General features: G+C 69.3%; 108 protein-coding genes, 1 tRNA gene and 2 pseudogenes (2 of these 111 cut by a window edge). 22 read left to right on the plus strand and 89 right to left on the minus strand.

Annotation, left to right across the window (positions count from 1 at the left end; genetic code table 11):
* Both ACZ3TS_RS07065 and ACZ3TS_RS07070 read right to left on the minus strand, forming a co-directional pair.
* Positions 1–290, minus strand: partial view of a hypothetical protein gene (locus ACZ3TS_RS07065; protein ID WP_467614334.1) — the beginning only. 1,000 nt of this gene lie to the left of the window's left edge; 290 of the gene's 1,290 nt are visible here — the first part of the coding sequence; its start codon is at positions 288–290; the stop codon falls past the left edge of the window.
* A gap of 249 nt (positions 291–539) precedes the next feature.
* Positions 540–1,334 carry a class II aldolase/adducin family protein gene (locus ACZ3TS_RS07070; protein ID WP_467614335.1) on the minus strand — a complete coding sequence of 265 codons (795 nt, stop codon included), beginning with the start codon at positions 1,332–1,334 and terminating at the stop codon, positions 540–542.
* A 261-nt stretch (positions 1,335–1,595) separates the two neighbouring features.
* Between ACZ3TS_RS07070 and ACZ3TS_RS07075 the strand changes: the two genes are divergently transcribed.
* Positions 1,596–2,069, plus strand: a complete 474-nt coding sequence (locus tag ACZ3TS_RS07075; protein ID WP_467614336.1) for a pyridoxamine 5'-phosphate oxidase family protein — start codon at positions 1,596–1,598, stop codon at positions 2,067–2,069.
* A 3-nt stretch (positions 2,070–2,072) separates the two neighbouring features.
* On the opposite strand, the gene guaA is transcribed toward ACZ3TS_RS07075, so the two are convergent.
* Positions 2,073–3,662 (minus strand): glutamine-hydrolyzing GMP synthase, encoded by a 1,590-nt coding sequence (guaA, locus tag ACZ3TS_RS07080; protein ID WP_467614338.1) that lies wholly within the window; start codon positions 3,660–3,662, stop codon positions 2,073–2,075.
* 318 nt (positions 3,663–3,980) lie between these two features.
* Here guaA and ACZ3TS_RS07085 point away from each other — a divergent pair, with 318 nt between their 5' ends.
* Complete coding sequence (locus ACZ3TS_RS07085) at positions 3,981–4,268, plus strand: chorismate mutase (protein WP_467614339.1); 288 nt, start codon at positions 3,981–3,983, stop codon at positions 4,266–4,268.
* Positions 4,269–4,930: 662 nt separating this feature from the next.
* On the opposite strand, the gene ACZ3TS_RS07090 is transcribed toward ACZ3TS_RS07085, so the two are convergent.
* Positions 4,931–6,046, minus strand: a complete 1,116-nt coding sequence (locus tag ACZ3TS_RS07090) for a hypothetical protein (RefSeq protein WP_467614341.1) — start codon at positions 6,044–6,046, stop codon at positions 4,931–4,933.
* A 214-nt stretch (positions 6,047–6,260) separates the two neighbouring features.
* On the opposite strand from ACZ3TS_RS07090, the gene ACZ3TS_RS07095 reads away from it, so the two are divergent.
* Positions 6,261–7,277: an LPXTG cell wall anchor domain-containing protein gene (locus tag ACZ3TS_RS07095; protein WP_467614343.1), complete on the plus strand. Its 1,017-nt coding sequence runs from the start codon at positions 6,261–6,263 to the stop codon at positions 7,275–7,277.
* Between the two features lie 111 nt (positions 7,278–7,388).
* Here ACZ3TS_RS07095 and ACZ3TS_RS07100 read toward each other — a convergent pair whose 3' ends face one another.
* The 8 genes from ACZ3TS_RS07100 to ACZ3TS_RS07135 form a co-directional block, all read right to left on the minus strand.
* On the minus strand, positions 7,389–9,194 hold the full coding sequence (locus tag ACZ3TS_RS07100; RefSeq protein WP_467614345.1) for a GMC family oxidoreductase N-terminal domain-containing protein: 1,806 nt from the start codon (positions 9,192–9,194) through the stop codon (positions 7,389–7,391).
* A gap of 29 nt (positions 9,195–9,223) precedes the next feature.
* Positions 9,224–10,864, minus strand: a complete 1,641-nt coding sequence (locus ACZ3TS_RS07105) for a succinic semialdehyde dehydrogenase (protein ID WP_467614347.1) — start codon at positions 10,862–10,864, stop codon at positions 9,224–9,226.
* Positions 10,865–10,979: 115 nt separating this feature from the next.
* Positions 10,980–11,261 (minus strand): hypothetical protein, encoded by a 282-nt coding sequence (locus ACZ3TS_RS07110; RefSeq protein WP_467614349.1) that lies wholly within the window; start codon positions 11,259–11,261, stop codon positions 10,980–10,982.
* 38 nt (positions 11,262–11,299) lie between these two features.
* Positions 11,300–12,964, minus strand: a complete 1,665-nt coding sequence (locus ACZ3TS_RS07115) for a serine/threonine-protein kinase (RefSeq protein ID WP_467614350.1) — start codon at positions 12,962–12,964, stop codon at positions 11,300–11,302.
* Positions 12,965–13,113: 149 nt separating this feature from the next.
* Positions 13,114–14,760 carry a serine/threonine-protein kinase gene (locus ACZ3TS_RS07120; RefSeq protein WP_467614352.1) on the minus strand — a complete coding sequence of 549 codons (1,647 nt, stop codon included), beginning with the start codon at positions 14,758–14,760 and terminating at the stop codon, positions 13,114–13,116.
* A 138-nt stretch (positions 14,761–14,898) separates the two neighbouring features.
* Positions 14,899–16,515 carry a serine/threonine-protein kinase gene (locus ACZ3TS_RS07125; RefSeq protein ID WP_467614562.1) on the minus strand — a complete coding sequence of 539 codons (1,617 nt, stop codon included), beginning with the start codon at positions 16,513–16,515 and terminating at the stop codon, positions 14,899–14,901.
* 230 nt (positions 16,516–16,745) lie between these two features.
* Positions 16,746–19,352 carry a protein kinase gene (locus ACZ3TS_RS07130; RefSeq protein WP_467614354.1) on the minus strand — a complete coding sequence of 869 codons (2,607 nt, stop codon included), beginning with the start codon at positions 19,350–19,352 and terminating at the stop codon, positions 16,746–16,748.
* A gap of 170 nt (positions 19,353–19,522) precedes the next feature.
* Positions 19,523–21,589 carry a serine/threonine-protein kinase gene (locus ACZ3TS_RS07135; protein ID WP_467614355.1) on the minus strand — a complete coding sequence of 689 codons (2,067 nt, stop codon included), beginning with the start codon at positions 21,587–21,589 and terminating at the stop codon, positions 19,523–19,525.
* A gap of 279 nt (positions 21,590–21,868) precedes the next feature.
* Here ACZ3TS_RS07135 and ACZ3TS_RS07140 point away from each other — a divergent pair, with 279 nt between their 5' ends.
* A complete protein-coding gene (locus ACZ3TS_RS07140; protein ID WP_467614356.1) occupies positions 21,869–22,927 on the plus strand; it encodes a serine hydrolase domain-containing protein in 1,059 nt (352 codons plus the stop codon).
* A gap of 112 nt (positions 22,928–23,039) precedes the next feature.
* Here the strand turns inward: ACZ3TS_RS07140 and ACZ3TS_RS07145 are convergent, their stop codons facing one another.
* Positions 23,040–24,746 carry a glycerol-3-phosphate dehydrogenase/oxidase gene (locus ACZ3TS_RS07145; RefSeq protein ID WP_467614357.1) on the minus strand — a complete coding sequence of 569 codons (1,707 nt, stop codon included), beginning with the start codon at positions 24,744–24,746 and terminating at the stop codon, positions 23,040–23,042.
* Positions 24,747–25,005: 259 nt separating this feature from the next.
* Here ACZ3TS_RS07145 and ACZ3TS_RS07150 point away from each other — a divergent pair, with 259 nt between their 5' ends.
* Positions 25,006–26,214 (plus strand): nucleotide sugar dehydrogenase, encoded by a 1,209-nt coding sequence (locus ACZ3TS_RS07150; protein WP_467614359.1) that lies wholly within the window; start codon positions 25,006–25,008, stop codon positions 26,212–26,214.
* 630 nt (positions 26,215–26,844) lie between these two features.
* On the opposite strand, the gene ACZ3TS_RS07155 is transcribed toward ACZ3TS_RS07150, so the two are convergent.
* The 4 genes from ACZ3TS_RS07155 to ACZ3TS_RS07170 all read right to left on the minus strand — a co-directional run bounded on the left by ACZ3TS_RS07155 (position 26,845) and on the right by ACZ3TS_RS07170 (position 31,301).
* On the minus strand, positions 26,845–27,969 hold the full coding sequence (locus ACZ3TS_RS07155) for a GuaB3 family IMP dehydrogenase-related protein (RefSeq protein WP_467614360.1): 1,125 nt from the start codon (positions 27,967–27,969) through the stop codon (positions 26,845–26,847).
* 148 nt (positions 27,970–28,117) lie between these two features.
* Positions 28,118–29,623 carry an IMP dehydrogenase gene (gene guaB, locus ACZ3TS_RS07160; RefSeq protein WP_467614362.1) on the minus strand — a complete coding sequence of 502 codons (1,506 nt, stop codon included), beginning with the start codon at positions 29,621–29,623 and terminating at the stop codon, positions 28,118–28,120.
* Positions 29,624–29,857: 234 nt separating this feature from the next.
* Positions 29,858–30,433, minus strand: a complete 576-nt coding sequence (locus ACZ3TS_RS07165; RefSeq protein WP_030571403.1) for a sigma-70 family RNA polymerase sigma factor — start codon at positions 30,431–30,433, stop codon at positions 29,858–29,860.
* Positions 30,434–30,689: 256 nt separating this feature from the next.
* The gene (locus tag ACZ3TS_RS07170; RefSeq protein WP_003948568.1) at positions 30,690–31,301 is read right to left on the minus strand and encodes a response regulator transcription factor; all 612 of its coding nucleotides are present in this window, start codon (positions 31,299–31,301) and stop codon (positions 30,690–30,692) included.
* Positions 31,302–31,682: 381 nt separating this feature from the next.
* On the opposite strand from ACZ3TS_RS07170, the gene ACZ3TS_RS07175 reads away from it, so the two are divergent.
* The gene (locus ACZ3TS_RS07175; protein WP_467614364.1) at positions 31,683–32,015 is read left to right on the plus strand and encodes a WhiB family transcriptional regulator; all 333 of its coding nucleotides are present in this window, start codon (positions 31,683–31,685) and stop codon (positions 32,013–32,015) included.
* A 334-nt stretch (positions 32,016–32,349) separates the two neighbouring features.
* Here ACZ3TS_RS07175 and ACZ3TS_RS07180 read toward each other — a convergent pair whose 3' ends face one another.
* Entirely contained in the window at positions 32,350–33,246 is an 897-nt protein-coding gene (locus ACZ3TS_RS07180; protein ID WP_467614365.1) for a LysR family transcriptional regulator, read from the minus strand.
* 79 nt (positions 33,247–33,325) lie between these two features.
* On the opposite strand from ACZ3TS_RS07180, the gene ACZ3TS_RS07185 reads away from it, so the two are divergent.
* From ACZ3TS_RS07185 to ACZ3TS_RS07195, 3 genes are all read left to right on the plus strand, one after another.
* Complete coding sequence (locus tag ACZ3TS_RS07185) at positions 33,326–34,021, plus strand: MOSC domain-containing protein (RefSeq protein WP_467614367.1); 696 nt, start codon at positions 33,326–33,328, stop codon at positions 34,019–34,021.
* 68 nt (positions 34,022–34,089) lie between these two features.
* The gene (locus ACZ3TS_RS07190; protein WP_467614369.1) at positions 34,090–34,863 is read left to right on the plus strand and encodes an SDR family NAD(P)-dependent oxidoreductase; all 774 of its coding nucleotides are present in this window, start codon (positions 34,090–34,092) and stop codon (positions 34,861–34,863) included.
* Positions 34,864–34,981: 118 nt separating this feature from the next.
* Positions 34,982–35,689, plus strand: a complete 708-nt coding sequence (locus ACZ3TS_RS07195) for an ester cyclase (RefSeq protein WP_467614371.1) — start codon at positions 34,982–34,984, stop codon at positions 35,687–35,689.
* Between the two features lie 67 nt (positions 35,690–35,756).
* On the opposite strand, the gene groL is transcribed toward ACZ3TS_RS07195, so the two are convergent.
* From groL to ACZ3TS_RS07215, 4 genes and pseudogenes are all read right to left on the minus strand, one after another.
* Positions 35,757–37,382: a chaperonin GroEL gene (groL, locus tag ACZ3TS_RS07200; protein WP_467614373.1), complete on the minus strand. Its 1,626-nt coding sequence runs from the start codon at positions 37,380–37,382 to the stop codon at positions 35,757–35,759.
* A gap of 149 nt (positions 37,383–37,531) precedes the next feature.
* Positions 37,532–37,840, minus strand: a complete 309-nt coding sequence (groES, locus tag ACZ3TS_RS07205) for a co-chaperone GroES (protein WP_003998759.1) — start codon at positions 37,838–37,840, stop codon at positions 37,532–37,534.
* Between the two features lie 702 nt (positions 37,841–38,542).
* On the minus strand, positions 38,543–39,355 hold the full coding sequence (locus tag ACZ3TS_RS07210) for a polysaccharide deacetylase family protein (RefSeq protein WP_467614375.1): 813 nt from the start codon (positions 39,353–39,355) through the stop codon (positions 38,543–38,545).
* Positions 39,352–40,319, minus strand: a pseudogene (locus ACZ3TS_RS07215) (polysaccharide deacetylase family protein). The gene ACZ3TS_RS07210 and the pseudogene ACZ3TS_RS07215 overlap by 4 nt, the downstream one beginning before the upstream one ends.
* Positions 40,320–40,409: 90 nt before the next feature.
* Between ACZ3TS_RS07215 and ACZ3TS_RS07220 the strand changes: the two are divergent.
* The gene (locus ACZ3TS_RS07220) at positions 40,410–41,585 is read left to right on the plus strand and encodes a class I SAM-dependent methyltransferase (protein ID WP_467614377.1); all 1,176 of its coding nucleotides are present in this window, start codon (positions 40,410–40,412) and stop codon (positions 41,583–41,585) included.
* On the opposite strand, the gene ACZ3TS_RS07225 is transcribed toward ACZ3TS_RS07220, so the two are convergent.
* From ACZ3TS_RS07225 to tsaB, 7 genes are all read right to left on the minus strand, one after another.
* Positions 41,586–42,863 (minus strand): RNA polymerase sigma factor, encoded by a 1,278-nt coding sequence (locus ACZ3TS_RS07225; RefSeq protein WP_467614379.1) that lies wholly within the window; start codon positions 42,861–42,863, stop codon positions 41,586–41,588.
* Between the two features lie 44 nt (positions 42,864–42,907).
* Complete coding sequence (locus tag ACZ3TS_RS07230; protein ID WP_467614381.1) at positions 42,908–43,264, minus strand: YciI family protein; 357 nt, start codon at positions 43,262–43,264, stop codon at positions 42,908–42,910.
* A 167-nt stretch (positions 43,265–43,431) separates the two neighbouring features.
* Positions 43,432–44,499 carry an LCP family protein gene (locus tag ACZ3TS_RS07235; protein WP_467614384.1) on the minus strand — a complete coding sequence of 356 codons (1,068 nt, stop codon included), beginning with the start codon at positions 44,497–44,499 and terminating at the stop codon, positions 43,432–43,434.
* 241 nt (positions 44,500–44,740) lie between these two features.
* The gene (locus tag ACZ3TS_RS07240) at positions 44,741–44,998 is read right to left on the minus strand and encodes a hypothetical protein (protein ID WP_467614387.1); all 258 of its coding nucleotides are present in this window, start codon (positions 44,996–44,998) and stop codon (positions 44,741–44,743) included.
* Positions 44,995–46,092, minus strand: coding sequence for a tRNA (adenosine(37)-N6)-threonylcarbamoyltransferase complex transferase subunit TsaD (tsaD, locus tag ACZ3TS_RS07245; protein ID WP_467614389.1), 1,098 nt, complete (start codon positions 46,090–46,092; stop codon positions 44,995–44,997). Before tsaD ends, ACZ3TS_RS07240 begins: the two co-directional genes overlap by 4 nt.
* Positions 46,085–46,582: a ribosomal protein S18-alanine N-acetyltransferase gene (gene rimI / locus ACZ3TS_RS07250; RefSeq protein WP_467614563.1), complete on the minus strand. Its 498-nt coding sequence runs from the start codon at positions 46,580–46,582 to the stop codon at positions 46,085–46,087. Before rimI ends, tsaD begins: the two co-directional genes overlap by 8 nt.
* A gap of 32 nt (positions 46,583–46,614) precedes the next feature.
* Entirely contained in the window at positions 46,615–47,268 is a 654-nt protein-coding gene (tsaB, locus tag ACZ3TS_RS07255) for a tRNA (adenosine(37)-N6)-threonylcarbamoyltransferase complex dimerization subunit type 1 TsaB (RefSeq protein WP_467614390.1), read from the minus strand.
* Positions 47,269–47,441: 173 nt separating this feature from the next.
* On the opposite strand from tsaB, the gene ACZ3TS_RS07260 reads away from it, so the two are divergent.
* Complete coding sequence (locus ACZ3TS_RS07260; RefSeq protein WP_467614392.1) at positions 47,442–47,993, plus strand: hypothetical protein; 552 nt, start codon at positions 47,442–47,444, stop codon at positions 47,991–47,993.
* A gap of 27 nt (positions 47,994–48,020) precedes the next feature.
* On the opposite strand, the gene ACZ3TS_RS07265 is transcribed toward ACZ3TS_RS07260, so the two are convergent.
* From ACZ3TS_RS07265 to glmS, 8 genes are all read right to left on the minus strand, one after another.
* Positions 48,021–48,203, minus strand: a complete 183-nt coding sequence (locus tag ACZ3TS_RS07265; protein WP_467614393.1) for a hypothetical protein — start codon at positions 48,201–48,203, stop codon at positions 48,021–48,023.
* A gap of 255 nt (positions 48,204–48,458) precedes the next feature.
* The gene (gene tsaE / locus ACZ3TS_RS07270; RefSeq protein WP_467614396.1) at positions 48,459–48,989 is read right to left on the minus strand and encodes a tRNA (adenosine(37)-N6)-threonylcarbamoyltransferase complex ATPase subunit type 1 TsaE; all 531 of its coding nucleotides are present in this window, start codon (positions 48,987–48,989) and stop codon (positions 48,459–48,461) included.
* Positions 48,958–50,187: an alpha/beta fold hydrolase gene (locus ACZ3TS_RS07275; protein WP_467614398.1), complete on the minus strand. Its 1,230-nt coding sequence runs from the start codon at positions 50,185–50,187 to the stop codon at positions 48,958–48,960. The genes tsaE and ACZ3TS_RS07275 overlap by 32 nt, the downstream gene beginning before the upstream one ends.
* 68 nt (positions 50,188–50,255) lie before the next feature.
* Positions 50,256–51,431, minus strand: coding sequence for an alanine racemase (gene alr / locus ACZ3TS_RS07280; protein WP_467614399.1), 1,176 nt, complete (start codon positions 51,429–51,431; stop codon positions 50,256–50,258).
* Between the two features lie 335 nt (positions 51,432–51,766).
* Entirely contained in the window at positions 51,767–53,212 is a 1,446-nt protein-coding gene (locus ACZ3TS_RS07285; RefSeq protein ID WP_467614402.1) for an NAD(P)H-hydrate dehydratase, read from the minus strand.
* A 92-nt stretch (positions 53,213–53,304) separates the two neighbouring features.
* Positions 53,305–53,676, minus strand: coding sequence for a holo-ACP synthase (locus tag ACZ3TS_RS07290; RefSeq protein ID WP_467614405.1), 372 nt, complete (start codon positions 53,674–53,676; stop codon positions 53,305–53,307).
* A 62-nt stretch (positions 53,677–53,738) separates the two neighbouring features.
* Positions 53,739–54,035: a hypothetical protein gene (locus ACZ3TS_RS07295; RefSeq protein ID WP_467614406.1), complete on the minus strand. Its 297-nt coding sequence runs from the start codon at positions 54,033–54,035 to the stop codon at positions 53,739–53,741.
* Between the two features lie 3 nt (positions 54,036–54,038).
* Positions 54,039–55,886, minus strand: coding sequence for a glutamine--fructose-6-phosphate transaminase (isomerizing) (gene glmS, locus ACZ3TS_RS07300; RefSeq protein ID WP_467614408.1), 1,848 nt, complete (start codon positions 55,884–55,886; stop codon positions 54,039–54,041).
* A gap of 301 nt (positions 55,887–56,187) precedes the next feature.
* On the opposite strand from glmS, the gene coaA reads away from it, so the two are divergent.
* Both coaA and ACZ3TS_RS07310 read left to right on the plus strand, forming a co-directional pair.
* Positions 56,188–57,156, plus strand: coding sequence for a type I pantothenate kinase (gene coaA / locus ACZ3TS_RS07305; protein ID WP_467614410.1), 969 nt, complete (start codon positions 56,188–56,190; stop codon positions 57,154–57,156).
* Positions 57,157–57,190: 34 nt separating this feature from the next.
* Positions 57,191–58,138, plus strand: a complete 948-nt coding sequence (locus tag ACZ3TS_RS07310; protein ID WP_467614412.1) for a DUF389 domain-containing protein — start codon at positions 57,191–57,193, stop codon at positions 58,136–58,138.
* Here the strand turns inward: ACZ3TS_RS07310 and glmM are convergent.
* The 3 genes from glmM to rplM form a co-directional block, all read right to left on the minus strand.
* On the minus strand, positions 58,135–59,493 hold the full coding sequence (gene glmM / locus ACZ3TS_RS07315; RefSeq protein ID WP_467614414.1) for a phosphoglucosamine mutase: 1,359 nt from the start codon (positions 59,491–59,493) through the stop codon (positions 58,135–58,137). The genes ACZ3TS_RS07310 and glmM overlap by 4 nt on opposite strands.
* A 256-nt stretch (positions 59,494–59,749) precedes the next feature.
* Positions 59,750–60,262 (minus strand): 30S ribosomal protein S9, encoded by a 513-nt coding sequence (gene rpsI / locus ACZ3TS_RS07320; protein ID WP_467614417.1) that lies wholly within the window; start codon positions 60,260–60,262, stop codon positions 59,750–59,752.
* A gap of 42 nt (positions 60,263–60,304) precedes the next feature.
* Positions 60,305–60,748, minus strand: coding sequence for a 50S ribosomal protein L13 (rplM, locus tag ACZ3TS_RS07325; protein WP_146463583.1), 444 nt, complete (start codon positions 60,746–60,748; stop codon positions 60,305–60,307).
* A 346-nt stretch (positions 60,749–61,094) separates the two neighbouring features.
* Between rplM and ACZ3TS_RS07330 the strand changes: the two genes are divergently transcribed.
* From ACZ3TS_RS07330 to ACZ3TS_RS07355, 6 genes are all read left to right on the plus strand, one after another.
* A complete protein-coding gene (locus ACZ3TS_RS07330; RefSeq protein ID WP_467614420.1) occupies positions 61,095–61,970 on the plus strand; it encodes a hypothetical protein in 876 nt (291 codons plus the stop codon).
* Between the two features lie 80 nt (positions 61,971–62,050).
* Complete coding sequence (locus ACZ3TS_RS07335) at positions 62,051–63,442, plus strand: glycoside hydrolase family 26 protein (RefSeq protein ID WP_467614423.1); 1,392 nt, start codon at positions 62,051–62,053, stop codon at positions 63,440–63,442.
* 246 nt (positions 63,443–63,688) lie between these two features.
* Positions 63,689–65,140, plus strand: coding sequence for a glycosyltransferase family 2 protein (locus ACZ3TS_RS07340; protein ID WP_467614424.1), 1,452 nt, complete (start codon positions 63,689–63,691; stop codon positions 65,138–65,140).
* Between the two features lie 21 nt (positions 65,141–65,161).
* Complete coding sequence (locus ACZ3TS_RS07345) at positions 65,162–66,397, plus strand: glycoside hydrolase family 113 (RefSeq protein WP_467614427.1); 1,236 nt, start codon at positions 65,162–65,164, stop codon at positions 66,395–66,397.
* A gap of 15 nt (positions 66,398–66,412) precedes the next feature.
* Positions 66,413–67,513 (plus strand): mannose-1-phosphate guanylyltransferase, encoded by a 1,101-nt coding sequence (manB, locus tag ACZ3TS_RS07350; protein ID WP_467614429.1) that lies wholly within the window; start codon positions 66,413–66,415, stop codon positions 67,511–67,513.
* Positions 67,514–67,548: 35 nt separating this feature from the next.
* Positions 67,549–69,636 (plus strand): acyltransferase family protein, encoded by a 2,088-nt coding sequence (locus tag ACZ3TS_RS07355; protein WP_467614432.1) that lies wholly within the window; start codon positions 67,549–67,551, stop codon positions 69,634–69,636.
* A gap of 9 nt (positions 69,637–69,645) precedes the next feature.
* On the opposite strand, the gene truA is transcribed toward ACZ3TS_RS07355, so the two are convergent.
* From truA to ACZ3TS_RS07585, 46 genes and pseudogenes are all read right to left on the minus strand, one after another.
* The gene (truA, locus tag ACZ3TS_RS07360) at positions 69,646–70,488 is read right to left on the minus strand and encodes a tRNA pseudouridine(38-40) synthase TruA (RefSeq protein ID WP_467614434.1); all 843 of its coding nucleotides are present in this window, start codon (positions 70,486–70,488) and stop codon (positions 69,646–69,648) included.
* Between the two features lie 70 nt (positions 70,489–70,558).
* The gene (gene rplQ, locus ACZ3TS_RS07365; RefSeq protein ID WP_467614436.1) at positions 70,559–71,083 is read right to left on the minus strand and encodes a 50S ribosomal protein L17; all 525 of its coding nucleotides are present in this window, start codon (positions 71,081–71,083) and stop codon (positions 70,559–70,561) included.
* A gap of 129 nt (positions 71,084–71,212) precedes the next feature.
* Positions 71,213–72,235: a DNA-directed RNA polymerase subunit alpha gene (locus ACZ3TS_RS07370; RefSeq protein ID WP_062640332.1), complete on the minus strand. Its 1,023-nt coding sequence runs from the start codon at positions 72,233–72,235 to the stop codon at positions 71,213–71,215.
* 148 nt (positions 72,236–72,383) lie between these two features.
* Positions 72,384–72,788: a 30S ribosomal protein S11 gene (rpsK, locus tag ACZ3TS_RS07375; protein ID WP_003956432.1), complete on the minus strand. Its 405-nt coding sequence runs from the start codon at positions 72,786–72,788 to the stop codon at positions 72,384–72,386.
* A gap of 66 nt (positions 72,789–72,854) precedes the next feature.
* Positions 72,855–73,235, minus strand: coding sequence for a 30S ribosomal protein S13 (rpsM, locus tag ACZ3TS_RS07380; protein ID WP_020135802.1), 381 nt, complete (start codon positions 73,233–73,235; stop codon positions 72,855–72,857).
* A gap of 189 nt (positions 73,236–73,424) precedes the next feature.
* Positions 73,425–73,538, minus strand: coding sequence for a 50S ribosomal protein L36 (rpmJ, locus tag ACZ3TS_RS07385; RefSeq protein WP_003998809.1), 114 nt, complete (start codon positions 73,536–73,538; stop codon positions 73,425–73,427).
* A gap of 62 nt (positions 73,539–73,600) precedes the next feature.
* Positions 73,601–73,822 carry a translation initiation factor IF-1 gene (infA, locus tag ACZ3TS_RS07390; protein ID WP_003948620.1) on the minus strand — a complete coding sequence of 74 codons (222 nt, stop codon included), beginning with the start codon at positions 73,820–73,822 and terminating at the stop codon, positions 73,601–73,603.
* A gap of 304 nt (positions 73,823–74,126) precedes the next feature.
* Positions 74,127–74,963, minus strand: a complete 837-nt coding sequence (gene map, locus ACZ3TS_RS07395; protein ID WP_467614437.1) for a type I methionyl aminopeptidase — start codon at positions 74,961–74,963, stop codon at positions 74,127–74,129.
* A 134-nt stretch (positions 74,964–75,097) separates the two neighbouring features.
* The gene (locus ACZ3TS_RS07400) at positions 75,098–75,760 is read right to left on the minus strand and encodes an adenylate kinase (RefSeq protein ID WP_467614439.1); all 663 of its coding nucleotides are present in this window, start codon (positions 75,758–75,760) and stop codon (positions 75,098–75,100) included.
* Positions 75,760–77,073, minus strand: coding sequence for a preprotein translocase subunit SecY (gene secY, locus ACZ3TS_RS07405; protein WP_467614442.1), 1,314 nt, complete (start codon positions 77,071–77,073; stop codon positions 75,760–75,762). The genes ACZ3TS_RS07400 and secY overlap by 1 nt, the downstream gene beginning before the upstream one ends.
* 242 nt (positions 77,074–77,315) lie before the next feature.
* Positions 77,316–77,771, minus strand: coding sequence for a 50S ribosomal protein L15 (gene rplO, locus ACZ3TS_RS07410; RefSeq protein WP_030233862.1), 456 nt, complete (start codon positions 77,769–77,771; stop codon positions 77,316–77,318).
* A gap of 2 nt (positions 77,772–77,773) precedes the next feature.
* Entirely contained in the window at positions 77,774–77,956 is a 183-nt protein-coding gene (rpmD, locus tag ACZ3TS_RS07415) for a 50S ribosomal protein L30 (RefSeq protein ID WP_030174559.1), read from the minus strand.
* Positions 77,956–78,561, minus strand: coding sequence for a 30S ribosomal protein S5 (gene rpsE / locus ACZ3TS_RS07420; RefSeq protein ID WP_015658456.1), 606 nt, complete (start codon positions 78,559–78,561; stop codon positions 77,956–77,958). The genes rpmD and rpsE overlap by 1 nt, the downstream gene beginning before the upstream one ends.
* Before the next feature lie 41 nt (positions 78,562–78,602).
* The gene (gene rplR, locus ACZ3TS_RS07425; RefSeq protein ID WP_467614446.1) at positions 78,603–78,986 is read right to left on the minus strand and encodes a 50S ribosomal protein L18; all 384 of its coding nucleotides are present in this window, start codon (positions 78,984–78,986) and stop codon (positions 78,603–78,605) included.
* Between the two features lie 3 nt (positions 78,987–78,989).
* Positions 78,990–79,529 (minus strand): 50S ribosomal protein L6, encoded by a 540-nt coding sequence (gene rplF / locus ACZ3TS_RS07430; RefSeq protein WP_467614449.1) that lies wholly within the window; start codon positions 79,527–79,529, stop codon positions 78,990–78,992.
* A gap of 24 nt (positions 79,530–79,553) precedes the next feature.
* Entirely contained in the window at positions 79,554–79,952 is a 399-nt protein-coding gene (gene rpsH, locus ACZ3TS_RS07435; RefSeq protein ID WP_030046382.1) for a 30S ribosomal protein S8, read from the minus strand.
* A 212-nt stretch (positions 79,953–80,164) separates the two neighbouring features.
* Positions 80,165–80,350, minus strand: a complete 186-nt coding sequence (locus ACZ3TS_RS07440) for a type Z 30S ribosomal protein S14 (RefSeq protein WP_003948630.1) — start codon at positions 80,348–80,350, stop codon at positions 80,165–80,167.
* A 5-nt stretch (positions 80,351–80,355) separates the two neighbouring features.
* A complete protein-coding gene (rplE, locus tag ACZ3TS_RS07445; RefSeq protein ID WP_016434630.1) occupies positions 80,356–80,913 on the minus strand; it encodes a 50S ribosomal protein L5 in 558 nt (185 codons plus the stop codon).
* Entirely contained in the window at positions 80,913–81,236 is a 324-nt protein-coding gene (gene rplX, locus ACZ3TS_RS07450; RefSeq protein ID WP_059127179.1) for a 50S ribosomal protein L24, read from the minus strand. Before rplX ends, rplE begins: the two co-directional genes overlap by 1 nt.
* Before the next feature lie 2 nt (positions 81,237–81,238).
* Positions 81,239–81,607 (minus strand): 50S ribosomal protein L14, encoded by a 369-nt coding sequence (gene rplN / locus ACZ3TS_RS07455; RefSeq protein ID WP_003998823.1) that lies wholly within the window; start codon positions 81,605–81,607, stop codon positions 81,239–81,241.
* A 246-nt stretch (positions 81,608–81,853) separates the two neighbouring features.
* A complete protein-coding gene (gene rpsQ / locus ACZ3TS_RS07460; protein WP_004984524.1) occupies positions 81,854–82,138 on the minus strand; it encodes a 30S ribosomal protein S17 in 285 nt (94 codons plus the stop codon).
* Positions 82,138–82,362, minus strand: a complete 225-nt coding sequence (gene rpmC, locus ACZ3TS_RS07465; RefSeq protein ID WP_054217228.1) for a 50S ribosomal protein L29 — start codon at positions 82,360–82,362, stop codon at positions 82,138–82,140. The genes rpsQ and rpmC overlap by 1 nt, the downstream gene beginning before the upstream one ends.
* Positions 82,362–82,781 (minus strand): 50S ribosomal protein L16, encoded by a 420-nt coding sequence (rplP, locus tag ACZ3TS_RS07470; RefSeq protein ID WP_046418010.1) that lies wholly within the window; start codon positions 82,779–82,781, stop codon positions 82,362–82,364. Before rplP ends, rpmC begins: the two co-directional genes overlap by 1 nt.
* Before the next feature lie 5 nt (positions 82,782–82,786).
* Positions 82,787–83,614, minus strand: a complete 828-nt coding sequence (gene rpsC, locus ACZ3TS_RS07475; protein WP_004927271.1) for a 30S ribosomal protein S3 — start codon at positions 83,612–83,614, stop codon at positions 82,787–82,789.
* Positions 83,614–83,961 carry a 50S ribosomal protein L22 gene (gene rplV / locus ACZ3TS_RS07480; protein ID WP_028420772.1) on the minus strand — a complete coding sequence of 116 codons (348 nt, stop codon included), beginning with the start codon at positions 83,959–83,961 and terminating at the stop codon, positions 83,614–83,616. Before rplV ends, rpsC begins: the two co-directional genes overlap by 1 nt.
* 44 nt (positions 83,962–84,005) lie before the next feature.
* The gene (gene rpsS, locus ACZ3TS_RS07485; RefSeq protein ID WP_086726223.1) at positions 84,006–84,287 is read right to left on the minus strand and encodes a 30S ribosomal protein S19; all 282 of its coding nucleotides are present in this window, start codon (positions 84,285–84,287) and stop codon (positions 84,006–84,008) included.
* 12 nt (positions 84,288–84,299) lie between these two features.
* Entirely contained in the window at positions 84,300–85,136 is an 837-nt protein-coding gene (gene rplB / locus ACZ3TS_RS07490; RefSeq protein ID WP_234513438.1) for a 50S ribosomal protein L2, read from the minus strand.
* A gap of 40 nt (positions 85,137–85,176) precedes the next feature.
* Positions 85,177–85,596 (minus strand): 50S ribosomal protein L23, encoded by a 420-nt coding sequence (rplW, locus tag ACZ3TS_RS07495; protein ID WP_467614456.1) that lies wholly within the window; start codon positions 85,594–85,596, stop codon positions 85,177–85,179.
* On the minus strand, positions 85,596–86,261 hold the full coding sequence (gene rplD, locus ACZ3TS_RS07500; protein WP_467614458.1) for a 50S ribosomal protein L4: 666 nt from the start codon (positions 86,259–86,261) through the stop codon (positions 85,596–85,598). Before rplD ends, rplW begins: the two co-directional genes overlap by 1 nt.
* Before the next feature lie 8 nt (positions 86,262–86,269).
* Complete coding sequence (gene rplC, locus ACZ3TS_RS07505) at positions 86,270–86,914, minus strand: 50S ribosomal protein L3 (RefSeq protein ID WP_467614461.1); 645 nt, start codon at positions 86,912–86,914, stop codon at positions 86,270–86,272.
* A gap of 17 nt (positions 86,915–86,931) precedes the next feature.
* Positions 86,932–87,240, minus strand: coding sequence for a 30S ribosomal protein S10 (gene rpsJ / locus ACZ3TS_RS07510; RefSeq protein ID WP_003948644.1), 309 nt, complete (start codon positions 87,238–87,240; stop codon positions 86,932–86,934).
* 611 nt (positions 87,241–87,851) lie between these two features.
* Positions 87,852–88,754 (minus strand): annotated as a pseudogene (locus ACZ3TS_RS07515) (glycosyl hydrolase 115 family protein); the annotation flags it as partial.
* 225 nt (positions 88,755–88,979) lie between these two features.
* Positions 88,980–90,173, minus strand: coding sequence for an elongation factor Tu (gene tuf, locus ACZ3TS_RS07520; RefSeq protein ID WP_467614464.1), 1,194 nt, complete (start codon positions 90,171–90,173; stop codon positions 88,980–88,982).
* 167 nt (positions 90,174–90,340) lie between these two features.
* On the minus strand, positions 90,341–92,467 hold the full coding sequence (gene fusA, locus ACZ3TS_RS07525) for an elongation factor G (RefSeq protein WP_467614467.1): 2,127 nt from the start codon (positions 92,465–92,467) through the stop codon (positions 90,341–90,343).
* A 39-nt stretch (positions 92,468–92,506) separates the two neighbouring features.
* Positions 92,507–92,977 carry a 30S ribosomal protein S7 gene (gene rpsG / locus ACZ3TS_RS07530; RefSeq protein ID WP_003992340.1) on the minus strand — a complete coding sequence of 157 codons (471 nt, stop codon included), beginning with the start codon at positions 92,975–92,977 and terminating at the stop codon, positions 92,507–92,509.
* A 2-nt stretch (positions 92,978–92,979) separates the two neighbouring features.
* A complete protein-coding gene (gene rpsL, locus ACZ3TS_RS07535) occupies positions 92,980–93,351 on the minus strand; it encodes a 30S ribosomal protein S12 (RefSeq protein WP_003948652.1) in 372 nt (123 codons plus the stop codon).
* A gap of 623 nt (positions 93,352–93,974) precedes the next feature.
* Positions 93,975–97,874: a DNA-directed RNA polymerase subunit beta' gene (locus tag ACZ3TS_RS07540; protein ID WP_467614470.1), complete on the minus strand. Its 3,900-nt coding sequence runs from the start codon at positions 97,872–97,874 to the stop codon at positions 93,975–93,977.
* Positions 97,875–97,967: 93 nt separating this feature from the next.
* A complete protein-coding gene (gene rpoB, locus ACZ3TS_RS07545; RefSeq protein WP_467614473.1) occupies positions 97,968–101,453 on the minus strand; it encodes a DNA-directed RNA polymerase subunit beta in 3,486 nt (1,161 codons plus the stop codon).
* A 741-nt stretch (positions 101,454–102,194) separates the two neighbouring features.
* Positions 102,195–102,581, minus strand: coding sequence for a 50S ribosomal protein L7/L12 (rplL, locus tag ACZ3TS_RS07550; RefSeq protein WP_467614476.1), 387 nt, complete (start codon positions 102,579–102,581; stop codon positions 102,195–102,197).
* A gap of 114 nt (positions 102,582–102,695) precedes the next feature.
* Positions 102,696–103,226, minus strand: coding sequence for a 50S ribosomal protein L10 (gene rplJ / locus ACZ3TS_RS07555; protein WP_467614481.1), 531 nt, complete (start codon positions 103,224–103,226; stop codon positions 102,696–102,698).
* A 312-nt stretch (positions 103,227–103,538) separates the two neighbouring features.
* On the minus strand, positions 103,539–104,420 hold the full coding sequence (locus ACZ3TS_RS07560) for an SCO4651 family lipoprotein (RefSeq protein ID WP_467614482.1): 882 nt from the start codon (positions 104,418–104,420) through the stop codon (positions 103,539–103,541).
* 242 nt (positions 104,421–104,662) lie between these two features.
* The gene (gene rplA / locus ACZ3TS_RS07565; protein ID WP_467614485.1) at positions 104,663–105,388 is read right to left on the minus strand and encodes a 50S ribosomal protein L1; all 726 of its coding nucleotides are present in this window, start codon (positions 105,386–105,388) and stop codon (positions 104,663–104,665) included.
* Positions 105,389–105,498: 110 nt separating this feature from the next.
* Positions 105,499–105,933: a 50S ribosomal protein L11 gene (gene rplK, locus ACZ3TS_RS07570; RefSeq protein WP_030345386.1), complete on the minus strand. Its 435-nt coding sequence runs from the start codon at positions 105,931–105,933 to the stop codon at positions 105,499–105,501.
* A gap of 169 nt (positions 105,934–106,102) precedes the next feature.
* Complete coding sequence (nusG, locus tag ACZ3TS_RS07575) at positions 106,103–106,912, minus strand: transcription termination/antitermination protein NusG (RefSeq protein ID WP_467614489.1); 810 nt, start codon at positions 106,910–106,912, stop codon at positions 106,103–106,105.
* Positions 106,913–106,993: 81 nt separating this feature from the next.
* Positions 106,994–107,281, minus strand: coding sequence for a preprotein translocase subunit SecE (gene secE / locus ACZ3TS_RS07580; RefSeq protein ID WP_467614492.1), 288 nt, complete (start codon positions 107,279–107,281; stop codon positions 106,994–106,996).
* Positions 107,282–107,388: 107 nt separating this feature from the next.
* A tRNA-Trp gene (locus tag ACZ3TS_RS07585) sits at positions 107,389–107,461 on the minus strand.
* Between the two features lie 261 nt (positions 107,462–107,722).
* Here ACZ3TS_RS07585 and ACZ3TS_RS07590 point away from each other — a divergent pair.
* Together ACZ3TS_RS07590 and ACZ3TS_RS07595 are read left to right on the plus strand one after the other, a co-directional pair.
* Positions 107,723–108,949 (plus strand): pyridoxal phosphate-dependent aminotransferase, encoded by a 1,227-nt coding sequence (locus tag ACZ3TS_RS07590; RefSeq protein ID WP_467614495.1) that lies wholly within the window; start codon positions 107,723–107,725, stop codon positions 108,947–108,949.
* 158 nt (positions 108,950–109,107) lie between these two features.
* On the plus strand, positions 109,108–110,148 hold the full coding sequence (locus ACZ3TS_RS07595) for an adenosine deaminase (protein WP_467614497.1): 1,041 nt from the start codon (positions 109,108–109,110) through the stop codon (positions 110,146–110,148).
* Positions 110,149–110,315: 167 nt separating this feature from the next.
* On the opposite strand, the gene ACZ3TS_RS07600 is transcribed toward ACZ3TS_RS07595, so the two are convergent.
* Positions 110,316–110,957: a TetR/AcrR family transcriptional regulator gene (locus ACZ3TS_RS07600; protein ID WP_467614499.1), complete on the minus strand. Its 642-nt coding sequence runs from the start codon at positions 110,955–110,957 to the stop codon at positions 110,316–110,318.
* Positions 110,958–111,092: 135 nt separating this feature from the next.
* On the opposite strand from ACZ3TS_RS07600, the gene ACZ3TS_RS07605 reads away from it, so the two are divergent.
* Complete coding sequence (locus tag ACZ3TS_RS07605; protein WP_467614501.1) at positions 111,093–111,725, plus strand: NAD(P)-dependent oxidoreductase; 633 nt, start codon at positions 111,093–111,095, stop codon at positions 111,723–111,725.
* Positions 111,726–111,750: 25 nt separating this feature from the next.
* On the opposite strand, the gene ACZ3TS_RS07610 is transcribed toward ACZ3TS_RS07605, so the two are convergent.
* Together ACZ3TS_RS07610 and ACZ3TS_RS07615 are read right to left on the minus strand one after the other, a co-directional pair.
* Positions 111,751–112,806, minus strand: a complete 1,056-nt coding sequence (locus ACZ3TS_RS07610; protein ID WP_467614503.1) for a UDP-N-acetylmuramate dehydrogenase — start codon at positions 112,804–112,806, stop codon at positions 111,751–111,753.
* A 124-nt stretch (positions 112,807–112,930) separates the two neighbouring features.
* Positions 112,931–113,937 carry the 3' portion of a DHA2 family efflux MFS transporter permease subunit gene (locus ACZ3TS_RS07615; RefSeq protein ID WP_467614504.1) on the minus strand. The gene runs 430 nt beyond the window's last position, so the window shows 1,007 of its 1,437 coding nt (coding positions 431–1,437); its start codon lies off the right edge, out of view; the stop codon is at positions 112,931–112,933.

Genomic DNA, 113,937 nt, shown 5'->3' on the forward strand with positions numbered 1-113,937 from the left:
AGTCGGCCCAGCCAGGCCTCACCGTCGGCCCGGCCGCGCTCGGCGACGAGGTCCGCGGACTGGGTCAGCTCGTCGGACACCCACTGGCGGGATGCGGACGCGGAGTACGCGACCGCGGCGGGCAGTCCCCGCCCGGAGGCGAACTCCTCCCGCTTCGCGAGGAATTCGGCGACCGCGCGCCGGTGCCCCTCACGCGCGCCGTGCGGGCAGTCCCCACAGGTGCAGCCACCTTCGTGCGCACCCGGACCGCTCCCGCGCCCCGCGCCCTGCCTCGCCTCCTGCACCGCCACGCCCGCTGCCGCCTTCCCCGCGCCAGATCGCCAAGCCGCACCCGCCAGCGCAACTGCCGGGCGACGTCTGCGAATTGTGCCGTACGGAACACACCCCGCGTCCGCCAGGTCCGGTCAGGACGGGTGAAAGAACGAACCCTCGGTTGACCGTCGCCGAAAAGCCCCTGTTGACCGGGCTACGAGAATTCTTCCATGGCCGAGATCATCCAGTGCGACGTGCTGCGCGGATTCCGAACCCCGGCGCGGCCGTCAGCTCAGCAGGTCGGGCTCGCTCCGGCTGATGTCCTGCCACAGCGGCTGGTAGTTGATCCAGGCCACCAGGTCCCCGCCCAGTTGCTCCCGTGTCACCACCGCCTGCCGGTGGTCGATCAGGACGGGCCGTCCCGCCGCCTTCGCGGTCAGCTGCACCTGGCACGAGCGTTCCATCGACAGGAACCACCACGCCGCCGCGTCCACCGAGTCGCCGACGGTCAGCAGCCCGTGGTTGCGCAGGACGAGCGCCTTGCGGCTGTCGAGCGCGGCCGCGATCCGGCGGCCCGCCTCGGCGTCCACGGCGACGCCGGTGTAGGCGTCGTAAACGGCGTGATCCTCGTAGAAGGCGCAGGACTCCTGGGTGATGGGGTCCAGCAGATCGCCGAGCGCCGCGAGGGCCCGCCCGTGCACCGAGTGGCAGTGGGCGACGGCGACGACGTCAGGGCGGGCGGCGTGGACCTGGGCGTGCACGGTGAACGCCGCCTGGTTCACGTGGTAGCGGCCTTCGATCACCTGACCGTCCTGGTTGGCCAGCACCAGGTCGCTCACCGTGACGTGCCGGAAGGGCATGCCGAACGGGTTGACCCAGAAGCAGTCGGTGAACTCGGGGTCGCGTGCGGTGATGTGTCCGGAGACCCCGTCCTCGAAGCCGAGCCGCCCGAAGATCCGCAAAGCTCCGGCCAGCCGCTCCTTGCGGTGCTGCCGCTCGTCGGCCGGCGATTCGTGCATCGGCGGCATCGCGAATCGCAGCTGATCGGTGGGCAGGGGCAGTGGCGGGGTCGGCCCGTGCATGTGTCCTCCAGCACTGGGTTCCTTTACGGAGCGGAAGTTACCGTCGGTTTCCGCAGGAGAACAGAGCCGTTCGGTGAAGAGAGTGCGCAACCGTTACGCGGGGTCGGTCTGCCTGCCTCGTCGGGGCCCCTGCGAGACGCAAGGACAGGGGTGTGAACAGCATGGAGCGCCAGGTCTCAGGCTGCTGAGACAGATCGAGCAACCCGCTGACGTCCGCGATATACGACAGAAGATGTCGGGTTTGGGCGCCACACTCGGCGTATGACAGCGAACTGGGCAACTTTCACGGAGGCCGAACCCGAGCTCGCGCGCATCGCGAAGGAGCGCTTCGGCGCCTTCACCCACCATGTCCTGGCCACCCTGCGCCAGGACGGCTCGCCCCGCACCACCGGTCTGGAGGTCCGCTTCCTGAACGGCGAACTGTGGCTCGGCATGATGCCGGACTCGCTGAAGGCGCTCGACCTGCGCCGCGACCCGCGCTTCGCGCTCCAGGCCAACCCGGGGCCGGGCACCGGGATGGGCGGCGGTGACGTGCGCGTCAGCGGGCGGGCGATCGAGGTGGAGGACGGCGCGACGAAGGGCGCATACGTGAAAGAGGTGGAACCGCCGCAGCCGTTCCACCTCTTCCGCACCGAGCTGACGGAGGTCGTTCGGACCCACGTCGAGGACGACACGTATCTGGTCGTCGAGATCTGGAGGCCCGGAGAGCCGGTGCGCACTCTCAAACGGACCTAGGGACTACTCCCACTCGATGGTCCCCGGCGGCTTCGACGTCACGTCGAGGACCACGCGGTTGACGTCACGGACCTCGTTCGTGATCCGGGTGGAGATCTTCGCGAGCACGTCGTACGGGAGCCGGGACCAGTCGGCCGTCATGGCGTCCTCGGACGAGACCGGGCGCAGCACGATCGGGTGGCCGTACGTCCGGCCGTCGCCCTGGACGCCGACGCTGCGCACGTCCGCGAGCAGGACCACCGGGCACTGCCAGATCTCGCGGTCGAGGCCTGCCGCGCTCAGCTCCTCGCGGGCGATGGCGTCGGCCTCGCGCAGCAGGTCGAGCCGCTCCTTGGTGACCTCGCCGACGATGCGGATGCCGAGACCCGGGCCCGGGAAGGGCTGGCGCTGGACGATCTCCTCCGGCAGGCCGAGCTCCTGGCCGACCATGCGGACCTCGTCCTTGAACAGCTTGCGCAGCGGCTCGATGAGCTTGAACTCGAGGTCCTCGGGGAGGCCGCCCACGTTGTGGTGGGACTTGATGTTGGCCGTGCCGGTGCCACCGCCGGACTCGACCACGTCCGGGTAGAGCGTGCCCTGGACGAGGAACTCGACCGGCTCGCCGCTCTCGCCGGCCTCGGCGATGATCTCCACCTGGGCCTGCTCGAAGACGCGGATGAACTCGCGGCCGATGATCTTCCGCTTCTCCTCGGGGTCGGAGACGCCCTTGAGCGCGGTGAGGAAGCGCTCCTCCGCGTCGACGACCTTCAGCTGGACGCCCGTGGCCGCCACGAAGTCCTTCTCGACCTGTTCGGTCTCGTCCTTGCGCATCAGGCCGTGGTCGACGTACACGCAGGTCAGCTGCGAGCCGATGGCCTTCTGCACGAGGGCGGCGGCGACGGCGGAGTCCACGCCGCCGGACAGACCGCAGATGGCGCGCTTGGTGCCGACCTGCTCGCGGATCGCCTCGACCTGCTCCTCGATCACATTGCCCGTGGTCCAGGTCGGGGTCAGGCCCGCGCCGCGGTAGAGGAAGTGCTCCAGGACCTGCTGGCCGTGCGTGGAGTGCATGACCTCGGGGTGGTACTGGACGCCGTACAGCTGCTTCTCGTCGTTCTCGAAAGCGGCGACCGGGACGACGTCCGTGGACGCCGTCACGGTGAAGCCCTCGGGGGCGGCGGAGCAGGCGTCGCCGTGGGACATCCAGACGGACTGCTCGGCGGGGGTGCCCTCGAAGAGGGTGGACGACGGCCGGGAGACCGACAGAGCCGTACCGCCGTACTCGCGCGCCCCGGTGTTGTCGACGGTGCCGCCGAGGGCCTGGGCCATCAGCTGGAAGCCGTAGCACATGCCGAAGACGGGAACGCCGGCCTCGAAGAGGGAGCGGTCGACGGTCGGGGCGCCCTCCTCGTAGACGGACGAGGGACCGCCGGAGAGGATGATCGCCGCCGGGTTCTTGGCGAGCATCTCCTCGACCGGCATGGTGCTCGGCACGATCTCGCTGTAGACCCGGGCCTCGCGGACGCGACGGGCGATGAGCTGGGCGTACTGCGCGCCGAAGTCGACGACCAGGACGGTGTCGGGGGCGGCGGCAGCGGAGGTCGCTGATGACACGGGTTGCCTTCCGGCGGCTTGACAGGGGGCTGTGCCACCGATTCTAACGGGGCGGGCGTGAGTGACCCCCGTCTCACGATCCGAACGCAGTTGGACCCCGTCGCCGTCCCGGGCATACTGAGCCCATGCTCACGCACTCGACCTTCGTCTTTACCTATGGCAACCGGCTCGCCGGCTGCCATAGGTCGTGCTGCTTGAGCTACTGACAAGCAACTTCCCAGGCGCCCCGGGCCGACATGGTCCGGGGCGCCTGGCGTTTGCGGACCGTGCCGATCCGGGGCACCTCATCCCGACACCCACGCTGAGGAGCCCCCGGACATGACCGCCACCACCACCGAGAAGACCGGCGCCCGTACCCCCGAGGCCGCCGACGTGATCACCGGCGCCCGTGAACGCATCGATGCGCTGGACGACCGTATCATCGGCCTCATCCAGGAGCGCATGGCGGTCTCCGCCGTCATCCAGGAGGCCCGCATCGCGTCCGGCGGCCGACGCGTGAACCTCTCCCGCGAGATGGAGGTCCTCGGCCACTACCGGGAGGCCCTGGGCAAGCCCGGCACCTCCCTCGCGATGACCCTGCTCGAGCTGTGCCGGGGCCGCGTATGACGAGCGGCGCGGATCCTCGTACGACGGGCGTCCGGCGTACCCACGTTCGTATGCCGTCTCACCCGTACGGCGCGTGACCGGGCTCGCACGGGGTTCGTTGGTCCCGGTGTCCGTGCCAGCCAGGGGCGGGCCCGAAAGAACCACGCGTGGCTCCGCTGGGGCGATGAGACGTACGGATCGTGCTGTGCGTCGTGGGACCTCGCTCCAGGGTTGTGACCGGACGGCAGGGGACAGCAGCCCGGTCACCACAGAACGGCCGGCTCCGGGGACGCCCGGGGCCGGCCGGCGGAATCCGTTCAGGGGTGGTCGAAACGGTTGCGGAGGCCGTGACCATCCAGCACGATGCCGAGAACAGCCGCACCAGCACAGACAACCGGACAGCCCGGGTCCCGGGTCCCGGCAGACAACCACATCGCTCCCGCCCCCGACTGCCCGTGGTCGACACCAACGCGCGCTCCCCGAACGCGCCGGGCGCACCACCGGCGGGCATGCAGGCAAGCGGCGCAACCCCCCGGCGCCGCTCCCCTGGCACCGACGCTGCCCTGACGTCGGTGCTGACGGAGAAGGGCCCCGCGGAACCTCCCCCAGCCCTCGGCCACGCCGAGCAGGGGACCCCTCGCCGCGGCGCCCTTCGCTTGCCGTTCGGCGCGGACGGACCCTCCTCAGGTCCGCGACACCGTCCCGCACGCAAGGTTCTTCCCTTGGCCGATGTCCCGACTGCGGTCGTACGGGTCCGTGGTCGGGCCCGTGGGTGCGGCGCCCGTGGGGGCGGCCGACGGGAACTGCGGGTGCAGGAAGCCGTCGTGGACGTCACAGGCCGAATTGCCCGCGGACTCCTCGTAGCGGACGAGTCGGAGCTTGCCCGGAGTGACCGTGTACTTCGCCGGATCGGCCAGCTCGGTCTCCACGACGCGGCGCACGATCGTGCGGGCCACCTCCTTGGAGGCGCCCCGGGTCAGCGGGTAGACGAAGGTGTAGTCGGCGTGGACGCGGACCGAGCCGTGGTCGCCGCGGGCGAAGGTGATCCGTCCCCGGACCTTCACTACGTCCCCCGCCAGCCGGACCTCCTTGGGGTCGAAGCGGCTGAAGAGCATCAGCGGGTCGTACTTCTCGTCCGGCGTGGCGAGGGACCGGTTCAGGTCGTCGAGCAGCCCCGGCTGCTGGGGATCCAGCACGCCCAGCGCGGCCCTGGGGCGGGCACCGAGCAGTGTGTTCGGGTTGAGGTCGGCGTCGACCAGGAGGGTCTTCGTCTGCCGCAGGGCGGTGGCGACCTGGTCCTTCGTCAGTGCACCGACGGCTTCGGCCTCGGGCAGCACGATCCCGGAGGCGCCGTCCGCCCAGCTCAGTGCCGGGGAGCCGGCGAAGGGGCGCTCCAGGGTCGGGGTGTCCGCAGCCGCGCTGGAGGGCGGCGCGGTGGGGCGTGCGGACTCGGCGGGCAGCCGGGACGCATCCGCATCCGAGCGGGAACGGGTGCCGAACGGGTCGCCGGGTATCAGTGAGGGTTTCATGGCCCCGACGGCGACCGCGGCCGCGACGAGCAGACCGAGCACCGTCCAGACGCGGCGGCGCTGTCGGCGGGCGGACGCCGCCGGAGGCGCGCGCCAGACTTCGGGGCGCAGCCCCTGCGCGTCCTGCTGCCGCAGCCGCTCGGTCACCATGCGCGCCCGCGCGGACGGTTCCTTGGGCGCGGAGGCCCGGATGTCGCGCTCGGTGTCGCGGGCGAACCGCTCCCAGACGTCGTCGGGGACGGAGGGTTCCTCGGAGTGCTGATCAGACACGAGGGTCAGTTCTACGGGGATCGAACCGAGCTTCACAAGGCACACCCGGATGTGACGCAGCCCACATAAGAAGGCTGTGAATGTCTTGCAACCATTCACAGGTTTCCCGGGTCACACCTACCGAATCAAGGGCCACGACCCGCGCCCCACACGCGGAGGCCTCCCCCCAGCCTGTGCCGCGCTGTCGCGGCACACCTGACTTTTCGAGGTCTTCATGAAGCTTCGCCGTGCTCTGGCCGCCGCGGCGGCCACGGCCGCCATAGCCCCGCTCGCGCTCCTGTCGGCGCCGGCCGCGTTCGCGGACGAAACGCCCTCGACCCCGGCCCCCGCCACCTCGACGGAGACCACGGGCACGGAGTCGCCGACCAGCCCCGCGCCCGAGACCAGCACCACGACCAGCACGGCGACCACGCCGGCCGGCGGCGAGTCCACGACCCCGGCCGGGAAGTCGGCCTCCTCGGCACCTGCAGGCAATTCGTCCGAATCGGCCACCACCTCGGCCACGCCCACCAAGAGCGCGGAGCCGACCGGCGAGCCGACCGAGCCGTCCGGCGACTGCACGGAGCAGGACTCCCACTACAAGTCGAAGCTGGACGCCACGCTCACCGGCCTGCCGGGCAAGATCGCGGTCGGCAGCGGCTGGCACTCCTTCACGCTCACCGTCAAGAACCCGACGAAGAGCGACGTCAAGGACGTCATCTTCTACGCGGGCGTCGGCCCGGCCGACGAGGACGCCGAGAACCCGTTCAAGGCCAGCCAGGTTCAGCTCCAGGTGAAGGTCGGTGGCACCTGGGTCGACGTCGAGGACGAGGGCTACTCCATCGGCTACCTCGACCTCTCCGACATCGGTTCGGGCCAGAAGGTCAACTACCAGCTCCGCGTGAACGTGAAGGCGAACGCGCCGATCGGCACGGGTCTGACCATCGGCGGCGGCGTGTACTTCGACGAGGAGGAGAACTGCGTCGCGGCCGGCCAGGCCGGCTACATCATCGAGATCGTCAAGGCCGGTACGGACACGGGTGGCACCAGGCCCCAGGAGGGCGGCAAGGTCCCGGTTCCCAGCGGTAAGCCGAACCAGAACAACACCCAGGAGGTGACCGGCAGCCTCGCCTCCACCGGTTCCTCCTCCGCGCTTCCGACCATCGCCCTCGTCGGCGGTGTCGCCGTCGTCGCCGGTGGCGGTGTCGTGTTCGCGGTGCGGCGCCGGAAGACGGGTGGCCAGGCCGCGTAAGGCCCGACGCCCCGTACACAGACTGCGTCAGGCGTCCCGTACGCCTCGCACATAGGAGAAGGACCTGAGCTCGGAGGGGGGCACAGGTCCTTCTTCTTTGTTCGGGGGTCGCTACTTCTTGGGCGGCACCGTCGGCATCCCCAGGAACGGCAGCCGCAGGGCCCCGAACGCCTCCGCCGGCACCGCCGGGTGCCGGGGCTCCACCGGCTTGAGACGTTCGTACGCCGTCCCCTGCGCCGGACGCGGATCCGCCTCCCCCTTGTTCGGCCAGTACGACATCGCCCGCTCGGCCTGAGCGGTGATCGTCAGCGACGGGTTGACGCCCAGGTTCGCGGAGACCGCCGCCCCGTCGACCACCGAGATGCCGGGGTGGCCGTACAGCCGGTGGTACGGGTCGATCACGCCCGTCTCGTGCGAGGCGCCGATCGGGCAGCCGCCGAGGAAGTGCGCGGTCAGCGGTGTGCCCATCAGTTCGCCGACGTTCGAGCCGGCGAAGCCGTTGATCTCGGCGGCGATGGCGGAGGCGCCCTCCGAGGCCGCCCTGATCTGCTTGGGGTTGGGGGAGCCGTGGCCCTGGCGCGCGGTCAGCAGCCCCTTGCCCATTCCGTCCGGCTTCAGGTACGTCGTCAGGGAGTTGTCCAGCGACTGCATCACCAGGCCGATGATGGTCCGCTCAGACCACCGGCGGTTGGAGAGGGAGCGCAGGACGAGGAGGGGGTGGCGGACGGCGCTCCGCAGCCAGGCCGCCACCCTCGACGAGCCCTCGGCGTAGGGGACCTGGAGGATCGAGAGGCCGCCCATCGAATTGGAGCCCTTGCCGTAGCGGACCGGCTCGATGTGGGTGTTCTCGTCGGGGTGGATCGAGGACGTGATCGCGACCCCGCGTGTGAAGTCGACCTTCGGCTCGCCCGTGGCCCTGCGGTAGCGCCGGTTGTCGGTCTGCGCGCCGACCAGCGCCTCGGAGTTGGTGCGGGTCAGCTCGCCCAGGCGGGCCGAGAGGTACGGCAGTTGCCCGGTCGCCTTCATGCGGTGCAGCAGGGTCTGGGTGCCGTAGGTACCGGCGGCGAGGACGACCCGCCGGGCCTTGAAGATCCTTCCCTCGCCCTTGCGGCGGTTGTCGGTGGGGAGGGTGGCGACCGCGTACCCGCCCTGCGAGTCGTCCGTGACGGACACGACGGTCGTCATGGGGTGCACCGTCGCGCCCGCCTTCTCGGCGAGGTAGAGGTAGTTCTCGTTCAGGGTGTTCTTCGCGCCGTGACGGCAGCCGGTCATGCACTCGCCGCACTCGGTGCAGGCCTTGCGCTCCGGTCCGGCGCCCCCGAAGTAGGGGTCCGGGACCGCCTTCCCCGGCGCGGCCTTCGCGCTGCCGTCCGCGTCCTTGCCGTCCCCGAAGAACACTCCGACCGGCGCCATGTGGAAGGTGTCGCCCACACCCATCCGCTCGGCCGCCGCCTTCAGGTGCACGTCGGACGGCGTCATGGTCGGATTCAGCCGGACGCCGAGCATCCGCTGCGCCTGGTCGTAGTACGGCCCGAGTTCCTCCTGCCAGTCGGTGATGTCCCTCCACTGCTGGTCGTCGAAGAAGGCCTTCGGCGGTACGTACAGGGTGTTGGCGTAGTTGAGGGAGCCGCCGCCGACTCCGGCCCCCGCCAGGACCATCACGTTGCCCAGCAGGTGGATGCGCTGGATGCCGTACATGCCGAGCCTGGGGGCCCAGAGGTAGTTCTTCAGGTCCCAGGAGTTCCGCGGGAGGGCATCACGGGTGAAGCGGCGGCCGGCCTCGAGTACGGCGACCCGGTAGCCCTTCTCGGTCAGGCGGAGCGCGGACACGGATCCGCCGAACCCCGACCCCACGACGATGACGTCGTAGTCGTACCCGTCCTCGTCCCGGGCATGGACAGACTTCTCCTGCGACACGTGCTCTCCTCGTTGAGAACGGGTGTGGTCTAGCGGAGGCGGAACGCCTTCATCAGCTTCAGGCTGCGGCTCATGAACGCCGCGTACTTCTCGTCGTCCATGCCGAGCGACGGGGCCATCGGCAACAGCCGCTGGTGGGCGACGGTCTGGGCCTCGGTGTACTTGAGGATGCCCTCGGAGCCGTGGCGGCGGCCGAGCCCGGAGTCCTTCATGCCGCCCATCGGCGACTGGACGCTTCCGTATGCGGACGCGTAGCCCTCGTTGACGTTGACCGTGCCGGTGCGCAGCCGGGCGGCGACCTCGCGGCCGCGCCGGCCGTCCGTGGTCCAGACGGAGGAGTTCAGGCCGTACGGCGTGGAGTTGGCGCGCTCGATCGCCTCGTCCTCGGTCGTGAAACGGTAGATCGACACGACCGGGCCGAAGGTCTCCTCGGCGCACACCGACATCGGCGCCTCGACGCCGTCGAGGACGGTGGGCTCGTAGAAGTAGGGACCGATGTCCGGGCGGGCCACCCCGCCGGCCAGGACCTTCGCGCCCTTGGCCACGGCCTCCTCGACATGCCGGGTCACGGTCTCCAGCTGCCGTTCGCCCACGAGTGAGCCCATGTCGGCGCCGTATGCGAGGGACGTGCCGAGCCGCATCGCCTTGGTACGTGCCACGAACCGCTCCAGGAAGGCGTCCGCGATCGACTCGTGGACGTACAACCGCTCGATGGAGATGCAGAGTTGACCCGCCGAGGAGAAGCAGGCCCGCACCGCACCGGCGGCCGCCTTCTCGATGTCGGCGTCCTCGAGGACCAGCATGGCGTTCTTGCCGCCCAGTTCGAGCGAGACGCCGACGAGGCGGGCCGCGGCGCCCTGCGCCACCTCGCGGCCGGTGCGGGTGGAGCCGGTGAAGGAGACGTAGTCGGCGTGCCGGACGACCTCCGGGCCGACGACCGGTCCGTCACCGATGACAACCTGGAAGACATCGGCGGGCAGTCCGGCCTCGATCAGCAGGTCGCGAGCCCACAGCGCGGTCAGGCACGTCTCCGTGTCGGGCTTCATCACGACGGCGTTGCCCGCGACGAAGGCCGGGAGCGCGTCGCCGACCGACAGTTCCAGGGGATAGTTCCAGGGGGCGATCTGGCCGACGACGCCGCGCGGGTGGCGCAGTTCGGTGACGCGCGTGAGCGTCGGCACGGCGCCCGTGTGCCGCTTGGGCTTCAGATACGAGGACGCCTTGCGGCCGTAGTGCCGGGCCGCGACGGCGACAGCCTGCACCTCCTCGTGGGCATGGAGGCGGGCCTTGCCGGTCTCCAGCTGGATCAGGTCGAGGACCTCGGCCTGGCGTTCGAGCACCAGGTCGTGGAAGCGGAGCAGGACGGCAGCGCGCTGCCGTACGGGGGTGGCGCCCCAGACGGGCTGGGCCTTGCGGGCCCGCGCGAACGCCTCCGCCACGTCCTCGGGCGTGGACTCGGGCAGATCGGCCAGCCTCTCACCGGTGAACGGCGTGTGGTTGGCGGTGCGGCCGGAGCCGGCCACTCCCTTGGTGAGCTGGGCGACCAGCTCGGGCGTGACCACGTCGACGGCGGTGCGGGCGCCGGCGGGGGCGGGCGCGAGGGGGTTGGTGCCGGCCGTGCCCGAACCGGTCTTGTCTGCGGCCTTCTCCGGGGCCTGCGAGTCCGTCATGACGCGCAGGGTATGCCGGGCCGGAGCGTTTGGGTACCCGTCGGTAACGCGCTTTCACGGGGTGTCCACACCGCGCCAGTGACCGCTGGCAGCAAACCCGCCGATCAGCGCGTTGTCAGGAGCCCACCAGGGTCGCGCCGACTTTCAGGCGGGCCGGGCGCCCTTGAACAGGGACGTTCGCTTCTCGTCCGAGGCGCCCTTTGGCATGTCCACGCACAGTGTACGTGGTGTCGGTGAGCAGGGCCTCGTCGCCGTGGAAGCTCATCGGGGTGCAGAGCGTGGTCGCGTCCCCGCCGGACCAGCAGGCGGTTTCCTGCCGCGTCCAGGCTTTCAGCGGGGTGGGGGCGTTCTTCTCGCGGGTCAGACGGAGTCGGAGGGTGTCGTCGCCGTAGGTCACCGTGGGGTCCGTCGACGCCTCGCGCGGGGTGACGACTGCTAGAGCTCGTCGATGTCCAGGTTCGCGATCGCCGTCCTCGCCACCTCACGGCCGCGTTCCGTGAAGTCGCCCTGACCCGGGTAGCTGACCGTCAGCTTGTACATGCTGCCGGCGGAGTTCTTGTAGTAGAAGATCTTCAGTTCCCGAGGGCGCGGGTTCCGGCTGTCGTTCGTCGTGTAGGCGACCGTGTTCTCGGCGGCCTGTTTGCCGTGGTACGTGGTCTCCTTCGGCTCCGTCGCCTTCGGGCCCGACGCCATGTCCAGTTCGTAGGCGCCGCTGTCCTTGAACTCGCCGTTGTCGGCGTACATCTCGGCCGCCGACGAGTCCTTGATCTCGTGGAATCTGTCCTCGGACTTCTTCGCGAGGTGCAGTCCGATCCAGATGCTGCCGCTCCAGTCGGTGTACGTCACCCGGTTCTTGTCGGTGTCGTTCTTCGCCGGCCTGCTCACCTGGTAGTCCGCGGGCACCGCGAGCGTCGCGCCCAGTGCCTTCGCCTGGCGCTGCTTCCAGCCGTCCGGCAGCGGCCCCGCGAACGGGTCCGCGACGATCAGGTACACCGCCACCGCCAGCGCGACGACCGCGACGCCGGTCCCGGCCAGCGCCTTGCGGCCGAGGCGTACGCCCTTGCCGCCGGGGACGGCGAGTTGCACCGCCTGGGTCGGCTGCGGCTCCCGCGCCGCCTCCTCCAGCAGCCGGCGGACCTCGGCCGCGTTCGGGCGCCGTGCGGGGTCCTTGTCCAGCAGCCCGTTGATGGCGTCGGCGAGCGGGCCCCGGGCCGAGGCCGGAGCCGCCGGAGTGGAGTGGAGGACGGACTGGAGGGTGGCGGGCGTGTTGGTGCGGCGGAACGGCGAGACGCCCTCGGTCGCCGCGTAGAGCATTACGCCCAGCGACCACAGGTCGGACGCCGGGCCGGGGCGTCGGCCCAGCACCCGTTCCGGCGCGATGTACTCGGGTGAGCCGACGAAGCCACCCGTGTCCGTCAGGTTGGTCTCGCCCTCGATCTGCGCGATGCCGAAGTCGGTGAGGACGACGCGGTCGTACCGGCCGAGGAGCACGTTGTCGGGCTTCACGTCGCGGTGCAGGATGCCCGCGGCGTGCGCGGCCTCCAGTGCGCCGAGCACCTCGAGGCCGATCCTCGCCGCCTCGCGCACACCGAGCGTGCCCTCCTGGAGCACATCGCCCAGGGAGCGGCCCGGCACCAGCTCCATCACGATCCACGGCCTGCCCTCGACCACCGCCACGTCGTGCACGTTCACGACGGCGGGGTGGTCGAGGCGCGCGGCGGCCCGTGCCTCACGGCGCATCCGCTCGTAGGCATTGGCCTGTTCCCGCTCGGGAAGGTGGTCGGGGGCCCGGGGTTCCTTGACGGCGACCTCACGGTCAACCGTCTCGTCCTTGGCCCGCCACACCGTGCCCATGCCGCCGTGGCCGAGCTTCGCGAGGAGCCGGTAGCGTCCGGCGACGAGCCGCCCGGCACCGGGGCCCCCTGGCGCCTCGGGCACGACCTGGGTGGGGATCGGCGCCGCGTGGGGCCGGGAGTCCGCCTGCTCGGGCTGCGGCCGCGCGTACGGGTTTCCCGGGTACGGCACGGCCGGCCGCGGCGGTTGCAGTCCGAAGCTCGTCGGCTCGTCCGGCCCGTGAGGAACTCCCCCGTGGTTGCCCATACGGTCATGCTTATCGCGCGAACGCTCCGTCAGCCACTCCCGCCCCACACCGGTCACACACCCGTGACGCACCACGCGCCGTATCTCCGTTTTACGCCGGTACGAGGGCGTGCTCCGTGACTACGCCGGAACCAACGCGGCCGACGCGACTAGGCCGGTACGAACGTGCCGACCGCGACGTCGAAGTACTCCTTCGCCTCCCGCACCTTCCCGACCGGTGCCGACACCCACACGTCGTACATCCGGCCACCCTGTTCCCAGCAGAGGTCGTACGTGTGCCGCGGGCCCTCGGCCGTCGTGAAGCCGTTCCAGGTGAACTCCCAGAGCGCCGCCGGGTTTCCGTCGTGCGAGGTCCCGGTGACCCGGCCGCCGCGATACCCCGGGTTGGCGGAAGGTCCGTTGGCGTCCGCCTGGCGCATCACCGCGAGCGGGCCGCCCGCTTCTGGGTCGGTCACCTTGATGCCGATGCGGTAGGTCTGCCCCGACGACATGTAGAAGACCCGCTCACCCTGCGGGACACGGGTGAATCCGTCCGGCACGGCGAGCGAGAAGCCAACCGGGTCCTGGGCCAGCCGGTACCCGGAGGGAGCCGTGCGGCCTGCGGCCGGCGCAGACACGGACGCCGACGCCGAGGAGAGCGACCGTGTCACCGTCACCGTGGGGGCGGCCGAGGGACTCGACGGGCCGGTCCTCACCGACGTGCCAGGCGGTCCCGAGCCGACGGGCGTGTCACCGCCGTTGCCGCCGTCGCGCATCAGCAGCGCCGCCGCCGAGACGCCCGCGCCCGCCATGGCGGCGACGAGGGCGGCGGCGACGAGCACGCCGCGCGCGGAGTGCTTCCCGGGCCGCGCGGCGGCCACCGACGGTGTCGCGGCCTCGGGTACCTCTCGTAACGGTGGCGGCCCCGGGCGCCGGGGCACGTCCCGCTGTGTCGGCGTGTACGCCACCGGCACCCGCGGCGTACGCCCCGTCTCCAGGAACTCGCGCAACAGCCGCTCCGCCTCGGCCGCGTCCAGGCGCCGGTCCGGATCGCGCTCCAGCAGCCCTCGTACGACGGGCAGGATCGGCTGCGCCTGCGCGGGCGGACGGATCTCGTCGACGACCACCGCGTGCAGGATCCCGCCCAACGAGTCTCGGCGGAACGGCGACTCGCCGCTCAGCACGGCGCACAGCAGCGCGCCCAGCGACCACAGGTCGGAGGCGGGTCCGGTCCGGTCGCCGGACATCCGCTCGGGGGCGGTGTACTCGGGCGAACCGACGAAGGAGCCACTCTCGGTGAGCGTCGTGGCACCCGCCACCTGCGCGATGCCGAAGTCGGTGAGGACGACACGGTCGGTGTCCGCTTCCATCAGGACGTTCGCGGGCTTGAGGTCGCGGTGCAGCACCCCCGCGTCGTGCGCTCGGCGCAGCGCGCCCAGCAGGGCGATGCCGATGCGGGCGGCCTCGCGGGCGTCGACGGGGCCGCTACCGGCGACGCGCTCGGCGAGTGAACCGCCGTCGATCAGCTCCATCACGATGTAGGGGCGCTCGTCGTGTTCGACGACGTCGTGGACGACGATGATGTGCGGATGCCCCAACTGCGCGACCGCGCGCGCCTCGCGCAGGGTGCGCTCGCGCTGCAGCCGGGCCTGCTCGCCGGAGAGCGAGGTGTCGAGGACGAGTTCCTTGACCGCCACCTGCCGGCCGAGCAGCTCGTCGGTCGCCCGCCAGACGACACCCATGCCGCCCCGGCCGATCCGCTCCTCCAGCCGGTAGCGGCCCGCTATCACACGGACGTTCTCCCCCTCGGTCCCCATGAGCCCCATCATGCCTCACCGGAGGTCAACCCTCCCGGACGCTGCGGCGACGGTGGCCGACAAGCGACGCAAGAGGGCGTACGAGCGAGGTGCGGCGGACGTTCGGGGGCGTACGAGGGGGCGTGCCGGCCGCGGCCGTCAGCCCGTCGGCTGGCGCCAGGCGCGCAGCACCACGTCGAACTGCTCGCGCGTCGTGTCCCAGTCGGCCGCGGGACCGGACATGTAGATGGCGTACTCGACGCCGTTGCGGCCGATATAGGTCTCCTCGACGGCGTGGCGCGGCCCGGGAAACGGTGTGTCCTTCGCCAGCGCGGTCCACGTGTACTCCCACAGGGAGCCGGGGCAGTCGCGGTAGATGTTCTTGCGCAGCGTCACCCGCTGGTAGTCGGCCAGCCGTTGGAGCTGCTGTTCGAGGTCGGCCTGGTGCGCGTGCGCGTCGTCGAAGTCCGGTGAGTCGTCGATCGCGATGCGGATGAAGTGCTTGCCGCCGTCGGGTGTGTAGTCGGTCTGGAAGGCGTCGAACTCCTTCCGCTTCCACCGCTTGCCGGGCAGGGCGATGGTGAAACCCGCAGGATCCTTCTTGCGCACCCAGCCGTCGGGGATGGTGCTCACGGCCTGCTGCGGGCCCGGGGCAGGTGTGGCGGACTCCGAGGCCGACGGCGCGGTGGCGGACGCACCGCCACCGCTGTCCCGGTTGATCAGGTGGTTCACGGCCAGCGCGCCTCCGGCGCCGAGGACCGCGGCCACGGCGAGGACGAGCGCGACCGTGCGGCCGCGGCGGCGCCTGCGGGGCGTGGGCGACGGAGCGAACTGGGGCAGGGTGCCCCCGCTCGTGTACGGGTCGCGCACCTCCCTCCGGCGCGGCACGTTCGCGGTCGTGTCCTCTTCGGCGCTCAGGTCCACGTGCATCGTCGCCACGTACTCCTGTGCAGCCTTCGGCCGCCGCCCCTCCGCGGCCTCGGCCAGCATCTGCTCCAGCTGCGCCGCATCCGGCCGCCGAGCCGGGTTCTTGCACAGCAGCGCGGCTATGACGGGTCCCAGGGCGCCCGCGAACTGCGGCGGCGCCGGCTCCTCGTCCACGACGGCCTGCATGGTCGTCAGCGGCGAGGTCCGTCTGAAGGGCGATTTGCCCTCCACAGCCGTGTACAGCGTGGCGCCGAGCGCCCACAGGTCGGAGGCGGGGCCCGGGTCGTGGCCGCGGACGCGCTCCGGCGCCAGGTAGTCGACGGACCCGACGATCTCTCCCGTGCGGGTGATCGTCGTGTCGCCCTCGACCTGGGCGATCCCGAAGTCGGTGAGGAGCACACGTCCGTCGGCGGCGAGCAGGACGTTGCCCGGCTTCACGTCGCGGTGCAGGACGCCCGCGGAGTGTGCTGCGCGCAGCGCGCGCAGCACCCACAGCCCGACGCGGGCCGCCTCGGCGGCGTCGACACGGCCGTGTTCCTTGACCGCATCGGCCAGCGAGCCGCCCTCGACCAACTCCATGACGATCCACGGCCGGTTGTCGTGCTCCAGAACGTCGTGGACGGTGACGACGGCCGAGTGGTTGATGCGCGCTGCGGCCCGTGCCTCGGCGTGGGTCCGGGCGAGAAGTACGGCACGGTCACTTTCCGTGACGTACAGAGCCGCCGTCAGTTCTTTGATGGCGACAGCCCGGTGCAATACCTCGTCGTGGGCGCGCCACACCCGGCCCATGCCTCCGCTGCCGATGGAATCGACGAGCCGGTAGCGGCCCGCGAGGAGCAGGCCCTGCATCTGATTCACGTTTCCCCGCAATGCTCTTGACGAGGTCAGACTAAAGAGCGGCCCACACACTGGGAACTGGCGGGGGTGGAACGGAGACCGCACTGTGACGGTTCTCCCTTCCACGTACGGGACGGAACCACCGCACACTCAGCGCAATCGGACCCCAACACCCGTGCGCCGCTTGCGTTCGGCGAGGTTCGTGCGGGAGGCGGGGTGCGGCGAGCGGTGACGCGGAGTGGTCAGCCGGTCGCTTGGTACGTCTGCTCCGCCTGCTCGTACAGCCGTGTCACCTCGTCGCGTTCGGCCTCCGGGCCGCGCACCTGCACCACGTGGTAGCGGCCGCCGACGATGAGGGCCAGGTTGCGCACGAACAGCTGGCGCCCGTTGGCGTCCGTCCAGGTGAACTGCCCCTCGGCCATGGTCCGTCCACCGACGTCGATGCGCCGCATTCCGCTGGAGGTGGCCCAGGTCGAGTCGCGGAACGGCTGCAGTTCGGGCTCCGACTCCCGCTGGTACGTCAGCGGATCGCCGCCGTACCTGCTCGTGCTGTCGCGTCCCGGCACGACGATCAACTCGAAGTCGCCCTGGGAGTAGACGATCTGACCGCTCCCGTTCCTCGGCGTGCGGTCCCACCCGTTCGCCACGGCGACACGGAAGCCTTCCTGGTCGTCGCGCAGGGTGAAGCCCTGCGCGACCTGGGTCTCACTGGTCTGGGTCTGGGCGGAACCGGCCGACTGGGAAGGGCTCTTGGAGCCGGACCCGTCGGGCTGCTGCGTGCTGCCCGTGCCGGTCCGCTGCGGAGCGGGACCTACGCCCCCGGCGGCGCCTGTGCGCTCCCCCGCCGTGCCGGTGCCACTGCCGGTGCCACCGCTCGGTTCGGCCTTCGGCATGAACATCATGGCGTACGTGATCGCCGCGGCCAGCGCGAGAAGGATCAGCAGGAGCAGCGTGCGGCCGAGTCTGCGCGGCTTCGGCCGGCGGTCGTCCCTGGCGCGCTTGTGACGGGCGTGGGTGGTCGCGGGCAGCCCGGCGCGGCGCCTGCGGACCAGCTCGCCACGGCGTCGTACGATCGGCAGCCGCCCGGGGTCGACGGGAGGGGCCGCGACGACGTGCGCACCCGCATCGGGCTCCGGCGCGGACCGGACGAGGGAACGCAGCCAGCCGCGCAGCTCCTCGAAGTCGGGTCGCTCGGTCGGGTCCTGACGCAGCAACGACTCCACGACCGGGCGCAGCGGTCCGCACTCCTCGGCGAAGGCGGGCGGTTCGGCGCAGACGAGCTGGACCAGCTCGGCTGTGCTCTCCTCCGGGTACGGCGCGTGCCCCTGCACGGCTCTGAACAGCAGTGCGCCCAGCGCCCAGAGGTCGGTCGCGGGCCCGATCGGCGCGGCCAGCTGCCAGTTCTCGTGCACCGGTCCGGCCTGCTCGGGCGCCCACCGCTCGGTGACGGGCCCCACGACGGTCATCCGCGCCTGCCGCGCACGCTCGGCGGCGAGGGCGGTGGCGGGGCCGCGGTGGTTCCAGGGGACCGTGGGGGTGCCCGCGGCGGTGGCGGGCGTGCCGGGGGCCGCGTGCTCGTACGGTGCGGCGCCCGAGCCCGGGGCGGGCAGGCGGTTTCCGTACGGGCCGCTGCCGTTGCCGTGAGGCATGGCGGCGGCGCCGGGGAGTGCGGTGCGGTCCCGGCCGTCGGCGGTGGGCGGGGCGGGACGTGGGACCGCTCCGTGCCAGGACGTCGTGCGGCTCGCGCCGTACGGGTCGACGATCTGTCCCGGCGGTGTGTCGGGACGGCGTTCCCTCTCCTGGCCGGGTGACGGCGACGGTGTCACCGCGCCGGTGTCGGACGGGCGGGGCGCGGGCAACGCCGCCCGGCCGCCGCGCTGTTCCTCCTGCACCCGGGCCGCGGCCCGTGCCCCCGCGCGGTAGGCCGCGATCGCCCCGGCGCGCGCCGCCCGCACGTCTCCGCCGGACTCGAGCGCGCGGGGCTCCGCGGCGGGCGCACCACCGGCGGGCATACCGTCGCCCGGAGGTGTCCCGTTCGCCCGCGCCTCGACCGCGGCACGCCGCGCGGCCTCCGCATCCATGCCCTGCGCGGCCCCGCCCACGGAACCGAACGTTCCCGTACCGTTCACGCCGAAGGCCGATCCGTCGGCACTCTCGCCCATGGGGCCGCCGGTCCGGGCCTCCGCAGCGTCACCGCCCCCGTCGGGCGCCCCACCGGCCTGCTCGAACTCCCGCGTCGGCACCGGGTCGTACCCGCACAGCGCCTCCTCCGCCGCCCCGGCCGCCAGGCCGGTCAGCACCACCCGGCCGTCGTCGCAGACGAGCACCGTGCGCGCCGTGATGTTCCGGTGCACCCAGCCGTGGGCGTGCAGTACGCGCAGCGCCATGAGGACTTCGGAGGCGACCTCGGCCGCACGGTAGGGCGTCAGCGGCCTCTCCGCGAGCAGTGCCGCCAGCGGCCGTGCGGCCACCGGTTCACTCACTATCCACAGGGAACCGCCCTCGGCGAACACGTCGAAGACCTGGTCGAGGCGGGGTTGGTCGGGTATCTGCGCGGCGGCCTGAGCGGCCTCGATCGCCCGCCGGACGGCCGGGTCGACGGGCCGTCGCGTGGCCGTCCGGGAGGAGGCGCCGCGGGACCTGCCGTCCCGTGCCACGAACCCCTCCGGCAGCCCGTCCACGTCGAGCACTTCCGCCTCGACGACCTCCGGCAACAGCACCTGCCGTACCAGGACTTCCTGACCGCTGTAGGTGTCGAAGGCCCGGGTCTCAGCTGATTCGTACTCGTCCGAGGGCGGCAGAGGCAGGCGGTAGCGGTCGGCGAGTACCCGTCCCGCATAGTCGTCCACGATGCCTCCCCCGGCCGCCCGATTGGTCAATTCCGTTCGCCTTGCGTCCTGTTCTGGATGCGTACGGTCCGCAATCCCTCACGATACGTGCCGGAGGCAACCCACAACCCGGGGATGTCATATCTCCCCGCGACGCGACCGCGCGGAACGTGACCCGGGCGAGCGGTACGTCACGACTTCGGCTGGAAGGTCTCCGTCAGCGTCTTCCAGGTGCCCTTGCGCCCTTCGCCGTCCCAGTCGGACGCCTTCGCCGTGTACATCAGCGCGTAGCCCAGATGCGAGTTGACGACGAAGCCGCGGTCGACCACCCGGTAGGTGGTGCCTCCGTCGGCGTAGGTGAACTCCCAGTCGGCCGTGTTCCAGCTCCGGTAGTCCGCCTGTTCGATGTGGATCCGCTTGTACTGGGAGCGCGTCATGTAGTGCTCCTGGTTCTTCCAGTCCGCGACCGGGTCGCCCTTGGGCGTGGACGTCCAGGCGACGAGCAGCTTCTGCCCGTCGGGCCCGGTGAAACGGTCCCCCGCGGCATCCGAGGACCGGTACTTCCAGCCCGCCGGCAGCCCGATCGAGTACCCCTGACCGCCCTTGTACGTCGTCGCCGCGTCGTCATCACCCGACGAACCGGACGACGTGCCGCCACTGGCACCGGCATTCGCGGCCGGCGAGCTGTCCGCGGTGTTCTGCTCGTCCGACCCGTTCGTCGCCGTGCCGCTGGTGCCGGAACTGTCCGTGTGCGAACCGCCGCTCCCGCCCTTGCTCCCGTTTCCTGCGGTCGCGGAGCTGGACGCGGCCGCCTTGGTCGAGTTCTTCTTGTTGTCCTGCGAGCCGCTGCCGCCGCCACGGAGAGCGATCGCGAGCACCGTCCCGAGCACGGCGAGCGCCACGACGACGGCCACGATCACCAGCGTCCGCTTCGGCACCACGTCGGTGAGCGGCGCCCGGGGCGGCTGCGCCGGCCGCGGCGGCCGGTCGGGGTCCGGAACGATGGGCCACCCCGAACTCGGCTTCGCAGAACCGGAGTTCGTTTCGACGACGGCAGTGGTGTCACGTGCGCCGGCCGACGTGGCCGCCGGTCGGCTCGTGCCGGGCGTCCCGGCCGCGGGCGCGTCCACGTCGGCGGACGTCGCGCCCTCGTTCGCCTCCCCGGATGTGGATCCTGACGTCTTCGCCCGCGCAGCCGTCGCCGCGGCAGCCGTGGCCGCACCGGCCGACGTCGCGGCCTTGCGCACGGACCGCAGCGCCCCGCGCAGCCGCTCGGCGGCCTCCTCGCCCCGTGTGGCACCCGTACTCGAGGTCTCCCCGGACGCCTTCTTGCCCGAAGGCTCCTCCGGCACGGGCGGCAGGGCCACCACACGGGTCGCGTCCGCCGGCGCCTCCTCCTTGGGATCGGGTGCGTGGATGACCTCGTTGAGCATCGCCCGCGCGCCCGCTTCGTCCAGCCGCTGCTGGGGATCCTTGGCGAGCAGCCCGTAGATGACGCTCTTCAGCGGACCCGCGTTCTTCGGCTCCTCGACCGGCTCGGTCATCACCGCGGTCAGCGTGGCGATCGCCGACCCCTTGTCGTAGGGCGGCACGCCCTCGACCGCCGCGTACAGCAGTCCGCCGAGCGACCACAGGTCCGACGCCGGCCCGGGCTTGTGCCCGCGCGCCCGCTCCGGCGCGATGTAGGAGGGGGCGCCGACGAGCATGCCGGTGGAGGTGATGGACGGATCGCCCTCCACCTGCGCGATGCCGAAGTCGGTGAGCACGACCCGGCCGTCCTCGGCGATCAGCACGTTCGACGGCTTCACGTCGCGGTGCAGGATGCCCTCGCGGTGCGCGGCACGCAGCACGTCGAGGATCGCGAGCCCGACTTCGGCGGCGCGCCTCGGCTCCAGCAGGCCGTCCTCACGGATGACCTCGGCGAGCGACTTGCCCTCGATCAGCTCCATCACGATCCAGGGCCGGTCGTCCTCGTGGACCACGTCGAAGACGGTCACCGCGCCGTTGTTGCGGATCCTGGCGATCGCCTTCGCCTCCCGCAGCGTACGCGTGATGAGCCGGCGCTTCTCGTCCTCGTCGATGCTCGACGGGAACCGCAGCTCCTTCACGGCGACCGTACGGCCGAGGGTCTCGTCCTTGGCGCGCCACACCGTGCCCATGCCGCCGCGGCCGAGTACGTCCCCCAACCGGTACCGCCCGGCGAGGAGACGTTCGCTTTTGTCCTGACGGGGTGTCCCCGCCCGCTCCGCCTCCGACATGCGTCCCCTCATGCAACCCGCCCTGACAGAGCCTCCATTGTCCCTCACGCACGGACCGCCCAACGCCCAGGGTGCCCCTGATCCGGCGGCTCGGCCCCGCGCCCGAGGACGCCTCGACGGAGCGGACACCGCGACGCCGGATCCTGGATGTGCACCACGATGCCCGGTGTGCGCCGCCGTGGCGCCCCTGCCCCACCGCCGGAGCCGTGGCAATCGGGCCCTGCCCGGCCCCGCCATAGGGTCGTCCCCCATGATGGGCCGTGACAAGGAAGGATTCCGATGCCGCTGCACCGGACACCCCGGACCCGGACCCTATTGGCCGTACCGGTGTGCCTGGCCCTGCTCGGACTCGCCCCGGGTGGCTCGCAGGCCCCCGCGGTCCCGGCGACGGACGCCGTGCTCCCGCTGCTCGTCGCCGAAGGCCGGGCCCCCGCCGCCGCCCTGCTCGCCCGTGAGGAGTCGGGCTCGCACTTCGCACGCGCCGGACACGGCATCGCTCTCGCCGACCACTTCCGCGCCGGCAGCATCACCAAGACCTTCATCGCCACGGTGGTGCTGCAACTGGCCGCCGAGCACCGGCTGTCCCTGTCGGACTCGGTGGAGGACCATCTGCCGGGGCTGGTGCGCGGTACAGGCAACGACGGCCGCGCGCTGACCCTGCGAGCCCTGCTGACCCACACCAGCGGCCTGGCCGACTTCACCGGGGACACCAAGGGCACCGTTCCCCTGACTCCGCTTCAGGCCGTACGTATCGCGCTCACCCACCCTCCGGCCGCCCGGGGCCGCTTCTCGTACTCCAACACCAACTACGTGCTGCTCGGCATGGTCGTCCAGCAGGTCACCGGTCACTCGTACGCCGTCGAGGCCGAGCGCCGCCTCATCACCCCCCTCCGTCTGACGGGCACCTCCTTCCCGGGTGCCCGCACCACGCTTCCCTCGCCGCACGGCCGCGCCTACGCCGCCGACGGCTCCGATGTCACCGAGCTCGACCCGCGCGTGGCGGGCGCGGCGGGAGAGCTGGTGACCACGCTCGCCGATCTCGACCACTTCTACGCGGCACTGCTGGGCGGCGAGCTGCTGCCCCCGCGGTGGCTGCGGGAGATGCTCGAGACCCGTGCCGCACACGGCACGTACGGCATGGGTCTGTATCCGGTGAAGCTTCCGTGCGGCACGACGGTGTGGGGGCACGACGGCCGGATCTCCGGCAGCTACGTGCGCACCGCAGCCACCGTCGACGGCCGTCGCGCCCTCACTTTCCGCGTGAACACGGACGGCTTCCCAGACTCCGGACTGGAACAGGCCCTGCTCACCGCCGAGTTCTGCCCCCGTACCCCCTAGAACGAGCCGGTTCCGAACGGAGATCCCGGAATGCGCCACTCGTTCGGGTGATCCCGGCCGAGGTCCACGAGAACCCGGCCGGCCGGCTTCCTCCAGCGGCGGAGATGCCGGTCTACAGCGGCACTATGTCCGGCGCGCCCAGCCTCGCCGCATCCGCCGTCAGGTCGTCGGGCTGGCGCTGCGACTCCCGCTCCGCCTCCACCCGCTTGTCGTAGTGCTCGACCTCGCGGTCGATCTGGTCCCTGTCCCACCCGAGCACCGGCGCCATGAGCTCGGCGGCCTCCCGCGCACTGAGCGTGCCGCGGTCGAACGTCTCGATCGAGATGCGCGTCCGCCGGGTCAGCACGTCGTCCAGGTGCCGTGCGCCCTCGTGCGAGGCGGCGTACACGACCTCGGCTCGCAGATAGTCGTCGGCCGCCTGAAGGGGCTCGCCCAGCGAAGGATCGGCCTCGATCAGGTCGAGCACTTCCTCCGCCAACGACCCATAGCGGTTCAGCAGGTGTTCCACCCGCACCACGTGCAGCCTGGTGCGCGCCGCTATACGCGCCCGCGCGTTCCACAGTGCCCGGTACCCCTCGGCGCCCAGCAGCGGGACGTCCTCGGTGACACACTCCGCGACCCGGCGGTCGAGGCCGTGCACCGCCTCGTCGACGGCGTCCTTGGCCATCACCCGGTAGGTGGTGTACTTGCCGCCTGCCACCACCACGAGACCGGGCACCGGATGGGCCACGATGTGTTCGCGGGACAGCTTGCTGGTGGCGTCCGACTCCCCGGCGAGCAGGGGCCTGAGGCCCGCGTACACGCCCTCCACGTCGTCCCGCGTGAGCGGGACCGCCAGGACCGAGTTCACATGCTCCAGCAGGTAGTCGATGTCCGCACTGGACGCCGCCGGGTGCGACTTGTCGAGGTTCCACTCGGTGTCGGTCGTCCCGACGATCCAGTGCCGGCCCCATGGGATGACGAAGAGGACGGACTTCTCGGTCCGCAGGATCAGGCCCGTCGAGGAGTGGATCCGGTCCTTCGGTACGACCAGATGGATGCCCTTGGAAGCCCGTACGTGGAACTGGCCCCGCTCGCCCACCATCGCCTGGGTGTCGTCGGTCCACACCCCCGTCGCGTTGACGATCTGCTGGGCGCGGATCTGGTACTCCCCTCCCCCTTCCACGTCCTGCACCGTGGCGCCGACGACCCGCTCGCCCTCGCGCAGGAAGCTCGTCACGCGCGCACGGTTGGCGACCTTCGCTCCGTACCACGCGGCCGTACGCACCAAGGTGGCCACATAGCGGGCGTCGTCCATCTGCGCGTCGTAGTACTGCAATGCGCCGACCAGCGCGTCCTTCTTCAAGCAGGGGGCAACGCGCAGGGCGTGACGGCGGCTCAGGTGACGGTGCAACGGCAGTCCCCGGCCATGGCCGCGCGCCATCGACATGGCGTCGTAGAGCGCGACGCCCGAGCCCGCGTACAGACGCTCCCAGCCCTTGTGCTGCAACGGATAGAGGAAGGGGACGGGCTTGACGAGATGAGGGGCCAGGCGCTCCAGCAACAGGCCACGCTCTTTCAGCGCCTCGCGAACGAGCGCGAAGTCGAGCATCTCCAGGTAGCGCAGGCCGCCGTGTATGAGCTTGCTGGACCGGCTGGAGGTGCCGGACGCCCAGTCGCGTGCCTCCACCAGACCTGTGGACAGACCGCGTGTGGCGGAGTCCAGCGCCGTGCCCGCGCCGACCACGCCTCCGCCCACCACCAGCACGTCCAGCTCACGCTCGGCCATTGCCGCCAGAGACTCGGCGCGCTGCGCCGGCCCCAGTGTCCCTGTCCTCACCGCTGCCTCCCGCTCAGTCGCGCTGGCCACACCCGTCAGGCGAAGCCCGGCTCCTATCCCCCATTCCCAAAGTCTGACCGGGATGCCCGACTTCGGCCACCACGCACCCGCAGCCTGTGGACAACACTCACGGAAACTCGCCCAGTCAATCCCGCAAATCGGTCATATTTACTCCTAGTGTGACATTGCGCTCCCTCGTTCTGTCCACAGGACTTGCGTATCTCTCCCGCCTCGGCTACTGGGAAGGACGGCCCAATCCATGCCCGCAGACCTCGCCGTCATCGGACTCGGTCATCTCGGCCTGCCCCTGGCCCAGGCCGCCGTCGCCGCCGGCATCTCCACGCTCGGGTACCGGACGGGGCCCGAGGCCGGTTCCCTCACCGCCGCCGAACTGCGCCGGATGCTCTCGCGGGGCTTCCGCCCGACCACCAACTCCGCCGAACTCGGCCGCGTGCGCACCGCCGTCATCTGTGCGCCGGCCCAGCGCGGGGCCGACGGCGCGCTCGACCTCGGCCAGGTGGAGGCCGCCGCCCGTACCCTCGCCGAGCGGCTGCGCCCGCACACCACCGTGATCCTGGAGTCGCCGGTGCCTCCCGGCACCACGGAGGAGTTCCTGCGCCCTCTCCTCGAGGAAGGGTCCGGTCTGCGCGCGGGACGCGACTTCCACCTCGCGTACTCGCCGAGCCGAGTCGACCCCGGCAACCGTGACTTCGGGGCCGCCAACACGCCCAAGGTCATCGGCGGCCTCACCCCCGCCTGCACCGAGTCCGCCGCCACCTTCTACGGACGCCTCACCGAGAAGGTGGTACGCGCGCGTGGACCTCGTGAGGCGGAGACCGTCCAGGTCCTGGAGACCAACTACCGGCAGGTCAACATCGCCCTCGTCAACGAGATGGCCGTGCTCTGCCACGACTTGGGCGTCGACCTGTGGGACGTCATCCGCTGCGCGGAGACCAAGCCGTTCGGCTTCCAGGCATTCCGCCCCGGCCCCGGTGTCGGCGGCCACACCGTCCCGCAGGACCTGGCGGGCCTGACCGGGCGCACCCTGCGGATGGTCGAACTGGCGCAGCAGGTCAACGACCACATGCCCCGATACGTCGTCCAGCGCGCCGCCGCCCTCCTGAACGAGCACGGCAAGTCGGCCCGCGGCGCCCGCGTCCTGCTGCTCGGCGTGACCTACAAGCCGGACCTCGCCGACCAGCAGGGCTCTCCCGCGCAGGAGATCGCGCTGCGCCTGATGCAGCTGGGCGCGTCCCTCAGCTACCACGACCCGCACGTCCCCGCCTGGAGCGTCCTGGACCGTCCGATCCCGCGCGCCGACTCCCTCTACGAGGCGGCGGCAGGCGCCGACCTGACGATCCTGCTCCAACAGCACCGCACGTACGACCTCCAGGGCCTGTCGGTGAAGGCGCAACTGCTGCTGGACACACGGGGGGCCACGCCTACGGGGGCGGCGCATCGGTTGTGAAGGGGGCGCGCGGGGTGGCTGAGCCTCGGGGGCCGGTGGCGTACGGCGGCCTCCGCCACTAGCGTACGGAGCACGTGAATCCGCAAGATCCACCTCCTCAGGTGCCCGGCCCCCCGACGGTGGATCCGGTACCGTACAAACAGGTGGAGCCCGCCGCAGGTGGCTACTGCGACCGGCTCCTGAACGGTGAACGGAGTGTCCGCCCCTACGTCTCATAGGGTGGCTCACCATCCGAAGATCCGCAAGATCCACCTCCTCCGGCACTTCACCGTCCACAGACGGATCCGATCCCAGCGGGTGGGCTTGCGGTGACGGCCCATGGGCGCGCCCCTTCCATGACACCGCCCAGTAGCCCGGTGGACGGTCCATTGGAGTTCGGGCCGGGCCCCGACGGGCCGGGGTCCGGAGCCTTGTCCTTGGAAGGGGGCGCCCCAGAGAGCGGGGTCGCCGGAAACGGACACTATCGCCTCGGCACAGCCGTCCTCCGCGCATTCGCCGCCCCGAACGCGACCGTGCGCCCGTGTACCGCAATACGCGCCCCCACCTGGGCACTTGGACATACGAAGGGGCCCGGTTCACCCATCGGGGTGAACCGGGCCCTCGTCCGCTCAAGCCGAGCGCAGCGTCACCTCACCGCCGGTGCTGCGAGTCCGCCACCGTCACCTCGACCCGCTGGAACTCCTTCAGCTCGCTGTAGCCGGTGGTGGCCATCGCGCGGCGCAGGGCGCCGAAGAAGTTCATCGAGCCGTCCGGAGTGTGCGACGGGCCGGTGAGGACCTCCTCGATCGTGCCGACCGTGCCGAGGGCGACCTTCTTGCCACGCGGCAGCTCCTCGTTGACAGCCTCCATGCCCCAGTGGTGGCCCTTGCCGGGCGCGTCCGTGGCCCGCGCCAGCGGCGAGCCCATCATCACGGAGTCGGCGCCGCAGGCGATCGCCTTCGGGAGGTCGCCGGACCAGCCGACGCCGCCGTCCGCGATCACGTGCACGTACCGGCCGCCGGACTCGTCCATGTAGTCGCGGCGGGCCGCCGCGACGTCCGCGACCGCCGTGGCCATCGGGACCTGGATGCCGAGCACGTTGCGTGTGGTGTGCGCGGCTCCGCCGCCGAAGCCGACCAGCACGCCGGCCGCGCCGGTGCGCATCAGGTGCAGGGCTGCGGTGTACGTGGCGCAGCCGCCGACGATCACCGGGACGTCGAGCTCGTAGATGAACTGCTTCAGGTTCAGCGGCTCGTGCGAGTGGGAAACGTGCTCCGCCGACACCGTGGTGCCCCGGATGACGAAGATGTCCACGCCCGCGTCCACGACCGCCTTGGAGAACTGCGCCGTGCGCTGCGGGGAGAGCGCCGCCGCGGTGACCACGCCGGAGTCACGCACCTCCTTGATGCGCTGCCCGATCAGCTCCTCCTTGATGGGCGCCGCGTAGATCTCCTGGAGGCGGCGCGTCGCTGCGTCGGCGGGCAGCCCGACGATCTCGTCGAGGAGCGGCTGCGGGTCCTCGTACCGCGTCCACAGACCCTCGAGATTCAGCACGCCGAGGCCGCCCAGCTCGCCGATACGGATCGCGGTGGCCGGGGAGACGACCGAGTCCATGGGAGCGGCCAGGAAGGGCAGCTCGAAGCGGTAGGCGTCGATCTGCCAGGCGATCGAGACCTCCTTCGGGTCCCGCGTACGGCGGCTGGGGACGACGGCGATGTCGTCGAAGGCGTACGCCCGGCGGCCGCGCTTGCCGCGCCCGATCTCGATCTCAGTCACGTCTGTGGCCTTTCCCTGATGCGTTTCAGCGTCTTCCAGTATCGCCGACGGGTACGACGGCGGCCGCCCCACAGGCACGACAAGGGCGACCCCGGACTTTCGGGGCCGCCCTCGGAGGCGCTCTACCCGCGCTTCACGCGCGCGTGGATCACTTCCCGCTGTAGTTCGGCGCCTCGACCGTCATCTGGATGTCGTGCGGGTGGCTCTCCTTGAGGCCCGCGGACGTGATCCGGACGAACTGGCCCTTCACCTGGAGCTCCGGGACCGTCCCGCCGCCGACGTAGAACATCGACTGGCGCAGACCGCCGACCAGCTGGTGCACGACCGAGGAGAGCGGGCCGCGGTAGGGCACCTGGCCCTCGATGCCCTCGGGGATCAGCTCGTCGTCGGAGGCGATGCGCTCCTGGAAGTAGCGGTCCTTGGAGAAGGACTTGCGGTCGCCACGGGACTGCATGGCGCCCAGGGAGCCCATGCCGCGGTACGACTTGAACTGCTTGCCGTTGATGAAGAGCAGCTCGCCCGGCGACTCCTCGCAGCCCGCGAGCAGCGAGCCCAGCATCACCGTGTCGGCGCCCGCGACGAGGGCCTTCGCGATGTCACCGGAGTACTGCAGGCCACCGTCGCCGATGACCGGGACCCCGGCCTCCTTGGCGGCGAGCGATGCCTCGTAGATGGCTGTCACCTGCGGGACGCCGATGCCGGCGACGACGCGGGTCGTACAGATGGAGCCGGGGCCCACGCCGACCTTGATGCCGTCCACGCCGGAGTCGATGAGCGCCTGGGCGCCCTCGCGGGTGGCGATGTTGCCGCCGATGACGTCGACGCCCGAGGAGTTCGACTTGATCTTGGCGACCATGTCGCCGACCAGCCGGGAGTGGCCGTGCGCGGTGTCGACGACGATGAAGTCGACGCCCGCCTCGATCAGGGCCTGGGCGCGCTCGAAGGCGTCGCCCGCGACGCCCACCGCGGCGCCGACGATGAGGCGGCCCTCGGTGTCCTTCGCGGCGTTCGGGTACTTCTCCGCCTTCACGAAGTCCTTGACCGTGATCAGACCCTTGAGGATGCCCGCGTCGTCGACCAGCGGAAGCTTCTCGATCTTGTGGCGGCGCAGCAGCTCCATGGCCTCGACGCCGGTGATGCCGACCTTGCCGGTGACCAGGGGCATCGGGGTCATGACCTCGCGCACGTGGCGGGAGCGATCGCTCTCGAAGGCCATGTCGCGGTTGGTGACGATGCCGAGCAGCTTGCCCGCGACATCGGTGACCGGGACACCGCTGATGCGGAACTTGCCGCACAGGGCGTCCGCCTCGGCAAGCGTGGCGTCCGGGTGGATGGTGATCGGATTGGCCACCATGCCTGACTCGGAGCGCTTGACCAGGTCGACCTGGTTGGCCTGGTCCTCGATGGACAGGTTGCGGTGCAGCACACCGACACCGCCCTGGCGGGCCATCGCGATCGCCATGCGCGACTCGGTGACCTTGTCCATGGCGGCGGACAGGAGCGGGATGTTGACCCGGACGTTCTTGGAGACGTACGAGGTGGTGTCGATCTCGTCGGGCGCCATGTCCGACGCGCCGGGCAGCAGCAGCACGTCGTCGTAGGTCAGCCCGAGTGTCGCGAATTTCTCGGGCACTCCGTCGACGTTGGCAGTCATGACACCTTCCCCAAATGGCCTTGATCGGTGCGGATGTCCATGCTAACGGGAAGCACGGGTGTCTCATTCCACGGTTGGAAGTGACCCTCGGCTTCGTATGTTCGTACGGAACCGGGTGGACGTCTGTTCAGATGGGGGCCGGTGTACGGGTTGCCGTGCTCGGCCGACGCGGCCCCGGCACCACCCGATTGCGCCGCCGTCGCCCATCGCCGTCGCAGCGGGAGAGAAGCGCGCCTACTGCTCTGCGAGCGCCCGCAACCTGCTCAGCGCCCTGTGCTGGGCCACCCGCACCGCGCCCGGTGACATTCCCAACATCTGACCCGTTTCCTCCGCGGTCAAGCCCACGGCGATCCGCAGCAGGAGCAGCTCGCGCTGGTTCTCCGGGAGGTTGGCCAGGAGTTTCTTGGCCCATTCGGCATCGCTGCTGAGCAGCGCCCGCTCCTCGGGGCCCAGCGAGTCGTCCGGACGCTCCGGCATCTCGTCCGACGGAACCGCGGTCGAGCCGGGGTGGCGCATCGCCGCTCGCTGCAGATCCGCGACCTTGTGCGCGGCGATCGCGAAGACGAACGCCTCGAAGGGCCGCCCGGTGTCCTTGTAGCGCGGCAGTGCGAGCAGGACGGCGACGCAGACCTCCTGCGCCAGGTCCTCGACGAAGTGCCGCGCGTCACCGGGCAGTCGTGACAGACGCGTGCGGCAGTAGCGCAGGGCCAAAGGGTGAACGCGGGCGAGCAGGTCGTGGGTCGCCTGCTCGTCGCCGTCGACGGCGCGATGAACGAGGGCACCGATCACCGTTGTCTCGTCGTCGCGCATCGGTCCATGGTGCCTTGGCGTCGTTCGGTCCGTGGCACCGCGTCCGTAGTTGTGCACCGAAGCGTTATGAGCAGGTGCGCCGGAACTCATCTCCTGCGCCCTCCCCTTCCGCTCGATCGACTCGTCCCCGAGGAACTCCACACCTCCAAGGATGCGGCATCCGCGGCGAAACGAGCAGTGGGCACCGGGCGGGCCCCGTTGCCAACCCCGCCCACCGTGCGGTAGGCGGGGATCTGCGTACCCCGCGGTGATCCACTTAGCGGACCAGGCCCCACCGGAAGCCGAGCGCCACCGCGTGCGCGCGGTCCGAGGCGCCGAGCTTCTTGAACAGCCGCCGGGCGTGCGTCTTCACGGTGTCCTCGGAGAGGAAGAGCTCGCGACCGATCTCCGCGTTGGAGCGGCCGTGGCTCATGCCCTCCAGCACCTGGATCTCACGCGCGGTGAGCGTCGGCGCGGCACCCATCTCGGCCGAGCGCAGCCGCCGCGGAGCGAGCCGCCAGGTCGGGTCGGCGAGCGCCTGCGTGACGGTCGCGCGCAGCTCGGCGCGCGAGGCGTCCTTGTGCAGATAGCCGCGCGCACCGGCAGCGACGGCGAGCGCCACCCCGTCCAGGTCCTCGGCGACGGTGAGCATGATGATGCGCGCACCGGGGTCGGCGGACAGCAGACGCCGCACGGTCTCGACGCCGCCCAGACCGGGCATGCGTACGTCCATCAGAATCAGGTCCGAGCGGTCGGCCCCCCAGCGGCGGAGGACTTCCTCGCCGTTGGCCGCCGTCGTCACGCGCTCGACACCGGGCACGGTCGCCACCGCGCGGCGGAGCGCCTCTCGGGCAAGCGGGGAGTCGTCGCAGACGAGGACGGATGTCATGACCGCCCTCCGCAGCTGATGCGCGTCACCTTGAGCCTCCAGGCTGGTACGAATCGTCACCTGTGCGGTCGACGCCCTCGGACGCCTGCCCGAGCGCTTGTTCTTTCAACCGCCTCCGCACTCTCAACGATGGTCACTCGAAAGAGTTACGGTGCAGCAGGCCATCTTCGGCACTGTACGTGAGGGCGCGGACACGGTGCAGTCATGCGCGGCGGACCCTCGAACTTTCATCACAACCTATGCCCCATTTAGCCGCTTTTCTTCCCGTTCGCTGGTGTCTGGAGCTAGATTCGCAATGAGTCATATTTTCATCTCCTAAGATCGTCGTTGTACGGTAAGGGACACACATATCCGCCCAGAACGGCAACAAGGGGACACGCAATGGCAGATTTCTCCCGCCTTCCCGGTCCGAACGCGGATCTGTGGGACTGGCAGCTCCATGCGGCCTGCCGTGGGGTCGACAGTTCGCTCTTCTTCCATCCGGAGGGCGAACGCGGCGCGGCCCGGAGCGCTCGCGAGAACTCGGCCAAAGAGGTCTGCATGAGGTGCCCCGTGCGCGCAGAGTGCGCGGCCCACGCACTGGCGGTGCGCGAGCCGTACGGCGTGTGGGGCGGACTGACCGAGGATGAGCGAGAAGAGCTCATGGGACGGGCACGGACCCGTCTGGTACCGGCCTCCACGACCAGCGGGGGCACCGCCGCCTCGAACAACTGAAGGAACGTTTCTTCAACACGGGCACGCATGCGTGTGCCCATTTTTGGGGTGGGGCCGCACCAAGGGGACGGGGTCGGGGGCTACGTGCAGGCCAGGGGACGGGTTCGGGGGCTACGTGCAGGCCAGGGGACGGGTTCGGGGGCTACGTGCAGGCCAGGGGGACGGGTTCGGGGGCTACGTGCAGGCCAGGGGGACGGGTTCGGGGGCTACGTGCAGGCCAGGGGGACGGGTTCGGGGGCTACGTGCAAGAGAGGGCTTCGGGACAGTGAGCGCCCGGGGGGCCAGCCGGGGGCAACGCACTGCCAGGGGGTAAGGGACACCGCTTCGGCGTCGGCTATCGCACGGCCGCCCGCGCCAGTTCTCCCAGCGTCGCTGCCACCGCCGGCACATGCGCCAGGTCCGGCAGGGTGAGTGCGACGATCTCCCGCCGCACCGCGGGTTCCAGCGTGACCGGGCGCGCACGCCTCGGACGTACGGACTCGATCGCGAGCTGCGGCAGGACCGCCACACCGAGACCGGCGCCGACCAGGCCGACCACCGCCGGATAGTCGTCGGTCGCGAAGTCGATACGGGGCGTGAAGCCGGCGCTCTCACACGCCTGAACCAACTGACCCCGGCAGCGCGGACAGCCCGCGATCCACGGCTCCCCGGCCAGTTCGCCGATGGCGACCGACTCCGCACGCGCCAGCCGGTGGCCCTCGGGGACGAGTCCGACGAGCCGGTCGACCAGCAAGGGGCGTACGACCAGGTCGTCCCACTCCTCGGCGCCCGCGGCCCCTTCGTAGCGGAAGGCGAGCGCGATGTCGCAGTCGCCCGCGCGCAGCTTCTCCACGGACTCGGGTGGTTCGGCCTCCTCCAGGGAGACCCGGGTGCCGGGGTGCGCGGCGCGCAGGGCGGCGAGCGCGGTGGGCACGAGGGTGGAGCTGCCGCTCGGGAAGGAGACGAGGCGGACTCGGCCGGCCCTGAGGCCGGCGATGGCGGCGACCTCCTCCTCGGCGGCGGTCAGCCCCGCGAGGATGCCGGCCCCGTGTCGCACCAGCGCCTCACCGGCCTGGGTCAGGCGCATCTCACGGCCGATGCGGACCAGCACCGGCGTTCCGACCGACGCCTCGAGCGCCTTCATCTGCTGGCTGACCGCGGGCTGGGTGCAGCCGAGCTCGCGGCCCGCCGCCGAGAAGGAGCCGGTGGCGGCCACGGCGCGCAGCACACGGAGGTGTCGGGCCTCGATCACCCTGCGAGCATAAGGGAGTCTTGGACAGGGTGACGAATAATGCGTCGACGCTTTGACTCTCGTCCCCTACCGTGCCGCCATGAAGCTTCTGTCACTGAACCTGGGCCGGCCCGTGCCCGTCGACTACACCGACCAGCCCGAGGGTGTGACCGGCATCGACAAGCAGCCGGTGGACGGGCCGGTGTGGGTGGCCGCGCCCGGACCCAAGGGGACCGGCGCGAGTGGGGTGGCCGGGGACGCGGTGTGCGATCTGCGGCACCACGGCGGCGACGACCAGGCGGTGTACGCGTTCGCCCGCGAGGACCTGGACGGCTGGGAGCGCGAGCTGGGCCGGACGCTGCCGAGCGGCTCGTTCGGCGAGAACCTCACCACGGAGGGGCTCGACGTGGCAGGCGCGCGCATCGGCGAGCGCTGGCGCATCGGGTCCGAGGTGGTGCTGGAGGTGACCTCCGGGCGGATTCCGTGCCGCACTTTCCAGGAACACCTGGGTGAGCGGGGCTGGGTCAAGCGGTTCACGCAGAAGGGGGCGCCCGGCGCGTATCTGCGTGTGGTCGCACCGGGTGAGATACGGGCGGGAGACCCGATCGCGATCGTGCACCGGCCCGATCACGACGTCACCGTGGCCCTCCAGTTCCGCGCGTCCACCACTGAACGGCATCTGCTGCCCGGCCTGTTGGCGGCGGTCGACGCGCTGCACCCCGAGACCGCGGCGGCGGCGCGGGAGTACGCGCGGAAGTACCCGGTGGGGAACTCGCGCGGGCTGTACGGACGTTGATCCCGAAGTCGGTGAGATGCCCGGTCCGGCGAACGGACTCCGTCAGTCCGGGTCACTATCGTTGGCCCATGACAACGGCTCTGATTACGGGATCGACCGCGGGCATCGGCGCCGCGTTCGCACGGCGGCTGGCCTCCGAGGGCCATGACCTGGTCCTGGTGGCACGCGACACCAAACGGCTGCGGGAACAGGCGACGGAGTTGCACGACCGGCACGGCATCGAGGCGAAGGTGCTGACCGCGGACCTGGCCAGCGACGAGGGCATCGAGGCGGTGGCCACGCGTCTGTCGGATCTGAGGAACCCGGTCGACCTGCTCGTCAACAACGCGGGCTTCGGCAACAAGGGCCGTTATCTCGAGGTCCCCATGGCGGACGAGCTGCGGATGCTCAAGGTGCACTGCGAGGCGGTGCTGCGGCTGACGAGCGCGGCGGCGGAGTCGATGCGCACTCGTGGCCGCGGCGGGGTCGTCAACGTGGCCTCGGTGGCGGCGTTCGTCCCGCGCGGCACGTACGGGGCGTCCAAGGCATGGGTCGTGCAGTTCACGCAGGGCGCGGCGCGGGACCTGGCCGGGTCGGGCGTACGGCTGATGGCGCTGTGCCCGGGCTTCGTCCGTACCGAGTTCCACCAGCGCGCCGGAATGGGCACGGAGAACATCCCGGGCTGGATGTGGCTGGACGCGGACAAGCTGGTCGCCACCGCCCTCGCGGACCTGGCCCGGGGCAGGACGCTGTCCATTCCGGACCCGCGGTACAAGGCGCTGATGGGCGTGGTGAAGGTGACGCCGCGCGCGTTGCTGGGCGGCATCACCTCGCGGACGGGACGCAAGTACGGACCGCAGTAGGCCCAGGTCACGGCAATCGGCGGCCCGGGTACGGGCCTCGGCAGGACAGGTGACGCCGCCCCTCGGGTGGGAAGATGGGCGTATCTGCCGGAGCCAGGGGGGCCGGAGGCGGCGTCACATGACATTTGTGCAGCTCATCGACTGCAAGACCAGCCGATTCGACGAGGTGAACCGGCTCATGGACACATGGGTCGAGCAGACCAGAGGCAAACGCACCGCGACCCACAGCGTGATCGGCAAGGACCGGTCCGACGACTCGCACTTCATAGAGATCGTCGAGTTCCCCTCGTACGAGGAGGCGATGCGGAACTCGAGCCTTCCCGAGACCGACCGGACCTTCCGTGAGATGGTCGCGCTCTGCGACGAGACGCCCACGTTCACGGACCTGGACGTGGTGCGGGACGAGCAGTTGTACGCCGCGAACGTCCGTCGGTACTTCGAGGTCCTCGCCATGAGGGGTGAGCTGCCGCCGCTCGACGGCCTGCTCGCCGAGAACTACCACGACCACGATCCCGCCAACGAGCAGGACACCATCGGGATGGACGCGATGCGCCGCGAGATCGAGATGTGGCGCGGCGGTTTCGACTTCGCGTTCATCGTCGACGACCAGATGGCCCAGGGCGACCAGGTGTGCACCCGGTGGACCTGGAAGGCCCGGCACATCGGCGACTTCCTGGGGATCCCGGCCACGGGCCGGAACGTCAGCATGACCGGTATGACCATCTTCCGGTGCGATGAGGACGGGAAGATCGTCGAGGGCTGGTGGCAGTACGACCGGCTGGGACTGCTGTCGCAGCTCGGGGCGCTGGACGAGCTGGAGACCTGAGGCAGGGCGAAGGCCCGGCGCCCCGAGGGGTCGCCGGGCCTTCGCTCAGTACGGTTCGCGGTCCGCGTCAGTGGGCGTGACCGTGGCCGTGGCCGGCCGCGGCCGGCTCCTCCTCTTCCTTCTTCTCGACGACCAGGGTCTCGGTCGTCAGCAGCAGGGAGGCGATGGAGGCGGCGTTCTCCAGGGCGGAGCGGGTGACCTTGACCGGGTCGATGACGCCGGCCTTGATCAGGTCGCCGTACTCGCCCGTCGCGGCGTTGTAGCCCTGGCCCTTGTCCAGCTCGGCGACCTTGGAGGCGATGACGTAGCCCTCGAGGCCGGCGTTCTCGGCGATCCAGCGCAGCGGCTCGACGACCGCGCGGCGGACGATCGCGACACCGGTGGCCTCGTCGCCCTGCTTGCCCAGGCCGCCCTCCAGCACCTTGGAGGCGTGGACCAGCGCGGAACCACCACCGGAGACGATGCCCTCCTCGACCGCGGCGCGGGTCGCGGAGATGGCGTCCTCCAGACGGTGCTTCTTCTCCTTCAGCTCCACCTCGGTGGCGGCGCCGACCTTGATCACGCACACGCCGCCGGCCAGCTTGGCGAGGCGCTCCTGGAGCTTCTCGCGGTCCCAGTCGGAGTCCGTGGTCTCGATCTCGGCCTTGATCTGGCCGATGCGGGCCTGGACGTCCTGGCCCTTGCCACCGCCGTCGACGATGGTGGTGTCGTCCTTGGTGACCGTGACGCGGCGGGCGGTGCCCAGCACGTCGAGACCGACCTGGTCGAGCTTGAGGCCGACCTCCTCGGCGACGACCGTGGCGCCGGTGAGGACCGCCATGTCCTGCAGCATCGACTTGCGGCGGTCGCCGAAGCCGGGGGCCTTCACGGCGACGGCGTTGAACGTGCCGCGAATCTTGTTCACGACGAGCGTGGACAGGGCCTCGCCCTCGACGTCCTCGGCGATGATCAGCAGCGGCTTGGAGGAGTTCGACTGGATGATCTTCTCCAGCAGCGGCAGCAGGTCCGCGATGGCGGCGATCTTGCCCTGGTGGATGAGGATGTACGGGTCGTCCAGGACGGCCTCCATGCGCTCCTGGTCCGTCACGAAGTACGGCGACAGGTAGCCCTTGTCGAAGGCCATGCCCTCGGTGAAGTCCAGCTCCAGGCCGAAGGTGTTGGACTCCTCGACGGTGATGACACCGTCCTTGCCGACCTTGTCCATCGCCTCGGCGATGAGCTCGCCGACCTGCTGGTCCTGGGCGGACAGCGCGGCGACGGCGGCGATGTCGGACTTCTCGTCGATCGGGCGGGCGGTGGCCAGCAGGTCGTCGGAGACGGCCTTGACCGCCGCGTCGATGCCCTTCTTCAGGGCGGCCGGGGAGGCACCCGCGGCGACGTTCTTCAGGCCCTCGCGCACCAGGGCCTGGGCGAGCACGGTGGCGGTGGTCGTACCGTCGCCCGCGATGTCGTTGGTCTTGGTCGCCACCTCCTTCACCAGCTGGGCGCCGAGGTTCTCGTACGGGTCGTCGACCTCGACCTCACGGGCGATGGTGACACCGTCGTTGGTGATGGTCGGCGCGCCGAACTTCTTGTCGATGACGACGTTGCGGCCCTTGGGGCCGATCGTCACCTTGACCGTGTCGGCAAGCTTGTTGACGCCGCGCTCGAGGGCGCGACGGGCGTCCTCGTCGAACTTCAGGATCTTCGCCATGGAGCGTTTCAGTCCTCTCGAATGCGACCCCCGGCCGCCCTCGTGGAGCGGCCGACGTCGCGGTGAAGAACGAACCGCGCCCCCGACGCCCGGCTGATCAACGGTCGCGGGGGCCAGGGGCGCAGCTCACAGCAGTCTGCTTCGGTGAATTACTTCTCGATGATCGCGAGCACGTCGCGAGCCGAGAGGACGAGGTACTCCTCGCCGTTGTACTTCACCTCGGTGCCGCCGTACTTGCTGTACAGCACGATGTCGCCGGTCTTGACGTCGAGCGGAAGGCGCTCGCCGTTCTCGAAACGGCCCGGACCCACGGCCAGGACGACGCCCTCCTGGGGCTTCTCCTTGGCGGTGTCCGGGATGACCAGGCCAGAGGCCGTGGTCTGCTCGGCGTCCAGCGGCTGGACCACGATGCGGTCCTCAAGCGGCTTGATGGCAACCTTGGAGCTGGTGGTCGTCACGATCCGACCTCCCCCTTCGGAGATCTCACGGGGTTAACTGTCTGAGGTGGCGACCAGGTCGATCCGTCGTCGCGGGTGCCGGACCTGCCCGTCGCTTAGTTGGCACTCTCCGGTGGCGAGTGCCAGAGCCGAGACTATGACCGCGATTAGCACTCGGTCAAGCGGAGTGCCAGTTGGCTGCGGCGCGGCGCGGGGTGTGCGGTCGCCGGGAGCCCGATCCGCACCCGGGTGCGGGGCGACCGCCGTGGGGGGCTGCGCTCCCGGACCCCTCTTATCGGCCTGAACGGCCTAGTCCTGAAACGCCGGACGGGCTGGGTGCCGAGCGGCAGCGGATGGGCGAGGCAGATTCCCCGACCGACCGAGTCCCCGCGCAGCGCGTGGGCGGGGCGCTGAGGGACGGCTGTGGTGCGCCCGCTCGCATGTGCCGGCCCAGCAATCGTGTGTGGTTCGTCGGCTGAGTCGCCCGGCGCCGGGCGTGGCCGATCGGACGACCACGCGCGCCCTGCTCGCCCCGACCGCCGTGCCGAGAGCGCAGGCCGAGTCGGCCCGGCGCGGGAATGGAAGAACCGCGCAGGGCCCCCGGGCCCAGCACGCGCGAGCGGAACGCCCCGGGGGCTTCTCCCAACGCCCGGCCGACCGAGCCCGCTCACCGCGGAGTTCGCCCGGACGGCCCCCTAGGGGTCGTGGTCGATGCGGTCGGTGCTACAGGTAATCCTCCAGGCGGGCCACTGTGAATCCGCTCGCCTGGATGCGGCGCAGGATGCGGGTCGTCTCCGTGGTCAGGGAGGCGAGGGGGCGGCCCGGCTCGTGGGGGCGGACGATGTCGCCGGGGCCGAGGGACATCCCTCTGCCGTACCGTTCCTCCGGTGCCGGGCGCCACAGGATCAGAGCCGTGACGCCGCAGTCCGCCGCCGCGCGGAGCGTCGTGCGGTCGTACGTGCCGTGGGGCGGGCGGAGCAGCCGGGCACTCAGTCCGAGACGGGATTTCAGCCGGTCCCGCTGACCGCAGATCTCCGCGCGCTGGTCCTCGTACGGACGACCGCGCAGCCCCGCGTGGTCCGGGATGTGGTTCTCGATGACCGCACCCGCGTCCCGCAGCCGTGCGACGCGCGCGCGCCCCGGCCCGACGGCACTGCCCGTGAGGAACACGCTGACCGGCAGCCGCAGTTCACGGACCATGTCGACGAACCGAGGGTCGTTCTCGACGCCCTCGTCGTACGTCAGGAAGACGACCTTGTCACGGGTGGGTACACGGTCGAGGACGGTCGGCAGCCCCGCTCCCGCGGAGCCCGCGCTGCCGGCCGGGGGACGGGCCGGCCGGGGCGCGGGCGCCAGCGGGGCGCTGAGTCCCCAGCGGCGGAACGTCCGATCGAGCCGCCCGTGCGGCCGGTGCACCTTCTGCGCCGCCTTCTTGCCCAGCCGTTCGATGGGGTCGACGGACTGGGCGCAGCCGGACAGGAGCACGACGGCGAGCACCCCGGCCAGCAGCACCCGCAGCCGTCGCCGTGCCCTCACAGGTAGTCCTCCAAGCGTGCCACCGCGTACCCCTCGTCCGTGTCCCTCTTCAGGAACCGGCGGATCAGCTCGGGCATCGTGCCCTGCCAGTCCGACCTGCCCCGGAAGTGGGTGAGGACGATGTCGCCGGGGCGCAGGCTGCGGTCCCACTCGCGGTACTCCCAGTGGTCGACGAAGACCTCCGCGTCCCAGATCGGCGAGTACTTGATGCCGCAGGACTTCGCCGCGCGCAGGTGTCCCGGTTGTAGTTGCCGTACGGCGGCCGGAAGACCGTCGGACGCCTGCCGAACTCCCTGCCCATCACGTCCTGCATGCCGCAGATCTCCTGTCGCTGCTCCTCGTACGACAGCCCCGGCAGGTACGGGTGGTGCAGGGTGTGATTGTCGAGCGTGACACCGAGATCGCGCTTCTTCCGGAAGTACCCGTAGTCGTCGCTGATCAGGTAGTCGCTGAGGAGCGCCGTGTACGGGATCTTCAGGTCGCTCATCATGCCCAGGAACTCGGGGTCCTTCTCGGCTCCGTCGTCGATGGTGAGGAAGACGGCCTTGTCCTTGGTGGGGACGGTCGTGAAGATCGGTGGCAGGTCGTCGCCGTCCTGGACCTCGAAACCCTTGCGGAAGGTGATCACCGGCTGCTGCGCCGGGGGCGGAGGCGCGATCAGCGGCACCTTCTCGATTCCCCGGCGCTTGACGGCCGCCGCACGCTGGGCGTACAGGGTGCGCGACTTCGTGGCATGCTCGTCGAGAGCGCCCACCGGCGGTGCCTTCAGGGGCTGCTGGCCGTGCGCGCCGTGCACCTCGGTCCGGGAACAGCCCGCCGCGAGGGCGGTGACGGCGAGCAGGACGAGGGTGGCACGCGCCGCCGCCGTCGACCCGGCACCCCGCGAACTCCGCGCGTGCAAAGGCTTCACACGTCCCGCGGGACGTTTTTCCACCTTTTCATCATTTTGTCGTACGGGTCGCATGATGCCGGATCCTTCCAGCCACCGACACCCACGGGGGGCCGACACCGCGGCAGGACGCACCTCATCCACCGACTGGCCGACAATGACCGGGTGAACGACCTCTCCTTCGCCTCCCTGCTCACCCCCGAGGGCTGCGCCCTCCTCGACGAGGTACGCGGCACCACTCCCGCGCAGGAACTGGCCGTCGCGACCCGGCTGCGCCGCGAGCACCCCGCAGAGCTGGTCTCGGCGGCCCTCGCACAGGCGCGGCTGCGCGAGCGGGCGGCGGCGAAGTTCGGCGCCGAGGACGCGGAGCGCATGTTCTTCACGCCGAACGGCGTCGAACAGTCCACCAGGACCGCTGTCGCGGCCCACCGCGCCGAGCGGCTGCGGGCACTGGGCGTGAGCTCCGTCGCCGACCTGTGCTGCGGCATCGGCGGCGACGCGATCGCCCTCGCCCGGGCCGGCATCCGGGTCCTGGCCGTGGACCGCGACCCGCTGACGGCGGCGGTGGCGCGGGCGAACACCGACGCGCTGGACCTGTCCGCGCTGATCGAGGTGCGCGAGGCGGACGTCACGGAGGTGGACGTGTCCTCGTACGACGCCGTCTTCGTCGACCCCGCGCGGCGGGGCGGACGCGGGCGGATCTTCGATCCGGAGGCGTACTCGCCCCCGCTGTCCTGGGCCGTGGCCACAGCCCGGAAGGCGCCGCACGCCGCCCTGAAGGTCGCGCCGGGCATTCCGCACGAGGCGGTTCCCGCCGGGGCGGAGGCGGAGTGGATCTCGGACGCCGGGGACGTGAAGGAGGCAGTGCTGTGGTTCGGCACGGAACCGGGGCTCGTACGGGCCACCCTGCTCCCGGGCCCGCGGGTGCTGCGCGGCCGCGGGTTGCCCGATCCGCCGGTGCGCCCGCTCGGCCGTTATCTCTACGAACCCGACGGCGCGGCGATCCGCGCGCACCTGGTGGCGGAGGTGGCCGAGGAGCTGGACGGCGGGCTGATCGACGAGACGATCGCGTATGTGACGGCGGACGAGCACCACGCCTCCCCGTACGCCACCGCGTACGAGATCACCGACCGACTCCCCTTCAACGTGAAGAAGTTGAAGGCACTGCTGCGGGAGCGGGAGGTCGGCGTCCTGACCGTGAAGAAGCGGGGCTCGGCGGTCGAGCCGGAGGAACTGCGCCGTAAGGTCCTGCCCAAGCCGCACGGGCCGAACGCCGTGACCGTGTTCCTCACCCGGGTGGCGGGCGCGCCGACGATGCTGCTGGGACACCCGGTGGCCTAGCTAGTGACACTCCTGCGCACGTGCCTCGAGCATCTCCCGCTCCCGTTCGTTGCGGGCGAGCAGGGCGGCGCGCTCGAACTCCGTGCGGGCCTCGGCCGTGCGCCCCAGACGGGCCAGCAGATCGCCGCGGACGCTGGGCAACAAGTGGTAGTCGCGCAGGGCTGATTCGGCGGCGAGGCGGTCGACGATCTCCAGGGCCGGACCGGGGCCCTCGGCCATCGAGACGGCGACGGCGCGGTTCAGCTCCACGACGGGCGACGGTGACCGGGAGGCCAGCAGGCCGTACAGGAGGGCGATGCGCGCCCAGTCGGTCTCCTCGTAGCTGTACGCGTGCGCGTGGCAGGCGGCGATCGCGGCCTGGAGGGCGTACGGGCCAGGGGCCCCGGTGGCCACCGCGTCGGCGCGGCCGAGGGCGGCGATGCCGCGGGCGATGAGCAGGCGGTTCCAGCGGGCCCGGTTCTGGTCACCGAGCAGGACGGGCTCGCCGTGCGGTCCGGTGCGGGCGGCCGCGCGGGACGCCTGGAACTCCAGCAGCGAGGCGAGCCCGTGCACTTCCGGCTCCTTGGGCATCAACTCGGCCAGGACCCGGGCCAGCCGCAGCGCGTCCTCGCACAGGGCTGGGCGCAGCAGGTCGTCGCCGGCGGTGGTCGCGTACCCCTCGTTGAAGATCAGGTAGATGACTTCCAGGACCGACCCCAGCCGCGCCTCCCGCTCGGGTCCGTACGGCACCTCGAAGGCCACGCCCTTCGCCGCCAGCGTCCGTTTCGCCCGCACGATGCGCTGGGCGACGGTGGCCTCCGGCATGAGGAACGCCCGGGCGATCTCGGCCGTGGTCAGCCCGCCGAGCAGGCGCAGGGTGAGCGCGATGCGGGATTCGGCGGACAGGACGGGATGGCAGGCGGTGAAGACGAGCCGGAGCAGGTCGTCGTCGATGTCGTCGGGGTCGGCCGGTGCGTCGACGTGGTAGGGCGCCGCCTCCAGGTCCCGGCCGACCTCCGCCAGCTTGCGCGCGTACCGCTCCCGGCGGCGTACCAGGTCGATCGCGCGGTGCTTGGCGGTCGCCATCAGCCAGGCGCCGGGGTTGTCGGGCACGCCGTCCCGCGGCCACTGCTCCAGCGCGGCGACCAGGGCGTCCTGCGCCAGCTCCTCGGCGATACCGACGTCACGGACGATACGGGCGACGCCGGCGATCACGCGGGGCGACTCGATCCGGAAGACGGTCTCGATCGCACCGGCGGGTCCGTCCGGGCCGGGGGTGGCGGTGGGCTGCTGTTCCACAACCCACCATGCAACACCCCCGGCGGGCGGGCGCCAAGGAGATCTCACCCCTCGGCGATCTCCCGGACCTCACAGGTCACCGTCCAGTACTCCTCGTGCACCTTCAGGAACCGGGTGGCCCACTCGATCGCCTCGGCCTTGTCCTTGCACTGCATGAGCGCGTAGCCGCCGATGACCTCCTTGGACTCGGTGAACGGGCCGTCCGTGACGGAGATCTTCCCGTCCTCCCAGCGCACCCGCGAACCCTGCGCGGACGGCGTCAGACCGGCGGTGTCGAGCATCACCCCGGCCTTGGTGATCTCCTCGATCAGCTCCCCCATCCGCTCCATCAGCTCGGGGCTCGGGCCCTGAGGGGGCGCGGTGGTCTCGTCGATGCGCACGAGCGACAGGTAACGCGGCATGGTGACTCCTCGGGTGGGACGGCCGGGCTCTTCCCGGCCTCTCACCCATGCGTCGAACGGATGCGGCACGGATCGACACGAGTCGCGGAATTTCTTCGAGAAATTTTTCCGAGGTCGTTTGTGCAGGTCAGAGACTCAGACCGGTCGAGCTCACACGTCCCGGGGCCTCAGCGCAGTGACTTCCACAGTTCGCTCGCCGCCGGCTCCTTCGCCACCACCCGATTGGGGTTGGAGGGGGCCGTCACCACCGGCATCATCACCGTCTTCACGTTTTTCGACGTCAGGCCCTTGAGGCTTTCGCCGAGGCGTGTCAGCTCCGGCAGAGAGTCCAGGCCGGTGTCCGTGGTCAGGCTGCCCGTGATCGCGTCGGCGACCTTGTAGAGCTCGGTGGGGTCGGTCAGCAGGTTCGTCGAGGCGATCTGCTCCAACAGCGCCTTCACCAGTTTCTGTTGCAGCCGTATGCGGCCCAGGTCGCTGCCGTCGCCTATGCCGTGGCGGGTGCGGGCCAGGGCCAGGGCCTGCTTGCCGGTCAGGTGGTGGGTGCCCGCCTTCAGGTGCAGATGGCTCTTGTCGTCGTCGATGTTCTGGTCGGTGGTGACCGTGACCCCGCCGAGCGCGTCCACCAGCTTCGCGAACCCCGTGAAGTCGATCTCCAGGTAGTGGTCCATGCGGATGTCCGTGATGGACTCGATTGTCTTGACCGCGCAGACCGGACCGCCCACCGAGTAGGCACTGTTGAACATCGAGCCGTACGCCACGGCCGTCGTGCCGCCCGAGGCCAGCGGGCACGACGGCCGGGTGACCAGGGTGTCGCGCGGGATGCTCACCACCGTCGCCTCGGTGCGGCCCGCGTCGATGTGCACCACCATGGCCGTGTCCGAGCGGGCGCCGGAGCTGTCCCCGCCGCCGAGTTTCGCGTTCGCCTCGCCGCTGCGCGAGTCGGAGCCGAGGACCAGGATGTTCAGGGCGCCGCTGGGCAGGGGCGAGGCGGACGCGGAGGCCGAGGGCGTCGGCTCCGCCGCCGCGCGCGCCGGGCGGTCGGTGCCCAGCGCGCCGTCGATGTCGACGCTCTTGATGTTGTGGTTCAGGTGCCAGTACGCCCAGCCGGCACCCGCGACCGCGAGGACCAGGCCGCATGCGGCCACGGCGCCGACGGCCTTGACCAGGCGTGATCGCCGGCCACCGCTTCTCTTGGCTTCCCCGTCGGCGTCCTCGTGCTCGTCTGCTGAAGTCACGCGGAGGAACGTAAGTCCGAATTATTACGAGCAGGGACTTCTGAACGCCATTCTTCGGAAGATCTCACGCTTCTCACCACGCCCTCAGCTCGGCCTCACCCAGAGAATCAGTCGGCGACGCGGCCGAACTTTCGGAGGCAACCGCACCACCCGAAACATTCGGTGCGGTGCCGCGCGGAGGACGAGGGGGTGTGCGCCTGGCCGTCCACGCGCTGACGAGGCGCGGACCCTCTGCCCGACGTCAGTCCGCGGCCACCGACTCGAAGCGCCAGCGGTGCACCGCCCGGGTGACCAAGTCCCCGGCCGGTTCGGGCAGTTCGGGAAGGTCGACGTCGTGGGCCGCATCCCACCAGGTGATCACCAGAACGCGGTCCTGGGGCGCCCGGAAGGTCTCGCGGCGCAGAGGCCGCTCCGGGAGCTCCTGCTCGCGGGCCCAGGCCAGCAGTTCCTCGCCCCGGCCCGCCACCGCCCGCGCCTCCCACATCAGCGCCACCGTCACGGGTACAGGTTCTCCTTGCTGATCTCGTGCACGTGGTCGTGGGAGTGCGACTGGCCCGGCACATGCGGGTCCGTCACCGGCAGCGACGAGTCCGCCGACAGGTCCCAGTCCGACGCGGCCCGCCCCCGTGCGACCATCTCCGCGCCGAGCGCGGCGACCATCGCGCCGTTGTCCGTGCACAGCTTCGGCCGGGGCACCCGGAACCGGATCCCTGCGGCCTCGCAGCGCTCCTGGGCCAGCACGCGCAGCCGCGAGTTGGCCGCCACGCCACCGCCGATCATCAGGTGGTCGACTCCCTCGTCCTTGCAGGCCCGCACCGCCTTGCGGGTCAGCACGTCCACCACCGCCTCCTGGAAGGAGGCCGCCACGTCGCGGACCGGGACCTCTTCGCCCGCCGCCCGCTTGGCCTCGATCCAGCGGGCGACCGCCGTCTTCAGACCGGAGAAGGAGAAGTCGTACGCGGGGTCCCGCGGACCGGTCAGCCCCCGGGGGAACGCGATCGCCGCCGGGTCGCCCTCCTTCGCGTACCGGTCGATGACCGGGCCGCCCGGGAAGCCGAGGTTCAGCACGCGCGCGATCTTGTCGAAGGCCTCCCCCGCCGCGTCGTCGATGGTCGCGCCCATCGGCCGCACGTCCGAGGTGATGTCCGTGGACAGCAGGAGAGAGGAGTGCCCACCGCTCACCAGCAGCGCCATCGTCGGCTCCGGCAGCGCGCCGTGCTCCAGTTGGTCCACGCAGATGTGGGAGGCGAGGTGGTTGACGCCGTACAGCGGCTTGCCCAAGGCGTACGCGTACGCCTTCGCCGCCGAGACGCCGACCAGCAGCGCGCCCGCGAGGCCGGGCCCGGCGGTGACCGCGATGCCGTCCAGGTCCCTCGCGCTCACTCCCGCTTCCTTCAACGCGCGGTCGATCGTGGGCACCATCGCCTCGAGGTGCGCGCGGGAGGCGACCTCCGGAACCACGCCGCCGAAGCGCGCGTGCTCGTCGACGCTGGACGCCACGGCGTCGGCGAGGAGGGTGGTGCCGCGGACGATGCCGACGCCGGTCTCGTCGCAGGAGGTCTCGATCCCCAGGACCAGGGGTTCGTCAGCCATTGTTCTCGGTTCCTTGTACGGAGGAGGTGCCCGCAGCGGAGCCGCTGTCGGGCGCTGTGGTCAGTCGCATCACCAGGGCGTCCACGTTCCCGGGCTGGTAGTAGCCGCGCCTGAAGCCGATGGGCTCGAAGCCGAAGCGCTCGTAGAGCTTCTGGGCGCGCACGTTGTCGACCCGGCACTCGAGCATGACCTCGGCGCACTCGAACGCGGTCGCGGCCCGCAGCAGCTCGGTCAGCAGCCGCCCGCCGAGCCCCGTGCCCCAGCGGTCGCGGCAGACGGCGATGGTCTGGATGTCGCCCAGGTCGCCCTGGGCGGCGAGCCCGGCGTACCCGACGATCCGGTCGTCCTCGACGGCCACGACATAGCGCCGGGTCGCCTCCGGACCCCGGGAGTGCGCCAGCTCGGACCAGAACATGCCCCTGGACCAGGCGTCCTCGGGGAAGAGGTCCTTCTCCAGCCCCAGTACGGCATCGATGTCCCACCAGCGCATCTCGCGCAGCGCGGGGGTCACGGGTGCGGCGGTCACTTGGGCGTGACCACCTTGTAGTTCTTGGGCACCTGCGCGTCGGGGCGGCGCAGGTACAGCGGACGGGCAGCGGGCAGTTCCTCGCCCGTCGCCAGCTTCTCCGCCGCCAGGGACGCGAGCGCGGCCGCCGAGACGTGCTCGGGCTCCCGCGCCTGCGGGAAGTTGTCCGGGTAGAGCAGCGCGCCGGCACCGATGGCGGGCAGGCCCGCGACCGTCTCCGCGATGTCCGCGGGCCGGTCCACCGCGGGCTCGGTGACGCGGGTGCGGGAGTCGTCGTACTGGGCCCAGTAGACCTCCTTGCGGCGCGCGTCCGTGGCCACGACGAACGGCACGGTGAGGTCGGAGGCGTACGCGAGGCCGTCGAGGGTGCACACGCCGTGCACGGGCACGCCGAGCGCGAGCCCGAAGGTGTCGGCGGTCATCAGACCGACCCGCAGCCCGGTGTACGGGCCGGGGCCGACGCCCACGACGATTCCGGTGACGGCGTCGAGCCGTGTGCCCGCCTCGGCGAGGACCCGGTCGACGGCGGGCAGCAGGAGTTCCCCGTGCCGACGCGCGTCCACCTGGCTCGACGAGGCGACGACGGACGTGCCGTCGTGCAGGGCGACGGTGACGGCGGGGGTGGCGGTATCCAGAGCGAGCAAGAGCACGCAATCAGCGTACGGCGCCCACGGCCGACGCACGGCCGACCCGGTCCGGCCCGCGCCTGCTGCTACCGTCACAGCAAAGACGTACGACGTGATCGGTAAAGGAATCGGTGGGTCGTACGAGTCGGACACGGGCGGCGAGTACTTCCGCGTGCGGGGGCGAGAGGTGGGCACAGGTGGCTAGGAGCAGCTCGGGATTCGTGGCCGGGCTCACCGCGGCGGCGATCGCCGTGGTCGGTTTCCTCGCCTACCAGGCGTCCGCGCATGTGCCCGACACCCTGGGCAAGCCGCAGGTGAAGAAGTCGCCGGGGGTCACCGCCTCGAAGTCGCCGCGGGCCAAGAGCCCGGCGACGCTGCCCAGCGGTTCCGGCACCGGAGAGCGGGTCGTGTACTCGATCGACGACGACCGGGTGTGGCTGGTCGGCGCGGGCAACAAGGCCCAGCGCACCTTCAAGGTCACGCCGGGGACGGTGGACCCGCTGCCGGGCACGTACGAGGTGACCTCCCGGGCCGCCGTGGGGACCGGGTCGGACGGGACGACCGTCGAGCACATCGTGCGGTTCGCGACCAACGAGGGCGTGGTGATCGGTTTCAGCGCGGCCGTGGACGGCTCGACGTCCAGGCCCGACGCCTCCAAGAAGCTGGGCGGGATCCGCGAGTCCCGCGCGGACGGCACGGCGATGTGGGAGTTCGCGACGATCAACCAGAAGGTCGTCGTCATCAAGTAGCCAGGAGCGCAGGCCGTGCCGGGCCGCTTACGCGGCCCTGCGGTGTTCCTCGGGCCCGTGGGCCGTCGGCGGCGCCTGGGGTGCGGGGTCCCGCGGCGGAGTCGAGACCGCCCGCGCCGCGGCGCACGAGGCCAGCAGGTCCCGCATCGACACTCCGGCCGACCCGGCCACCACGCGCGGCGGCGCCTCGTCTCGTTCTTTGGCCGGCATGGACGCCTCCTGGTGTCGCGGGGGCGGCATCGTTAGGTAGACCTAACCAAGCACTGGTGTCCATGGGACCATGCCCGGCACCTGCGGCGCAACATCTTGCCGACGGGTTGTCGGGACGTCGGGCACGGGCGTCCCGCACAGGACGCGGGAAACCGCGCGATCAGCCACAGACGCCCGCAGGGGAACGATCGCCGACGACCCCACGGCGATCCACGGCGATGATCCGGGGTTCGGGGCGGAGCCCCGTGACGGCTCTCAGGCAGACAGCACGGCCAGATCCACGGTCGACCAGCGCCGGCCCACCCCCGTCAGGGAAACGTGCCGTACCTCGTCGGTCGTGTCCCCGACGGCACGGTGGATGACCACGTGGAGCCGGTCGTCCGTGAGGTCCTCGACCTTGCCCTCGCCCCACTCCACGACGACCACGGACTCCGGCAGCGAGACGTCGAGGTCGAGGTCCTCCATCTCGTCGAGGCCGCCGCCCAGGCGGTACGCGTCGACGTGGACCAGCGGTGGGCCGTCCCCGAGGGACGGGTGCACACGGGCGATCACGAAGGTCGGTGAGGTCACAGCGCCCCGCACTCCGAGCCCCTCGCCGAGCCCGCGGGTCAGCGTGGTCTTGCCGGCGCCCAGCTCGCCGTTCAGCATCACGAGGTCGCCGGCGCGCAGCAGCTTTGCCAGGCGGCGCCCCAGCTCCTGCATCTGTTCGGGGGAGGTGACGGTGAACTCGGTGGTGACGCCCGGCGTCGGGGCCTCAGCCGGGCTGTGCGGTGCTGCTGCTTCCATAGCCACCCACGGTAGCCCCTGCCGGGACCGCGCCGGCGCGCATCAGGAGGTCGGCGAGGCGGTCGGTGACGACCTCGGGGTGCTCCAGCATCACCAGGTGCCCGGCGTCCGGCACGAGCACCAGTTCGGCGTCCGGCAGCAGACCGGCGATCGCCTCGCTGTGCTCGCTGGGCGTGACCAGGTCCTGGATGCCCGCGAGGACCAGCACGGGGAGCTCGGCGAAGCGGGCCAGCGCCTGTGTCTTGTCGTGGTCGGTGAACGCGGGGTAGAACTCGGCGACCACGTCGATCGGCGTGCCCTCGATCATCCGCTCCGCGAAGCGGGCGACGGCCGGGTCGATGTCCCCGGTGGCGAACGAGTACCGCTTGATGATCCCCGCGAACAGGTCGGCGGTGGCCCTGCGCCCCTTCTCCACCAGCTCCGCCTGCTGACCCAGCGCCTTCAGCACGCCGGGCAGGATGCGCCGCACGGCGTTGACGCCCGCGACGGGAAGCCCGAAGTTGACCTCGCCGAGCCGACCGGACGACGTGCCGACAAGCGCGACGCCGACGACCCGGTCGCGGATCAGCTCGGGGTACTGGTCGGCGAGGGCCATGACCGTCATGCCGCCCATGGAGTGGCCGACGAGCACCATGGGGCCCTCGGGCACAGCCGCGTCTATGACGGCCTTGAGGTCGCGCCCGAGCTGATCGATGGAGACGGGTGTGCCCTCGGCCTGGGCCATTCCGCGCCCGGAGCGGCCGTGGCTGCGTTGGTCCCAGTGCACGGTGCGGACGACGCCGCGCAGCGCGGCCCGCTGGAAGTGCCAGGAGTCCTGGTTGAGGCAGTAGCCGTGGCTGAAGACGACGGTGACCGGGGCGGGGGCCTTGCGCCCGAAGAGCCGGCGGCGGCGCGGAGCGGTGCCGCCCTCGGGCTCGACGTCGTCGACCTCGTAGTACAGCTCGGTGCCGTCGTCCGCGTACGCCTTGCCAGGGGTGCCGCGCAGAGTGCCGTACGGCCCCGCCGAGTCGAGGGCGAGCCGGGCCTTGCGGCGCATGCCGCGGCCGACCGTCATCCGCTCTATGGCGACACCGGCTGCGGCACCTGCCGCGACCACGCCTATCGCAGCGCCGGCTATACCGGCCATGCGCCAACTCCCGACGGCAGAGGCGGTCGCGCCCGCGACGGCCTCCACGGCCTCGGCGCTGCTCTCGCTCACGTCCCGCTTCCTCCTTGCCGGGGGCTTCGCTCGTCCTGCCCTAGGCTGCCCAGGTTCACCCGTGTGGGTTACCCATCTTGTTCCGCATTCACATTCACGTAGACGCGGGGAACGCGGGATCCGATCCGGGTCACGATTTCGTAAGCGATGGTTCCGGCCGCCTGCGCCCAGTCCTCGGCGGTGGGCTCACCGCGGTCGCCCGGGCCGAAGAGGATCGCCTCCGTGCCGGGCCGGGGCTCGTCCCCGCCCAGGTCCACCACGAACTGGTCCATGGCGATCCGGCCGGCGACCGTGCGCAGCTTGCCGTCGACCAGAACCGGACCGGCGCCGGAGGCGTGGCGCGGGATGCCGTCCGCGTAGCCGACGGGGACCAGACCGAGGGTCGTGGCGCCGGGAGTGGTGTACAGGTGTCCGTAGCTGACCCCATGGCCGCCGGGGACCTGCTTCACCAGGGCGAGCGACGCCTTCAGCGTCATCACCGGGCGCAGCCCGAGGTCGGCCGGAGTGCCGAGTTCGGGGCTCGGCGAGACGCCGTAGATCGCGATTCCCGTCCGCACGAGGTCGAAGTGGGCCTCGGGCAGGGTGAGGGTGGCGGGCGAGTTGGCGATGTGGCGCACCTCCGGCCGTACGCCCTGCCCCTCGGCGTACGCCACCATCTCGCGGAAGCGGCCGAGTTGCGCCGCCACCGAGGGGTGGCCGGGTTCGTCGGCGCAGGCGAAGTGCGACCACAGGCCGACGACGGTGACCAGGCCGTCCGCCTGGGCGCGCAGGGCCTCGCCGACGAGTTCCGGCCAGTCGTCGGGCTGGCAGCCGCTCCGCCCCAGGCCGGTGTCGGCCTTGAGGTGGACGCGGGCCGGCGCGCCCGCGGCGGAGGCCGCCTCACGCACCTCCTCGAGCGCCCACATACCGCTCACGGACACATCGACGTCCGCCTCGATCGCCCGGCGCCAGGGGCCGCCGGGGGTCCAGAGCCAGCACAGGACGCGCCCCGGCAGACCGGCCGCACGCAGAGCGAAGGCCTCCTCGGGCGTGGCCGTGCCGAGCCACTCGGCGCCGGCTTCGAGCGCGGCACGGGCGCACGGCACCGCCCCGTGTCCGTACGCGTCCGACTTCACCACGGCCATCAGGGCCGCACCGGGCGCGAGGGCGCGCAGGGCACGGACGTTCGCCCGCAGGGCCGCGAGGTCGACCTCGGCACGGGCGCGCAGGGGTGCTGTCTCAGAACTGGTTTCGGAACTCGTCATCGCGCCCCCAGTGTCTCAGAGGGCTCCGACGTAGCTCCGGCACCGGTCCCGCTCCTGGATTCTCACGTGCCGGGCCCGCGCCCCGACCCGTACACGCGGTCGCCCGCCTTCGCGCGCAGCCTGCGCGTGACCGGTCGATGGTCCACGGTCGCCGCGGGCGGAACCGTGCTCACGACGAGAGGCACCGCGGCGCCCGGCTTCGTCCTGCGTGTCCTGGTCACGCGATCAGGGAAACGCGGTGGGCCGGAGAGGTTCGGGCGCCGCGCTGGCAGGTCCCCCGTTCGAAGCGCCGCCCGTACGGCCGTCGGACCAAGAAGGCGGCGCGCCGCGGCCGTTCAGCCGCGTACGTCCCGCCATGCCTCGGGGATCGCGTTCGCCACGTCGTGCGCGCCCGCGGGCGCACCGTCCGCCGCGTACCGGCCCGCGAGGCCGTGCAGATACGCCGCCACGCTCCCCGCGTCCAGCACCGACAGGCCCGCCGCGAGCAGCGAGCCGGAGAGCCCGGACAACACGTCCCCGCTCCCGGCGGTCGCCAGCCAGGGCGTGCCCGTGGCGTTCACCCGCACCGACCCGCCCCCGGCGCCCACCACCAGGGTGGTGGACCCCTTGAGCAGAACGGTCGCCCGGTATCGCGCCGCCAACTCCCGCGCCGCCGCGAGCCTGCCCCCCTCGACCTCCTCGCGTGACACCCCGAGCAGTGCGGCGGCCTCGCCCGCGTGCGGGGTCATCAGCGTGGGCGCGCCGCGGCCGCGTACGGCGTCACGGTCGGCCAGCCGCAGTCCGTCCGCGTCGACGAGCACGGGCACGTCCGCCTCCAGCACCTCGGCCACGGTCGCCGCGTCGTCGCCGGCGCCGGGCCCCACGACCCACGCCTGCACCCGCCCGGCCTTCGCGGGCCCCCGGTCGGAGACCAGGGTCTCAGGGAAGCGCGCGATCACCGCGGCCCCGGCGGGGCCCACGTACCGCACGGCCCCGGCCCCGCCCCGCAGCGCCCCCGCCACCGCGAGCACGGCCGCCCCGGGGTAGCGAACGGACCCGGCGGCGATCCCGACCACCCCCCGCCGGTACTTGTCGCTCTCTGCCTTCGGCACCGGCAGCAGCGCCGCCACGTCCGCGTGCTGCAGCGCCTCGAGTTCGGCCTCCTCGGGCAACTCGAGTCCGATGTCGACCAGGCGTACGGAGCCGGCGTACTCCCTCGCGGGATCGATGAGCAGCGCCGGCTTGTGGGTGCCGAAGGTCACGGTCAGATCGGCCCGTACGGCCGGGCCCCGCACCTCGCCGGTGTCGGCCTCGACACCGCTCGGCAGGTCGACGGCGACCACAACCGCACGAGACTGCTCGACGAGCGCGGCGAGTCCCGCGGCGTCCGGCCGCAGGCCGCCCTTGCCGCCGATTCCGACGATCCCGTCGATGACGAGGTCTGCCCGGCGGATCGACTCTTCGACGGCACCCGAGGACTCCGGGCCGCCGGGTACGGCCGAGCCGCCCACCCTCAGCAGGGCCGTGAGGCCGCCTTCGTGAGTGCGTTCGGGCGAGAGCAGCACCGCCGTGACGCCCGCCCCGCGCCGGGCCAGCCGTGCCCCGGCGTACAGGGTGTCGCCGCCGTTGTCGCCGCTGCCGACCAGCAGCACGACCCGGCTGCCGTACACCCGGCCGAGCAAGTCCGCACAGGCCGCGGCCAGTCCGGCGGCGGCGCGCTGCATCAGCGCCCCGTCCGGAAGCCGTGCCATGAGCGAACGCTCGGCCGCCCTCACCGTCTCCACGCTGTACGCAGTACGCATACCGCCGAGTCTCCCTCACGGCCGCGCGAACCGCCGTCGAACCACGGCCGCTCGACCGGAAGCCGTCCCGAGGCGGTCCTTAGGCGGTACCCCTACCCCTCCGCCACGACCACCGCCGAGGCCACGCCCGCGTCATGGCTGAGCGACACATGCCAGGACTTGACGCCGAGTTCGGCGGCGCGGACCGCGACCGTGCCCGTCACGCGCAACCGCGGCTGTCCGCTGTCCTCCACGTAGACCTCGGCGTCGGTCCAGTGCAACCCGCCCGGCGCGCCCAGGGCCTTGGCCACCGCTTCCTTGGCCGCGAACCGGGCGGCCAGCGAGGCGATACCGCGCCGCTCCCCGCTCGGCAGCAGCAACTCCCTGTCCAGAAAGAGCCGATAGGCCAGCCCGGGTGTGCGCTCCAGCGACGCCCGGAAGCGGTCGATCTCGGCCACGTCGATCCCGACTCCGATGATGCTCATACGGGCACCTTATGGTCTGGGTGGCGGCCTGCGTCCGACCGATCAGCGGTGCGTGGAGTCGGTCAACCCAGGCCGGACTCAGGAGGCTTCGGGTCCTCGCCGGACAGATCCTCGGCCCGCTCGACCGTGCCGGCCCGGTCAAGCCGGTCGTCGAGGCGGGCAAGGTCGGTGCAGCTGGTGATGCGCTCACGTACGGCGTCGGAGACGGGGAGGCCGCGCACTTCCAGGACGCGCAGGACGCCTTTGCCCTCACCCTTTGTCTCGCCCTCGGCCTCGCCTTCAGCTTTGCCTTCAGCCTTGCCGTCCAGGTACGCCTCCTCGAAGACGGTGTCCCCGCCCGGGAAGTAAGTGATGACCAAGGCTCACTCCACCGTGACCGACTTCGCCAGGTTCCGCGGCTGATCCACCTCGTTCCCCCGCGCCGTCGCCAGCTCGCAGGCGAAGACCTGGAGTGGAACGGTCGCCACGAGCGGCTGGAGCAGCGTCGGCGTCGCCGGGATGCGGATCAGATGGTCGGCGTACGGGACCACCGTCTCGTCGCCCTCCTCCGCGATGACGATGGTGCGCGCACCCCTCGCCCGGATCTCCTGGATGTTGGAGACGATCTTGTCGTGCAGGATCGAGCGCCCGCGCGGCGAGGGCACCACCACGACGACCGGCAGGTCCTCCTCGATCAGCGCGATCGGCCCATGCTTCAGCTCGCCCGCCGCGAAGCCCTCGGCGTGCATGTAGGCCAACTCCTTGAGCTTGAGGGCGCCTTCCAGGGCCACCGGATAGCCCACGTGCCGCCCCAGGAACAGCACGGTGTTCTTGCCGGCGAGGGAGCGGGCGAGCTTCCGTACCGGCTCCATGGTCTCCAGGACGCGCTCGACCTCGCGGGAGATGTGAGACAGGTCGCGGATGACGACGTGGATCTCGTCGCCCCACTTGGTACCGCGCACCTGGCCCAGGTACAGGGCCACCAGGTAACAGGCGACGAGCTGGGTCAGGAACGCCTTGGTCGAGGCGACCGCGACCTCCGGGCCGGCGTGCGTGTACAGCACGGCGTCCGACTCCCGGGGGATCGTCGATCCATTGGTGTTACAGATCGCGAGCACCTTGGAGCCCTGTTCGCGGGCGTGCCTGAGGGCCATCAGCGTGTCCATGGTCTCGCCGGACTGGGAGATGGCGATGACCAGCGTGCGCGGGTCGAGGATCGGGTCCCGGTAGCGGAACTCGCTGGCCAGCTCCACCTCGCACGGGATCCGCGTCCAGTGTTCGATGGCGTACTTGGCGATCATCCCTGCGTGGAAGGCCGTGCCGCACGCCACGACCACGATCTTGTCGACCTCGCGCAGCTCGGCGGCCGACATCCGCAACTCGTCGAGCCGCAGCGAGCCGTACGCGTCGATGCGCCCGAGCAGCGTGTCGGCGACGGCCTTGGGCTGCTCGGCGATCTCCTTGAGCATGAAGTAGTCGTAGCCGCCCTTCTCGGCGGCCGAGGCGTCCCAGTCGACGTGGTAGGAGCGGACGTCGGCAGGCCGACCGTCGAAGCCGGTGACCGTCACCCCGTCCCGGCGCAGCTCCACCACCTGGTCCTGGCCCAGTTCGATCGCCGAACGGGTGTGGGCGATGAACGCCGCCACGTCCGAGGCGAGGAAGGCCTCGCCCTCGCCGACGCCCACCACGAGCGGCGAGTTCCGCCGCGCGCCCACGACCATGTCCGGCTCGTCGGCGTGCACAGCGACCAGCGTGAACGCGCCCTCGAGCCGCCGGCACACCAGCCGCATCGCCTCGGCGAGGTCCGCGGTCGCGGAGAACTCCTCGGCGAGCAGATGCGAGACGACCTCGGTGTCCGTCTCGGAGTCGAGCGTGTGGCCCCGCTCCTCCAGCTCGGCCCGCAGCAGCGCGAAGTTCTCGATGATCCCGTTGTGGACGACGGCGACGCGGCCCGCGTTGTCGAGGTGCGGATGCGCGTTGGCGTCGGTCGGAGCGCCGTGCGTGGCCCAGCGGGTGTGCCCGATGGCCGTGGTACCGCTCGGCAACGGCCGGCTGCCCAGCTCCTTCTCCAGGTTGACCAGCTTCCCGGCCTTCTTGGCGGCGGCCAGACCCCCGTCCGCCAGCACCGCGACGCCCGCAGAGTCGTAGCCCCGGTACTCCAGCCGCTTCAGTCCCGCCACAACGACGTCGAGCGCCGACTGCGGTCCCACGTATCCCACGATTCCGCACATGTGCCGCAGCCTACGGTCCGACAGGCGCCCGGACCTCCCGGAACCTGCCCGAAATCGGAAATTCCCACTGGGGTACGAACGCCCGCGCGTCATTCGCCACAAGGCGATCGGCCAGAGGTTCGGCTACAGCGCGGATCACATCGCGATCGGCTGCCCCTTGCCCGTCCTGACCGCAATGCCCGGCTCCGCCACACATTCCAGATCCGCTCCCCTCCGCCTCGGTGCTGGGGCGTGACGGACCCCACCCGCCATCCAGTTCAAACTCCGTTAACAATGGACTGTGATCTCTCCGGTCTCCTCGATGCCCCGGAGCGCCCACCGGCCCAAGCCGGAGGCGACTCCCTACGTCGACCTCACCCGTGCCGAGTGGAGCGCGCTGCGCGACAAGACGCCGCTGCCGCTGAGCGCCGAAGAGGTCGAGAAGCTGCGCGGTCTGGGCGATGTGATCGACCTCGACGAGGTTCGGGACATCTACCTCCCGCTGTCCCGGCTGCTCAACCTCTACGTGGGCGCGACAGACGGCCTGCGCGGCGCCCTGAACACCTTCCTCGGCGAGCAGGGCTCCCAGTCGGGCACCCCGTTCGTCATAGGTGTCGCGGGTTCGGTTGCCGTCGGCAAGTCGACCGTCGCCCGCCTCCTCCAGGCCCTCCTCTCCCGGTGGCCGGAACACCCGCGCGTGGAGCTGGTGACCACGGACGGCTTCCTGCTGCCCACCAAGGAACTTCAGGCCCGCGGGCTGATGTCGCGCAAAGGCTTCCCCGAGTCGTACGACCGCCGCGCGCTGACCCGTTTCGTCGCCGACATCAAGGCCGGCAAGGACGAGGTGACGGCCCCCGTCTACTCCCACCTGATCTACGACATCGTCCCCGGCCAGAAGCTGACCGTCCGCCGCCCGGACATCCTCATCGTGGAGGGCCTGAACGTCCTCCAGCCCGCCCTCCCCGGCAAGGACGGCCGCACCCGCGTGGCCCTCGCGGACTACTTCGACTTCAGCGTGTACGTCGACGCCCGCACCGAGGACATCGAGAACTGGTACCTCAACCGGTTCCGGAAACTGCGTCAGACCGCCTTCCAGGACCCGTCCTCGTACTTCCGCAAGTACACCCAGGTCTCCGAGGATGAGGCCCTCGACTACGCCGGCACGACCTGGCGGACCATCAACAAGCCGAACCTCGTGGAGAACATCGCCCCGACCCGCGGCCGCGCCACCCTGGTGCTGCGCAAGGGCCCGGACCACAAGGTGCAGCGACTGAGCCTGCGCAAACTCTGAACCCGTGGTCGTCAGCGGCTGTTAAAAAGGCGTCATGCTGCATCTGCGTCTGATCGTCCCGGCGGAAAAGACCGAGGACGTGGTGCGTCTGATCGAGAAGACGGTCGGCACCACGCATCTCGTCGTGATACCGGGCGCCGCCCGCAATCCGGCCGGGGATGTCGTGATGTGCGACGTCGCGCGTGAGGCGGCCGACGAACTCATCGGCGCCCTGCGGGCGTCGGGGCTGGACCGGACCGGCTCGATCGCCGTCGAGAACATCGACCTGTCGCTCTCCAGACGCGCCGAGAAGGCCGAGGCGGAGGCACCGGGCGAGGGGGCCGACGCGGTCCTGTGGGAGCACCTCGCGGACGCGACGCACGAGGAGTCGACGCTCTCGATCACCTACGTCGCCTTCCTCACCCTCGCCACGATGATCGCGGCCTGCGGTGTCGTCCTCGACAACGCGATCCTGATCGTGGGCGCGATGGCGGTGGGCCCGGAGTTCGGCCCGCTGGCGGGGATCAGCACGGCGCTGGTGCGGCGGGCGCCACGGCTGGCCGCCCGTTCGCTGATCGCGCTGCTGGTCGGTTTCGCGGTGGCCATGCTGGTGACGGTCGGGTTCACGTACTTCATGGACGCCGTGGACCTGTTCAGCCGGGTCAAGCTGGACGCCGAGCGGCCCAACACCAACTTCATCTACCGGCCGGACGCGTTCTCGTTCGTCGTCGCGGTCCTCGCCGGTATCGCCGGCACGCTCTCGCTGACGTCAGCGAAGTCGGGCGCGCTGGTCGGCGTCGCGATCTCGGTCACCACGGTCCCGGCGGCGTCGAACGCGGCCGTGGCCTTCGCGTTCGACGACTACAGCCAGGCTTGGGGCTCCAGCGTGCAGCTCCTGCTGAACCTGCTGGGCATCGTGCTCGCCGGCACGCTCACCCTGCTGGCCCAGAAGCGGCTCTGGGCCAGACAGCGCGCACATACTTCCCAAGCGGGGCAGTTCTAGCCGAGCGCCGACTTCACCGCGTCCGCGAGCCGGCCGGCAACGGACCGCGCCTGATCGATGTCGGAGGCCTCGACCATGACCCGTACGAGCGGCTCCGTGCCCGACGGACGCAACAGCACGCGCCCGGTGGACCCGAGTTCCCGCTCGGCCTCGGTGACGGCGGTGGCGAGGTCCGCGGACGTCGCGACCCGGGACTTGTCGACGTCCGGGACGTTGACGAGGACCTGCGGCAGCCGCTCCATCACGGACGCGAGGTCCCGCAGCGTACGGCCGGTCTGCGCGATCCGCGCGGCCAGCATCAGACCGGTCAGCGTGCCGTCGCCGGTGGTGGCGTGGTCGAGAATGATGACGTGGCCGGACTGCTCGCCGCCGAGCGCGTAGCCCTTCTCCTTCATCTCCTCCAGCACATACCGGTCACCGACCGCGGTCTGCACGAGCTCGATGCCCTCGCGCTCCATGGCCAGCTTGAAACCCAGATTGGACATGACCGTCGCGACGACGGTGCCGGAGCGCAGTGCGGAACGCTCCCGCATCGCCAGCGCGAGCACGGCCAGGATCTGGTCGCCGTCCACCTCCTCGCCCGCGTGGTCCACGGCGAGACAGCGGTCGGCGTCACCGTCGTGTGCGATGCCGAGGTCGGCGCCGTGCTCGACGACGGCGGCTTTCAGCTGGTCCAGATGGGTGGAGCCGCAGCCGTCGTTGATGTTGAGCCCGTCGGGCTCCGCGCCGATCGTGACGATCTCGGCGCCCGCCCGCGCGAACGCCTCGGGCGAGACCCGGGAGGCGGCGCCGTGCGCCTCGTCGAGGACCACCTTGAGCCCGTCCAGCCGGTTCGGGAGGACGTCCAGGAGATGGGCGACGTACTGGTCGAAGCCCTCGTCGTACGACTTCACACGGCCGACCCCGGCGCCGGTGGGCCGGTCCCAGGGCGCGCCGGTGCGGTGCTCCTCGTACACGGCCTCGATCTTGTCCTCCAGCTCGTCGGCGAGCTTGTGCCCGCCGCGGGCGAAGAACTTGATGCCGTTGTCGGGCATGGCGTTGTGGCTGGCGGAGAGCATCACGCCCAGGTCGGCACCGAGCGCGCCCGTCAGGTACGCGACGGCCGGAGTGGGCAGCACACCGACACGCAGCACGTCCACGCCCGCGCTGGCCAGCCCGGCGACCACAGCGGCCTCCAGGAACTCCCCGGACGCGCGCGGGTCCCGTCCGACCACCGCCGTCGGCTTGTGGCCCTCGAACGTGCCCGCCTCGGCGAGTACGTGCGCCGCCGCCACGGAGAGACCGAGCGCCATCTCGGCCGTCAAGTCCGCGTTGGCGACACCGCGCACGCCGTCCGTGCCGAAGAGTCGTCCCACTGTGGTGTCCTCCGAACCTTGCTGCGAATGTGCGGCTCATGCCGAGTTTCCAGACAGGGCCGGGATACGTACATCCCCTCGCCCCGTCTTGAGGCTTATCCCACGGAGCTGTCCCGCGCCTGCCGGGATTGCTCCATAAGCCGGTGATAAGCAACCTCCCCCGTAAACGAACCGCCCCGGCGGCACAGAGCGTGCTGCCGGGGCGATGCGTGCGCGCTGCAGGCGGTAGGACGCCTGCCGCGACCAGCGGACGCGGTTAGCGCTTGCTGTACTGCGGAGCCTTGCGGGCCTTCTTCAGACCGGCCTTCTTCCGCTCGACCGCACGGTCGTCGCGGCGGAGGAAGCCGGCCTTCTTCAGCGCGCCGCGGTTGTTGTCGACGTCCGCCTCGTTCAGCGCGCGGGCGACACCGAGACGGAGCGCACCGGCCTGACCGGAGACACCGCCACCGGCGATGCGGGCGATGACGTCGTAGCGGCCCTCGAGCTCGAGCACCTTGAAGGGCTCGTTGACTTCCTGCTGGTGCACCTTGTTCGGGAAGTAGTCCTCGAGGGTGCGACCGTTGATCTTCCACTTGCCGGAGCCCGGAACGATCCGGACGCGGGCGATGGCGTTCTTCCGGCGGCCCAGGCCGGCGGCCGGCTGGGGCTCACCGAAGCGGGAGGCGAGGGACTCGGAGGTGTACTCACCCTCCACCGGAACCTCGGTCTCCGTGGTGTAGCTGTCGATGTCAAGCTCTTCGAGCGGCTGCTCGGCAGTGGTCTCGGCCACGATTCTCCTCAGATTCTCTTCAGTCTTAGGGGGTGGCCGGACTTACTGCGCGACCTGGGTGATCTCGAACGGCACCGGCTGCTGGGCGGCGTGCGGGTGCTGGTCACCCTTGTAGACCTTCAGCTTCGAGAGCATCTGACGGCCCAGGGAGTTCTTGGGGAGCATGCCCTTGACGGCCTTCTCGACGGCCTTCTCGGGGTTGTTCGCCAGCAGGTCGTCGTAGCGGACGGAGCGCAGACCACCCGGGTAGCCGGAGTGGCGGTACGCCATCTTCTGGGTCCGCTTGTTACCGGACAGGTGGACCTTGTCCGCGTTGATGATGATGACGAAATCGCCGGCGTCCACGTGGGGCGCGTAGATCGGCTTGTGCTTGCCGCGCAGGAGAGTGGCGGCGGTGGTGGCCAGACGGCCCAGGACGACGTCCTGAGCGTCGATGACGTGCCACTGACGCGTCACATCGCCGGGCTTGGGGCTGTACGTACGCACGGTTCGTAGCCTTCGCTTCTTCAGTGAGGATCCTGACAAGGTCACCGAAGACGATCACGACAGCCCTGACCGCACCGCGGTGACGCAAGCCGCGTGCTGGTCGCTGGTCATCGGCCCGGTGGACCGGTGTAAGGGCCCCTCACGTGAGAATGAGCAAGCCAATACACATAACGAACAGCCAGGATAACGGGGGCGCCCACACGGGTCAAAACGGGGCCACGGAGGCGTTGCCGCTGGTGCCCTCGAACGCCGCACGGACTCATTTGACCTTGCTTGCACTGTGTTGTTCCTGAGGTGGTCACCGAAGGCGAACAGGACGGTCCGTGGCCCGTCTAAGATGCGCCGCATGAGTTATGGGCAGGGGGAGCCCCAGTGGGATCCCTGGAAACCGAGTTCCCAGCAACCGCAGTGGGGCAGCCGTGGCAGCACCCCGGACTGGGCCGCACTCGCCGAGGCCTCCGAGGCGCGCAACAAGCGCCGCCGACTCCTGTTCATCCTCGGCGGCGCCCTGGCCACGGTCGCCATAGGCGCCGCCGTCGCCGTGGCCGTGGTGTCCGCCAACGGCAGCCCCGAGGCCTCGAACAAACCGGCCGGCCCGCTGCCCGGCACCGCGGACATCCCCAGCGAGAGCGCCGCCACCGCCCCGTCGTTCGCTCCGACCTCGGCCCCTCCCCCGCTGGACCCGATGGACTTCATCTCCAGTGCGAAGAAGGACACGGCTCCGATCAGCGCGAACACATTGTTCCCGGGCACCCAGCTGACCGTGGGCACGAACGTCTACAAGAAGGGCCCCTCGGCCTCCACGACGAAGTGCGCGTCGGCCGTGCAGGGCACGCTGCCCGCGGTGCTCACCAAGAACGACTGCACCCGCGTGTTTCGCGCCACCTACACCAAGGACGGCGTCGCGGTGACGGTCGGCGTGGCCCTCTTCGACACCGCCGCCCAGGCCACGAAGGCCAAGCAGGAGGCGGACAGCAAGAGCATCCTCACGTCGCTGGTGGGCAAGGGCGTGCCCACGTTCTGCCGTACGGCGGTCTGCCGCTCCACCACCAACTCCTACGGCCGGTACGCCTATTTCACGCTCGCCGGCTTCACCAACGGCAAGGACGTGACGACCAAGGACGCGAAGGTCTTCACGGCAGGCGACGACCTGGCCGAGTTCGCGTTCCGCCAGATCCGCCGCCGCGGCGAGGCTCAGGCATCCGCGGCCTCCGCCCAGTGACCCGGTTCGCGTCAGGCGTCCGCACCCCCGCCGGGGAACGCCGGAGCGCTGTGCGGATGATCACGGGATCGGCGTAGCTCATGCGGTTGCGGGGGCGGGTCGGGCTGATCGGGGCCGCGGTGGGCGCGGCGCTGACGGCTCCTTTGGCGGTGTGGGCCTGGCCCGACAAGAGGGAGCAGGGGCCCCGGGCGGTCCCGACCGACCTGCGGGAACGGGACCCGCGGGCGACCCCCGCCGCACGCCGGGTGTACGCGGTCCTGGCCGGCCTGGAGAACGACGCGCGCCACGGCCGCCCGAGCCGTACGGTGATCGGCCAGCACGTGGAGCTGCACAACGAGCGGTACAACCCGGAGTACGGCGACTACCGGGGCACCAAACAGCCGGGCTACTACTACCGCAAGGCGCGTGACATCACCGGCCGCCTGCCCGGCTTCGTGGAGCTGGACCTCGGTCCCGGCTACGGACAGCCGGGCTGGGCGGTGGGCACGGCACGCTCGTACTCCAAGGCCTGGCCGGCCTGCCGTCGCTTCTGGGGGTACGCCGAGGACGCCGTGGACCTCGCCGTCGGCGTGTGGGCGGGGCTACCCCGGGCGGCCGACGGTTCCTACCGGCCCTCGGGCACGCACAAGGAGTGCGCCTCCGGCACCGAGGTCTCCCTGCCGCACAACGGGGGCGGGCCCGCGGGCCTGGTCGGCTTCTCCTTCCATCAGCCCTACCCGGGCAGCCCGGTCAAGGGCTTCCCGCAGACTCTGCACCGCAACTCCCCCGGCGCGAAGGACCGCGGCTGGTTCGGCCGGGTGGTCACCGAGGGCACCGCGGAGCACCGGGCCCTGCTGCACGACCTCGGCTATCTCGCGGACCACCTCGGCTACCTCGCCTCGCGCGGGGTGCCGGTGCTGCTGCGGCCGTACCATGAGATGAACACCGCGCCGGGCCACGGTTTCTGGTGGGCGGGGCAGGACCCGGCCGCGTTCCGCAAGCTGTGGCGGCTGACGTACGACTACCTCGTGAAGCAGCGCGGCCTGCACAACCTCATCTTCGTGTGGGCGCCGAACTCCTGGGAAGGGACTTACGGGCGCCCGCCCGGGGCGTACTACCCCGGTGGCCGCTATGTCGACATCGTCGGCGTCGATGACTACAGCGACACCCCGGCCCGACCCTTCGGCGGGGGCGCCTGGACCGAGGTCTGGTACCGCGGCCTGGAGCAGTACGGCAAGCCCCGGATCATCGCCGAGTCCTTCCACGTACCGCTCAACGCTGCCCAGCCGGACACCCTGACCAGGACGCCATGGGTGCTGTGGACGGTGTGGGGCCAGTCACTGTCGTACGACAACATCTCCGCCCCCTTGCGGAAGAACACCCCGGCCGATGTGAAACAGACCTACGGATCACCGAGGGTGATCACCGGTGGACGTGCCGCACAAGCCGGAGACATCGACTGGAGATCACTACACAAGAGTCACCTTGGTTAACTTTTGAATACACGTTCCCCACGCATATTCCTTGTACCGCGCATATATGCGACGACCGTGCTCCTGTTCGGTCAGTGCTTCGGACGCCTGGGGGGGCATCTGAGGGGCGGCTGACCGAGGCGCCAGAGAAGGCGTTGAGGGGATGGACCCGGAACAACACATTCGTCACGGTGCGCACGCGTGCCGTGACCGAGATCCGTCGTTGCCTCAACGCACCACCGATCTCACGGGAGTTCCGCAGTCGTCATGGCATCGACACTGGTCGACGGGGGTGTGCCGCATTCGCGGCACAACGCCAAGCTGGCAAAACGTACCGCCGCGTGGAGGCCGGGCATCCTGCCGTTCTTGATTCCGCTGGTGGTCCTGCTCGTCTTCAGTCTCTGGTCGTACACACCGAGCGACTCGCCGCTGGCCTGGCTGATCACCATCGCCTGGGCGCTGCCCGTACCGGGCGCCCTCGTGTCCCTCCAGGGCTTCCTGCTGATCCGCCGTCGGGTCCGCAAGGCGCATCTGATGACACCACCCGCCCCAGTGCTGCAGGACTTCCTGATCGTGCTGGTGCCGACGATCGGCCGGCACGACACCTACCCCGCCCTGGAACGCTCCGTCCTCTCTTATGTGGAACACCTCCCGGAGTGGTTCCCGTACATGCGCGTCGATGTCCTCACCGAGGAGGGCTGCGAGGCCGCCGAGCGGATCGACGACCTGGCGGCGTCCAGCCCGCTGATCCGCGTCGTCACGGTCCCGAAGGCCTACCAGACCAAGAACGGCACCCGTTTCAAGGCCCGCGCCAACAACTACGCGCACGAACTGCGCATCGAGGAGGGCGAGGCCCTCGAACACGTCTGGGTGCTGCACATGGACGACGACACGGGTGTCGGCCCCGACACCGCAGCGTCCCTCGCCCAGTTCATCAACCGCCAGCGCCGGGCAACCCCCGAAGAGGTCAAGCACATGGCGCAGGGGATCCTGACCTACCCGCGCGAGAACGCGGTGAGCATGCTCACCTGGTTCGCCGACGCCATCCGCCCCGCCGACGACATCGCCCGGTTCCGCGCCTTCACCGGCCTCGGCACGCCGGCCGCCGGCGTGCACGGCGAACTCCTCGTCATCCGCGCGTCCATAGAGGCCGAGATCGGCTGGGACTTCGGCCCCAGGGAGATCGTCGAGGACGCCCGGCTGGCCCTGACCTTCTGCCGCCTCTACCCGGGCCGCAGTGACTGGTTCAACGGCCGCTGCTACGGCGCCTCGCCGGCCAACACCAAGGACTTCATCAAACAGCGTGAGCGCTGGGCCTGGGGCCTGGTCGCCCTCTGCTTCAACCGCAAGGTGCCGCTCCGTTACCGCTGGTTCCTGACCATGTGTGTGACGAGCTGGATCCTGGGCCCGCTGCAGCACGTCGGCACCGTGCTGTTCGTGGCCTGGTTCATCGGCGACATGAACACCTCGCCCGTGACCCAGTCGGTCGTCCTGCTGTGGTCGATCAGCTTCGCCTATGTGATCTGGGCGTACTGGGAAGGACTGCGGCTCAACGCGATCGCCTCGGTGAACGGCAGGCGCAAGTGGTGGGAGCCCATCGCGGTCATGGTCATGCTGCCCTACTTCTCCCTCATCGAAGGGGCCGGCGGCATCAGGGGCCTGTGGAAGTTCATCCGCCGCGAGGAGAACAAGTTCGTCGTCATCGCCAAGCCCGCCTGACCCGGAAGAGATCGACACCTCATGAAGCGCGCCCGCTTGCCCCTGCTTGCCGTGCTGCCCGTATCCGTCATCTCCTTCGTGATCGCGGTGCCCTTCGTCGCCGGTGACCATCCGCTGCGCTGGGAGTCGGGCTCACTCGTGCCGAGCCTCGTACTCAACGGCGAGGGCACAGGACAGTCGGGGGGCTCGTCGACCGACGACGACACCACCGCACCGGGCCCCTCGACTCCGGCCACGGCGGAGATCGCCAAGGTGGACAAGGAGTGGAAGAAGGGCATGCCGCAGTGGGGCGTCCAGCTCTACTGGGAGGACAACGCCAAGCACACCCTCGAGTACGTCGAGAAGCAGGCCCGGCTGCAAGCGAACTACCTGGTCGGCCTGCACGCCAACTCAGTCAGCGTGTCCTTCCCGTTCATCACCGGTGGCCGTGGCTCGACGAATATCAGCGCGAGCAGCAAGACCCCCACCCCCGAGCGGCTTGCCGACGTCTTGGAGATCTTCCACAAGGCTGGACTGCGCACCACGGTACGGCCCCTGCTGGACGAGACGTCCCTCGACGTCGCCGATGGAGACTGGCGCGGCAACATCCGGCCGACCGACCGTACGGCCTGGTTCACCTCGTACGAGAAATTCATGACTCCGTATCTGAAGGCGGCGAACTCCCAGAAGGCGGCCACCTTCGTCATCGGCACAGAGCTGAACTCCATGGAGGGGGACGCCCGCTGGGAAAGGCTCGTGAACCGGGCCGAGAAGCTGTTCTCGGGCGACGTCGCCTACGACTCGAACTGGGACGCCTACGTCAGCGGCCCGGTCGACATGCCCGTCACCAGCCTCGGAGTCGACGCCTACTTCCCCGTCAAGGTCCCGGACAACGCCTCGGTGCAGACCCTGGTCGACGGCTGGAACGACTGGCTGGACAAGAAGGCCACCGGCCCCCTCCCCAAGATCACTATTGCCGAGGCAGGCATCGGCGCCATGAACGGCGCGTACCGGGCACCCGGCGACTTCTACACCAAGCGCGCCGTCAACGCCCGAGTGCAGGCCAACTGGTACACCGCGGTCTGCAAGGTCGTCCAGGAACGAAAGATGTCCGGCGTCTACTGGTGGTCGATCTACTTCGACGACGACCCGAACACCAAGCCCGACGACAAGGTTGCCTCCCGGCTCGACTTCGCCGGACGCCCCCTCTCCGAGAAGGCCATCAAGTCCTGTTTCACCTCTGACTACGCAGGCCCTGGGACCGACACCGCTAGCTGACCGAGCGAGGCAATCATGCAAGAAGCCATCATTTTGGTGGGCGGCAAGGGAACTCGCCTGCGCCCGCTGACGAACCACACTCCGAAGCCGCTGCTCAACGTCGCGGGCTCCTCCTTCATCCGGCACCAGATAGCCAAGCTGATGGATGCGGGCGTCGAGCACGTGGTGTTCGCCACCTCGTATCTCGCCAGCCTCTTCGAGGAGGAGTTCAAGGACTTCTCTCAGGACCTGGAGATCTCCTACGCCGTCGAAGAAGTCCCGCTCGGCACGGGCGGGGCGATCCGCAACGCCGCGCGTCTGCTGCGCGGCGGTTCAGCGGACGCGCCGGTCCTCATCCTCAACGGCGACATCCTGTCCGGCGTGGACCTGGCCGCCATCCTGACGCGGCACGTGGACCGGGAAGCAGATGTGACCCTGCATCTCACCCGGGTTCCCGACCCGCGCGCCTTCGGTCTCGTCCCCACGGACGCGGCCGGCCGGGTGCTGTCCTTCCTCGAGAAACCCAAGACAGCCGAGGAGTGCGTCACCGACCAGATCAACGCCGGCTGCTACGTCTTCAGCCGGTCCGTCCTGGACGCCATCCCGGCCGACCGCGAGGTCTCGGTCGAGCAGGAGACCTTCCCGCAACTCGTCGCCCAAGAGCGGCGCGTCTTCGGCCACACCACGGAGGACTACTGGCGCGACCTCGGTACGCCGCTGGCCTTCGTCCACGGCTCCGCCGACCTGGTCACCGGCAAGGCGACCTCTCCCCTCGTGAAGAGGCCGGTGGAGGCCCTGATCCATCCCACGGCCGTCATCGACCCGACCGCCCGCGTCACGGGCGGCTCGACGATCGGCCCGCACGCCGTCATCGGTCCGCACGTGGCCGTCGACCGCTCCATCATCGGCGCGAGCGTCACCGTGGCCGAGGGTGCCCGGATCCACGAGTCCGTGGTGGACCACGACTCGTCCATCGGCGCCGGCTGCCTCCTGCGCGAGGTCGTGGTCGGCTGCCACGCACACATCGGCGCGGAGAACGAACTGCCCGCCCAGCTGCGGCTGGCATGCGGCATCCGCATCCCCTCCCTGGGGGTGCGGATGAGCGGCACCGCCACCGCCTGCCTGACGGTCCACTGAGAGATCCGGCCCCACCGGACAGCCACGGGAGAGACGTGACCACCCATCAAGCTACCGCGATAGGCGACCCGACGCGGCCGCCCGAGCACCGGCCGGAGCAGCGCCGCCGAAAAGCCGCGCAGGAAGACCGGCTGCGCAAGTACCGGCCCGACCTTCAGGGCCTGCGCGCCGTCGCGATCACGATGGTCGTCTTCGTGCACACGGGCATCGTCGACATCCACGGCGGCGTCGACGTCAGCTTCACGCTCAGCGGCTTCCTCATCGGCAGCCAGCTCCTCGCGGAGATCGACAAGACCGGCAAGGTGTCGCTCGGCAAGTTCTGGGCTCGCCGGTTCCGGCGGCTGGCACCGGGGGCCGCCCTCACCATCATCGTGACGGCCGTGGTGGCCTGGATCTACGCCAGCCCGTTCAGGTTCCGCGGCTACATGCAGGACGGCTTCGCCGCCTCGCTGAGCTTCATCAACTGGCGCCAGGCCGAGAACGGCACCGACTACTTCGCCGACAACGGCAGCCAGTCGCCGTACCAGCACTTCTGGTCGCTGAGCATCGAGGAGCAGTTCTACGTCCTCGCGCCGATCGCACTCGTCGTCGTCGCCTGGCTCAGCCGCCTCATCTTCCGCAACCGGTTCCTGGTGGGGCTGTTCCTGGCCGTCGTGATCAGCGGCTCGCTCTATCTGTCGGTCACGACGACCCAGACGAACCAGCCGCTCGCCTACTTCGGCACCCCGACCCGCGTGTGGGAACTGGCCGTTGGCGTCTTCGTCGCCCTCAACGCCCGGCTCCTGTCCCGCATGTACCAGGGCCTCGCGGCCGTCCTCAGCTGGGTCGGGCTCGGCACCATACTGGTCACAGCGTCCCTCATCACCGAGCAGACCCCCCTGCCCGGCTACGCCGTGGGCGGACCCGTGCTGGGCGCCGCCCTGATCATGGCGGGCGGCTGTGCCAACCCCCGCCTCGGCGCCGAGCGGCTCCTCGACAACCCCGTCTTCAACTTCGTCGGCAACGCGAGCTACGGCTGGTACCTCTGGCATTGGCCGCTGCTGATCCTCTGGTCGGACATCGTCGGTCACGAGATCACCTACTCCGATCGCTTCCGCGTCGCCACGGGCTCCTTCGTGCTGGCCGTCGCCGGGCACTATGTGATCGAACGGCGTTTGAAGGCCAACTTCAGGCTCGTGCAGATCCCGTGGCGCGGCATCCTGACCGGCCTGACCCTGACCGCCACCGCGGCCGTCGCCATGATCCTCGCCATACGGGTGGTACCGCTCAATCTCGACACCACCGCCGGCGCCGCGAAGGGGGGCTCCGTCGGGTACACCGACGCGAAGTCGGTGAAGCAGGCCGTGCTCCAGAAGGAGCTCTCCGCCACCGCGCAGAGCATTCTCCCGGGGGCTTCTAAGGACATGACCCACTACGGCTGCATCGACAACACCGACGTCAAGAAGTTCGTCATGCGCGACAACTGCGTCATCGGGGACACGCAGGGCAAGCGCTCGATCGTCGTGATCGGGGACTCCCACGCCTGGCAGTGGGGCGATGCCTTCGAGAGCCTCGGGAAGTCGCTGCACGTCAAGGTGGTGACCATGGCGAAGGGCGGCTGCTCCCCCGAGGTGTACGCCATCAAGAACCCCGAGCTGAACCGCGAGTACTCCGAGTGCGACAGCTGGCGACAATCGGCGTTCAAGAGCATCGACGACCTCAAACCCGACGTCATCGTCGTCACCAGCCGCATCCGGCAGGAGGTGACCGAGAAGGGCGCCGAGCAGGCCTTCAAGGTCCTCGAGGCTTCCGGCGCCAAGCTCGTCTACATCACGGACACCCCGCAGCCCGGCCGGAACGTACCGGACTGCCTCGCCACCCACATCCACGACGTCCACGCCTGCAACCCCGCCGAGGACAAGGCCGTCGAATTCCCTGACTTCCGTGCCATAGAGCAGAAGGTCGCCGAGCGCCACGGTGCCCAGGTCCTCGACTCACTGCCCGCGTTCTGCGCCGACAACGTCTGCCCGACGGTAATCGCCGACCAGATCGTCTACTTCGACAACAGCCACATGACAGGGGCCTACGCGAAGTCGCTGGCGCCCTTCCTCAAGCCGACCCTCCAGAAAGCCCTGGCCGGCTGACGTTTCCCGTCAGTGGACCTTCCCCCGCACCCGGCGGGCCTGCCGCTGCCTCTCCAGCAGCAGCTCGTCCGCCGGGTACCCGACCTCCTCCAGCGTGAGCCCATGCGGCCGTACGACATGCACGGCGCTGTCCCGCACGCCGGCGTCGAGAACCTTCCGCGGCCACTCCACGCCACGGTGGCCGTCGCCCACGAACAGCAGGGCTCCGACCATGGACCGCACCTGGTTGTGGCAGAAGGCATCGGCGCGGACCTCGATCTCGACGATGCCGTCCATCCCCCGGCGCACCCCGAAGTCGAGGATCTCGCGTATCGTCGTCGCCCCCTCGCGCTTCTTCGCGTACGCCGCGAAGTCGTGCTCCCCGACAAGGGACTTGGCGGCGGCGTCCATGGCGACCACGTCCAGGGGCCAGTCGTGCCAGAGGACGTGGTTGCGCAGCAACGGATCCACGCCGCCGGGGTTGTCGGTGACGCGATAGACGTAGCGCCGCCAGATCGCAGCGAAGCGGGCGTTGAAGCCGCTGGGCGCCTCTCTGAGCGCCCACACGCGCACATCCTTGGGCAGTCGGCCGGCGAGCCGCTTGAGGAGCTTCCCGCGGTGCTCGCCCCACACCGTGAGGGGCAGGTCGACATGGGCGACCTGGCCCCGCGCGTGCACCCCGGCGTCGGTGCGACCGGCGACGGTCAGCTCGTACGTCTCCCGCGACCGCGTGACCGTACGCAGCGCATCCTCGATCTCCCCCTGCACGGTCCGCCTGTCACCGGCCTGCTTGGCCCAGCCGTGGAAGTCCGTGCCGTCGTAGGAGAGGTCGAGACGGATGCGGACGTGGCCGGGCTGTACTTCGTCACTCACCTCTGGATCCTCTCAGGAACACGAAAGCGGGCCCGCCCAACGGACGGACCCGCTTCCAGCGAGGTCAACCTCAGGCGTCCTTGGACTCCTCGGCGTCCTTGGACTCCTCGGCGGCCTCAGCCGGCTTGGCGTCCTCGACGACCTCTTCGGCCTTCGTCTCCTCGGCCTTGGTCTCGGCCTCCTTGACGGCGCGCTTGGTCGCCGCCTCGGCCTCGCCGACCGCCTTCTGCTGCACCGTCAGCGCCTCGACCAGCTCGATGACAGCCATGGGCGCGTTGTCGCCACGGCGGTTGCCGATCTTGGTGATGCGGGTGTAACCACCCGGACGGTTCTCGTAGCGCGGGCCGATCTCGGAGAACAGCGTGTAGACGATGTCCTTGTCCGTGATGACCTGGAGCACCTGGCGGCGGTTGTGAAGGTCGCCCTTCTTCGCCTTGGTGATCAGACGCTCCGCGTACGGGCGCAGGCGGCGGGCCTTCGCCTCGGTGGTGGTGATACGGCCGTGCTCGAACAGCGACTTCGCGAGGTTCGCGAGGAGCAGCTTCTCGTGCGCGGCGCTGCCGCCCAGACGGGCACCCTTGGTGGGCTTCGGCATGGTTCTTCTCCTAGTGATCTGCCCCGGCCGTGTCAGGTACCGGGGTCAGTATCCGAGCAGGCGGTCGCCTGTCGGAGATCCGGGCGCCTTTGCCAAGGCGCCCGGAGGTGGATCACGTCCAGTACCGGATCAGTACTGCTCGGTCTCCACGAAGCCCGCGTCCGCGTCGTCGTCGGCGCCGAAGGCGTCGGCAGCGGCCGTGGGGTCGAATCCGGGCGGGCTGTCCTTCAGGGCCAGGCCCATGCCGGCCAGCTTCGCCTTGACCTCGTCGATGGACTTCGCACCGAAGTTGCGGATGTCCAGGAGGTCGGCCTCGGAGCGGGCGACGAGCTCACCCACGGAGTGGATGCCCTCACGCTTGAGGCAGTTGTAGGAGCGGACGGTGAGCTCCAGCTCCTCGATCGGCAGTGCCAGGTCGGCGGCGAGAGCGGCGTCCGTCGGGGACGGACCCATGTCGATGCCCTCGGCGTCGATGTTCAGCTCACGCGCCAGACCGAACAGCTCCACCAGGGTCTTGCCGGCGGACGCCATGGCGTCGCGCGGACGCATGGCCTGCTTGGTCTCGACATCGACGATCAGCTTGTCGAAGTCGGTGCGCTGCTCGACACGGGTCGCCTCGACCTTGTAGGTGACCTTGAGAACCGGCGAGTAGATCGAGTCGACCGGAACACGGCCGATCTCCTGGCCCACCTGCTTGTTCTGCACGGCGGAGACATAGCCGCGACCGCGCTCGACGGTCAGTTCCATCTCCAGCTTGCCCTTGCCGTTGAGCGTGGCGAGGACGAGGTCGGGGTTGTGCACCTCGACACCGGCCGGGGGCGCGATGTCGGCGGCGGTGACCAGACCCGGGCCCTGCTTGCGCAGGTACATCACGACCGGCTCGTCGTGCTCCGAGGAGACGACCAGCTGCTTGATGTTGAGGATCAGGTCGGTGACGTCCTCCTTGACGCCCGGCACGGTGGTGAACTCGTGCAGGACGCCGTCGATGCGGATGCTGGTGACAGCAGCGCCGGGGATCGACGAGAGGAGGGTGCGGCGGAGAGAGTTGCCGAGGGTGTAGCCGAAGCCCGGCTCAAGCGGCTCGATCACGAACCGGGAGCGGAACTCGTCGACGACCTCTTCGGTCAATGAGGGACGCTGAGCGATCAGCATGTGTGGATCAGATCCTTCTTTCGTGGACGCCCGCTATTTGACGTCCGACGGAAACCCGCGCCCAGAAAGCACGGGGTAATGCAAGGGTACGGGCGGTACGGCGATTGCACCGCCGTACCGCCCGAAACCGCTGCCCGTGAAGCAGACGTCAGACGCGGCGGCGCTTCGGCGGACGGCAGCCGTTGTGCGGGGTCGGGGTGACGTCCTGGATGGAGCCGACCTCGAGGCCCGTGGCCTGCAGGGAGCGGATCGCGGTCTCACGACCGGAACCCGGGCCCTTCACGAACACGTCGACCTTGCGCATGCCGTGCTCCTGGGCGCGGCGGGCGGCCGACTCGGCGGCCATCTGCGCGGCGAACGGCGTGGACTTCCGGGAGCCCTTGAAGCCGACGTGGCCGGCGGAGGCCCAGGAGATCACGTTGCCGGACGGGTCCGTGATGGAGACGATCGTGTTGTTGAACGTGCTCTTGATGTGCGCGTGGCCGTGAGCGACGTTCTTCTTTTCCTTGCGGCGCACCTTCTTGGCAGCGCCCTGACGACCCTTGGGGGGCATCTATAACTCCTACGGGAGGTGGTCGGTCCTACAGCGAAGACCGCTGGACGGCGAGTCCGCTGCGGACTACTTCTTGCCCGGCTTCTTCTTACCGGCGATGGCGCGACGCGGGCCCTTGCGGGTGCGGGCGTTGGTGCTGGTGCGCTGACCGCGGACGGGCAGACCACGACGGTGACGGAGACCCTGGTAGCAGCCGATCTCGACCTTGCGGCGGATGTCGGCCTGGATCTCGCGACGGAGGTCACCCTCGGTCTTGATGTTGTTGTCGACGTACTCGCGGATCGCGACGAGCTGCTCCTCGGAGAGGTCGCGAACGCGGGTGTTCGGGTCGATGCCGGTCTCGGCCAGCGTCTGCTGCGAGAGCGTCCGGCCGATGCCGAACACATAGGTGAGGGCGACCTCCACACGCTTTTCGCGCGGGATGTCAACACCGGAAACGCGTGCCATTCAATGGCTCCAGTTGATCTTCGGAGGTCTTCCGCAGAACCGACTCCCAGCCGCCGTACGAGGTACGAACTGGGTCCCCGGCCTCCGAACCGGGGGTGTCAAGCCGTATGGCTTGGGCCCTGCGTATGAACATATTCAGCTTGCGTCGCGCGAATCTCTGCGAATCGATGCAGAGGGATCGGTCCTGCGTCAGCCCTGGCGCTGCTTGTGGCGCGGGTTCTCGCAGATGACCATGACCCGGCCGTGACGGCGGATCACCCTGCACTTGTCGCAGATCTTCTTGACGCTCGGCTTGACCTTCATGGGATGTGAGGTTCTCCGGGTCAGTTGCCGGCGGTCCCGCTCACGCGGGACCTGGGCAAGATCTACTTGTAGCGGTAGACGATCCGGCCACGCGTCAGGTCGTACGGAGACAACTCCACCACGACCCGGTCGTCAGGGAGGATGCGGATGTAGTGCATGCGCATCTTGCCGCTGATGTGTGCCAGGACCTGGTGGCCGTTCTGGAGCTCGACCTTGAACATGGCGTTCGGCAGAGACTCGACGACAGTGCCCTCGATCTCGATGGCACCTTGCTTCTTGGCCACGCTTCGCCCTTCGAATCGACTACCTTGATCGGCTACGCGACCCGCATGAGGACATGCGAATACACGAGAGCCGACGAGTCAGTCTACGTCAGGGCTCTGAGAAAGACGAATCGGGGGAGTCTGCCCCATGCGGGAGATCATCATGCCAGCGCGTCCGGCGCCGCCGTGATGTGTACTCCGTGAGCCCGGCCTTGCCGCCGACCCGCCTTCGACGCCGCTCTCGCGGGGTCGCCGCCCGGGGCGGCTCACAACCTTCGACCGGCTGCACCGGCCCGCGACCGGCGGTCGTGGACTCGGGTCGTCGTCAGGCCAGCGGGTCCGGCGCCGCCGTGATGCCGTACTCCGCCAGCTTGGCCTTGCCGCCGTCCGGGGCCGTCAGTACCAGGGGGCCCTGCTCGGTCAGGGCGACGGAGTGCTCCCAGTGGGACGACCAGGTGCCGTCGGTCGTGATGACGGTCCAGTCGTCCTCGAGGACCTCCGTCTTCGGTGTACCCAGCGACACCATCGGCTCGATGGCGAGGCAGAAGCCCGGCACCAGCTTCGGGCCCTTGCCCCGGCGCCGGTCGACGTAGTTCAGCAGGTGCGGGTCCATGTGCATCTCGGTGCCGATGCCATGCCCGCCGTAGTCCTCGATGATCCCGTACTTGCCGCCGCCCGGCTTCGGCTGCCGGCGGATGTACGTCTCGACGGCCCGGGAGACGTCGACGAGCCGGTTACCCTGCTTCATCGCCGCGATCCCGGCCCACATCGACTCCTCCGTCACGCGGGACAGCTCCACCAACTCCGGAGCGTGACCGGACCCTACGAACGCAGTGAAGGCGGCATCGCCGTGCCAGCCGTCCACGATGGCCCCGGCGTCGATGGAGATGACGTCGCCGTCCTTGAGCACGACGTCATCGGACGGGATGCCGTGGACGACGACCTCGTTCACCGACGTGCAGATGGTCGCGGGGAAGCCGCCGTACCCCAGGAAATTCGGCTTCGCCCCGTGCTCCGCGAGAACCTTGCGCGCGACCTCGTCCAGGTCCTTCGTCGTGGCGCCCGGCACGGCCGCCTCCCGCGTGGCGGCGTGCACGGCGGCGACGACCAGCCCCGCCTCACGCATCTTGGCGATCTGCTCGGGGGTCTTGATCTGCACCATGACGACTGCGGCCTTTCTGGACCGGAGAGAGTACGAACGTCTTCAACGATACGGGCGCGCCGGACCGCCCAGAGCCGCTCACAGCTCGGCCGCGGCCCCGCCAGGGAACCGCGGCCGTGGAGCGGCGGTGGCGACTACCTGTCGCCGACCTTCTGCTTGAGCGCCTCCATCGCGCGCCGGGTGACCTCTTCCACCTTGCCGAGCGCGGAGATCGTGGCCACCAGGCCCTGCGACTTGTAGTAGTCGATGATCGGCTCGGTCTGCGCGTGGTAGACCTCCAGCCGTTTGCGGACGGTCTCCTCGGAGTCGTCGTCCCGCTGGTAGAGCTCGCCACCGCAGACGTCGCAGACGCCCTCCTGCTTCGGCGGCTTGTACGACTCGTGGAAGACGTGCGACGAGTCGTTGCGGCAGACGCGGCGGCCCGCGATGCGCTTGACGACCTCCTCCTCGGGCACCTCGAGGTCGAGGACCGCGTCCAGCCTCATGCCCTCGGTCTTGAGCATGTCGTCCAGCGACTCTGCCTGCTGCACGTTGCGCGGGAAGCCGTCCAGCAGGAAGCCGTTCTTCGCGTCGGGCTGCTCCATGCGGTCCTTGGCCATCGCGATGGTGACCTCGTCCGGCACCAGCTCACCGCGGTCCATGTAGGACTTCGCGAGTTTGCCGAGTTCCGTCTGCCGGCTGATGTTGGCGCGGAACAAGTCGCCCGTGGAGATGTGCGGAATCGACAGGTTCTTGGCGAGAAACGCGGCCTGCGTTCCTTTACCGGCACCGGGCGGCCCGACGAGGACGATTCGCATCAGCGGAGGAACCCTTCGTAATTGCGCTGCTGGAGCTGGCTCTCGATCTGCTTCACCGTCTCAAGACCGACACCCACGATGATCAGGATGCTGGTACCGCCGAACGGGAAGTTCTGGCTTGCCCCGAAGCCAACCAACGCCATCGTCGGTACGAGAGCGATCAGACCCAGATACAGCGAACCCGGCCAGGTGATCCGGTTGAGCACGTACGACAGGTACTCAGCGGTGGGCCGACCGGCCCGGATGCCCGGGATGAAGCCACCATACTTCTTCATGTTGTCGGCGACTTCTTCGGGGTTAAAGGAGATCGCCACGTAGAAGAACGCGAAGAAGACAATCAGCAAGAAGTACATGGTGATGTAGATCGGGTGGTCACCCTTGGTGAGGTTCTGGCTGATCCAGGTCTTCCATCCGGAGTTGCCTCCGGCGAACTGCGCGATCAGTGCCGGGATGTACAGGAGCGACGAGGCGAAGATGACGGGGATCACACCCGCCTGGTTCACCTTCAGCGGAATGTACGTGGACGTACCGCCGTAGGACCGGCGGCCGATCATGCGCTTCGCGTACTGGACCGGGATGCGCCGCTGCGCCTGCTCGACGAAGACCACCAGACCGACCATCACCAGGCCGACCGCGATGACGGTGCCGAACTCGATCCAGCCGTCGGCCAGGGAGCCCTGCTTCTTGATGGCCCACAGCGCGGACGGGAAGGTCGCGGCGATCGAGATGAACATCAGGATGGACATGCCGTTGCCGATACCGCGGTCGGTGATCAGCTCGCCGAGCCACATGACGACGGCCGTACCGGCGGTCATGCAGATGACCATCGTGATGGTGGTGAAGATCGACTGGTCCGGGACGATCGAGGTCGCCACCGGGCAGCCCGAGAACAGGGCGCCGCTCCGGGCGGTCGCCACGAGGCCGGTGCCCTGGAGAATCGCCAGGGCCACCGTCAGGTAGCGGGTGTACTGCGTGATCTTCGCCGTACCGGCCTGGCCCTCCTTCTTCAGGGCCTCCAGGCGCGGGATGACCACGGTCAGCAGCTGGAGAATGATGCTCGCCGTGATGTACGGCATGATGCCCAGCGCGAAGACCGTGATCTGCAGCAGCGCGCCGCCGCTGAACATGTTCACCAGACCGAACAGGCCCTGGTTGCCCTTGGCCACGTCGATACAGGTCTGAACACTCTTGTAGTCGACGCCCGGGATCGGGATGTGCGTACCGACCCGGTACACCACGATGATGCCGAGCGTGAAGAGCAGCTTCTTGCGCAGGTCGGGCGTCCTGAACGCCCGGGCGAACGCGGTGAGCACGGTGCCTCCTGCGACCCCCGCGCAACTGCGTCAAGGGTGACGGTCTTGAGATTCCGACTGGACAACGACATGTGTAACGGCCGACTGCCGCCCTGAGTGCCCGTACCGCGGCACCCTGTGAAAGTTGGCAGTGCAGGCCACCTTACCGGCGAGACTGCCCCCTTGGAACGACCAACCGGGGATACCCCATTGTGGGATATCCCCGGTCGGGATCGTTCAGGTCATCGAGACGCCCGAGAGTGTCAGACGAGCTCGGTGACGGTACCGCCGGCGGCGGTGATCTTCTCCTTGGCGGAACCGGAGACGGCATCGACCGTCACCTGCAGCGCCACGGAGACCTCACCCTGGCCGAGGACCTTGACGAGCGCGTTCTTGCGAACGGCGCCCTTGGCCACCAGGCCCTCGACGGTGACCTCGCCACCCTCGGGGTACAGCGCGGCCAGCTTGTCGAGGTTCACGACCTGGTACTCGGTCTTGAACGGGTTCTTGAAGCCCTTCAGCTTCGGGAGGCGCATGTGCAGCGGCATCTGGCCACCCTCGAAGCGCTCCGGAACCTGGTAGCGGGCCTTCGTGCCCTTGGTACCACGACCGGCCGTCTTACCCTTCGACGCCTCACCACGACCGACACGGGTCTTGGCGGTCTTGGCGCCCGGGGCGGGACGGAGGTTGTGGATCTTGAGCGGGTTCTGCTCCGCCATGATCAGTCGACCTCCTCGACCGTCACGAGGTGGCGGACGGTGTGCACCATGCCGCGGAACTCGGGGCGGTCCTCCTTGACGACCACGTCACCCAGGCGCTTGAGGCCCAGGGAACGCAGGGTGTCGCGGTGGTTCTGCTTGCTGCCGATGTAGGACTTGACCTGCGTGATCTTGAGCTGAGCCATCACGCACCCGCCCCGGCACGCGCACGCAGCAGGGCCGCGGGAGCGACGTCCTCGAGAGGCAGACCACGGCGGGCCGCAACCTCCTCGGGACGCTGCAGGCCCTTCAGGGCCTCCACGGTCGCGTGCACGATGTTGATCGCATTGTCGGAGCCGAGCGACTTCGACAGGATGTCGTGGATACCGGCGCACTCGAGCACGGCACGCACCGGACCACCGGCGATAACACCGGTACCCGGGGACGCGGGCTTGAGCAGCACGACGCCGGCAGCCTTCTCACCCTGGATCGGGTGCGGGATGGTGCCCTGGATCCGGGGGACCTTGAAGAAGTGCTTCTTGGCCTCCTCAACGCCCTTGGCGATGGCGGCCGGCACCTCCTTGGCCTTGCCGTATCCGACACCCACGGTGCCGTCACCGTCGCCCACCACGACCAGCGCGGTGAAGCTGAAGCGACGACCACCCTTCACAACCTTGGCGACGCGGTTGATCGCGACGACGCGCTCAACGTACGCGGTCTTCTCGGCGGCAGCTGCGCCGCCGTCACGGCCCTTCCGGTCCCGCCGCTCGCCGCCACCGGCACCGCCACCGCGGCGCTGGGGTCCAGCCATTGGAATTACCTCTCTCTGTTTCCGCTAGCTACGGAACCGACTCAGAACTTGAGTCCGGCCTCGCGGGCGGCGTCCGCCAGGGCGGCGATGCGCCCGGCGTACTGGTTGCCACCACGGTCGAACACGACAGCCTCGACGCCGACGGCCTTGGCACGCTCGGCGACCAGGGCGCCGACCTGCTTGGCCTGCGCGGACTTGTCGCCCTCGCCACCGCGGACCGACGCGTCCAGGGTGGACGCCGACGCCAGGGTGTGGCCCTTGAGGTCGTCGATCACCTGCGCCACGATGTGGCGGTTGGAGCGGGTCACGACCAGACGGGGACGCTCCGCCGTACCGGAGATCCGCTTGCGGATCCGGATGTGACGGCGCTTGATCGCGGCGCGCTTGTAGGCGTCGCCCTTCAGGATCTTCTGCCCGTATGCCATGGCTTACTTACCCGCCTTTCCGACCTTGCGGCGGATGACTTCGCCCTCGTACTTGACGCCCTTGGCCTTGTACGGGTCGGGCTTGCGCAGCTTGCGGATGTTGGCCGCAACCTCGCCGACCTTCTGCTTGTCGATGCCCTCGACCTGGAAGCGGGTCGGGGTCTCCACCTTGAAGGTGATGCCCTCGGGCGCCTCGACGGTGATCGGGTGGCTGTAGCCGAGCGCGAACTCGAGGTTCGAGCCCTTGGCGGTCACGCGGTAACCGACACCGCTGATCTCGAGCTTCTTCACGTAACCCTGGGTCACGCCGGTGATCATGTTCGCCACCAGCGTGCGGGACAGGCCGTGCAGGGCCTTGTTCTGACGCTCGTCGTTGGGGCGGGTCACCTGGAGGGTGCCGTCCTCGTTCTTGACGATCTCGATCGGCGAAACGACGGTGTGGGTCAGCTCGCCCTTGGGGCCCTTGACCGAGACCGTGTTGCCGTCGATGGTGACGTCCACGCCGGCGGGAACCGCGATGGGGAGCTTGCCGATGCGCGACATAGCTGTTTCCTCCGTTCCCTTCCGCTACCAGACGTAGGCGAGAACTTCTCCGCCTACGCCCTTCTTGCCGGCCTGCTTGTCGGTGAGGAGCCCGTGGGACGTGGAGATGATCGCCACGCCGAGGCCGCCGAGCACCTTCGGCAGGTTGGTGGACTTCGCGTAAACCCGCAGACCGGGCTTCGAGATCCGCTTGATGCCCGCGATGGAGCGCTCACGGTTGGGGCCGAACTTCAGCTCCAGGACGAGGTTCTTGCCGACCTCGGCGTCCTCGACGCGCCAGCCCGTGATGAAGCCCTCCTGCTGGAGGATCTCCGCGATGTGCGACTTGATCTTCGATGCCGGCATCGTCACGGAGTCGTGGTATGCCGAGTTCGCGTTCCGCAGACGCGTAAGCATGTCTGCGATCGGATCAGTCATGGTCATGAATTGGCCTTCGGCCTCTCTCGCCGGGGTTTCCTGGTGCGCCATCCCTCTCCCCGATCCGAGACGGGACGGGTGCGGCGCGGTGGACCTACGGCGTAGTAAGTCGTACGGGCGCGGCAGGCGCCCAACCCCACAAGCCTAAGGCATGTGAGGTGGGCCTCCTGCCGGACCCAGATGCTTACCGAGAGCCCGGTATCAACCCAACTGGGCTGTTACCAGGAGCTCTTGGTCACGCCCGGCAGCTCGCCACGGTGAGCCATCTCACGAAGGCACACGCGGCACAGGCCGAACTTGCGGTACACGGAGTGCGGACGGCCGCAGCGCTGGCAGCGGGTGTAGCCACGCACACCGAACTTGGGCTTACGAGCAGCCTTAGCGATCAGAGCCTTCTTCGCCATCTCGCTCACGCCTCCTTGAACGGGAAGCCGAGGTGACGAAGGAGCGCGCGGCCCTCAGCGTCGTTGGTCGCCGTGGTGACCACGGTGATGTCCATACCCCGGACGCGGTCGATCTTGTCCTGGTCGATCTCGTGGAACATGACCTGCTCCGTGAGACCGAAGGTGTAGTTGCCACGGCCGTCGAACTGCTTGGGGGACAGGCCGCGGAAGTCGCGGATACGCGGCAGCGCGAGCGACAGGGTGCGGTCCAGGAACTCCCACATGCGGTCGCCACGGAGCGTGACGTGGGCACCGATCGGCTGACCCTCACGCAGCTTGAACTGCGCGATGGACTTGCGGGCCTTGGTGACGGCCGGCTTCTGACCGGTGATCGTGGTGAGGTCGCGGATGGCGCCCTCGATCAGCTTGGAGTCGCGGGCGGCGTCGCCCACACCCATGTTGACCACGATCTTGACGAGGCCCGGGATCTGCATGACGTTCTCGTACTTGAACTCGTCACGCAGCTTGCCCGCGATCTCCTCGCGGTACTTCTGCTTCAGACGCGGAGTGGTGGTGGTAGCCATCAGATGTCCTCACCCGTCCGCTTGGCAACGCGGATCTTGTTGCCGTTCTCGTCGAAGCGGTAGCCGACACGCGTGACGACCTTGTTGCCGTCCTTCTCCACGACCAGCTGAACGTTGGACACGTGGATCGGGGCCTCGGTGGTCACGATGCCGCCGGCCTGGGAACCGCTGGCGGTCGGACCGGCCTTGGTGTGCTTCTTGACCCGGTTGACACCCTCGACCAGGACTCGCTCGTCGCGCGGGTAAGCGGCAATGACCTTGCCCTGCTTGCCCTTGTCCTTGCCGGTGATGACCTGGACCAGGTCGCCCTTCTTGATCTTCATGCTTACAGCACCTCCGGCGCGAGCGAGATGATCTTCATGAACTTCTTCTCGCGCAGCTCACGGCCGACCGGGCCGAAGATGCGGGTGCCGCGAGGGTCGCCGTCGTTCTTCAGAATGACGGCGGCGTTCTCGTCGAAGCGGATGTACGAGCCGTCCGGACGGCGGCGCTCCTTGACGGTGCGAACGATGACGGCCTTGACGACGTCACCCTTCTTCACGTTGCCACCGGGGATCGCGTCCTTGACGGTGGCGACGATGACGTCACCGATGCCCGCGTAGCGGCGGCCGGAGCCACCGAGCACACGGATGCAGAGGATCTCCTTCGCACCAGTGTTGTCGGCGACACGCAGTCGCGACTCCTGCTGGATCACGTCTATCTCCTGTTTGTCTGCCGGTTCCCTCCGGGTGTTGAGCCCGGAGAGCCTGGCGGAACTGTCCTGCGGGGGATGTTCCGCAGGAATTACTGGCCTACCGGAAGAGCTCCGTAAAACAACTCACGCTTCGAACGCGCGCGTTTTCGCAGCTCAGCCGGTCCCCGGCAGGTGGGTCCGCAAGTGATTCACGGACCCACCCACCGAGTAGGCGGAACTTGTCCTGGGGGCTGGGCCCCGCAGGGACTACTTGGCCTTCTCGAGGATCTCGACGACGCGCCAGCGCTTCGTCGCGGACAGCGGCCGGGTCTCCATGAGGAGGACGCGGTCGCCGACACCCGCGGCGTTCTGCTCGTCGTGCGCCTTGAGCTTGTTCGTACGGCGGATGACCTTGCCGTACAGCGCGTGCTTGACGCGGTCCTCGACGGCGACGACGACGGTCTTGTCCATCTTGTCGCTGACGACGAGACCCTCACGGGTCTTGCGGAAGCCGCGCGCCTCAGTGTTCTCAGTCACGTTGTTCTCGCTCATCAGGCGTTCTCCACCGTTTCGATGCCCAGCTCACGCTCGCGCATCAGGGTGTAGATCCGCGCGATGTCCTTGCGGACCGCCTTCAGACGGCCGTGGTTCTCGAGCTGGCCCGTCGCCGCCTGGAAGCGGAGGTTGAACAGCTCTTCCTTGGCCTCGCGGAGCTTGTCCAGAAGCTCCTCGTTGCCCAGCTCGCGCAGCTCGGACGCCTTGGTACCGGCCGACATCACGCTTCACCTGCCTCGCGCTTGACGATCCGGCACTTCATCGGCAGCTTGTGGGCCGCACGGGTCAGCGCCTCACGGGCGATCTTCTCGTTCGGGTAGGACAGCTCGAACATCACGCGACCGGGCTTGACGTTCGCGATCCACCACTCCGGCGAACCCTTACCGGAACCCATGCGGGTCTCGGCGGGCTTCTTGGTCAGCGGACGGTCCGGGTAGATGTTGATCCAGACCTTGCCGCCACGCTTGATGTGGCGGGTCATCGCGATACGAGCCGCCTCGATCTGGCGGTTCGTCACGTAGGCCGGGGTCAGCGCCTGGATGCCGTACTCGCCGAACGCAACCTGCGTTCCACCCTTGGACATACCATCGCGCTTCGGGTGGTGCTGCTTGCGGTGCTTGACCCTACGGGGGATCAGCATGTCGGTCAGGCCTCCGTTCCGGTGCTCTCAGCCGGAGCGGCGGCGGGAGCCTCGGCCTTGGGGGCCTCGGCAGCCGGAGCCTGCTGCGGCTTGCGACCGCGCCCGCCACGCTCGCCACCGCGGCCACCACGGGCCGGACGGTCGGCACCGCCACGGGCCGGGCGGTTGCCGGCACGGGCAGCGGCGTTCTCGGCGCGGACCTCGGCGATGTTCTTGACGTCGCCCTTGTAGATCCAGACCTTCACACCGATGCGGCCGAAGGTCGTCTTGGCCTCGAAGAAGCCGTAGTCCACGTTCGCGCGGAGCGTGTGCAGGGGCACACGGCCCTCGCGGTAGAACTCCGAGCGGGACATCTCGGCGCCGCCGAGGCGGCCACCGCACTGGATCTTGATGCCCTTGGCGCCCGCCTTCATCGCCGACTGCATGCTCTTGCGCATGGCGCGGCGGAAGGAGACGCGGGAGGACAGCTGCTCGGCAACGGCCTGGGCCACGAGCTGAGCGTCGGTCTCGGGGTTCTTGACCTCGAGGATGTTCAGCTGGACCTGCTTGCCCGTCAGCTTCTCGAGGTCGCCGCGGATGCGGTCGGCCTCGGCGCCACGGCGGCCGATGACGATGCCCGGACGCGCGGTGTGGATGTCCACGCGGACGCGGTCACGGGTGCGCTCGATCTCGACCTTGGAGATGCCGGCGCGCTCCATGCCGGACGTCATCATCCGACGGATGGCGACGTCTTCCTTGACGTAGTCCTTGTACAGCTTGTCGGCGTACCAACGCGACTTGAAGTCGGTGGTGACACCGAGCCGGAACCCATGCGGGTTTACCTTCTGGCCCATTACCGGGTTCCTTCCTTGCTGCTGACGACCACGGTGATGTGGCTGGTCCGCTTGCGGATCCGGTAGGCACGGCCCTGGGCACGCGGACGGAACCGCTTCAGGGTCGGGCCCTCGTCGACGTAGGCCTCGGAGATGTAGAGGCTGTCGACATCGGTGTGGTCGTAGTTGTGCGCGGCGTTGGCGATGGCGCTGTCCAGCACCTTGCCGACCGGCACGCTCGCGGCCTGCGGGGCGAAACGCAGGACCGCCTGAGCCTCCGTGGCATCCATGCCACGGATGAGGTCCACCACACGGCGGGCCTTCATGGGCGTGACGCGGATGTACCGCGCCTGGGCCCTGGCTTCCATGGTTGTCCCTTCGATGTTTGTCATGGTCATTCGCACCCCGCTGGCTAGCGGCGCTTCGACTTCCGGTCTTCCTTGACGTGGCCCCGGAAGGTGCGGGTCGGCGAGAACTCGCCGAGCTTGTGGCCGACCATCGACTCGGTGACAAACACCGGGATGTGGGTCTTGCCGTTGTGCACCGCGATCGTGTGGCCGAGCATGGCCGGGACGATCATCGAGCGGCGGGACCAGGTCTTGATGACGTTCTTGGTGCCGGCTTCGTTCTGGACATCCACCTTCTTCATCAGGTGGTCGTCGACGAAGGGCCCCTTCTTCAAGCTACGAGGCATCTCAACCCGTCCTTAGCGCTTCTTGTTCGTCTTGCGGCGGCGGACGATGTACTTGTTGCTCGCCTTCTTGGCGGAACGAGTACGGCCTTCCTTCTGACCCCACGGGGACACCGGGTGGCGACCACCGGAGGTACGGCCCTCACCACCACCGTGCGGGTGGTCCACGGGGTTCATGACCACACCACGCACAGTCGGGCGGACGCCCAGCCAGCGCTTACGGCCGGCCTTGCCCCAGTTGATGTTGCTCTGCTCCGCGTTGCCGACCTCGCCGACGGTGGCGCGGCAGCGCACGTCGACCAGACGGATCTCACCGGACGGCATGCGCAGGTGGGCGTAGGCGCCCTCCTTCGCGAGCAGCTGCACGGACGCACCGGCGGAGCGGGCGAACTTGGCGCCGCCGCCCGGACGCAGCTCGATCGCGTGCAGGGTCGTACCGACCGGGATGTTGCGGAGAGCCAGGTTGTTGCCCGGCTTGATGTCGGCCCCGGGACCGTTCTCGACGCGGTCGCCCTGCGACAGGCCACGCGGCGCGAGGATGTAGCGCTTCTCGCCGTCCGCGTAGTGCAGCAGCGCGATGCGCGCGGTGCGGTTGGGGTCGTACTCGATGTGCGCGACCTTCGCCGGCACGCCGTCCTTGTCGTGACGACGGAAGTCGATCACACGGTAGGCGCGCTTGTGTCCGCCACCCTGGTGGCGAACGGTCACACGACCGGCGTTGTTACGGCCGCCCTTGCTGTGCAGGGGGCGGACCAGCGACTTCTCCGGCGTGGACCGCGTGACCTCGACGAAGTCGGCGACGCTGGCGCCACGACGGCCCGGCGTAGTCGGCTTGTACTTGCGGATTCCCATTTCTCAGTCCTCGTCCGATATCGGACGATCCGGACCGCCCTCAGGCGGTCGGACCGCCGAAGATGTCGATACGGTCGCCCTCGGCGAGGGTCACGATCGCGCGCTTGGTGGCGGCACGCTGGCCGAAGCCCGTGCGGGTCCGCTTGCGCTTGCCCTGGCGGTTGATCGTGTTGACCCCGGTGACCTTGACCGAGAAGACCGCCTGCACGGCCTGCTTGATCTGGGTCTTGTTGGCGCCCGGGGCGACGATGAACGTGTACTTGTTCTCGTCGAGAAGCGCGTAGCTCTTCTCCGACACGACCGGCTTGAGCAGGACGTCACGGGGGTCCGTGTACGCCTTGCTCACCGGGGTGACGACGGTGTTCTTGCCCTCGGCGGCGTGGCGACGCGCCTTGGCGACGCGCGCGGCCTTGGCGGCCTTGGCGGCCTTCGAGGCAATGGCGGGGTGACGGATGGCCATCAGACCTCGCTCCCTTCGGTGTCGTTAGACCGGCCAGCGGGCTGCCCGGACACGAAGGACTCGAAAGCGGCCTGGGTGAAGACCACGTCGTCGGAGACGATCACGTCGTACGTGTTCAGCTGGCCCGGCTCCAGGATGTGGACCTGGGGCAGGTTGCGAGCGGACAGCCACGCGGCCTCGTCGGCGCGCTCGACGACCAGGAGCAGGTTCTTGCGCTCCGAGATCTTGCCGAACAGCGTCTTGGCGGCCTTGGTGGAGGGCGTCTCGCCCTCGATCACGCCGGTGACGACGTGGATGCGGTTGTGGCGGGCCCGGTCGGTGAGGGCGTGGCGCAGGGCCGCGGCCTTCATCTTCTTCGGGGTCCGCTGCGAGTAGTCACGCGGCACGGGACCGTGCACGACGCCACCACCGGCGAACTGCGGCGCGCGGGTCGAGCCCTGACGGGCGCGGCCGGTGCCCTTCTGGCGGTACGGCTTCCTGCCACCACCACGGACTTCGGCGCGGGTCTTGGTCTTGTGCGTGCCCTGGCGGGCGGCCGCGTTCTGCGCGACGACGACCTGGTGGATCAGCGGGATGCTGACCTTCTCCACGCCGAAGATCTCCGCGGGGAGTTCGACGCTACCGGTCTTCTCGCCGGCAGGCGAAAGGATGTCAACAGTGCTCATCGGTTACCTCAGGCCCCCTTGGCCGCGGTGCGGACCAGGACGAGGCCGCCGTTCGGACCGGGAACCGCGCCCTTGATGAGCAGCAGACCCTTCTCCGCGTCAACGGCGTGGACGGTCAGGTTCTGGGTGGTGACCCGCTCGTTGCCCATGCGACCCGCCATGCGGACGCCCTTGAACACACGGCCCGGGGTGGCGCAGCCACCGATGGAACCAGGCGAGCGGTGCTTGCGCTGAACGCCGTGACCGGCGCCGAGGCCCTTGAAGTTGTGACGCTTCATGACACCGGCGAAGCCCTTGCCCTTGCTGTTGCCGGTGACGTCGACCTTCACACCGGCCTCGAACACCTCAGCGGTGATCTCCTGGCCGAGGGTGTACTCGGAGGCATCCGACGTGCGGATCTCGACGAGGTGACGACGCGGGGTGACGTCCGCCTTGGCGAAGTGGCCCTTGAGGGGCTTGTTCACCTTGCGCGGGTCGATCTCGCCGAACGCGATCTGGACGGACTCGTAGCCGTCGACGTCGTTCGTGCGGACCTGGGTGACGACGTTGGGGCCGGCCTTGACGACGGTGACCGGAACAACACGGTTGTTCTCGTCCCACACCTGCGTCATGCCCAGCTTCTCGCCCAGGATGCCCTTGATCTGCTTAGCCATTCTCAGCTCACCGACCCTCAGAGCTTGATCTCGATGTCGACACCGGCCGGGAGGTCGAGTCGCATCAGAGAGTCAACGGTCTTGGGGGTGGGGTCGAGAATGTCGATCAGGCGCTTGTGCGTGCGCATCTCGAAGTGCTCGCGCGAGTCCTTGTACTTGTGCGGCGACTTGATGACGCAGTACACGTTCTTCTCAGTGGGCAGCGGCACCGGGCCCGCGACCGACGCACCGGTACGGGTCACCGTCTCGACGATCTTCTTCGCCGAGGAGTCGATGACCTCGTGGTCGTAGGCCTTGAGCCGAATGCGGATCTTCTGTCCCGCCATGGCTACTCCGTAGTCCTGTCTCTTTTAACGCTCTGGAACCCGGCGTACCAGCCCTTCTCTCCGACCCACGCGGTCGGGCGTGTCGCGCTCCCGCTGACACAGATGCCCCTTGTTCGAACATCCCTGCTGGGGGAACACGGCCCTTCCGGAACCGTGGGACCGAGGGCGAAAAGCCCACCGGGCGCCTGGCCGGTGCCGCACCCACGCTTCCCGAAAGATTCCCGTACGTCCGCCCCAGCGCTGCCATCAGGCAGTTAGGGCGACGAGTACTGTGGGACTCGCTTCCGGTCCTCCCGGCGGGAGGCGCGCAGCATCAACACTCGACCGAGCAACTCGGACAGTCTGCCATATGTGACGGGGCGCTGGCCAATCGGGCCGTAGAGGCTACCCCGGCGGTGACGTGAGTGAAACCCGGGGTGGGCGGCGACGCAGGTCGCCCCCTGCCGCCGACCACTCTCTCCGCGTACGCCCTGGGCGAGACCGCCCCGGGCGCGGGTCGCGCCCCTGCGCTTCAGCCGTGGACCACATCGTGTTCGGGTGACCCCGCCATGCATTCGGGGGCCGCTATCGGGCGGCCCCCCGAACTCACACCACGGGTCGGCCCCAAGGCGCTACGGACGGCGACTCTCCGCCGGACCCAGATGCAACTCCGGCAACCCGCCCGTGTCGATCAGCAGCCGTTGCAGCACCACCGTCGGATCCACCGTCCAGAACTTCAGGCGGTGCACCCCGGCCTGCGTGATCACATGCCTCGTAGCGGTCCTGTTCACGCTGTTCGACGTGTTCCGGGCCCACTGCATGTTCATCAGCCCGTCGTCGGCACCCGTGGCCGCGTTGATGTGGACCGTTTGCGGTGACCCGTCGTCGAAGGACACCGCGTAGCGGAGGCCGCCCGTCGGCAGTGCCGGATTGCGCGGCGAGACGTACGCCCACACCGTCACCTCGCCCGACGTCAGCAGGGTCACCTCGTACTCCAGGCGGGGCGAGGCCGCTCCGCCGGGGGTCGCGCGCGGTGCCGTGACCGGCCACGGGGTCATCCCGGCCCCCGTACGGCCGATGCGGTCGATGCGCTGCCAGGTCCCCACCGCCACGTCGTGGTGCTCCGTGTCGATCGCCACGTATCCGCCCGCCTCCACGAAGCCTCGCAGGCCCCGCGGCGACGGCTTCTCGGCCACGCAGGACACGCTCAACGACCCGCCCGCCCCGGACACGGTCAGCGAGGCCTCCGTGCGCCCCTCGGGCACCCGCGACCAGTCGACCGCCAACTCCACCCGTACCTGCTGCTCGACCCGGCCCCGCGGGCGGTCCGCCAGCAGCCACGATGCCGATGCCTCGATCCGGTACCGGAAAGGCGTACGACCCCGGTTGAACACCTCGAGGCACGGGCGCGGGCGCGTCTGGTACGGGCTGAACACCAAAGGCTCCGGTTCACCGGCCGCGTGCAGCCACCATTGCGCCGAGCCGTCCACCGCCACCCCGAGTTCCGCCGCCGACGGCACCTCGATCCTCTTCACCCACGCGTCCTGCGCGGCACCTGGCAGCCTCCGCGCGATCCGGTCCGCCGCCTTCGCCAGAATTTGCTTTGCGGCATGACAAATACTGTGTGGAGTGCACCGAGGGAACAATGGGTCGTACGCGCCGAATACTTTCGGAACAGCGACGCCGGAACAGCGAAGAGGCCCGTACGACCGGAGTCGTACGGGCCTCTTCAGGTCAGTTGACCCTCAAGCAGGAAGAACTTACTTGACGATCTTGGTGACCTGGCCGGCGCCCACGGTGCGGCCACCCTCACGGATGGCGAACTTCAGGCCCTCTTCCATGGCGATGGGCTGGATGAGCTGCACCGACATCTCGGTGTTGTCACCCGGCATGACCATCTCGGTGCCCTCGGGGAGGGTCACCACGCCGGTCACGTCCGTCGTACGGAAGTAGAACTGCGGGCGGTAGTTGTTGAAGAACGGCGTGTGGCGGCCACCCTCGTCCTTGGACAGGATGTAGGCCTGCGCCTCGAACTCGGTGTGCGGGGTGACCGAGCCCGGCTTGATGATGACCTGGCCGCGCTCGACGTCCTCGCGCTTGATGCCGCGGAGCAGCAGACCGACGTTCTCACCGGCCTGGCCCTCGTCGAGCAGCTTGCGGAACATCTCGATGCCGGTGACCGTGGTGGAGGTCTTCTCCGGCTTGATGCCGATGATGTCGACGGTCTCGTTGACCTTCAGGACACCACGCTCGATACGGCCGGTGACGACCGTACCGCGACCGGTGATCGTGAAGACGTCCTCGATCGGCATCAGGAACGGCTTGTCGACGTCACGCTCGGGCTCCGGGATGGAGGTGTCGACGGCGTTCATCAGGTCGAGGACCGACTGGGTCCACTTCGCGTCGCCCTCGAGCGCCTTCAGAGCGGAGACCTGGACGACCGGAACGTCGTCGCCCGGGAACTCGTACTCGGTGAGGAGCTCACGGACCTCGAGCTCGACGAGCTCCAGGATCTCCTCGTCGTCCACCATGTCGGCCTTGTTCAGGGCGACAACGATGTAGGGAACGCCGACCTGGCGGGCCAGGAGCACGTGCTCCTTGGTCTGCGGCATCGGGCCGTCGGTCGCGGCGACCACCAGGATCGCGCCGTCCATCTGCGCGGCACCGGTGATCATGTTCTTGATGTAGTCCGCGTGACCCGGGCAGTCGACGTGGGCGTAGTGACGCGACTCGGTCTGGTACTCGACGTGCGCGATGGAGATGGTGATACCGCGCTGGCGCTCCTCGGGCGCCTTGTCGATGTTGTCGAACGGGGTGGCCTCGTTCAGGTCCGGGTACGCGTCGTGCAGCACCTTGGTAATGGCGGCCGTGAGGGTCGTCTTACCGTGGTCGATGTGACCGATGGTGCCGATGTTGACGTGCGGCTTAGTCCGCTCGAACTTCGCCTTCGCCACTGGGGTCCTCCTGTGGAGTGGTTCTGTACGCCTTACTCATCGGCGCCAGGTGATCTTTGCTGGGGTGCCGCCCGCCGGGGTCTTTTCCCTGGGTCAGAACCGGGGTTCTTTCCGGGGTCGAAGCCCCGGCGGTCGGTGTCAAGCCTAAAGCGTGTAAACGGGGTGCGTTACTCGCCCTTGGCCTTCGCGATGATCTCCTCGGCGACGTTCCGCGGAACCTCGGCGTAGGAGTCGAACTGCATCGAGTAGCTCGCGCGACCCGACGTCTTGCTGCGGAGGTCGCCGACGTAGCCGAACATCTCCGACAGCGGAACCAGGCCCTTCACGACACGGGCGCCGGCACGCTCCTCCATGGCCTGGATCTGGCCACGGCGGGAGTTGATGTCACCGATGACATCACCCATGTAGTCCTCGGGCGTGGTGACCTCGACGGCCATCATCGGCTCGAGCAGCACGGGGCTGGCCTTGCGGGCGGCCTCCTTGAAGGCCTGCGATCCGGCGATCTTGAACGCCAGCTCGGAGGAGTCGACCTCGTGGTAGGCACCGTCGTGCAGGATGACGCGCACGCCGGTCATCTCGTAACCGGCGAGGATGCCGAACTGCATGGCCTCCTGCGCACCGGCGTCGACCGAAGGAATGTACTCCTTCGGGATGCGACCACCGGTCACCTTGTTCACGAACTCGTACGAGGTGTCGCCACCCTCGAGCGGCTCGATGCCGATCTGCACCTTCGCGAACTGGCCGGTACCACCAGTCTGCTTCTTGTGGGTGTAGTCGACACGCTCGACGGCCTTGCGGATCGTCTCACGGTACGCCACCTGCGGCTTGCCGACGTTGGCCTCGACCTTGAACTCACGGCGCATACGGTCGACCAGCACCTCGAGGTGCAGCTCGCCCATGCCGCCGATGATGGTCTGACCGGTCTCCTCGTCCGAGTGGACCTGGAAGGACGGGTCCTCCTCGGCCAGGCGCTGGATCGCGACGCCCAGCTTCTCCTGGTCGCCCTTCGACTTGGGCTCGATGGCGACCTGGATGACCGGCGCCGGGAAGTCCATGGACTCCAGGATGACCGGGTTCTTGTCGTCGCTCAGCGTCTCACCGGTGGTGGTCTGCTTGAGGCCCATCACGGCGACGATGTCGCCGGCACCCACCGAGTCGATCTCCTCACGCTTGTTCGCGTGCATGCGGTAGATCTTGCCGATGCGCTCCTTCTTGCCCTTGACGGAGTTCAGCACCTGCGTGCCGGACTCCAGGCGGCCCGAGTAGACCCGGACGAAGGTGAGCTTGCCGAGGTGCGGGTCGCTCATGATCTTGAACGCCAGCGCGGACAGCGGCTCGGCGTCGGACGGCTTGCGCTTGACGACCTCCTCCGGGTCGTTGACGGCGTGGCCCTCGATGGCCTCGATGTCAACAGGGGAGGGGAGGTAGCGCACGACCGCGTCGAGCAGGGGCTGGACGCCCTTGTTCTTGAACGCGGTGCCGCAGAACACCGGGGTGACCGTGGTGTCCTTGGACTTGCCGGACGCGATGGTGATACGACGGATCGCGGCGTACAGCTGCTCCTCGGAGGGCTCCTCGCCCTCCAGGTACAGCTCCATGATCTCTTCGTCGTTCTCCGCGACGGCCTCGAGCAGCTTGCCGCGCCACTCGTCGGCCGCCTCGGTGTGCGTGGCCGGGATGTCGACGACGTCGTACATCTCGCCCTTGGTGGCCTCGGCGGACCAGACCAGGGCCTTCATGCGGACCAGGTCCACGACGCCCTTGAAGTCAGCCTCGGCACCGATCGGCAGCTGCATGACCAGCGGCTGCGCGCCCAGACGGTCGGAGATCATGTCGACGCAGCGGTGGAACTCGGCACCGGTACGGTCGAGCTTGTTGACGAAGCAGATACGCGGAACGCCGTAGCGGTCCGCCTGACGCCACACCGTCTCGGACTGCGGCTCAACGCCGGCGACGCCGTCGAACACCGTCACGGCACCGTCGAGCACGCGCAGGGAGCGCTCCACCTCGACCGTGAAGTCGACGTGGCCCGGGGTGTCGATGATGTTGATGGTGTGGTCGACGTTCTCCAGCGGCCAGTGACAGGTGGTGGCAGCAGAGGTGATCGTGATGCCACGCTCCTGCTCCTGCTCCATCCAGTCCATGGTGGCAGCGCCGTCGTGGACCTCACCGATCTTGTACGAAACGCCGGTGTAGAACAGGATCCGCTCGGTGGTGGTCGTCTTGCCCGCGTCGATGTGGGCCATGATCCCGATATTGCGGACCTTGGCCAGGTCAAGTGAAGTGGTAGCCATAAGGCTTCAGTCTTCTCTCGGTCTCGATGTGGGTAGCGACTACCAGCGGTAGTGCGCGAAGGCCTTGTTGGACTCGGCCATCTTGTGCGTGTCCTCGCGCTTCTTCACAGCGGCACCGAGGCCGTTGGAGGCGTCGAGGAGCTCGTTGAGCAGACGCTCGGTCATGGTCTTCTCGCGACGGGCGCGGGAGTAACCGACGAGCCAGCGCAGCGCGAGCGTGTTGGCACGACCGGGCTTGACCTCGATCGGAACCTGGTACGTCGCACCACCGACACGGCGGGACTTGACCTCGAGGGTCGGCTTGATGTTCTCCAGCGCGCGCTTCAGCGTGATGATCGGGTCGTTGCCCGTCTTCTCACGCAGACCCTCCATGGCGCCGTAGACGATGCGCTCGGCGGTGGAGCGCTTGCCGTTCAGCAGCACCTTGTTGATCAGGGAGGTCACCAGGGGGGAGCCGTAGACCGGGTCGATGATGACCGGACGCTTCGGGGCGGGGCCCTTACGAGGCATTCTTACTTCTCCTTCTTGGCGCCGTAACGGCTGCGAGCCTGCTTGCGGTTCTTGACACCCTGGGTGTCGAGCGAGCCGCGGATGATCTTGTAGCGAACACCCGGCAGGTCCTTCACACGGCCGCCGCGCACGAGCACGATGGAGTGCTCCTGCAGGTTGTGTCCCTCACCCGGAATGTAAGCGGTGACCTCGATGCCGCTGGTCAGACGCACACGCGCGACCTTGCGGAGGGCCGAGTTCGGCTTCTTCGGGGTGGTCGTGAACACACGCGTGCAGACGCCGCGACGCTGAGGGGAACCCTCGAGTGCGGGCGTCTTGTTCTTCTCGACCTTGTCCTGCCGGCCCTTGCGGACCAGCTGCTGGATCGTAGGCACTACTTCTCCGGTTTCTGTGTGCCGATGGGTACAGCTAACCTGGAACGTCGCCGACCCACGCGGTCGGGTGTGTCGAATCCCGCAGACTCCCGCCGCAAGGCGAAAAGGGCGCAGATTACGGTGGCCGATGACGGCTCGCTATGCGGTTGAAGGCACGCACGAGAGCCAGGGCACACCCCAGGCACAAGGTCTGAGCGTACCTACCTCATTCGCTGTGGTCAAAACAAATGGGCCGCGCCCGCATCGGCGTGCGGTCCATGTCAAGCCCCAGCGCCGTATGTGATCTTCGAATCAATGATCCGCGCACCTCACGGCGGTATTTCATGATCTTCGACCCCTCCTTCTCGCGCTTGCCGGTACGGCGCGTCCGGGCGCGGGCCGTATGCCGCGCGGCGTGTCCGACACGGTGGCCTCCGGCGGCCTGACGGACCCGGGGCGGGCCGGCGCACAAAGGACACCGGCCGCACCGGCTCGCGGGCCGTACGGGCCTCGTGGGCCCATAGGCTCGCTCCACCTACTCCGGCTGCCCGGCCGCCCTTCGCCAGGGGTCGCGCTCTCCGCACCTCCGACGCCGAAGGGCGGCCACCCCGAAAGGTGACCGCCCCTCAACTCAAGCTGCTCGCTTACTGGTTGTACGGACCGTAGTCGTAGTCCTCCAGCGGCACGGCCTGGCCGGAGCCCGTGCCGAACGGCGAGTAGTCGATGTCGTCGTAGCCGACGGCCGAGTACATTGCGGCCTTGGCCTCCTCGGTCGGCTCCACCCGGATGTTGCGGTAGCGGGACAGGCCCGTACCGGCCGGGATGAGCTTACCGATGATGACGTTCTCCTTGAGGCCGATCAGGGAGTCGGACTTGGCGTTGATCGCCGCGTCCGTGAGGACCCTGGTCGTCTCCTGGAAGGACGCCGCCGACAGCCACGACTCGGTCGCCAGCGAGGCCTTGGTGATACCCATCAGCTGCGGACGGCCGGAGGCCGGGTGGCCGCCTTCCTGGACCACACGACGGTTCTCGGTCTCGAACTTCGAGCGCTCGACCAGCTCGCCGGGCAGCAGCTCGGCGTCGCCGGACTCGATGATCGTCACACGGCGCAGCATCTGCCGGATGATGATCTCGATGTGCTTGTCGTGGATCGACACACCCTGCGAGTTGTACACCTTCTGGACCTCGCCGACCAGGTGGACCTGGACGGCACGCTGGCCCAGGATGCGCAGCACGTCGTGCGGGTTGGTGGCACCCACGGTGAGCTTCTGGCCCACCTCGACGTGCTCGCCCTCGCTGACCAGGAGTCGGGCGCGCTTCGAGATCGGGTAGGCCGTCTCGTCGCTGCCGTCGTCCGGCGTGATGACGATCTTCTTGGTCTTCTCGGTCTCCTCGATCCGGACGCGGCCGGAGGCCTCGGAGATCGGGGCGACACCCTTCGGGGTACGGGCCTCGAAGAGCTCGACGACACGCGGCAGACCCTGGGTGATGTCGTCACCGGCCACACCACCGGTGTGGAAGGTACGCATCGTCAGCTGGGTACCGGGCTCACCGATGGACTGAGCGGCGATGATGCCGACCGCCTCACCGATGTCGACCAGCTTGCCGGTGGCCAGCGAGCGGCCATAGCACATGGCACACGTGCCGACGGCGGACTCACAGGTCAGGACCGAGCGGGTCTTGACCTCCTCGACGCCCTGTGCGATCAGCTCGTCCATGAGCACGTCGCCCAGGTCGGTGCCGGCCGGGGCCAGCACCCTGCCGTCGACGACGATGTCCTCGGCGAGGCAGCGCGCGTACACGGACGTCTCGACGTTGTCCGCCTTGCGCAGGACGCCGTCGGCGCCGCGCTCGGCGATGCGCAGCTTGAGGCCACGGTCGGTGCCGCAGTCCTCCTCGCGAATGATGACGTCCTGGGAGACGTCCACCAGACGACGGGTGAGGTAACCCGAGTCGGCGGTACGCAGAGCGGTGTCCGCCAGACCCTTACGGGCACCGTGCGTGGAGATGAAGTACTCCAGCACGGACAGACCCTCACGGAACGAGGCCTTGATGGGCCGCGGGATCGTCTCGTTCTTCGCGTTCGACACCAGACCGCGCATACCCGCGATCTGGCGCATCTGCATCATGTTTCCTCGCGCACCCGAGTTCACCATCATGAAGATCGGGTTCGTCTTCGGGAAGTTGTCGTTCATCGCCTCGGCGACCTCGTTGGTCGCCTTGGTCCAGATGGCGATGAGCTCCTGGGTGCGCTCGTCCTTGGTGATCAGACCGCGCTCGTACTGCTTCTGGACCTTCTCGTCCTGCGCCTCGTAGCCCTTGACGATCTCCTTCTTCGCCTCGGGAACGACGACGTCGGAGATGGCGACGGTGACGCCGGAACGGGTCGCCCAGAAGAAGCCGGCCGCCTTCAGGTTGTCGAGCGTCGCCGCCACGATGACCTTCGGGTAGCGCTCGGCGAGATCGTTGACGATCTCGGAGAGCTGCTTCTTGCCGACCTCGTAGTCGACGAACGGGTAGTCCTCGGGCAGCAGCTCGTTGAAGAGCGCACGGCCCAGCGTGGTCCTCAGACGGAAGCTGTCACCCTGCTGCCACTCCGGCTCGCTCTCCTCCTGGGCCGGCGGGGTCCAGCCGCGCGGCGGGATGGTGCCCACCGGGAAGCGGATGTCCACGCGCGACTGTAGCGAGAGCTCGCCGGCGTCGAACGCCATGATCGCCTCGGCCACGGACGCGAAGGAGCGGTCCTCGCCCTTCACGTTCCGCATCTCGCCGTCCGTGGTCAGGAAGAACAGGCCGAGGACCATGTCCTGGGTCGGCATCGTGACCGGGCGGCCGTCGGCCGGCTTGAGGATGTTGTTCGAGGACAGCATCAGGATGCGGGCCTCGGCCTGCGCCTCCGCGGACAGCGGCAGGTGCACGGCCATCTGGTCACCGTCGAAGTCCGCGTTGAACGCGGTGCAGACGAGCGGGTGGATCTGGATGGCCTTGCCCTCGACCAGCTGCGGCTCGAAGGCCTGGATGCCGAGGCGGTGCAGCGTGGGCGCACGGTTCAGCAGAACCGGGTGCTCCGCGATGACCTCTTCCAGCACGTCGTACACGACCGTGCGGCCGCGCTCGACCATGCGCTTGGCGCTCTTGATGTTCTGCGCGTGGTTCAGGTCGACCAGGCGCTTCATCACGAACGGCTTGAAGAGCTCCAGCGCCATCGCCTTCGGCAGACCGCACTGGTGCAGCTTCAGCTGCGGACCGACGACGATCACGGAACGCGCCGAGTAGTCGACACGCTTGCCGAGCAGGTTCTGACGGAAACGACCCTGCTTGCCCTTCAGCATGTCGCTGAGGGACTTCAGCGGGCGGTTGCCGGGGCCCGTGACCGGGCGGCCGCGACGACCGTTGTCGAAGAGGGCGTCAACAGCCTCCTGAAGCATGCGCTTCTCGTTGTTGACGATGATCTCCGGGGCACCGAGGTCCAGGAGCCTCTTCAGACGGTTGTTGCGGTTGATCACACGGCGGTACAGGTCGTTCAGGTCGGAGGTCGCGAAGCGGCCACCGTCCAGCTGCACCATCGGACGCAGGTCCGGCGGGATGACCGGCACGCAGTCCAGAACCATGCCCTTGGGGCTGTTGGAGGTCTGCAGGAAGGCAGACACGACCTTCAGCCGCTTCAGCGCACGGGTCTTCTTCTGGCCCTTGCCGGTACGGATGATCTCGCGGAGACGCTCGGCCTCCTCCTCCAGGTCGAAGGACTCCAGGCGCTTCTGCAGCGCCGCGGCACCCATCGAACCGTCGAAGTACGTGCCGAAGCGGTCACGCAGCTCGCGGTAGAGCAGCTCGTCGCCCTCGAGGTCCTGGACCTTGAGGTTCTTGAACCGGGTCCACACCTCGTCGAGGCGGTCGATCTCGCGCTGCGCACGGTCGCGCAGCTGCTTCATCTCACGCTCGGCACCTTCGCGCACCTTGCGGCGCACATCGGCCTTGGCACCCTCGGCCTCCAGCTCGGCCAGGTCGGCCTCGAGCTTCTTGGCGCGGGCCTCCAGGTCGGCGTCACGACGGTTCTCGATCTGCTGCCGCTCGACGGAGACGTGCGCCTCCAGGGAGGGCAGGTCACGCGTACGGCGCTCCTCGTCGACGTACGTGATCATGTACGCCGCGAAGTAGATGACCTTCTCCAGGTCCTTCGGGGCGAGGTCGAGCAGGTAGCCCAGCCGCGACGGAACGCCCTTGAAGTACCAGATGTGCGTGACGGGGGCGGCGAGCTCGATGTGGCCCATCCGCTCACGGCGCACCTTCGCGCGCGTGACCTCAACGCCACAGCGCTCGCAGATGATGCCCTTGAAGCGGACGCGCTTGTACTTGCCGCAGTAGCACTCCCAGTCCCGGGTCGGGCCGAAGATCTTCTCGCAGAAGAGGCCGTCCTTCTCGGGCTTGAGGGTGCGGTAGTTGATGGTCTCGGGCTTCTTGACCTCGCCGTGGCTCCACTGACGGATGTCGTCAGCGGTGGCCAGGCCGATCCGGAGCTCGTCGAAGAAGTTGACGTCGAGCACTATGCGTCAATCCCTCTCAGGGTCGTAAGTCTTTCGGTCTGTACGGGGGCCTGGGGGTCGGCGGGCCTTGGGATCAGACCCGCCGGACTCCCGTCAGACCTCTTCGACGCTGCTCGGCTCGCGCCGGGACAGGTCGATGCCGAGCTCCTCCGCAGCGCGGAAGACGTCCTCGTCGGTGTCACGCATCTCGATGGACATACCGTCGCTGGACAGCACCTCCACGTTCAGGCACAGGGACTGCATCTCCTTGATGAGGACCTTGAAGGACTCGGGGATGCCGGGCTCGGGGATGTTCTCGCCCTTGACGATGGCCTCGTAGACCTTCACGCGGCCGGTGACGTCGTCGGACTTGATGGTCAGCAGCTCCTGGAGGGCGTACGCGGCGCCGTAGGCTTCGAGGGCCCACACCTCCATCTCGCCGAAGCGCTGGCCACCGAACTGGGCCTTACCACCCAGCGGCTGCTGGGTGATCATCGAGTACGGACCGGTCGAGCGGGCGTGCAGCTTGTCGTCGACCAGGTGGTGCAGCTTCAGGATGTACATGTAACCGACCGAGATCGGGTCCGGGAACGGCTCACCGGAGCGGCCGTCGAACAGCCGCGCCTTGCCGGACGGGAGAACCAGGCGGTCACCGTCGCGGTTCGGGATGGTGTGCTGCAGCAGACCCGCCAGCTCGTCCTCGCGGGCACCGTCGAAGACCGGGGTCGCGACGTTGGTCCGCGGGTCGACCTGGTCGGCGCCGATCGCCTGCAGGCGCTGCGCCCACTCGTCGGCCAGCCCGGAGACGTCCCAGCCGCGGCTGGCGAGCCAGCCGAGGTGGATCTCCAGGACCTGTCCCGGGTTCATTCGGGACGGCACACCCAGAGGGTTGAGGATGATGTCGACCGGGGTGCCGTCCTCCAGGAACGGCATGTCCTCGATCGGCAGGATCTTCGAGATGACACCCTTGTTGCCGTGACGGCCGGCGAGCTTGTCACCATCGGTGATCTTGCGCTTCTGCGCCACGTACACGCGCACAAGCTGGTTCACACCCGGGGGAAGCTCGTCGCCCTCCTCGCGGTCGAAGACGCGGACGCCGATGACCTTGCCGGTCTCGCCGTGCGGCACCTTCAGCGAGGTGTCACGGACCTCACGGGCCTTCTCACCGAAGATCGCGCGCAGCAGGCGCTCCTCGGGCGTCAGCTCGGTCTCACCCTTCGGGGTGACCTTGCCGACGAGGATGTCACCGGCGATGACCTCGGCACCGATGCGGATGATGCCGCGCTCGTCGAGGTCGGCGAGGACCTCCTCGGAGACGTTCGGGATGTCCCGGGTGATCTCCTCGGGGCCGAGCTTGGTGTCACGGGCGTCGACCTCGTGCTCCTCGATGTGGATCGAGGAGAGGACGTCGTCCTGCACGAGGCGCTGCGACAGGATGATCGCGTCCTCGTAGTTGTGACCCTCCCACGGCATGAACGCCACGAGCAGGTTCTTGCCGAGCGCCATCTCGCCGTTCTGGGTGGCCGGACCGTCGGCGAGGACCTGGCCCTCGACGACCCGGTCGCCCTCGTTGACGATGACCTTCTGGTTGACCGAGGTGCCCTGGTTGGAGCGGGCGAACTTGGCCAGGCGGTACGTGATGTACGTGCCGTCGTCGTTGGCGGTGGTGATGTAGTCCGCGGAGACCTCCTGGACCACACCCGCCTTCTCGGCCTTGACCACGTCGCCGGCGTCGACGGCGGAGCGGTACTCCATGCCGGTGCCGACGAGCGGGGACTCCGACTTGATCAGCGGCACGGCCTGGCGCATCATGTTCGCGCCCATGAGGGCACGGTTGGCGTCGTCGTGCTCGAGGAACGGGATCATGGCGGTCGCGACCGACACCATCTGGCGCGGCGAGACATCCATGTAGTCGACGTCCTCGGGGCTGACGTAGTCGACCTCACCGCCACGCCGGCGGACCAACACACGGGCCTCGGCGAAGCGGAGGTCGTCCCCCAGCGTCGCGTTGGCCTGCGCGATGACGAACCGGTCCTCTTCGTCGGCGGTCAGGTAGTCGACCTCGTCGGTGACCTGGCCGTCGTTGACCTTGCGGTACGGGGTCTCGACGAAACCGAACGCGTTGACCCGGCCGTAGGAGGCCAGCGAACCGATCAGACCGATGTTCGGGCCTTCGGGCGTCTCGATCGGGCACATACGGCCGTAGTGAGACGGGTGCACGTCACGGACCTCGAAGCCGGCCCGCTCACGGGAGAGACCACCCGGACCGAGCGCGGACAGACGACGCTTGTGCGTCAGCCCGGACAGCGGGTTGTTCTGGTCCATGAACTGGGACAGCTGGCTGGTGCCGAAGAACTCCTTGATGGAGGCGACGACCGGCCGAATGTTGATCAGGGTCTGCGGCGTGATCGCCTCGACGTCCTGCGTGGTCATGCGCTCGCGCACGACGCGCTCCATCCGCGCCAGACCCGTACGGACCTGGTTCTGGATGAGTTCGCCGACGCTGCGCAGGCGGCGGTTGCCGAAGTGGTCGATGTCGTCGGTCTCGACGACGATGGCCTCACCGCTGTCACCGACCGTCTCGGTCTCGCCGGCGTGCAGCTTCACCAGGTACTTGATCGTCGAGATGACGTCCTCGACGGTCAGGATGCCCGCGTCCAGCGGAGCGTCCGCACCCAGCTTCTTGTTGACCTTGTAGCGGCCGACCTTGGCGAGGTCGTAGCGCTTGGGGTTGAAGTACAGGTTCTCCAGAAGCGTCTGCGCGGCCTCACGCGTGGGGGGCTCGCCCGGACGCAGCTTGCGGTAGATGTCGAGCAGCGCGTCGTCCTGGCCCTGGGTGTGGTCCTTCTCCAGGGTGGCGCGCATGGACTCGTACTCGCCGAACTCCTCGAGGATCTGCTCGGTGGTCCAGCCGAGCGCCTTCAGGAGGACGGTCACGGACTGCTTGCGCTTGCGGTCGATGCGGACACCGACCATGTCGCGCTTGTCGATCTCCATCTCCAGCCAGGCACCCCGGGACGGGATGATCTTGGCCGAGAAGATGTCCTTGTCGGACGTCTTGTCGATGGTGGAGTCGAAGTAGACACCGGGCGAACGGACCAGCTGCGACACCACGACACGCTCGGTGCCGTTGATGACGAAGGTGCCCTTGTTCGTCATGAGCGGGAAGTCGCCCATGAAGACGGTCTGGGACTTGATCTCACCAGTCTCGTTGTTGGTGAATTCGGCCGTGACGAAGAGCGGAGCCGCGTACGTGAAGTCGCGCTCCTTGCACTCGTCGATCGAGTTCTTCGGCGGCTCGAAGCGGTGGTCGCGGAACGTCAGCGACATCGACCCGGAGAAGTCCTCGATCGGGGAGATCTCCTCGAAGATCTCCTCGAGACCGGACTTGGTGGGGACGTCCTGACCGGACTCCAGAGCCTCCTCGACGCGAGCCTTCCACGCGTCGTTGCCGAGCAGCCAGTCGAAGCTCTCGGTTTGCAGCGCGAGAAGGTTCGGAACCTCGAGGGGCTCCTTGATCTTTGCAAAGGAGATGCGCAGCGGGGCGGTGCTGGCGCCGTTGTTCGTATTCGCGGTCGAGGCAGTGCGCGAGGCGGCCAAGAGGGGGTCCTTCCGAGGGCTCGGACTCACTACGCGCGTCCCGGTCCCCGCCGGGCACAGAGACAGAAGTCCCAGGTCAGAGACTTTCGATCGTCGTGCTCAAGCAAGGGGCGTGCTCCTGGTGACGGGCAGGAGGCAGCTAACAGGCAGCGCAAAGGGTCAGTGTAGCCACTTGGCACACTGATGTCCAGTGCGGGATTGCAGGCTCACGACGGAGACCCTCGTTGTCCCTCAACAGCTGCGGCAAGCCACGCCCTCGATGCACATCGATACTGCCCTCTTCGTCGTCGATCCATGCCTCGGATCCGGATCGTTGTGACGACGCGTCCTGAGAATTGCGCGCTGCGTGCAGTTCGTCAAGGCCCCCCTTGCCCAAACCGGGTGCTGCCCTCGTCACTTGCTGCCTGTCACCGGGGCCCTGAGGAGGTACGACGAAGATCACCATACTCCCCGCGGTGACGGGCGCAAGGCAGCCGCCGCCGGACCCCCCGGAACGACGAAGAGCGACCACCCGGATGGATGATCGCTCTTCGGTGCGTTCGCGTTACAGCCCTGCGAGTGAGCCGCGATCGGCACCCCGAGGGGGCCGTGTGTCGTGGTTGCGGCGTTCGAGTGAGCCGCGACCGCGGTCACGAGCAAGCCGCGCTCCGCGGTCGCGAAAGGGCCGCACGGGGCGGAAGCCCCGTACGGCCCAGTGAGCCCTGTGCGGGCCCGCGAGTCCGGTGCGGACCCGAGGAGGTCTTACTTGACCTCGACGGAGGCGCCGGCGCCCTTGAGGGACTCGGCGGCCTTCTCGGCGGCGTCCTTGGCGACCTTCTCCAGGACGGGCTTCGGGGCGCCGTCCACGAGGTCCTTGGCCTCCTTCAGACCGAGGGAGGTCAGCTCACGCACGACCTTGATGACCTGGATCTTCTTGTCGCCGGCGCCGGTGAGGATGACGTCGAACTCGTCCTTCTCCTCGACCTCGGCGGCGGCCGGGGCACCCGGGGCACCCGGGGCGACGGCGGCGACCGCGGCGGCGGCGGTGACGTCGAACTTCTCCTCGAAGGCCTTCACGAACTCGGAGAGCTCGATGAGGGTCATCTCCTCGAACTGCGCGAGCAGGTCTTCCTGGCTGAGCTTCGCCATGGTGGGCGATCCTTCCACTAATTCGGCTGGTGCCGGATGTACATGTCTGGCGGGCGTACGTTCGGCCCGCTACGACCGTCGCCTCAGGCGGCGTCGGTCAATGCGCGAGCCGAGTTACTCGGCACCGCCCTGCTCGTCCTGCTTGGCGCGAAGAGCGTCCACGGTGCGGACGAACTTCGAGGGAAGCGCCTGGAAGAGCGAAGCAGCCTGGGACTGCTTGCCCTTGAAGGCACCCGCCAGCTTGGAGAGCAGAACCTCGCGGGACTCGAGGTCCGCAAGCTTCTTGATCTCGTCGGCGGACAGCGCCTTGCCGTCAAGGACACCGCCCTTGATGACGAGGTTCGGGTTGTCCTTGGCGAAGTCACGAAGACCCTTCGCCGACTCCACCGGGTCACCGGTGACGAAGGCAACTGCCGTCGGACCGTTGAACAGGTCGTCGAGCGTCGTGATCCCGGCCTCGTTGGCCGCAATCTTGGTCAGCGTGTTCTTCACCACGGCGTACTGGGCGTTCTCACCGAGCGATCGGCGCAGGTTCTTGAGCTGCGCCACGGTGAGACCCCGGTACTCGGTCAGCACGGCGGCGTTCGAGCTGCGGAACTGCTCCGCGAGCTCGGCCACCGCGGCAGCCTTGTCGGGCCTTGCCATAGAGCGTCGGCCTCCTTCCGGGTGATGGGACCGCTCGGAAGGGGCTGGGGCAAACGAAACGCCCCGGCGCAGGCGCACGGGGCGGACTCGACCGGTCGAACGCACGGTGAACGCACGCACTCCGGGAGCTCTTCCACTGTCACCTGCGCGGGTCGTCCGCAGTTCAGCGGATCCTTCGGCCACCGCGCCCTCATCCGAGCACACGGCAACGACCAGCGGTCTTTGGCTTCTGTAGGAGAGTACGGGAACGGATCGCCGTCAAGCAAATCCGGCCCCCCGGGTCAGCCCTGCTGGGCGTCCTCGACTGGACGCCTACGAGCCCTGGGTGGTCATCAGGTCCTTGAAGTCGGCGGTGTCCGCCGCCGGGGGCTTGTCGGCCGAGACCCGCACGCCGTAGTCGCGGTAGTACGCGGTGGAAAACATCCGCCCGGTCGACAGCTCACCCCGCTCGGCCTTTTTGACCAGCAGGTCATGGTCGTCGACCCAGATGTCGACGGTCTCCGCGGTGACCCCCGCCTGCTCCAGTTGCGCCTTGAGGCCCGCGACGTCCCCACCTGTGAGGGTCGTCGTGGTGACCGTGCCCGAGTAGTGCGTGGTGCGTCGGCCCCGCACCGTCTCCTCGCCGACCCGGCGTACGTCCCCGGAGGCGAGGAGGAGGCGGACCGGCTGGAGCGGGGCGGTGTTGCGCAGCTGTTCCGTCATATGCGCCCCGGAGCCGCCCGGGAGGGCCGCCAGGTCGTCGTAGGCGTATTTGATCCAGTGCCGGCCGTGCAGGCGGCGGGCGAACGTGGCGCCGACCTTCGCGTAGTAGGCGTCGGGCAGCAGCCGGGCCTCCATGGAGGTGCTGTTCAGCTTGCGCATGGTCTCGGCGAGCTGGCCGCCGGTGTAGGTGATGCGGAGGGTGCCGACGGAACGGCCGGACCAGCCGAGGGCCCCGTCCGTCCTGAGGGCGAGCATCGCACCCATGGCCGTCGTGGACTCTATGCGCGCGGAGCCGGCCCTCCTGGTGGCCTTCTCGACGGCGCGCAGGGCGGCGACCGACCGGGGGTCGACACGGCCGGCGCGGCCGCCCGACGGCTCCGCGGAGCCCTTGTGGGAGTCGCCGTCGCCGGAGAAGCTGCACGCCGCCACGGCGGACAGCGCGGCGACCGCCGCGATCGGGAGGATCCCGCGCCGCATGATCCGGTCCCTCATCCGTCCCCCCTTGTGCACTGCGTGATCTTCACGCTAACTCCGGGCCGGGGGAAACGGCACGCACCTGCCGGGAAACGGCATGTGCCCTGTGTCGCATGTGAGCGAGCCGAGGGGGTGCGCGGCGGTCCGACACCCACTCGGACGCCGGAGGGAGAACGAGCCGGAAAAGGCGCCGGGCCCCGCACCCAGGAAGGTGCGAGGCCCGGCGTGAGCTGCGCATGGACCGCGGCTGCCCGTCAGGTTCAGACGGCGGCCGGGTCCTCCTCGACGAGGAGGTTGCGGGTGCGGTTCGGGTCGACCGGGATGCCGGGGCCGATCGTGGTGCTGATCGCGGCCTTCTTGATGTAGCGACCCTTGGCTGCGGACGGCTTCAGACGGAGGATCTCCTCCAGGGCCGCGCCGTAGTTCTCCACCAGCTTGGTGTCGTCGAAGGACGTCTTGCCGATGATGAAGTGCAGGTTCGAGTGCTTGTCGACACGGAACTCGATCTTGCCGCCCTTGATGTCGTTGACAGCCTTGACGACATCGGGGGTCACGGTGCCGGTCTTGGGGTTCGGCATCAGACCACGGGGACCGAGCACGCGGCCGAGGCGGCCGACCTTGCCCATGAGGTCCGGGGTGGCGACGACGGCGTCGAAGTCCAGACGACCCTTCGACACCTCGTCGATCAGCTCGTCGGCGCCGACGATGTCGGCGCCCGCGGCACGAGCGGCCTCGGCACGGTCACCGGTCGCGAAGACCAGGACCCGGGCGGTCTTACCGGTGCCGTGCGGGAGGTTCACGGTGCCACGGACCATCTGGTCGGCCTTGCGCGGGTCGACACCCAGACGGAAGGCGACCTCGACGGTGCCGTCGAACTTGGTCGTGGAGGTCTCCTTGGCGAGACGGACGGCCTCGAGCGGGGCGTACAGCTTCTCCCGGTCGACCTTGGCGTCCGCAGCGCGGAGAGCCTTGCTGCGCTTGCTCACAACTGCTCCTGTGTGTTCTGAAAGGAGTCGTGGTACGGGCCGAGCAGGCCCTGCCACGTGCGGCGGGTGATCAGGGGATCACTGCCGCATGGGTTCTACCAAGGTGGGGTTCAGCCCTCGACCGTGACGCCCATGGAACGGGCGGTGCCAGCGATGATCTTCGCGGCGGCGTCCAGGTCGTTGGCGTTGAGGTCGGGCATCTTGGTCTGGGCGATCTCACGGACCTGCGCCTCGGTGATCTTGGCGACCTTGGTCTTGTGCGGCTCGCCGGAGCCCTTCTCGATGCCCGCGGCCTTGAGGATCATCTTGGCGGCCGGCGGAGTCTTGGTGATGAAGGTGAAGGAGCGGTCCTCGTAGACCGTGATCTCCACCGGGATGACCCAACCGCGCTGCGACTCGGTCGCGGCGTTGTAGGCCTTGCAGAACTCCATGATGTTGACGCCGTGCTGACCCAGCGCCGGGCCGACCGGCGGCGCCGGGTTGGCGGCACCGGCCTGGATCTGGAGCTTGATGAGCCCCGTGACCTTCTTCTTCTTGGGAGGCATTGCTCTCTCCGGGTCCTTAGTGAGAGTTTTCCGCCGTCCCATCCGGATCATCCGGATGGAGGCATACCGCACAACGATAACGGGTACCTGTGCGCGGCCAAAAACCGAGCAGGTCAGACCGGCATTCGCAGCCTGCCTGACCTGGTCGGAAGTACTTGCGCCAGAGGAACTAGTTCTTCTGGATCTGGTCGAAGGAGAGCTCGACCGGCGTCTCGCGGCCGAAGATCTCCACGAGGCCCTTGACCTTCTTCGAGTCGGGGTTGATCTCGTTGATGGTCGCCTGCAGCGTGGCGAACGGGCCGTCGGTGACGGTGACCGAGTCGCCGACCTCGAAGTCCAGCACCTGGACCTCGACCTTGCGCTGCGGAGCAGGCTTGCCCTCGGCCTCGGCGGCCTCGCGGGCGGCCTTCTCCTCGGCCTCCGGGGCGAGCATCTTGACGATCTCGTCCAGGGTCAGCGGATACGGGTCGTAGGCGTTGCCCACGAAGCCGGTGACGCCGGGCGTGTTGCGGACGACACCCCAGGACTCGTTCGTCAGGTCCATGCGCACCAGCACATAGCCGGGGAGCTTGTTCTGACGGATGGTCTTGCGGTCGCCGTTCTTGATCTGGACGACCTCTTCCTGCGGCACCTCGGCCTGGAAGATGTAGTCCTCGACGTTCAGCGAGACGGCGCGCTGCTCGAGGTTGGTCTTCACACGGTTCTCGTAGCCGGCGTACGTGTGGATCACGTACCACTCGCCGGGCAGGGAGCGCAGCTCCTGGCGAAGCTTCTCGACCGGGTCGAGCTCGGGCTCCTCCTCGCCCTCGACGACCTCGTCCTCGTCCACGACGTGCACGGCAGCCTTCTCGGCCGACTCCCCCGCCTCGGCTTCGGCAGCCTCGAACTCGTCCTGCTCGTCCGCGCCCTCGACGATGTCGAGCTCGTCATCCACGGACTCGTCCGGCTCGGTGGCGTCGTTCAGGTTCGGGTCAGACACGGTGGCTGCTTCTTCCTGGATACATAGGGGTGGAACATGCGAAAGCGGACGCCGGATACCTCGGCGTCCTTCGCTCTCGGCTCAGCCGAAGACGTACTTCGCCGCGTGGTTGAGCCCATAGTCAATCACGGTCACCAGGGCGATCATGATGACGACGAAGACGATCACCACGGTCGTGTACGTCGTCAGCTGGTTGCGTGTCGGCCAGACGACCTTGCGGAGCTCCGCGACGATCTGGCGGTAGAAGAGGGCAAGGCGCTTCAGCGGGCCCTTCTTGGCTCGCTTGCCACCCTTGCGGGTCTTCTTCTTCGACTCCTGCACCTCGTCCTGGGCGTCAGGCATGTCGATGGAGCCCACGGCGTCCGTCACTCGTCCTCACCTGATTCCCGGGTCGTGGCCGTGCCGCGCCCGGTGGAGCCGCACGGCAAATGCAATACATATGTACTGTGCGCACACTTCCTGGTGGGAGTGTGTAGCAGGGCCGGAGGGACTTGAACCCCCAACCGCTGGTTTTGGAGACCAGTGCTCTACCAATTGAGCTACGACCCTTTGTGTGTACCCCAACGTACCGCATCCGACCGTGTGCTCGGTGTGCACCGGCTCGGTCGCCGCCGCTGGAGGCCAACGAGGTGAGAGTGTACGTGTTCCGCGGCCGGGCGTCGAACAGAAAGTGCCCGTACGGGCATTGTCCGTGGAAGATCGGCCAGGCCGCCGTGCGGATCCGGACGGATGTTCAGTCGGTGGCCCGCTCCTGACCAGTCTGTGAAACCCGCGTGCCGGGGGCGTTTCCGGTCTGAAACGATGGGTCCCATGAGCGCTGCAACCCCTCCCACCGAGCGCCGGGTCTCCGCCCGGATCGGCGCGATCTCCGAGTCCGCCACCCTTGCCGTGGACGCCAAGGCCAAGGCCCTCAAGGCCGCCGGGCGCCCGGTGATCGGCTTCGGCGCCGGTGAGCCCGACTTCCCGACGCCGGACTACATCGTCGAGGCGGCCGTCGAGGCCTGCAAGAACCCGAAGTACCACCGCTACACGCCGGCGGGCGGTCTGCCCGAGCTGAAGACCGCGATCGCCGCGAAGACGCTGCGCGACTCCGGCTACGAGCCCGACGTCTCGGAGATCCTGGTCACCAACGGCGGCAAGCAGGCCATCTACGAGGCCTTCGCCGCGATCCTCGACCCGGGCGACGAGGTGATCGTCCCGGCTCCGTACTGGACGACGTACCCGGAGTCGATCCGGCTGGCCGGCGGTGTCCCGGTGGAGGTCGTCGCGGACGAGACGACCGGCTACCGCGTCTCCGTCGAGCAGCTGGAGGCGGCCCGCACGGAGAAGACGAAGGTCGTCCTCTTCGTGTCGCCGTCCAACCCGACCGGCGCGGTGTACTCCGAGGCCGAGACCGAGGCCATCGGCCGCTGGGCCGTGGAGCACGGCCTGTGGGTGCTGACCGACGAGATCTATGAGCACCTCGTCTACGGCGAGGCGGCGTCCGTGTCCCTGCCGGCCCTCCTTCCCGAGCTGCGCGACAAGTGCATCGTGGTCAACGGCGTCGCCAAGACGTACGCGATGACGGGCTGGCGCGTGGGCTGGATCATCGGCCCGAAGGACGTGGTGAAGGCGGCGACGAACCTGCAGTCGCACGCGACGTCCAATGTGTCGAACGTCGCGCAGGTGGCGGCGCTGGCGGCCGTGTCGGGCGACCTGGAAGCGGTCGCGAGGATGCGCGAGGCCTTCGACCGGCGCCGCAAGACCATCGTGCGGATGCTGAACGAGATCGACGGCGTGGTCTGCCCGGAGCCGGAGGGCGCGTTCTACGCGTACCCGTCGGTGAAGGCGCTGATCGGCAAGGAGATCCGCGGCAAGCGCCCGCAGAACACCGTGGAGCTGGCCGCGCTGATCCTGGAGGAGGCCGAGGTCGCGGTCGTCCCGGGCGAGGCCTTCGGCACCCCCGGCTACCTGCGGCTGTCGTACGCCCTCGGGGACGAGGATCTGGTCGAGGGCGTGAGCCGGATCCAGAAGCTGCTGGCGGAGGCACGGGACTGACGCGTCCCGCCTCCCGGTTCTCAGAGGCGGCACCTCCCGAATGCGGGAGGTGACCGCCTCGTTTGTTCGTGCGACAAACATCACTGACGCTCGTGCGATGAAGACCACTGAAGGGAAAGCGCTACCGGTCCGGCGGGGGCGTACGGCAGGATCCTCGAATGGAGCACGTACGTGATGTCTCTGAACTGCCGAAGGCCCATCTGCACCTGCACTTCACCGGTTCGATGCGGCCGGCAACCGTCCTGGAGCTGGCCGACAAGTACGGCGTCCACCTCCCCGAGGCGCTGACCGAAGCCCTGACCAGTGGCGAACCGCCGAAGCTGCGGGCCACCGACGAGCGCGGCTGGTTCCGCTTCCAGCGGCTGTACGACGCGGCGCGCTCGTGCCTGAGGGAGCCGGAGGACATCCAGCGGCTGGTGCGGGAGGCCGCGGAGGAGGACCTGAGGGACGGCTCGGGCTGGCTGGAGATCCAGGTCGACCCGACCTCGTACGCGCCGCGCCTGGGCGGTCTGATCCCGGCTCTGGAGATCATCCTGGACGCGGTCGACACCGCGGTGCGGGAGACGGGACTAGGGATGCGGGTCCTGGTCGCCGCGAACCGGATGAAGCATCCTCTGGACGCACGCACGCTGGCGCGGCTGGCGGTGCGGTACGGGGACCGCGGTGTGGTGGGCTTCGGCCTCTCGAACGACGAGCGCCGGGGCATGGCGCGGGACTTCGACCGCGCGTTCGCCATCGCCCATGACGGTGGTCTGCTGTCGGCCCCGCACGGCGGCGAACTGACCGGCCCGTCGTCGGTCCGCGACTGCCTGGACGACCTGCATGCGGACCGGGTGGGCCACGGGGTGCGCGCTGCGGAGGATCCGCGCCTTTTGAAGCGGCTGGCGGAGCGGGGGGTCACGTGCGAGGTGTGCCCGGCGTCGAACGTCGCGCTCGGCGTCTACGAGAAGCCCGAGGACGTCCCCCTGCGAACTCTGTTCGAAGCGGGCGTCCCGATGGCACTGGGTGCCGACGACCCACTCCTGTTCGGCTCCCGCCTCGCGGCCCAGTACGAGATCGCCCGCCGCCACCACGGCTTCACGGACGAGGAGCTGGCGGAACTGGCCCGGCAGTCGGTGAGGGGTTCGGCGGCACCCGACGACGTGAAGGCGAAGCTGCTGGCGGGTGTGGAGGACTGGCTGCGCCCGAGTGCCCCTTGACGACTCCCTCCTGACGCGGCTTACGCAGCCCCCAGTCGGTGCGGCGCGGGCCACTTGCCGGGCCGCAGCCCGTAGGGGTGGTGGACCGGCGCCGACGGTGGCCGGTCCTGGGCCTGAACACGTGCAGTCCCGGCCGCATGTGGGGGTCTCATGCCCCGGCGGCGCGGTCAGCCGGGGCTCTGGGAGACGGAGATCCCGCCCAGCAGCGTCCGGGCGAGGCGGCGTGCGAAGTCGTCCACCGGCGGCCGTCCGCCCGTCTCCGTCGCGTCGTAGGCGAACGCGCGCTGCGCGCACGCGCCGAGGAGCAGGGAGGCGGCCGCGAAGGTGTCGGCGTCGGGGTGGACGCGTCCTGCGGCCTGCTCGGCGCGCAGGTAGGCGTCGAGGCTGTCGATGGGCTTGTGGGGGCCCGAGCCCATCTGCCGCATCGTCTCATCGTGCCGCCGCTTGAGCTGGGTCTCGGCGTACAGCGACGCGGCGATCGGAAAGCTCTGCTCGTAGAAGAGGGCCGCCTGGCGGGCGATCTCGGTGAGGTTCTCCTCCAGGGTGTGCCGACCGGGCTCGGCGGCGAGGCTGCGCAGCAGCGGGTCCAGCCGGGGCAGCCGCTCCGTGAGCACGTGGATGAACAACTCCTCCTTGCTCGGAAAGTACTTGTAGAGCGCGGCCTCGGAACAGCCCGCCGCCTTGGCGATCTCCTTGGTCGTGGCGCGGGCGAGCCCGACGGTGAGCATCAGCTCGTGTGCCGCGTCGAGGATGCGGACCCGGGCCGGTCTGTTCTGTGTTGCTGCCGTCTGCGCCTCTGTGTGCTGCATGGGGCGCAAGGATTCCATGACCGCTCCGCGGGGGCTTGACGTATGGGTGAGTACTTACTCACCCTAGAAGACAACTGGGGTGAGTGAATACTCACCCACCCAGCACGGGTCGAGCGGAAGCAGGGGATGCGCGGCATGAAACTCACCGTTTTCGGTGCCACCGGCGGCATCGGCCAGGAGATCGTCGAACAGGCCCTGTCAGCCGGCCACCAGGTCACCGCCGTCGTACGGGATCCCGCACGGCTCACCGCGACGGGCGCGGGCCTGGAGGTGTTCCGCGCGGATCTGACCGATTCCGACGCGCTGCGCCCGGCGGTCGTGGGCCGGGACGCGGTGCTGTCGGGGCTCGGCGCGCGCACGCGGAAGGATGCCGGGGTGGCGGCCCGGCTGACGCGTACGGTGCTGGGGGCCGTGGAGGCTGAAGATGTGCGCCGGCTGGTCGTGGTCACCTCCGGTCCGGTCGGTCCCGGACCCGAGGGCGACGGGGCACTGGACCGCGCCGTCCGCGGTCTCGTCTCGGCGATGCTCAAGGACGTCTACGCCGACCTGCGGGAGACGGAGGCCGAACTGGCCCGCAGCGCCACGGACTGGACGGTCGTGCGCCCGCCGCGCCTGCAGAACAAGCCGCTCACCGGCTCGTACCGCACGGTCGTCGGCGGCTTCCCGCGCAAGGGCCGCTTCATCGCCCGCGCCGACGTCGCCCACGCGATGCTGGCGATGGTCGACGACCCGGCGACTGTGAAACAAGGAGTCGGGGTGGCCTACTGACCTGCGAGGGCCGCCTGTCAGGGCCCTAGAGGCTGACCCCCACGGTGACCGGCTCGTTGACCAGCGTGATCCCGAAGGCCTCGCGGACTCCGGCTACGACCTCGCGGGCCAGGGCGAGCAGGTCCTCGGTGGTCGCGCCTCCGCGGTTGGTGAGGGCCAGGGTGTGCTTGGTGGAGATACGGGCGGGCCCGGTGCCGTACCCCTTGGCGAAGCCCGCCTTGTCGATCAGCCAGGCCGCGGAGGTCTTGGTGTGGCCCTCGCCGGCCGCGTAGGCGGGCGGCTCCGCCTCCTCGCCCAGCCGCTCCTTCACACGCGCGTGGAACGCGGCGAAATCCTCGTCGGTGAGGATCGGGTTGGTGAAGAAGGAGCCCGCCGACCAGGTGTCGTGGTCCTCCGGGTCCAGCACCATGCCCTTGCCCGTGCGCAGCTTGAGGACGGTCTCGCGGGCTGCGGCCAGCGGCACCCGGTCGCCGGGCTCGACGCCGAGAGCGCGGGCCGTCTCGGCGTACTTGAGGGGGGCGGAGAGTCCCTGCGCCCCCTCCAGCTCGAAGCGGACACGGAGGACGACGAAGCGCTCGGGGTCGGCCTTGAAGCGGCTGTGGCGGTATGAGAACGCGCAGTCGGCGTTCGGGATCGTGACCGTCTCGCGCGCCCTGCGGTCGTACGCGATCACCTCGGTGATCGTCGTGGAGACCTCCTGGCCGTACGCCCCCACGTTCTGGATCGGGGTCGCGCCCGCGGAGCCGGGGATTCCGGCGAGGCACTCGACACCGGCGAGCCCGGCCTCGACGGTGCGGGTGACGGCGTCGGTCCACACCTCTCCGGCGGCCAGCTCCAGCCTCGTGCCGTCGAGGCTGAAGCCCTCCGTGGCGATGCGTAGGGCCGTGCCATCGAAGCCCTTGTCACCGATGACCAGGTTGGATCCCCCGCCGATCAGCAGCAGCGGTGTACCGGAGTCGTCGGCCTCCCGGACGGCGGCGACCACCTCGGCGTCGGTGGTGGCGGTGATCAGGCGGGTCGCGGGGCCGCCCAGCCGGAAGGTGGTCAGCGGGGCGAGCGGGGCGTCGTGGAGTTCCTGCACGCGCCCAAGACTACGAGACGGCACCGACAGCCCCGTATCGCACGGAGAACGGCCCGCCGGAGGGCCGGCGGGCCGTTGTCCGCCACGCAGACTCGGTGGCGGCGACTCGGCGAACGGTGGTGGATCAGTGGGCGGCCGTCTCCAGGGTGGGGGCCGGCTGAGCCGTGGTGACGACCTGCGAGGCGGGCCGCCGGGCGGGGATCAGCAGGGCCGCGATCCCGGCCAGCCCGACCACGGCGGAGCCCACCACGAGGGCCGGCCGCAGCCCGTCCACGAAGTGCTGCGCGGTCTCATAGCCGCCCCGTGCCGCGAAGATCGACGACATCACGGCGATGCCGAGCGCTCCGCCGACCTCACGCAGGGCGTTGTTCGCGCCGGAGGCGATGCCCTGCTCCAGGGGCCGGACGCTGGACATGACCAGGTTGGATGCCGGGGCGAAATAGAGGGACATTCCGACACCGCTGATGATCAGGGCGGGCAGTTGGACGGCGTACGAGGCGTCGGCGGCGACCACGGAGGCGTAGTACGCAAGGCCGGCGGCCTGCAGGAAGAGCCCGGCGGCGACGACCGGACGTCCGCCGACGCGGTCGGAGAGGTAGCCGGCGACCGGCGCGATCAGCATGGGCATACCGGTCCAGGGCAGCATCCGCAACCCGGCCTGGGTCGGCGAGTAGCCCAGCACGCCCTGCATGTACTGGCTGAGCAGGAAGATCGAGCCGAACATCCCCAGGAACATCAGCAGGCTCGCGGCGTTGATCCCCGAGAAAGCGCGGGAGCGGAACAGCCGCATGGGGAGCATGGGGTTCTTGGCGCGGATGCCGTGGAGGACGAAGCCGACGAGCAGCGCGGTGCCCGCGAACAGGCCGGTCAGCACGAGCGGGGCGGTCCAGCCGTCGGCCGGGCCGCGCACCAGCCCGTACACGATCCCGAAGAGACCGCCGCTGACGAGCAGCGTGCCGGGGATGTCGAGCCGGGCTCCGGCGCCGTGCGACTCGGCGAGGCGGAGGCGGGCGAGCGGCAGGACCACGAGGCCGAGCGGAACGTTCAGCCAGAAGATCCAGTGCCACGACACGTGTTCGGTGAGGCTGCCGCCGATGAGGGGTCCCGACGCGACCGCGAGTCCGTTGACGG

The sequence above is a fragment of the Streptomyces sp. NPDC022910 genome (genome assembly GCF_055561075.1).

Excerpts from the sequence above, each read along its gene's own strand:
- groL (WP_467614373.1), bottom strand. The coding sequence starts at position 37,382 with ATGGCGAAGATCCTGAAGTTCGACGAGGACGCCCGTCGCGCCCTCGAG.
- rplL (WP_467614476.1), bottom strand. The coding sequence starts at position 102,581 with ATGGCGAAGCTCAGCCAGGAAGACCTGCTCGCGCAGTTCGAGGAGATG.
- manB (WP_467614429.1), top strand. The coding sequence starts at position 66,413 with ATGCAAGAAGCCATCATTTTGGTGGGCGGCAAGGGAACTCGCCTGCGC.
- rpsK (WP_003956432.1), bottom strand. The coding sequence starts at position 72,788 with ATGCCCCCCAAGGGTCGTCAGGGCGCTGCCAAGAAGGTGCGCCGCAAG.
- map (WP_467614437.1), bottom strand. The coding sequence starts at position 74,963 with ATGGTGCAGATCAAGACCCCCGAGCAGATCGCCAAGATGCGTGAGGCG.
- rpsE (WP_015658456.1), bottom strand. The coding sequence starts at position 78,561 with ATGGCTGGACCCCAGCGCCGCGGTGGCGGTGCCGGTGGCGGCGAGCGG.
- rplK (WP_030345386.1), bottom strand. The coding sequence starts at position 105,933 with ATGCCTCCCAAGAAGAAGAAGGTCACGGGGCTCATCAAGCTCCAGATC.
- ACZ3TS_RS07105 (WP_467614347.1), bottom strand. The coding sequence starts at position 10,864 with ATGACGGACTCGCAGGCCCCGGAGAAGGCCGCAGACAAGACCGGTTCG.
- rplX (WP_059127179.1), bottom strand. The coding sequence starts at position 81,236 with ATGAAGATCAAGAAGGGCGACCTGGTCCAGGTCATCACCGGCAAGGAC.
- ACZ3TS_RS07590 (WP_467614495.1), top strand. The coding sequence starts at position 107,723 with ATGAGCGCTGCAACCCCTCCCACCGAGCGCCGGGTCTCCGCCCGGATC.
- ACZ3TS_RS07605 (WP_467614501.1), top strand. The coding sequence starts at position 111,093 with ATGAAACTCACCGTTTTCGGTGCCACCGGCGGCATCGGCCAGGAGATC.
- rpsG (WP_003992340.1), bottom strand. The coding sequence starts at position 92,977 with ATGCCTCGTAAGGGCCCCGCCCCGAAGCGTCCGGTCATCATCGACCCG.
- rplV (WP_028420772.1), bottom strand. The coding sequence starts at position 83,961 with ATGGAAGCCAGGGCCCAGGCGCGGTACATCCGCGTCACGCCCATGAAG.
- ACZ3TS_RS07335 (WP_467614423.1), top strand. The coding sequence starts at position 62,051 with ATGCGGTTGCGGGGGCGGGTCGGGCTGATCGGGGCCGCGGTGGGCGCG.
- ACZ3TS_RS07070 (WP_467614335.1), bottom strand. The coding sequence starts at position 1,334 with ATGCACGGGCCGACCCCGCCACTGCCCCTGCCCACCGATCAGCTGCGA.
- rpsQ (WP_004984524.1), bottom strand. The coding sequence starts at position 82,138 with ATGAGCGAGAACAACGTGACTGAGAACACTGAGGCGCGCGGCTTCCGC.
- ACZ3TS_RS07345 (WP_467614427.1), top strand. The coding sequence starts at position 65,162 with ATGAAGCGCGCCCGCTTGCCCCTGCTTGCCGTGCTGCCCGTATCCGTC.
- rpsS (WP_086726223.1), bottom strand. The coding sequence starts at position 84,287 with ATGCCTCGTAGCTTGAAGAAGGGGCCCTTCGTCGACGACCACCTGATG.
- ACZ3TS_RS07175 (WP_467614364.1), top strand. The coding sequence starts at position 31,683 with ATGGCAGATTTCTCCCGCCTTCCCGGTCCGAACGCGGATCTGTGGGAC.
- ACZ3TS_RS07085 (WP_467614339.1), top strand. The coding sequence starts at position 3,981 with ATGACCGCCACCACCACCGAGAAGACCGGCGCCCGTACCCCCGAGGCC.
- rplP (WP_046418010.1), bottom strand. The coding sequence starts at position 82,781 with ATGCTGATCCCCCGTAGGGTCAAGCACCGCAAGCAGCACCACCCGAAG.
- rplD (WP_467614458.1), bottom strand. The coding sequence starts at position 86,261 with ATGAGCACTGTTGACATCCTTTCGCCTGCCGGCGAGAAGACCGGTAGC.
- guaB (WP_467614362.1), bottom strand. The coding sequence starts at position 29,623 with ATGACTGCCAACGTCGACGGAGTGCCCGAGAAATTCGCGACACTCGGG.
- coaA (WP_467614410.1), top strand. The coding sequence starts at position 56,188 with ATGCCCCGGAGCGCCCACCGGCCCAAGCCGGAGGCGACTCCCTACGTC.
- rplF (WP_467614449.1), bottom strand. The coding sequence starts at position 79,529 with ATGTCGCGCATCGGCAAGCTCCCCATCGCGGTTCCCGCCGGCGTGGAC.
- ACZ3TS_RS07600 (WP_467614499.1), bottom strand. The coding sequence starts at position 110,957 with ATGCAGCACACAGAGGCGCAGACGGCAGCAACACAGAACAGACCGGCC.
- ACZ3TS_RS07195 (WP_467614371.1), top strand. The coding sequence starts at position 34,982 with ATGACATTTGTGCAGCTCATCGACTGCAAGACCAGCCGATTCGACGAG.
- fusA (WP_467614467.1), bottom strand. The coding sequence starts at position 92,467 with ATGGCTACCACTTCACTTGACCTGGCCAAGGTCCGCAATATCGGGATC.
- ACZ3TS_RS07595 (WP_467614497.1), top strand. The coding sequence starts at position 109,108 with ATGGAGCACGTACGTGATGTCTCTGAACTGCCGAAGGCCCATCTGCAC.
- ACZ3TS_RS07370 (WP_062640332.1), bottom strand. The coding sequence starts at position 72,235 with ATGCTGATCGCTCAGCGTCCCTCATTGACCGAAGAGGTCGTCGACGAG.
- rimI (WP_467614563.1), bottom strand. The coding sequence starts at position 46,582 with ATGCGCTGGTGGGACATCGATGCCGTACTGGGGCTGGAGAAGGACCTC.
- ACZ3TS_RS07400 (WP_467614439.1), bottom strand. The coding sequence starts at position 75,760 with ATGCGAATCGTCCTCGTCGGGCCGCCCGGTGCCGGTAAAGGAACGCAG.
- alr (WP_467614399.1), bottom strand. The coding sequence starts at position 51,431 with ATGACGAGTTCCGAAACCAGTTCTGAGACAGCACCCCTGCGCGCCCGT.
- rpsH (WP_030046382.1), bottom strand. The coding sequence starts at position 79,952 with ATGACCATGACTGATCCGATCGCAGACATGCTTACGCGTCTGCGGAAC.
- rplB (WP_234513438.1), bottom strand. The coding sequence starts at position 85,136 with ATGGGAATCCGCAAGTACAAGCCGACTACGCCGGGCCGTCGTGGCGCC.
- ACZ3TS_RS07440 (WP_003948630.1), bottom strand. The coding sequence starts at position 80,350 with ATGGCGAAGAAGGCTCTGATCGCTAAGGCTGCTCGTAAGCCCAAGTTC.
- ACZ3TS_RS07285 (WP_467614402.1), bottom strand. The coding sequence starts at position 53,212 with ATGCGTACTGCGTACAGCGTGGAGACGGTGAGGGCGGCCGAGCGTTCG.
- ACZ3TS_RS07140 (WP_467614356.1), top strand. The coding sequence starts at position 21,869 with ATGCCGCTGCACCGGACACCCCGGACCCGGACCCTATTGGCCGTACCG.
- ACZ3TS_RS07310 (WP_467614412.1), top strand. The coding sequence starts at position 57,191 with ATGCTGCATCTGCGTCTGATCGTCCCGGCGGAAAAGACCGAGGACGTG.
- rpmD (WP_030174559.1), bottom strand. The coding sequence starts at position 77,956 with ATGGCTCAGCTCAAGATCACGCAGGTCAAGTCCTACATCGGCAGCAAG.
- ACZ3TS_RS07075 (WP_467614336.1), top strand. The coding sequence starts at position 1,596 with ATGACAGCGAACTGGGCAACTTTCACGGAGGCCGAACCCGAGCTCGCG.
- rplO (WP_030233862.1), bottom strand. The coding sequence starts at position 77,771 with ATGGCGGAGCAGAACCCGCTCAAGATCCACAACCTCCGTCCCGCCCCG.
- rplR (WP_467614446.1), bottom strand. The coding sequence starts at position 78,986 with ATGGCATACGGGCAGAAGATCCTGAAGGGCGACGCCTACAAGCGCGCC.
- rplQ (WP_467614436.1), bottom strand. The coding sequence starts at position 71,083 with ATGCCGAAGCCCACCAAGGGTGCCCGTCTGGGCGGCAGCGCCGCGCAC.
- rpsC (WP_004927271.1), bottom strand. The coding sequence starts at position 83,614 with ATGGGCCAGAAGGTAAACCCGCATGGGTTCCGGCTCGGTGTCACCACC.
- ACZ3TS_RS07135 (WP_467614355.1), bottom strand. The coding sequence starts at position 21,589 with ATGTCGGAGGCGGAGCGGGCGGGGACACCCCGTCAGGACAAAAGCGAA.
- ACZ3TS_RS07560 (WP_467614482.1), bottom strand. The coding sequence starts at position 104,420 with ATGAGGGACCGGATCATGCGGCGCGGGATCCTCCCGATCGCGGCGGTC.
- ACZ3TS_RS07170 (WP_003948568.1), bottom strand. The coding sequence starts at position 31,301 with ATGACATCCGTCCTCGTCTGCGACGACTCCCCGCTTGCCCGAGAGGCG.
- ACZ3TS_RS07265 (WP_467614393.1), bottom strand. The coding sequence starts at position 48,203 with ATGCCGGCCAAAGAACGAGACGAGGCGCCGCCGCGCGTGGTGGCCGGG.
- glmS (WP_467614408.1), bottom strand. The coding sequence starts at position 55,886 with ATGTGCGGAATCGTGGGATACGTGGGACCGCAGTCGGCGCTCGACGTC.
- rplJ (WP_467614481.1), bottom strand. The coding sequence starts at position 103,226 with ATGGCAAGGCCCGACAAGGCTGCCGCGGTGGCCGAGCTCGCGGAGCAG.
- ACZ3TS_RS07165 (WP_030571403.1), bottom strand. The coding sequence starts at position 30,433 with ATGCGCGACGACGAGACAACGGTGATCGGTGCCCTCGTTCATCGCGCC.
- rpmJ (WP_003998809.1), bottom strand. The coding sequence starts at position 73,538 with ATGAAGGTCAAGCCGAGCGTCAAGAAGATCTGCGACAAGTGCAGGGTG.
- ACZ3TS_RS07230 (WP_467614381.1), bottom strand. The coding sequence starts at position 43,264 with ATGCCGCGTTACCTGTCGCTCGTGCGCATCGACGAGACCACCGCGCCC.
- rplW (WP_467614456.1), bottom strand. The coding sequence starts at position 85,596 with ATGGCCATCCGTCACCCCGCCATTGCCTCGAAGGCCGCCAAGGCCGCC.
- ACZ3TS_RS07095 (WP_467614343.1), top strand. The coding sequence starts at position 6,261 with ATGAAGCTTCGCCGTGCTCTGGCCGCCGCGGCGGCCACGGCCGCCATA.
- rpmC (WP_054217228.1), bottom strand. The coding sequence starts at position 82,362 with ATGTCGGCCGGTACCAAGGCGTCCGAGCTGCGCGAGCTGGGCAACGAG.
- tsaE (WP_467614396.1), bottom strand. The coding sequence starts at position 48,989 with ATGGAAGCAGCAGCACCGCACAGCCCGGCTGAGGCCCCGACGCCGGGC.
- ACZ3TS_RS07120 (WP_467614352.1), bottom strand. The coding sequence starts at position 14,760 with ATGGGGACCGAGGGGGAGAACGTCCGTGTGATAGCGGGCCGCTACCGG.
- ACZ3TS_RS07290 (WP_467614405.1), bottom strand. The coding sequence starts at position 53,676 with ATGAGCATCATCGGAGTCGGGATCGACGTGGCCGAGATCGACCGCTTC.
- rpsJ (WP_003948644.1), bottom strand. The coding sequence starts at position 87,240 with ATGGCGGGACAGAAGATCCGCATTCGGCTCAAGGCCTACGACCACGAG.
- rplC (WP_467614461.1), bottom strand. The coding sequence starts at position 86,914 with ATGGCTAAGCAGATCAAGGGCATCCTGGGCGAGAAGCTGGGCATGACG.
- ACZ3TS_RS07330 (WP_467614420.1), top strand. The coding sequence starts at position 61,095 with ATGAGTTATGGGCAGGGGGAGCCCCAGTGGGATCCCTGGAAACCGAGT.
- ACZ3TS_RS07150 (WP_467614359.1), top strand. The coding sequence starts at position 25,006 with ATGCCCGCAGACCTCGCCGTCATCGGACTCGGTCATCTCGGCCTGCCC.
- rpsM (WP_020135802.1), bottom strand. The coding sequence starts at position 73,235 with ATGGCACGCGTTTCCGGTGTTGACATCCCGCGCGAAAAGCGTGTGGAG.
- ACZ3TS_RS07115 (WP_467614350.1), bottom strand. The coding sequence starts at position 12,964 with ATGGGCAACCACGGGGGAGTTCCTCACGGGCCGGACGAGCCGACGAGC.
- ACZ3TS_RS07185 (WP_467614367.1), top strand. The coding sequence starts at position 33,326 with ATGAAGCTTCTGTCACTGAACCTGGGCCGGCCCGTGCCCGTCGACTAC.
- ACZ3TS_RS07340 (WP_467614424.1), top strand. The coding sequence starts at position 63,689 with ATGGCATCGACACTGGTCGACGGGGGTGTGCCGCATTCGCGGCACAAC.
- rplE (WP_016434630.1), bottom strand. The coding sequence starts at position 80,913 with ATGGCTACCACCACCACTCCGCGTCTGAAGCAGAAGTACCGCGAGGAG.
- tsaD (WP_467614389.1), bottom strand. The coding sequence starts at position 46,092 with ATGGCTGACGAACCCCTGGTCCTGGGGATCGAGACCTCCTGCGACGAG.
- ACZ3TS_RS07190 (WP_467614369.1), top strand. The coding sequence starts at position 34,090 with ATGACAACGGCTCTGATTACGGGATCGACCGCGGGCATCGGCGCCGCG.
- ACZ3TS_RS07125 (WP_467614562.1), bottom strand. The coding sequence starts at position 16,515 with ATGCAGGGCCTGCTCCTCGCGGGCCGCTACCGGCTCGTCGATTCCATC.